The organism is Kitasatospora albolonga, from assembly GCF_039535905.1.
GTDB classification, from domain to species: domain Bacteria; phylum Actinomycetota; class Actinomycetes; order Streptomycetales; family Streptomycetaceae; genus Kitasatospora; species Kitasatospora albolonga.
Genome location: NZ_BAAAYB010000152.1, coordinates 1 through 115,343 on the forward strand (window position 1 = coordinate 1; position 115,343 = coordinate 115,343).

Genomic DNA, 115,343 nt, shown 5'->3' on the forward strand with positions numbered 1-115,343 from the left:
GCAGAGGTGGTCCAGCAGGTTCGCGGTGGCCCGCTGGATCCGCTCGTCGGTGTGACCGGGGCGGTCGAGGGCCGGTGACCAGGCGAAGGTGCCGGAGGCGAAGACGTACGCGCCGCTGGGCGCGCGGTAGAGCGAGCTCTCCTGGTGCCGCACCCGGCCCTCGGCGTCCCGGTACGGCGAGTGCGCCAGCAGCACCCGCTCGGTGTGCTCGGGCAGCGCGACCCTCGGGAAGTAACGGTCCGCCTCGCCGGCCACCAGGCCGGGCAGCTCCTCGCCCTCGCGCAGGCCGGTGCCCTCCCAGAGCCAGTGACCGGTGTGCCGGGCCACCAGCGGCACCGGCGTCGGCACCCGGCCCGCGTACTGCACGCCGAGCAGCCGCTGCTCGGGCTCGCCCGCGTCCCGCCAGAGGGCGCTGCGGGCCCCCGGCACCCCGGCGGCCGGGTGGTCGGCCGGGACGCGCTGGCGCTTGCGGCAGTTCAGCAGCCGGTGCGGCTCGCCGGACGGGCCGGGCGTCAGCTCGACCCGCCAGTAGACCGAGTTGGCGGAGAGGAAGACCAGTGAGGTGCCGCCGTCCCTGGCCTGCTCGACGGCGCGGCGCATCGGCTCGGACCAGTACTCGTCGTGCCCGGGGAAGACCATCGCCCGGTACCGGGCCGGGTCGACGTGCCCGGCGTGCAGGTCGGTGGCGGTGGCGTAGGCCAGGTCGTAGCCGTAGCGCTCGGCCCAGCGGATGAAGTCGTAGGCGTGGCCGACGTGCAGCGGCAGCCCGGCGCCGGCGTGCGGTCGGTCGAAGGAGACCGTGACGGCGGCCTCCTCCTCGCCGAGCAGGCCGCCCGCCTCGTCCCAGGCGTGGTAGAGGCTGGCCCCGTGCAGGCCATCCTCGGGGAAGAGGTTGTAGGCCTGCCAGGTGACGTCCGGGAGCACCAGCAGCAGGTCGGCGGTCTGCTCGAAGTCCCGTACCGTGAACGGGATGTGACTGCGGTGCAGGTTGTCGGCGGTGGTCAGCACCGCGACGTAGGCGCCCGGTCTCCAGTGCAGCGGGACCTGCAGCCGCCAGGACTGCCACCAGTGGTGGCAGGAGACGGTGCGGCCGACCACCAGCGGGGCCGGCTGGGCCAGGCCGGAGATCAGCGGACTGGCCGTCATGTGGTGGGCGCCGTCACCGCCGTAGTGGCCGATCCGGTAGACGTCCACGGTGAAGCCGCGGGGCGGGTTCACCGTGACCCGCAGGTCCACCGAGCCGCCGGGGCGGACCACCCCGGCGGAGGCGAAGCCCTTGATCTGCTGCACCACGTCGTCGGAGTTGGCCGGGGTGCCGACCGGTGGCCTGGGGCGCGGGGCGGCCTGCGGGCGCTGGCCCGGGGCGTCCAGGCTGACGTACCAGGGCACCGCGCCCTCGATGCCGGCCACGTAGTGGTCCGGACTGCGCAGCCAGGGCAGCGGGCCCTGGCCGAACGGGTCCGAGACCCCGTGCTTGAGCGTCCCCGACTCCCAGCGGCGGTTGAGTTCCGTCCCCACGCGCGCCCCTCCCCCCTCGCACCGGCCCGGCTCGGCCCCCGGTGGCATGTGCCACGCGGATGTGCGTGCGGACCAGCACACCACAGTGCTGGCGCTGCGTCACCCCACCGTAGCAACAAGTGTCGTTGAAAATTGATTCGTCCCGGATCCTTCGCCTGACCGGGGCATGACGGCTCGTCAGAGGCGTACGGAGCCCGCCGTCCGGAGCCCCGTCGACTCCAGCCAGGCCCGCAGCGGGGCATCCTCGCCCTGCTCCACCGCCTCCGCCACCAGGGCCGCCAACTCGGGCCTGCGGGCGCCCGCCAGCAGCAGCACCGGGCCGTCCAGCCAGTCCAGCCCGGGGCGGCCGGCGCCCGCCTCCACCGCGGTCAGGCAGACCAGCGCGGTGACGTGGTCGGCCAGCAGGTCCCGGCCGGTGCGCACGACCTGCAGCGGGGGCGCGACCTGTCCGGTGCGCGCCACGTGCGCGGCGAGTGCTGCCGCGAGGGGCTCGCCGCCGCCCTCCGCGAGCCGGGTCAGCACCAGGTGCAGCGCCGGGCCGGGCTCCTCGGGCGCCCGCTCGCCGAGCACCTCGCGCAGCGCACCGGCCTGGCCGCGCCAGCCGGCCTCGACCACCTCGGCCGGGTAGTCGGCCCAGGCCAGCTCGCGCCAGCCCGTCCCGACCGTGCCCACCGGCTCGCCGAACAGCACCTCGGCGGCCAGCAGCGAGACCGCCGCGTCCACCTCGCCCGGCTCCTCCAGCAGGTCGCAGGCGGGCCGGTCGCCCAGCCGGCTGCCGTAGCCGTCGGCCAGCCGGTCCCGGCGGGACAGCTCGGTGAGCGCGGAGACCACGCCCGCGTTCAGGTGGGCCGGGTGGCGGCCGAGCCGCCAGGCCGGGAGGGCGACCCGGGTGAGCAGCCTGTCCCAGCCCGCGTAGGCCAGGCCCACCTGCTCCTGGGCGGCGATCCGCAGCCCGTAGTCCACCGACTTGGCCTGCTCGGAGGCGGCGGCCGCGACCGCCCGCTCCAGCTCGGCCGCGTGGTCCCGGCAGGCCGCCAGCAGCAGCCGGGTGAGCCGGTCCAGCAGCGCGCCCGGCAGTGCCCCGGGGCCGCGCCGGTCGCCGAGCGAGGCGTCCAGGGCGCGCAGGAAGCGGCGGGCGGCGGCGATCTCGGGATCGGCGGAGGCCGCCGTCCCGGCCACCACCGGGGCCAGCAGCGCGCGCAGCTCCCCGGCCCGCATCCACCAGAGGAAGGGGGAGCCGATCACCAGCACCGGGGCGGCCGCCCGCCCGTCCCGCCCCGCGCCCAGCTCGTCGCCCACGGGGGCCGACGCACCGTCAGGCGCCTTGCGGCGGCGGCCGCTGGGCTCCTCCAGCCAGCTGTCGCAGTCCGGGGTGAGGGCGATGGCGGAGGGCGCCGGGACGCCGAGGCGCTCGGCCAGGTCGCGGATCTGGCGGTACAGCTCCGGCGCGGCCTCCTCGGCCAGCGGCACCGCAGGGGTGCGCGGGGGCACCGCCCTCGCGTAGGCCCCGGCCGCCAGGCCGGCGGCCAGCAGCACCAGCGCGGCGACCGCGCAGACCACCCAGCGGACGGCGTCCCAGACCCCCGCGTCGGCCGAGCCGGGTGCGCCGATCCGGCCGGTGAACCGGCCGGCCAGCAGCACCACGGCGACGGCGACGGGCAGCGCGGCGGCGCCCAGCGCCAAACCGCGGACCCTCAGCACGGCCTGGGCACGTGCGCGGGCTGCGTCGACAGCGGCCATGTGGCGCGGCACCCCCTTCGGGGCCCGGGGGACGGGCGGACCGCACCGCCCTCCGGAAGGAGGCGGCGATCCGGTCACCCGGGCCGACTCGAAATGATCAGTATCCGACCGGGAGGCGACGGAGGCCGCTCCCGGTTGTGCATCGTGCTTGGCACTTCTGACAGTTTTGACGCCCGTCCACGGGTGGGTGTTCCGGATCGCTACCGTTTCCACCCGTCCTGGTGACAACCACCACCCGGGACGCCACCGCCAGCTTCCCCCCGGCCGGGCCCGGACACCCGACGGAGACCGCGGCGGCCGACGGCCGCCCCTGCGATCCAGCGCACCCTACGACCCGGGACACGGCCACGTCAGCCGGATGGTCATCGGATCACCCGAAGGACTGGAATCCTGCCGCCGAGCGGGGCGGCGGCCCGCCCCGGAGTCGAACGGGAGAGCGATCCGCTGAACGACGGAGGGCGCTGCGTCCGGCGGGTGATCCCGCGGACGCAGCGCCCTCCCGGCGGCCGTCCCCCTACTGCCGGGCGGCCTTCAGCGCGATGTCGGTGCGGTGCTGACCGCCCTTGAGCGCGATCTTCGCGACGCCCCGGTAGGCCAGCTCGCGGGCCGCGGCCAGGTCGGCCCCGGTCGCGGTGACCGAGAGCACCCGGCCCCCGGCGCTCAGCACGGAGCCGTCCGGGCCCTCCTTGGTGCCGGCGTGCAGCACGAACGCGCCCTCGGCCTCGGCCTCGGCCAGCCCCTCGATCGGGTCACCGGTGCGCGGCGCCGCCGGGTAGCCCTCGGAGGCCACCACCACGGTGACCGCGGCGCCCTCGTCCCAGCGCAGCGGCTCCAGCTCGCCCAGCGTGCCGTTGGCCGAGGCCAGCAGCACGCCCGCCAGCGGGGTGCGCAGCCGGGCCAGCACGACCTGGGTCTCCGGGTCGCCGAAGCGGGCGTTGAACTCGATCACCCGGGTGCCGCGCGAGGTCAGCGCCAGACCCGCGTAGAGCAGGCCGGAGAACGGGGTGCCCCGCCGGCGCAGCTCGTCCACGGTCGGCTGCAGCACCGTCTCCAGCACCTCGTCGACCAGGCCCTCCGGGGCCCAGGGCAGCGGGGAGTAGGCGCCCATGCCACCGGTGTTCGGGCCCTCGTCGCCGTCCAGCGCGCGCTTGAAGTCCTGGGCCGGGACCAGCGGCAGCACGGTGGTGCCGTCGGTGATGGCGAACAGCGAGACCTCGGGACCGTCCAGGTACTCCTCGATCACCACCTGCTCGCAGGAGGCCGCGTGGGCCAGCGCCTCGGCCAGGTCGGAGGTGACCACCACGCCCTTGCCGGCCGCCAGGCCGTCGTCCTTCACCACGTACGGGGCGCCGAAGGCGTCCAGCGCCTCGGCGGCCTCCTCCGGGGTGCGGCAGACGTAGGAGCGCGCGGTGGGGACGTTGGCCCCGGCCATCACGTCCTTGGCGAAGGCCTTGGAGCCCTCCAGCTGGGCGGCCTCCCCGGACGGGCCGAAGACCGGGATGCCGGCCGCCCGGACGGCGTCCGAGACGCCGGCCACCAGCGGGGCCTCCGGGCCGACCACGACCAGTTCGGCGCCGAGCCCGCGGGCCAGCGCGGCCACGGCCGCACCGTCCAGCTGGTCGACGGGGTGGACCACCGCCACCTGCGCGATCCCGGCGTTGCCCGGGGCGCAGTGCAGCTCGGTCACGGCAGGATCTTGGGACAGTGAGCGGCACAGGGCGTGTTCGCGGGCGCCGCCGCCGATGACGAGGACCTTCACGCTGGGCAAGCGTAGTCGGTGGCCGTTCCGGCCCTGGTCGCGGGCCCCGTGTCAAGCTCCGAACGATCACCCGATCCCGGGCCCGGAGACTGGAGGAAGCTCCAGCGGGCACCCGGCGCGGGAGGCGGCAGGGTGGCCGGAGTCAGGGCCGCAGGACCGGACGGGCTCGCTCGGACGGGTGAAATCCGATCGGCCGCCGCAACTCTCCCACCTCGGGTCGATGGGGTGAATTCCGATAACGATCGCGGCCGAAGCGGCCACACGGTCAGCCATTCGGCGGTAAGAAGGTCTGTCGTACGGCCCCCGGCCCCGGCCGGGGCACGGCACCATGGGGCGACCCGCACCCGCTCCTGGCGCCGCCGTCCGACACGGTGTCAGATCCGGCCGGTGTCCCCCGACACCGACCGACCGACGCACCGTCAGGCCCGGCACCCCGCCAGGGCCTCAGCAGTCCGCCCGCCACAGGGAGCCCCACAGGTGAGCCAGCCGGAAATGCAGCCCGAGGAGAGCCCCTGGGGCAAGGACCTCGGTGAGGAGGACCAGCCCGTGGCCACCTCCAGCCCGACCCCGACCCGCCGCCGCACCGACCTGAGCGCCCGCCAGTTCCCGCTCGGGGACTGGGGCGAGCCCGCCGAGCGGTTGGAGGAGCTCTACCGCTGGTCCGAGGAGCGCGCGGTCGAGGCCATCGACTGGTACCGCCGGGACCGGGTGTGGAAGCGGCGCTGGGCACGCCTGCTCCGCTTCGGCTCCGCCTCGTTCGCGGTGGCCGGGGTGACGGCGCCGCTGGTCTCGATGACCGGCGCCTTCTCCTTCCACGCCTCCTGGGGCTACGTCGGGCTGGCGCTCTCCGCCGCCTGCTACGGCCTGGACCGCGCCTTCGGACTCACCTCCGGCTGGATGCGGGACGTCTCCACCGCGCAGGCCCTGCAACGGCGGCTGGAGACCTTCCAGTTCGACTGGGCCTCGGAGTGCGTGCGGGAGGTGCTCGGGCCGACCGAGGGCACGGCGGGCGAGGCGGCGGAGCGGTGCCTCGGGGTGCTGCGGCGCTTCTGCGAGGACGTCTCCGACGTGGTCCGCAGCGAGACCTCGGAGTGGATGCTCGAGTTCCGGGCCGGCATGACGCAGCTGCCCACCCAGTCGCCCGGCCCCTGGGGCGGCCGCACCGAACCGGGCACCGGGGCCCAGGTCCGCGTCCTGCCCCCGCCGGGCACCCGGCCCACCATGCCGCGCCAACGCCCCCCGGAGGGGCCGCTGCGGTGACCCCGCGGGGCGCGCGGCAGGTGGCCACCCCGGGGGCGCGGGGAACTGCGCGAAGCGGAAGGAAGTGACCCGTGTGCCGGGTACGGGGATTCACTTGCAGGTGAGTGTCCGTACCCGGCACACGGGTTTCGTTCTTCCGACTCGCGCAGTTCCTCGCGCCCCTGGGTCCCCGGCGGTTGCCCTCCGCGGAGCAGTCAGGCGAAGACGATCATGGAGCCCTGGGTGACGCTGCGGGTGGCGGCGGCGTAGAGGCCGGCCCAGGCGTGGCGTTCGCGGGCGTAGGGGTGGAGGTCGTCGATCGGGGGCTCGAAGGGCTGCTCCAGCTCGGTGGGGGCGAGCGGGCGGGTGGGGGCCGGCGGGTCGAGCGGGTCGATGCCCAACACCGGCGCCACCGCCTGGAGTTCGCGCAGCAGCCCGTAGGAGGACCCGAGCGGCCCACCCTCGGCGAGCAACTCGTCGGCGACCAGCGGCAGTTGGAAGTCGATCGGAACGTACGCCCCGGCGTGGTCGAAGTGCCAGACCAGGTGCGACTGTTCGGCGGTGGACTCGAACATCTCCAGCAGCTGCTCGTAGTCGCTGCCGAGCGCGTCCACCGGGGTGATCTGGAACCCGGTCAGCCCCAACAGGTAGGCGCGGCGGAGGAAGTGGAGCGAGTCGTAGTCGAAGGCGGCTATCGGCTCCACCGAGCCGCTCAGCTCCGCCGAGTACTGGTACACCGGCACCGGCGGCAGCCCGTGCGCGGTGAGCGCGGCGTCGTAGCGGGCGAGGTCGTCCCGGAACGGGTTGTCGGAGCTGTACGTCAGGACGTCCACCAGCGGGACGAGCCAGAGGTCGCAGGCCATGGGCCGGCTCTTCCTCTCAGGGGGCGTGGGCAACGGAGAGCCCACCCTACTGCCCGGGCAGGGCCTCCCGGCGCGCGGCGGGCTCCTCGGACGGCTTCCCGCCGCGGGGAGCGGACGGGCGGCCGAAGCGGCCGGGCGGGACGGCCCTGGGGAGGGGCACCAGTCCGTGGCCGACCTCCGGTTCCGCGGCCGGACCGGCCGCGGGCTCCACGGCCCCGGGCGGCCCGGGGTGGCCGCCGCCGGGGACCGGCGCGCGCAGCAGGGAGAGCACGGCCACCGACTCCAGCGAGTGGCCGCCGAGCCTGGCCAGCAGCTCGACGGTGAACAGGTTGTACTGGTTCACGATCCGGTGCGCACCGGAGATGTCGCGGGCCTCGATCCGGTCCACCAGCTCGGGGTGGCGGTCCCAGCAGACGCCCTCCATGGAGTCGGCGGCGCGCAGGTGGGGAGCGGCGTACATCCAGGACTGCACCCGCAGCCAGCCGAGGTAACCGGCGATCCGGGTGTTGTCGAGCAGGACGGCGGCCTCGTGCCAGAACCGCAGGTCGCAGCCGACCAGGACGTCCAACTGCCCGGCACGGGAGGCCCGTTGGGCAGCCTCCGCACGGCGGCGCAGGGACGGGAGACGGTGCCAGTCGTAGCGGCTGGCCCGGCCGTGGAGCTGGCGCAGGGCGGAGTCGGTGAGCAGGGCGCGGGCCTCGAAGATCTCCAGGAAGTCCGTCCAGGAGAACTCCGGGACGGTGAAGCCCCGGTGGTGCTCGGCCCGGAGCAGGCCCTGCGCGGCCAGGTCGACCAGCGCCTCGCGGGCCGGGGTGGCGGAGACCCCGTAGAGCTCGGCGATCTCCTTGACCGTGAAGTTGCGGCCCGCCTCCAGCCGGCCGGCCATCATCTCCTCGCGGAGCGCGGCGGCGATCTGCTCGCGCAGGCTGTTGCGCTGGATCGCCGGACGGCCGTCGCCGGGGAGCCCCAGGGTGCTGGACATGCGGTCGTCGGGCTCCTCTCCGGCTCCGTGCTGGCCCTCGGCCGGCCCGGGCGGGAACACGACCGAGGCTCATCTTCTCAAATGCGCCCAGCTGGTGCGCAAGAGCCTCACGGCCTCCATATCCGGACATTCGACCGTGTCCGCAGGTCAGCACGGTTCCTGCGGGGGGCTCCGGCGCCGGTGGCCGGCGCCGGAGCGCGGTCAGCGCTGGACCGGGGCCGGGATTCCGAGCAGGCGGTCCCGGAGCACCGGGAACTCGGCCCGGGCCTTGGCCGCCCCGGCGCCGTCGAACTCCACCGTGAGCACCTCCTCGCCCGCACCGGCCTCGGCCAGCACCTTGCCCCACGGGTCCACCACGATCGAGTGGCCGCCCTGCTCCACCCCGGCGTGCGTCCCGGCGGTGTTGCAGGCCAGCACGTACGCCTGCTCCTCCACCGCCCGGGCCCGGGCCAGCAGCGTCCAGTGCTCGCGGCGGCGCTCCGGCCACGCCGCCGGCACCACCAGCAGCTCCGCCCCCGCGTCCAGCAGCGCCCGGAACAGCTCCGGGAAGCGCAGGTCGTAACAGGTCGCCAGGCCGAGGGTGCCCAGCTCGGTGGTGGCCGTGACGATCTCCTGCCCCGCGCCCATCGCCACCGCCTCGCCGCTGTCGAAGCCGAAGCGATGGATCTTGCGGTACGTCGCGGCCAGCTCGCCGTCCGGGGCGAACAGCAGCGAGGTGTTGTAGATCGGGCCGTCCGGATCGCGCTCCACGATCGAACCGGCGTGCAGCCACACCCCGGTCGCCCGGGCGGCCGCCGACATCGCCTCGGCGGTCGGGCCGTCCAGCGGCTCCGCCCCGTCCGACCAGGCGTCGTACGCGAACCCGCCGAGCGGCCACAGCTCGGGCAGCACCACCAGGTCCGCGCCCTCCTGGGCACGGACCAACGCGGCCGCCCTGGCCCGGCGTTCGGCCACCGGCTCGGCGTCGGACACGGCGAGTTGGATCAATGAGGCGCGCACACTACCACCGTCCATGGGACCAGTCCTACGATCGTCACCCGAAAGCGCTGCCCTGCTGTCACCCGGCAGCGTAACGTGCGGGTAGCGCCCGCGCGGGGAAGCCCCGACCTTGGCGCCGAGGTAGGGAACTGACGGAGGGCCGGATAACCCGTGACCGACAACGAGACGACCGTGCAGACCTGCGTCGACGCCTGGACGCAGTCGATCGAGGCGATATCCGAACTCGTCGCCGCCCTCCCGGGCGACGCCTGGAACCGCGCCACGGAGTGCCCCGGCTGGTCCGTCCGCGACGTCGTCTCGCACATCATCGCCCTGGAGTCCGAACTCCTCGGCGACCCGCGCCCGATCCACTCCCTCCCTTCCGACCTCCGGCACGTCAGCGGCGACTTCGCCCGCTACATGGAGCTCCCGGTCGACAAGCGGCGCTGCCACACCCCGCCCGAGCTCACCAGCGAGCTCGAGTACACGATCATCCGGCGCTCGCGCGCCCTGCGGGACTCCCGCCACCAGGCCGAGGACCTCGTCCGCTGGCCGGCCGGCCCGCTCTCCCGGGACGTCCCCTACCTGACCCTGCTGCAGCTGCGGGTCTTCGACGTCTGGGTCCACGAGCAGGACCTGCGCCGCGCCCTCGGCGTCCCCGGCAACCTCGACACCGCCGCCGCCCGGATCGCCCGCGACCAGCTCCTGGCCGGCCTCCCCCGCACCGTCGCCAAATCGGCCGGCGCACCCCTCGGCACCACCGTCGCCCTGGACGTCACCGGCCCGCTGGAGTTCTTCCGCACCGTCCGGGTCGGAGCGGACGGCCGCGGCACCGTCGACGAGTCGGTGACCCTCGCCCCGACGGTCTCGCTCGGCATGGACTGGGAGACCTTCCTCCGCCTCTCCTGCGGCCGCGGCAAGCGCGGCCCCGTCACCGTCGACGGCGACCACGAACTCGCCGACCGCATCCTCGACCACTTCGCCGTCACCCCCTGAGCTTGTTCTTTAACCTTTCCGATCTTGGTGTTCGGCCATGGTGAGGTCGCGTTTGACGGTTTTGCCCACGTCGTAGCGGGGTGCGGGCCGACGGTTCTTCGATCCTGGTGGTCGTCCGGGGCCGGGCTTGCCAGGTTTCGGGGCCCTGGCCGGGCAGAGCATGGTGGCGCGGAGGTTCCTGAACCCGCGCCGGACCCTGGCGGGGGTCAGTCGGCCCGGGGCGGCGGGCTTCTCCCAGGGCCGACGTAGGTCCTCGGCGAGTGGGCGGGCAAGGCGGAGTTGGGTGTGCGCGGCGATGACGGTCCAGGTCCAGCGGTCGGCGGCCTCGGGGGTGCGGATCTTCGGTCGGGTCCAGCCGAGGGTCTGCTTGAACAGCCGGAAGGTGTGCTCAAGGTCGAATCTGCGGAGGTAGGAGCGCCACCAGCGGTCGACGTCGGTAGCGGTGGCGCCGGTGGCCGAGGACCACAGCCACACCGGGTCGGGTGCGCGGTCGCCGGGCAGGTAGTCGACCTCCAGGCGGACCAATGTGCCTTCGATGACGGGCAGTTCGCCGTCGTGGTCGAGCCAGCAGGTGCGGTGTGTGAGCCGGGGGTGGAGCCGGTCCCAGCTCTGGGCGGTGGCGGTGCCGTAGCGGGTGGTCTCGGTCGTGGTGGTGTGCGCTGGTTCGGGCCAGGTGGCGGGCTTGGCCAGGGCGAACTCGGGTCCGTGCTTGGGCGGGCGGCCGTTGGTACCCGGCGCGCGGGGCGGCTTCGGCAGTCGAAGTACCCGGTCCGAGCGGATCCGGCCGAGTACTTCGACGGGCAGGTCCGCCAGCACGTAGGCGAGCCGGGTCACGTCGTAGCCGGCGTCCATCACGACCAGGATGTCCGGATCGCCGTCGGCCCAGTGCCCTGCCGCGACCAATCGCCTGACCACGGAACGCAGTTGATCGGCGGTCACCGCGGTGGCATCGTCAGCGGGCCCCAGCCGGAGTGCGTCCAGCACCCCGGTCCAGGACGTGCGCCCGGATTCCAGCGCGACGACGAAGGAGTAGGGCCAGCCCGGGATGAACTGCGAGACGCTCTTCGCTCGTCCGTGCACGTGGCAGAACAGTCTGTCCGCGCTGGTCGGCGCGTCGGACCGCAGCCAGGGGCTGACGTCCACCGCCAGCACGATCCGGCCGTCGTCCGTCCTCGGCAGCGGCAGGCCGGCCAGCTCGGCGCGCAGCCGGTCCACCTCGATCCGGCCGCAGTTCAGCGCGTCGTACAGTGCGCCGTGGCCGCGCCGGTGCTCAGCGGTCAGCGTCAGGTCGACCAGCGACCTCACCGGCCCGTCGGCGCACAGCAGCGCGTCGGTGAGCTCGAACAGCGCGTCCGCCCGGGCGGTCAGGCAGCCGTAGAAGTCAGCCCTGAACCCGGACAACACGGCCAGCGACTCAACGTGGGCAGCGTCGTCCAGCAGACTCACCATCACGGCCTTGGGTTCGATCATCAGCGTCTCGACAGCGCACATGATCACCCCAAGGCCGATCCGGTGTCCGGAGAACGTCAGAACCCATGGTCAGTCACGGGTCAACGGGCTGAGGTTTCGTCAGGCTTCTGCGGATGCTCTGCCTCCGCCTTGACGCCAGCGGCACATAGCCGATGGACGAGAAGAGTCATCTCGGGCATCGTGCCTGCGAACGTGCCGGCCCGGATCTGTTGGAGTGTCCCCTTTGCCTGTGCCAGATCTCCGCCGAGTTCGGCGCGAAGAACCTTCATCACGAGGACCGGGCTGGCGAGAGGGTCACTGAGTATGAGCCGCGCCTCGCCGTGTTCGGCCAGAAGACGCCGGCGCAGGTCGTCCGGTATGCAGCTTCCTCCCGGCCCGCACTCGTACAACGCGTCGCCGCAGACGGAGCAGTGGTAGCCGATGTCCCATTCAAGCCTCTGCCCAACCAACGCCTGAACGCCGACGCACTCCATCTCGGAGCCGCAGCCCGAGCACTGCGACGGGTACCTGACGGACTCGATCACCGCGACTTGTCCCATCCACTGGCACAACCATGACGACGCCAGCATCCAGGGCCCTGAGGTTAAAGAACAAGCTGAGGCGCGCTCCCGCCGCGCACGCGGGGTGGCGCACCTCGCGCTTCCGTGCGGCCGGGGCGGGCCAGTACGTCACCCGTTCGGCCTCGTTGTGCCAGACAGCCCATACCTCCGAACAGAATTGAGGGGCTGTCATGAACGACGAGTCGATGGAACTGGTCCGCACCAGCTTCCCGGTCACCGGCCAGCCGATCCGGGTGGTGATGATCGACGGCGAGCCCTGGTTCGTCACGGCCGACGTCTGCAAGATCCTCGGGCGGGCCAACCCGAGCGACACCGTCTTCGGTTTGGAGCCCTGGCAGATCCGGACCGTGGACCTGCGTCACGTAACCGTAGGACGGTCCGAGGGTTACGACGTTTCCGCAGGTCAGAAAGCCTACCGTCGCGGCAACCCGCTGCTCGGGACGGTCAACGAGGCTGGGCTGTACACCCTCCTCCTCCGTTCGGACAAGCCGTCGGCCAAGCCGTTCCAGCGGTGGGTGACCTCCGACCTGCTCCCGTCGATCCGGCGGGGTGACACCGACGTGCCGCGGCAGCAGCAGCGGATGGCGGAGACCCTCGCCGACGCGATCGGGCAGCAGGTGCACATCGTCGCGGAGGTCCAGCAGGACCTCGGGCCGGACTTCCACGTCCGTTCGGACGGGACGGTGCACTGCCGGCACGGCGAGATGGAGTTCCGGGTGCCGAGCCGTCAGGACGACAGTGGGCCGCCCTTCGGCGGGTACTTCCAGTGCCTGAGCTTCGAGCACGTGGGCATCCGCGGCGGGAAGGCGATCCCGCGCTGCGAGAAGCTCAAGCTGGTCGACCTGGTCCGCCGCCTGAACGCCCGGCCTCCCGCGCCCGAGCCCTCGCTCGGCGGAACGGTGCACGGCGAGGTCGGCCCGTTCCGGTTCTCCACCGGGCCGGACGAGTTCGTGGACCTGATGCGGCGCAGCGGTCTGCTGTAGCGGGAACAGGACGCCTTCACCCTCAGAAGTCCTGAGGGTGAAGGCGTTCTCCATACCCTCGGACGGTCCTACGGTTTCGTCGTTCTCGCAGGTCGGAAACCCTACGCGACCTTCCGCCGGAGGTGCAGGATCATGCCCGTGCCGAAGGCGAGCGGCACGTACAGCCAGCACAGCGCCCACCGGTACCCGTCCGCCGTGTGCGCCGCGCCCGCCGGGGTGAGGGCGTCGAGGAGGAGGCCGACGCCCAGCAGGGTGGTGACGATGCCGAGGAAGCCGCCCATGTTGGCGATGCCGGTGGCGGTGCCGAGGCGGGTGGGGGGATTGCTCGCGCGGGCGTAGTCGAGGCCGACGAGGGAGGCGGGGCCGTTGCTGCCCATCACCACGAGGAGGGTGACGAGGAGCCAGGTGGGCGGGGTGGCGCCGGGCCAGGCGAGGACGGCGGCCCAGGTGAGGGCGGTGGTGGCGATCACGGTGAGGGTGACGGGCATCCGGGCCCGGACGGTGCGCAGCAGGAGCCGGCCGAGCAGCAGGGCGAAGAGCATGTTGGAGAAGACCAGCAGGGTGAGCAGGCCGCCGGCCTCGCCGCGCGAGAGGCCCTGACCCTCCACCAGGTAGGGCATCCCCCAGAGGAGTCCGAAGGCTCCGGCGGGGAAGGCGGTGGTGAAGTGCACCCACAGCCCCAGCCGGGTGCCGGGTTCGCGCCAGGAGTCGCGGACCTGGGAGCGGAGCGAGGGCCGTCCGTCGGCGGTGGAGGGCAGCGGGGCGGCGCCGGGGGGTGCCTCCCGGAGCAGCAGGGCGACGGCCGCGAAGACCGCGACGCCGAGCAGGGCGACGGTGGCGAAGGAGGCGGTCCAGCCCTCGCTGTGCAGGGTCTGGGCGAGGACGGCGGTGGTGAGCAGGTTGCCGCCCATCCCGGCCAGGCCGGTGAGTTGGGCGACCATCGGGTTCTTGGCGGCGGGGAACCACCGGGCCGCGATCCGGAGCACGCTGATGAAGGTCATGGCGTCGCCGCAGCCGAGCACGGCCCGGGAGGCCAGGGCGGGGCCGAAGGCGGTGGAGAAGGCGAAGGCGAGCTGACCGAGGCTCAGCAGCAGGATTCCGCCGAGCAGGACGCGCTTGGGGCCGTACCGGTCGACCAGCAGGCCGACGGGGATCTGCATGGCCGCGTAGACCAGCACCTGGAGGACGGCGAAGGTGGAGAGCGCGGAGGCGCCGATGCCGAAGCGGTCGGCGGCGTCGATGCCGGCCACGCCGAGGCTGGTCCGGTGGATCACCGCGAGCACGTAGACGGTGGCGGCGACCGCCCAGGCGAACCAGGCGGCCCGCCCGCCCGGCGCTGCGGAGGGCGCGGGTACCGGCACCGGTGCCCGCTGGCCGGGGACGGCGGCGACGGTGGGGGCTGGGACGATCTCCGGGTCGGTGCTCACCCGAACAGGTTAAGCAGCCCGTCAACAGCCGGGATCCGGCCGTCGTGCACGAAGCACCGCCTCACCCCTTGAGCGTCCAGCTCACCGTCCGGGTCATCCGCTGCTCCCGGAAGGCCTCGTCCCGGACCCAGTCGGTGTCGTCCCGCACGGTGGCCGAGACGGTGACGGTCCGTCCGGCGGGGACGGCGAGCGCGGTGGTCTCCAGCCAGCTGCCGTCGGGGGCGGGGCTGGTCACCGGGAGGCCGTCGACCCGCCACTCGACCACCAGCTGCCGGTCCCCGGTGAGGGGGACGGGCCGGACCAGCAGCCGGGGGCGGCCGGTGATCGCGCCCGGGGTCGGTTCGGGGCGGTCGGCGGGGCTGATCCGCTGGTAGAGCTGCTTGACGATGGCCTCCCGGGAGGGCGGGTTGTAGCTGCCGCCGAGGGTGCGCATCACCGAGTCGACGGTGGGGCGGAAGGTGCCGTTGGCGCTCCGGTAGGTGCCGACGGTGCCGCCGCCGTCGGAGGTCTCGGCGCCCAGCCAGCGCCACCACTTCAGCTGACGGCGCCTCATCTCCTCGGCGTCCACGGTGGAGAGGTTGGGGTAGTCGGCGTCGCCCGGCGCGCTGTCGTACTCGTCGCCGAGGTCGCCGACGGTGTGGCCCATCTCGTGCTGGATGATCCGTCCGGCGTCGGGGCTGCCGCCCGCCAGGGTGGTCACCCCGGTGCCGCCGGCACCGCCGTACTCCCTGGAGTTGGCGAGGGCGATCAGGTACTGCGGGCCCTCGCCCTCCCCCGCCAGGCGGGCGGTGGCGGCCTCGTCGGCGCAGAGCAGCCGGGCGGTGCCCTCGCACCAGAAGTGCATGCCGAGCGGGGTGCCGGGGTGGCGGACGGCCGGCTCGCCCTCGGCGATGCCGGGGGTCGGGGAGACCACCTCGACCCGCCTTATGTTGAAGAAGCCCTGGTAGCTGCGGAAGGGCTCGATCTCCATCAGCGCGTGCCAGGCCTGGTCGGCCTGACGGCGGAACAGCTCCTGCTGGTCGGCGGTGTAGCCGTCGCCGAGCAGGACCAGGGTGATCCGGTTGGCCGGGTCACCGGTGCGCCGTATGTCCACGGTCGGGGCGGTGCCCGGCGTGGTGGCGGGTGGCCCGGGGGGCCGTTCGACGCCGTTCGGCGGGGCGGCCCGGTCGGGGGCGGGCGACGGGACGCCGATGACCTCGTAGGGCGACCGGGCGGTGAGTTCCAGGGCGGCGGGCAGCCCGGCCACCGGGAGCAGCAGGAGCACGGCCAGGCCGCGTCCCGCTCCTCGGCGGACGCGGTGTCCGGTATCGCCAGGCGCCATACGGGTACGTCCTCGGTGCTCCGGTCACCCGGCGGGGGCCAGGGTGGGGGTCGCGGAGAGGTACCCGCACCCCGCGCCCCCGCAGCACTCCCGCGCCGCAGGTTCCCCGGGCCGGACCAACCGGTTCCGCCGCGCGGCCCACCCGGCTTGCGGCCGTCAGAGCCGTCCGAGCCGGCCGCCCCGTCCACGCCGTCCGGGGAGCGGTGGCCGGCTCAGCCGCGCAGGGCCGCGACCGGTTCGGTGCGGGCCGCCCGGAGCGCCGGGTGGGCGCCGGCCAGCAGGCCGAGGACGGTGCCGAGCAGCGGCGCGGGGAGCACGGCCCAGGCCGGCAGCACGGCGGTCCAGTCCCGGACGAGCGCCACGGCGAGGACGGCGAGCACGCCGAGGCCGGTGCCGGCCAGGCCGCCCAGGGTGCCGACGGTGGCGGCCTCGGCGAGGAACTGGGCCCCGACCTGTCGGGCCCCGGCGCCGAACGAGCGCCGCAGCCCGGTCTCGGCCGCGCGCTCCCCCACCGCGAGCAGGCCGGCCGAGGCGATGACCACCGCGCCGACGGCCAGGCAGGCGCCGGCCAGGGCCAGCGCCACCAGGAGTCCGGTGCGCCGGGGAGCGGCGCCCCGGTGCTCGTACGGGTCGGGCGGGGCGTCCACGGCCAGCCGGTCCGGGGCCTCGGGGCGCAGCGCCGCCGGGAGCTGACGGGCCACCACCCCGGCCGCCCCGGGGCGCGTGGCGACCAGCACCTTGGCGGACTCCCGCCCGGCCGGTCCCGGATTGCCGAAGCGCTCCAGCGCCGTCGCGGCCGGGACGATCAGGCCGTGCAGCGTCTCGGGAGCCCGGGTGACCTGCCGGTAGAGGCCGATCACGGTGAACGGGAGGCCGTCCAGGAAGACGGCGGGCTGCGCCGCGACCAGGCCGGGGCCGATGCCGAGGCGGGCGGCGGTCTCCTCGCTGAGCAGCGCCACGGGGAGCCGCCGCCGTTCCGGGAACTGATCGAGCGTCACTCCGGCGGTCAGCTCCGGGGCCATCGCGGCGACCGCTCCGGGGCTGGCGGCGAAGACCGTCGGGCCGGGGCCGGGCAGGCCCTCGGCGGCCGGGCCGGTGCCGATCCGGATGCCGTCGCCGACCCGCCACCAGACCCCGGCCGCCGTCACCCCGGAGATCCGGGCCGCCCGGGTCTCGGTGTCGGGCGGCAGGCCGGTGGGCGGGGCGGCCCCGGGGGGCAGTCCGGTGGCGTCGGGCTGGTCCACCGCGGTGACGGTGGTGGCCCTGGTGAGGTCGTAGCCCGGGCGGACCTGGCCGTCGGCGGTGGCGGTCAGGCCGAGCGCGGCGACCAGGGTGGCGGTCCCGAGCGCCGGGGCGAGCAGGGTGAGCAGGGTGCGCCGGGGCCGCTCCAGCAGTCCGGCCAGCGTCTCGGCTCCCAGGTCCCGCAGGGCGGACCACGTTCCCGGCCGCGGCTTGCGGAGCACCTCAGACCACCGCCGCTTCGGCCGTCGCCCCGCCGGGGATCCGCACCGTCCGCCCGGCCCGGTCGGCCACCGCCGGGTCCCGGGTGAGCACCAGGACGGTCTGCCCCTCGCCGTGCAGCCGGTCGAGCAGGGCGAGCACCGTCTCGGCCCCGGCCGGGTCCAGGCCTTCGACCGGCTCCTCGCAGAGCAGCAGCGCCGGCCGGTTGACCAGGGCCCGGGCCAGCGCGAGGCGGCACCGCTCGGCGGCGGTGAGGGCACCGGGCAGCGCGCCGGAGCGGTCGCCGAGGCCGGCCCGCTCCAGGGCGGCCCGGGCCGCCGGGCGCCGCTCGGCGCGCGGGGTGCGGACGTAGACCTGGGCGAGCAGCAGGTTCTCCTCGGCGGTGCGGAGCCGGAGCAGGGCGGGACGGCGGAGCAGCAGGCCGATCCGGCGGCCGCGCAGCACCGCGCGCTCCCGCTCGGTGAGCCGCCCGGTGTCGGTGCCCTCCAGCAGGAGGCCACCGGGGGCGGCGGCCTCGAACAGGCCGAGCAGCGGCAGCAGACTGGGCGGCCCGGCGACCGCCACCCACTCCCCCGCCTCGACGGTCAACCCACCCGGCTCCGACCGGAGTTCGAGGACCGTCACGAGCCGACCGCCACCTGGTCACCGGCCGCCAGCCCACCACCGGTCAGCGCGACCCAGCCGCCGACCGTGGCGCCGGTGGTGACCGCGACCACCTCGCGGCGGCCGTCCGCGGTGACCCGGGTGACCACGGTGCGCCCGGCCGAGTCGGTGAAGACCGCCGCCACCGGCACGCTCGGCACCGGCTCGGCGGCCGGGCCCTGCAGCACGGTGAGCCGGACGTCCTGGCCGTTCAGGGCCGCGGGCAGGCCCTGCTCGGTGGTGATCTGCAGCGGGACGTAGAGCGGGCCCGGCCGGGCCGGGTCGCCCGGGGCGGGGGCCGGGCCGCCGATCGGGACCACCTGCCCGGCGGGCGGCAGGCCGGTCGGAGCGCCGAGCCCGGTGACGGTGCCCCGGGCGGTGGCGCCGCTGACCTCGGCGAGCAGTTCCACCGTCATCCCGGGCTGCACCGAGGTGGCCTGAGCGGGCGTCAGCCGACCGGTGACGGCCAGCCCGCCGCCGGCCAGCGAGAGCAGCGGGCCCGAGACCGGGGCCCCGACGGGCGCGTTGACCGCCGTCACGGTGGCCGGGAAGGAGGGCAGCAGCACCACCTCGCCGGCCGGGACCATCGGGCCGTTGGCCGCCTCGGCCTTCGCCAGCTCCTCCCGGCTGACCGTCAGCCTCCGCCGGGCCTCCGGCAGTTGGGCCGACCGCTCCGGGTCGGCGGCGGTCTCGGCCAGCTGCCGCTGGTCCGCCTCGACGGCCCGGCGGGCGGCGTCCACCGCCTGCCGGGCCTCCGGCCCCGGGGTCGGCGCCGTCTGCCCGATGCTGCGGTAGTAGTCGCCCACCGCCTTGGCGGTGCCCCGGCCGTAGCTGCCCTCCGGATCGCCGCCCGGACCGAAGCCCAGCTCCTCCAGGGCCTTCTGGAGCTGGGCGACGTCCGGGCCGGTGGAGCCGGGCTTGAGGTCCCGGTACGCGGGGACGGCGCCGTGCAGCACGAAGAGCGGCCGGCCGGAGACCACGGCGAGCAGGCGGCCGTTCTCCACCTGCTCACCCGGCCGGACGGCCAGCGCGGAGACGAACAGCTGGGTGATCTCGGGCGAGGAGGCCCGCGGCGTCACCTCGTACCGGGTCGGCGGGTAGACCTGGCCCCGGGCCACCACCGAGGGGGTGAGCGCCCGCAGCGTCACCGGGGCGGTGAGCAGGCTGCGCGGCGGCGGTGCGGCCCCGACGGTCCGCTCGGCCGGGGACTCCACCAGGGAGGACGCGGCCCAGCCGCCGGTGGAGACCAGGGCGGCCCCAACCGCCACCACCAGTACCGCGCGCTGGCGCCGGGCCAGCCGTGACGTCCCGCCCTCGTCCACTCCGGCCCCCTCCCGCGCGGCGGTCCGAACCCTGGCGGCACGCCGGAGCTCCGGTGCGCGGGTCGCGCCACCGCGCAGGTCACGTCCAGCATGCGCGGGCACCGGGCCCGGCCCGGTCAGCTGCCGCGCGCCGCGCGGGAACGGGCACCGGGGAGGGGGACGACGGCAGCCATTCGGCCCAGCCCGCGACCCTGCTGACTTCCCGTCAGGCCTTCTCGCGCCGCCCCGCTTCCAGCACCAGGTGCGTCCCGACGCCGAACAGCAGCCCCCAGAAGGCCGAGCCGATCCCGTACAGGGTCATCCCCGAGGCGGTCACCAGGAAGGTCACCACCGCCCCGTCCCGCCCGATCGGCTCGGTCACCGCGCCGATCAGGCTGCCCTGGAAGGAGGCCAGCAGCGCGACCCCGGCGATCACCGCGATCAACGCGGGCGGCAGACCGGTGAAGAGGCTGACCAGCACCCCGGCGAAGCTGCCGATCAGGATGTAGAGCACCCCGGTGGACATCCCGGCCACGTACCGGCGGCGCGGGTCCGGGTGGCTCTCCGGGCTGGTGCAGATCGCGGCGGTGATCGCGGCCAGGTTCACCCCGGGCGAGCCAAACGGGGCCAGCAGCACCGAGAGGCCGCCGGTCGCACCGATCAGCAGCCGGTCGTCCGGATCGTAGCCGGAGGCCCGCATCACCCCGAGGCCGGGCGCGTTCTGCGAGGCCAGCGCGACGATGGTGAGCGGCAGCGCCAGACCGACGGTGGCCGCCCAGCTGAACTGCGGCACCGTCAGTTCCGGCCGCACCGGCCCGCCCTGGCCGAGGTGCAGCGGCAGCCCGACGGTGACGGCGGCCAGCACCCCGCCGGCCAGCAGAGCCACCGGCACCGCGTACCGGGGCACGAAGCGGCGGGCCAGCAGGAAGGCGGTGAAGCTGCCGAGCACCAGCACCGGGGCGCTCTTCACCGAGGTGAAGATGCCCGCGCCGAAGGAGAACAGGATGCCGGCCAGCATCGCGTTCACGATCCCGGTGGGGATCGCCCGCATCAGCCGCCCGAACAGGCCGGTCACGCCGAACAGCGCCACCGCCACGCTGCTCACCAGGAACGCCCCGACCGCCTCCCGGTACGGGTAGTCGCCCAGGCTGGTCACCAGCAGCGCCGCACCGGGCGTGGACCAGGCCGCGATCACCGGGGTCCGGGTCCACCAGGAGAGCAGCAGACAGCTCAGCCCGCTGCCGATCGAGACCGCCCAGATCCAGGAGGCGGTCTGCCCCTGGTCCAGCCGCCCGGCCTGCGCGGCCGCCAGCACCACCACCAGCGGGCCGGAGAACGACACCGCCACACACACCAGCCCGGCCAGCAGCGCGGGCCCCGACACGTCCCGCCGCAGCGACGGGCGCCCGTCCTGAGCAGCCGTCGGATCCTCGGTCTTCCCCCGCAGTCTCGTCACCCGGGCAGTATCCCGGAGGCCCGCCGGAGCCCTCCGAAAAAACTTTTCGAACTCACCTGCAACCCCCCGGGGGGATGGACGTCTTAACGGTTGAAGGCACGGAGAGCGGCCCCGGCGAGGGGACCGGCGCCGCAGGGTCCTTCACCTCACACACCGTCAGACCGGACTCCCTGGGGGGGACACGTCATGCGCACGTCCGTTATCAACCGTTTTGCGAAGCTTGCCCCGCTCTCCGTCGCCACCCTCCTGCTCACCAGCGGCATCACCCTGATCACCGCCGACACCGCCTGGGCCTGCGGCCCGTCGCCCGCCGAGCCGATCTACGAGGGCCCGCGCCGCGCCACCGAGCCGCAGCAGTCCTTCATTCCGGAGCTGCCCAGGACGATCACGGCCGGCGGCGCCAAGGTCGAGGTGGGCATCGAGCTGTTCAACGGCACCGGCTCGGCCTACCGGCAGATCGCCCCCGGCTTCGGGCTGCTCGCACCGAAGCCGACCGGTGGCAAGCAGGGCCTCCGCGCGCAGGACGTCACCGTGGAGGTCATGGTCAGCGGGGCCTGGAAGACGCTCCCGACCCGTTACGACTGCGGCGCCTTCTACACCGACACCGCCGTGCTGAAGGGCTCGCTGGAGGACGGACGCGCCAAGCGCTTCATGTTCCGGGTCGGCCTCAAGAGCACCACCCCCGCCGCCCAGGACTCGATCCTGCTCTACACCACCGAGGCGCCGGCCACCCTGAAGGTCCTGCACCCGGCCCCGGCCGCCAAGCCGGCCTCCCCGAAGCCGACCCCCTCCGCCACCAAGGCCGCCGCACTCGCCGCCGCACCCGCCGAGGCTCCGAAGGCCACCCCCAGCGCGCCGGCCACGGCCACCCCGACCACCGCTGCCACCCCCGCCGAGCTGGCCTCCACCGGCCCGAAGTCCCCGACCGCCGCGCTGGCTGGCTCGGCCGCCGCCCTGCTCGCCCTCGGCACCGCCGCCCTGCTCTTCGCCCGCCGCCGCACCGCCCGCTGACCACCACTCACTTCTCGACCTCACGGGGACCACCACCATGCGCATCGCCCGCCCGCTCGCCGTCACCGCCGCCGCCCTCACCCTCGCCGTCGGCGTCCCGCTCGCCACCGGCTCGACCTCCGCCTGGGCGGTCTGCGGCGCCACGCCCACCCCGCACCCCGCCCCGGCCGCGAAGCACCAGGGCACCCTGGAGGTCAAGGCGCTCAAGACCCTGCCCACCACGATCACGGCGGGCGGTGCGCAGGTGGAGGTTCCGGTCCGGATCACCAACCGGACGGACGCCCCGTACCAGCAGGTCGAGCCGCAGTTCTCGGTCGGGCACTACTACGACATGAAGGCCGACGTGGCGGTCGAGCAGGTCGCCGTGGAGTGGCGCCAGGGCAAGGGCCCGTGGAAGAAGCTCGGGCTCCAGCAGGGCTGCACCCGTGGCCTGGTCAACCAGGACGTGCTGCCCCGGCTGGCGCTGAAGCAGGGCGAGTCGGCCGAACTCTCGTTCCGCTTCTCGCTGGTGGCAGCCGTGCCGAAGGCCCTGGACACCGTCTCGTACACGGTGTTCGCCCAGGGCGAGGACCTCAACGCCGGCAGCGTGGGCGCGACCCTGCGGGTGACCCCGGCCTCCGCCCCGAAGTCCACCCCCACCGCGAAGCCCTCCGCGGCCGCCCCCGTCGCCAAGGCGGCCGCCGCCGAGGCACCGAAGACCGCGCCGTCCACCTCCCCCAGCGCCTCCGCGACCGCCGTCCAGCAGGACGCCGCCGCAACGGAGTTGGCCAGCACCGGCCCCCGCACGCCGAACACCTTCCTCGTCCTCTCCGCCCTGGGCGCCATCGCCCTCGGCGCGGGGGTCCTCGCGGCCGTCCGGTGGAGCCGCTCGCACTGAGAACGGCCGAACGGGCCCTGCCCACCAGGTGGGTAGGGCCCGTTCGGGCTGGTCCGACGGAGCGTCAGCTCCAGGTGATCAGGCGCTTCGGGCGCTCCAGGATGGCCGCGGTGTCCGCGAGCACCTTGGAGCCCAACTCCCCGTCCACCAGGCGGTGGTCGAAGGAGAGCGCCAGGGTGGTGACCAGGCGCGGGACGACCTTGCCCTTGTGCACCCAGGGCAGTTCGCGGACGGCGCCGAAGGCGAGGATGGCGGCCTCGCCCGGGTTGAGGATCGGCGTGCCGGTGTCGACACCGAAGACGCCGACGTTGGTGATGGTGATGGTGCCGCCGGAGAGGTCGGCCGGCGAGGTCTTGCCCTGCCGGGCGACGTCCGTCAACTCACCGAGCGAGACGGCCAGTTGCGGCAGCGTCTTGGACCCGGCGTCCTTGATGTTGGGCACCAGCAGACCGCGCGGGGTGGCCGCGGCGATGCCGAGGTTGACCTGCCCCTTGAGCACGATCTCCTGGTTGGCCTCGTCCCAGGCCGCGTTGATCTCCGGGTGGCGGCGGACGGCGGTGAGCAGCGCCCGGGCGACCAGCAGCAGCGGGCTGACCCGCACGCCGGCGCCCAGCTCGCCGCTCTCCTTGAGCTCGCGCACCAGCTTCATCGTCCGGGTCACGTCGACCTGGACGAACTCGGTGACGTGCGGGGCGGTGAACGCCGAGGCCACCATCGCCTGGGCGGTGGCCTTCCGGACGCCCTTGACCGGCACCCGGACGTCCGTGCCGTACGCGACCGCGGCGGCGACGGTCTCGACCGCCTCGGTCTCCACCACGGCCGGAGCCGGGGCGGCGGCGACCGGGGCCGGAGCGGCGGCGGCGTGCACGTCCTCGCGGGTGATCACGCCGTCCTTGCCGGTCGGGGTGACGGTCCGCAGGTCGATGCCCAGGTCCTTGGCCAGCTTGCGGACCGGCGGCTTCGCCAACGGCCGTTCGCCACCGGCCGGTTCGGCCTGCGCGGGCACCACCACGGGCGGGGCCGCGACGACCGGGGCGGGGGCCGCGACCGGGACGGGGGCCGCGACCGGAGCGGCGGCGACCGGGGCCGTCGAGGTCTTGCGGGCCCGGCGCTGCACGGTGCCGGTGCGCGGGCCGTAGCCGACCAGCACCTCCCGGCGCTCCGGCTCGGCGGCAGCAGCGGCGGCGGCCGGAGCCGCCTCGGCGGCCGGGGCGGCGACGGGAGCGGGCTCGGCCGCACCCTCGCCGACCGCGACCGAGATGATCGCCGTGCCGACGTCCACCGTGCTCCCGGCGGGGAAGAACAGCTGGTCGACGACCCCGTTGAAGGGGATCGGCAGCTCGACCGCCGCCTTGGCGGTCTCCACCTCGCAGACCACCTGACCGTCCGTCACCACGTCACCGGGCTTGACGTACCAGGTCAGGATCTCGGCCTCGGTGAGGCCCTCGCCGACGTCCGGCATCTTGAACTCGCGGAGCGAGCGCACTTCGGTGGTCATCATCGCTCCGTTCTCAGTAGGCCAGCGCGCGGTCGACGGCGTCGAGCACGCGGTCCAGGTCGGGCAGGAAGGTCTCCTCCACCCGCGACGGCGGGTAGGGGGCGTGGTAGCCGCCGACCCGGAGGACGGGGGCCTCCAGGTGGTAGAAGCACTTCTCGGTGATCCGGGCGGCCAGCTCGGCGCCCAGGCCCAGGAAGACCGGCGCCTCGTGCACCACCACGGCGCGGCCGGTGCGCTTCACCGACTCCTCGACGGTGGCGAAGTCCACCGGCGAGAGCGAGCGCAGGTCGACGACCTCCAGGCGGCGGCCGTCCTCCTCGGCGGCCGCGGCGGCCTCCTGACAGACCTTCACCATCGGGCCGTACGCGATCAGGGTGGCGTCGGCGCCCTCGCGGACCACCTTGGCGGTGTGCAGGCCGATGCCGGCCTCGTCGCCCACCTCGCCCTTGTCCCAGTAGCGCCGCTTGGGCTCCAGGAAGATCACCGGGTCGTCCGAGGCGATCGCCTGACGGAGCATCCAGTGCGCGTCGTGCGCGTTGGACGGGCTGACCACCCGCAGACCGGCGGTGTGGATGAAGTACGCCTCGTGCGACTCGCTGTGGTGCTCCACCGCGCCGATGCCGCCGCCGTACGGGATCCGGACGGTGACCGGCATCTTCACGTGGCCGAGCGCACGGGCGTGCATCTTGGCCAGCTGGGAGACGATCTGGTCGAAGGCCGGGTAGACGAAGCCGTCGAACTGGATCTCCACCACCGGGCGGTAGCCGCGCAGGGCCAGGCCGATCGCGGTGCCCATGATGCCGGACTCGGCCAGCGGGCTGTCCATCACCCGGTCCTCGCCGAAGTCCTTCTGCAGGCCGTCGGTGATCCGGAAGACACCGCCGAGCTTGCCGATGTCCTCGCCCATGAGCAGGGTCTTCGGGTCGCTCTCCAGCGACTTGCGGAGCGCCTCGTTGAGCGCCTTCGCGATGCTGAGCTGCGTGCCCATCAGTGGTTCTCCCCGCCCTCGAAGGAGGCGGCGTACGCCTCGTACTCGGCCCGCTCCTCGTCCACCAGCACGTGCGGCTCGGTGTAGACGTGGTCGAAGATCAGCGTCGGGTCCGGGTCCGGCATGGTCCGGACGCCCTCGCGGACCCGCAGGCCCAGCGTCTCGCTCTCGGCCTCGACCTCGGCGAAGAACGCCTCGTCGGCGATGCCCTCCGCCTCCAGGTGCGCCTTCAGGCGGGCGATCGGGTCCTTGGCCTTCCAGGCCTCGGTCTCCTCGGTCGCGCGGTAGCGGGTCGGGTCGTCCGAGGTGGTGTGGGCACCCATCCGGTAGGTGAAGGCCTCGACCAGCACCGGGCCCTGGCCGCTGCGGGCGTGGTCCAGCGCCCAGCGGGTCACCGCGAGGCAGGCCAGCACGTCGTTGCCGTCCACCCGGACGCCCGGGAAGCCGAAGCCGGAGGCGCGGCGGTAGAGCGGGATGCGGGTCTGGGTGGTGGTCGGCTCGGAGATCGCCCACTGGTTGTTCTGGCAGAAGAACACCACCGGCGCGTTGTAGACCGAGGCGAAGGTGAAGGCCTCGTTGACGTCGCCCTGGCTGGAGGCGCCGTCACCGAAGTACGCGATCACCGCGTCGTCGGCGCCGTCCTTGGTGATGCCCATCGCGTAGCCGGTGGCGTGCAGGGTCTGCGCGCCGATCACGATGGTGTAGAGGTGGAAGTTCTTCTCGTTCGGGTCCCAGCCGCCGTGGTTGACGCCGCGGAACATGCCGAGCAGGTTCAGCGGGTCGACGTCGCGGCACCAGGCCACGCCGTGCTCGCGGTAGGTCGGGAAGGCGTAGTCGCCGGTGCGCATCGCGCGGCCCGAGCCGACCTGGGCCGCCTCCTGGCCCAGCAGCGAGGCCCACAGGCCCAGTTCGCCCTGACGCTGGAGCGAGGTGGCCTCGGCGTCGAAGCGCCGCACCAGCACCAGGTCGCGGTAGAGCGAGCGCAGCTCCTCCGGCGTCGTGGTCAGCGGGAAGTCCGGGTGCTCGACCCGGGTGCCTTCCGGCGTGAGCAGCTGTACGAGCTCCGGCGCGTCCGTACGCCGGCTGTCAGTGACGGCGGGGGCGGGCTTCTTGCGCGCCCTCGTCGTGCTCTTGACGGTCACGTTCACTCCTCGGTCTGTCCGGCCGCCCGGGGTCGCCGGTGACCGGTCCGGTCACCGCCTCGCAGTGGAGAGCGCGTGGGTGTGCGCACCGACTCTGCTCGGCAGGTGGTGTTCCTTCTCCGACGGCTTCCCTCACGAGAACGTTACCCAGCGCAGCCCCTTGGCGCGTCTGCGCTAGGACGTCCTACTTGTTCCCTGTCAGAACAGCCGCGGGTGTGGCGCGGCTCTCATCCGTGGTGCCGTCAGGACACCTGCGCACGCTATCCGGGCGCCGGTCTCCGCGTAAGGGGGTAATCGGCATCAATTTCCGGCCGGGGGGATAGGTCTTCTGTACCCGCTTATGGGAGCATTTGCTCGTGAGTGGAAACGGACATATCAGGGTATTCCTTCTCGATGATCACGAGGTCGTCCGCCGGGGCGTACACGACCTGCTGTCCATGGAGGACGACATCGAGGTCGTCGGCGAGGCCGGCACCGCCGCCGAGGCGCTGACCCGCATCCCGGCCGTCAACCCCGACGTGGCGGTGCTCGACGTCCGCCTCCCGGACGGGAACGGGGTCGAGGTCTGCCGCGAGGTGCGCTCCCAGCGGCCGGAGATCAAGTGCCTGATGCTGACCTCCTTCTCGGACGACGAGGCGCTGTTCGACGCCATCATGGCGGGGGCCTCCGGGTACGTGCTGAAGGCGATCCGCGGCACCGACCTGCTCTCCGCGGTGCGCGACGTGGCGGCCGGCAAGTCGCTGCTCGACCCGGTCGCCACCAGCCGGGTGCTGGAGCGGCTGCGGGACGGCGGGGAGAAGGAGGACGAACGGCTGGCCCAGCTGACCAAGCAGGAGCGGCGGATCCTCGACCTGATCGGCGAGGGGATGACCAACCGCCAGATCGGCAACGAGCTGCACCTGGCCGAGAAGACCGTCAAGAACTACGTCTCCAGCCTGCTGGCCAAGATGGGCATGGAGCGCCGCACCCAGGCCGCCGCCTACGTGGCCCGGCACCAGGCCGACCACCACCACTGAGGCGTGGTTCACCGGAGCTTCAGAAGCACATCACCGACCGTATGTCAAGCACCACCCAGCGTCACCACTACGCTCAGGGGACGTGAACCACACCCTCCGCTTCGCGGACGCACCGGCCCGCCCGGACGCGGCCGCTCCCCCCGTCGGCACGCTCAGCCCCCCCGGTCCCGGACCAGGCCCTGACCGGGGTGCTGCGCCGCTTCCGGATCCGGCCCCTGGCGGTCACCCCGGTGGCCGAAGGACTGCTCAACCGCGGCTACCGGGTGGAGAGCGAGACCGGTCCGCACTTCCTCAAGTGCTACGTGGACTCGGCCACCTCCACCCGCCCGGCGGTCGCGGCGCAGCACCGCGCCTCCACCGCGCTGGCGGCGCGCGGACTGCCCGTCGCGCCCCCGCTGCCGGCGATCGGCGGCCGCACCGTGGTCGCCCACGGCGGCCGGCTCTTCGCCCTCTACCCCTGGGTCGACGGCGTCCACCTGCACGGGACCGAGCTCGGCCCGGCCCGCTGCGCCGAGCTCGGCACCCTGCTCGGGCAGCTGCACGGCACCCTGGCCGAGGTCTGCCCACCGGTGCTCCAGCCCGTCGGCACGCTCTCGGCCGACCCGGCGGAGACCGAGCGGCTGGTCCGCGAGCTGCGCGGACGCGCGCGCTCGGCCCGGCCCCGACTGCCCTTCGACGCCCTGGCCGAACGGCGGCTGACGGAGCGTCTGGACCTGCTGGACGCCCACGGCCACCGCCGCCCCGCTCCCACCGCCGCCCCGCCCACCGGCTGGACCCACGGCGACTTCCACGGCCTCAACGTGCTGCACCGCGGCGGCCGGGTGGCCGCCGTGCTCGACTGGGACAAGCTCGGCACCCGGCCCACCGCCGAGGAGACCGTCCGGGCCGCCACCCTGCTCTTCGACGACCGGCGCACCGGGGTGCTCGACCTCTGCCGGGTCCGCCAGTGGTCCCGGGCCTACCGCGCCACCGGCGCGGCCACCTCCGCCGAACTGGCCGCCGCCGCCCACCGGGTCTGGTGGGAGCGGCTCAACGACCTCTGGATGCTCCAGTGGCACTACCAGCGCGGCGACCACCGCGCCGACCACCTCTACCCGGGCTCGGCGGGCCAGCTCACCTGGTGGTGCCAGGAGTACGAACAGGTCCTGGACGCCCTGACCAACTGACGCCCTGACCAACGGACGCCGTGAGCAACGGACGTCCGGCGGCGGGCCGGCTGACCCGGGGCCAGCCGGCCCCGGGGTCAGCCGCCGCTGCCCGCGGCCCCGCTGGCGCCGGGCGAGGCACCGCCACCGCCACCGGAGGTCGCGGTGGCCGAGGGCGGCGGGTTGGAGGAGCTGGTGGCCGAGGCCGAGCCGCTCGGCTTCGAGCTCGCCGAGCCGCTGGCGCTCGCGCTGGCCGACGAACTCGCGCTGGCCGAGGGCGACTTGCTCCCGCTGGCCGACGGGGACGTGCTCGGCGAGGGCGTCGTCGGGGAGGTGCCGTGCGTGTTCGGCTGCGTCGGGGCGGTGGTGCCGCCCTTGGTCGTCGACTTGGTCGCCGGGGTCGAGGGCTGCTGCGAGGGGGTCTCCTCCGCCGTGGCCGCCGGGGAGTTGACGGTCACCGGGGTGGTCGGCCCGCCCTTGTCGTTGTTGCCGCTGAGCGCCAGGCCGATGCCGGTCCCGGCCGCGGCCAGCACCAGCAGCACCCCGGCCACCCAGGGCCAGGGCCCGCGACGGCGCCCGCCGCCCGACGGCCCGTCACCCGACCCGTCGTCACCTCCCCCGCCCACGGCGGGGTACGCCTCGGACGGCGTCCGGTACGGCGAGCCGGTCGGGAACGGCATGACCGCCGTCCGCTCGCTGCCGCCGACCGACCCGAGCGGCTCGGTCAGCGCGGTGGAGCCGTTCGGGGTGTCCTGGAAGCCCGGGTAGTGGCCGGTGTTGCCCGAACCGGCGGCGGCCAGGCCCGCGGCGGCGGCAGCGGCGGCGGCCGCCCCCTCCGCGTACCCCGCCCCGGCGGCGCCGTGCATCTCGCGCAGCGCGTGCTGCAGGTGGGCGCGGAACTCGTCGGCGCTCTGGTACCGCTCGTCGGGGTTCTTCGCCAACGCGCGCCAGCACCAGGCCGTCCAGCTCCGGCGGCACCCGGTGGTTGGCCTCGGAGGGCGGCACCGGCGCGTCCTGGACGTGCTGGTAGACCACCGAGAGCGGGGTGTCCCCGGTGAACGGCGGGCGCAGCGCCAGCAGTTCGTAGAGCATGCAGCCGGCCGCGTACAGGTCGGAGCGGTGGTCCACCGCCTTGCCCAGCGCCTGCTCCGGCGAGAGGTACTGCGGGGTGCCCATCACCATGCCGGTCTGGGTCATGGTGGAGGCCTCGCCGGTGAGCGCCCGGGCGATGCCGAAGTCCATCACCTTGACCGCGCCGCCGGTCGTGATGATCACGTTGGCGGGCTTGATGTCGCGGTGCACGATGCCGTGCCGGTGGCTGTAGGCGAGCGCCTCCAGCACCCCGGCGATGATGATCAGCGCCTGGTCGACCGGCGGCGCCTCCTCGTCCACCAGCAGCTCGCGGACGGTCCGGCCCTCGACCAGCTCCATCACGATGAACGGCGTGGACTCGCCGTGCTCGACCTGCTCGCCGGTGTCGTAGACCGCGACGATCGAGTGATGGTTGAGCGAGGCGACCGAGTGCGCCTCGCGGGTGAACCGGAGCCGGGCCACCTCGTCCTGGGCCAGTTCGGGCCGGAGCAGCTTGACCGCCACCGTGCGGGCCAGCCGGACGTCCTGGGCGGCGAACACCTCGGCCATGCCGCCCCGGCCGAGCCGGGAGGTCAGCCGGTAGCGGCCGTCGCCGACGGTGCCGAGCGGAGCGGCGATCCCCCGGGACGGGGTCGCGGGCCCGGCGGCCGTGGCGGGCAGGACGGTCGTCTCGGCCGTCTCGGCGCCGGCCGGGGACGGAGGCACCGGGGGCGTCTCGTGGCCGTTGTCGTCCTCGCCGTCGCCCGGCCGCTGTGTCTGCGCCATCACTCCTCGCCCCGGGCCTGGGCCCTGTCAGTTGCGTTCCTGGCACGCTACCGCTTCGAGGGCCCGGGTGTGGCGCGGCGTACCCGGTGCGACGGTCAGACCGCAGGCGTCCCGGAGGACCGCACGACGGTCGGCCGGGAGCCGACCGTGTCGCCGTACAGGTCCTGCTGGCGCTGCTTCTCCTGCTTGGCCACCACGATCCCGACGATCACCGCGGCCAGCACGATCACGCCGACGATCACGCCCACCACCACCAGCGCGGTGGAGCAGCCGTTCCCGTTGGGCTTCGGCTGGGCGAACTGCGGGGCGAACGGCTGCGGCCCCTGCGGCGGGAAGGGCTGCGGCGGGAGCGGCTGGTGCTGGGGCATCGGGTACTGCGGCGGCACCTGCTGCTGCGGGAAGGGACCGGGGGTGTGCGGGCCGGGGGTGTGCGGACCCGCGGCGAGCGGGCCGGGGGCCGACGGGCCCGGCGTGTGCGGTCCCGGGTACTGCGGAGCGACCGGCGGGAAGGCCGGCGGCGGGGTCTGCGGCCCGTACGCGGGCGGCGGCGTCGGCACGTACGGCTGGTGCACCTGCGGGACGGGGCTGCGCGGCTCGCCCATCAGCGGCGGGAAGGCCACCGGCCCGCCCCCGCCGGCCGAGACCGAGCGCGGGCCCTCGCCGATCACCAGCGGGGTGACGGCCGGGGCCCCCTGGGCCTGGCCGCCCGCGGCCAGCCGCTCCACCTCGGCCCGCATCGCCTCGGCGGTCGGGAAGCGGTGCCCCGGGTCCTTGCGCAGCGCCCGGGCCACCAGCGCGTCCACGCCGGGCCGGACCGCCGGGTTGGTCCCTGACGGGGCCGGCGGCTCCTCCTGGACGTGCTTGTAGGCGATCGAGAAGGGCGAGTCGCCGTCGAACGGCAGCTGGCCGGTGAGCAGCTCGTAGAGCATGCAGCCGACCGAGTAGAGGTCCGAGCGGGCGTCCACGCTCTTGCCCAGCGCCTGCTCCGGCGAGAGGTACTGCGGGGTGCCGACCACCATGCCGGTCTGGGTCATCGAGGTGACCCCGGACTGCAGCGCCCGCGCGATGCCGAAGTCCATCACCTTGACGGTGCCCTTGGTGCTCACCATCACGTTGCCCGGCTTGATGTCGCGGTGCACCAGGCCCTGGTCGTGCGAGGCCTCCAGCGCCGAGAGCACCGCACCGGTGATCTTCAGCGCCTGCTCGGCCGGCATCGCGCCGTGCGCGGCGACCGCCTCGTTCAGCACGTCCCGCAGCGACTTGCCCTCGACGTACTCCATGACGATGTACGGCGTGGTGGCGCCGTCCGGGCCGACGTCCTCGCCGCTGTCGAAGACCGAGACGATGTTGGTGTGCTGCAGCCGGGCCACCGCCTGCGCCTCGCGGCGGAAGCGCTCGCGGAAGGCCTGCTCCCGGCCGAGCTCGGTGTGCAGGGTCTTCACCGCGACCTGACGGTCCAGCACGGTGTCGTGGGCGAGGTGGACCGAGGCCATCCCACCCTGGCCGAGCAGGTGCCGCAGCACGTACCGCCCGCCCGCCAGTGCGTGGCCGCCGGCGGCGGCGCCGTCCTCGCTCATGTCCCCTGCTTCCCCCTCCGGTGCGGAGGCGCTCCCGGCACTGCCCGGCCCCTGGCCGGCGGCCCACCGGGCCGACGAACAGGGGCCAGGGTATCGGCTGGCCCCGACGCCTCCCGGCGCCGGGGCGCGGCTGTGTCCGAGGTGTGTCCCGACCGTGAAACTCCGCCCGCGGAGGGTCCGTGCGTCCTGCGGGCGCCGGCCCGCGGGTACGGGCCCGCGGGTACGGCCACGGGTGCGGGTCTACAGGTACGGGCCCGAGCGGATGCCACGGCCGGGCTCCGGCTCCTCCGGCTCCGGCTCGGCGCCGTGCAGGCCGGGCGGCAGCGCGCGGCGCATCTGCTCCAGCTGTGCCCGGGCCGCCATCTGCTGCGCGAACAGCGCGGTCTGGATCCCGTGGAACAGGCCCTCCAGCCAGCCGACCAGCTGGGCCTGGGCGATCCGCAGCTCGGCCTCGGTCGGGATGCTGTCCTCGGTGAACGGCAGCGAGAGCCGCTCCAGCTCCTCGACCAGCTCCGGTGCCAGGCCGAGCTCCAGCTCCTTGATCGAGCTGGCGTGGATGTCCTTCAGGCGCGCCCGGCTGGCCTCGTCGAGGGGGGCCATCCGGACCTCCTCCAGCAGCTGCTTGATCATCGAGCCGATCCGCATGACCTTCGCGGGCTGCTCGACCATCTCGGTCACCGGCAGCTCCCGCGGCTCCACCGCCTCGCCGTCCCCGATCCGGCCGAACCCCGGGCCGGTGCCGGGGGGCGCCCCGACCGGCAGCCCGTCCGGACCGACGATCAGCACCTTCGGGGACTCGTCCTCCGACTGCGACCGTTCGTTCATCGGGTTCGTCATGGTTCCTTCATATGCTTCGTGCGCGGGGAGGGTCAACTGAGGAGCGCCCGGCGCGCCCGGACGCCGTCCGGGCGACGGACTCTGACGGCCCATCATGCCGCCAACCCGCCGCCCGGGTGCGGCGATCCCGCCGACCGGAGCTGACGGCCGGTCAGCGGCGGCGCAGGCGCAGGCCGACCAGGCCGAGGCCGCAGCCGATCATCGCCAGGCCCGCGCCGAGCGGGAACTGCAGCGTGGAGGCGTCGGTCCAGCGCAGCGGGGCGGCCAGCTGGACGGCCGCCGGGGTCGGGCCCGGCACCACCGCGGCCGCCGCGGCCGCCTCCGCCGCCAGGACGTCCAGGGTCTGCGCCGCCGCGGCCGCCTCCTCGTCCTCCTGCTCCGCCGCGGCACCGGGCCGGGCGGCGGGGGCCGGGGCGGCCGGGGGGACGCGCTTCACCGGGGCGGGCCGCTGGGCGGCCGGGGAGGCGGGGCGCTCGGCCACCGCACCGGGCGCCGGGGCCGGGGCCTGCTGCTCGGTGCGGGCGGTCGCGCTCGGCACCGGCGTGCGGCTCGGACGGGCGGTCGCGCTGGGCCGGGGCGTCGGCGCCGCGGTGCCGCTCGGGGCGGCCGTGGGCAGGGTGGTCTGCGCGGCGGCCGGGGTCGGCTCCGCGGCGGGCGGGGGCGTCGGCTGCGGGGTGGGCTCGGCCGCCGGGGTCGGCGCGGGCGTCGGCTGCGGCGTGGGGGTCGGGAGGGTGGCCGGGGTCGGCGCGGGCGTGGGCGTGGGCGCGGGTTCGGCCGGCTCCGGGGGCTCCGGCTTGGCCGGGACGGAGCGGCCCGGTGAGGCCGGCACGGTGATCGGAAGCTGCACGGTCGGCAGTGCGGGGAGCGGGGGTATCTCGACCTGCGGCAGGGCGGGCAGGGCCGGAGTGCTCGGCCCGGCCGTCCCGCCCGGAACGCCGCCGACGACCGGGAGCACCGGCTGGGCCCCGCCCTGCTCCCCCGCCGCCGAGCCACCGGCCAGGACCAGCGGAAGGGCCAGCCCGGCCACCACGGCGGCCCGGAGCACGGCCGGGACGGGGAGTGCTGAGTACGCGAACGGAAGTGCGGCCACGGATGGAGGTCCTTCCGACGGCCGACCGCGTGGAACGCGGCCGGCGGGCGGGAACAGCTCCGCACCAGCCTCACACACCAGGACAATCCAGGCATTACGGGCAGTCCACCGGAGGTCACTCCGAAAACACGGTGCCCGCCGTCAGTGGCGCTTGCGATGATTCCGCCCATGCCCACCCCCGCACCGGCAGCCACCGTCCGGGCCGTCACGGTCGAGCACCCGCTGGCCCCCTCGGGCCCGGTCGACCACTTCACCGGCGAGTTCGAGACGCACCTGACCCTCTCGATCCCCGCCGCCCGGCTCGCGCGGCTGGAGCGCTGGGCCGACGGGGCCGGGCTCAAGGTCACCCACATCGTGCTGGCCCGGGGCCGCACCCGGCACCAGCCGATGCTCACCCTGACCGGCCGGGGCACCTTCCCCGAGCAGCGCGCCGCCGCCGTGGCCACCGCCGCCCGGCTGCGGGCCGCCGGCTTCGCGGTGACCAGGACCAAGATCGAGGCCTCCCCGTGGGCCACCGGCGTCCCCGGCACCGCCGCCGAGGCGGTCCGGCTGGGGCCGGACACCTACTTCGAGCACCACCTCAAGGTCCTGCTCCCGCCCGGCCCGGACCACCGGGCCCTGGCCGAGCTGGCCGGCCGTCACCACGCCCACCTGTCCTGGAACGCCCGCCGCACCGAGTCGGACGGCCGCCAGCAGCGCTTCGTCACCCAGCGCTGCCACCGGGTCGGCCTGCCGGAGGCCGGCCTCCGGCTGGCCCGGCTGACCGAGGCCGTGACCGCGGCCGGGTACGAGATCCTCTCCTCCGAAAGGGAGTTCGTCGTGTACGACGACAACCTCGCCGTGGACCACGGCTGGCTCACCACCGGGGAGCAGCGGTGACCGGCAGCTGGCAGTCCTTCAACTGGACCAGCACCGAGGTGCCCCACCACCCGCCGAGCGAGCGCGAACGGGCCGAGTACGGGATCCCCCTGACGCTCCGTCCGGTCCCGGGACCCGAGGCCCCCCAGCGCTCGGTCTTCGACCCCGCCCTCAAGCAGCACCCCAACGCCTACCGGGCCGCCGACCCGGCCTTCCGCGACCCCGCGCTGGCCAAGGCCTGGCTGCGCGCCCGCCGCCGGGCGATGGACCTGGTGCTGGCCGCGATCGCCGACTCCCCCTGGGTGGACGACCTGGTGCTGCGCGGCAGCGTGCTGCTGCGCGCCTGGTTCGGCGAGCAGGCCCGCGAGCCGGGCGACCTGGACTTCGTCGTGGTGCCGGCCGGACGGGGCATCGAGGACCCGCGGTCCGCCGCGATGCTCGACGGCATCGCGGCGGCGGCGCAGCTCACCGCCGAGCAGGACGACCGGGGCGTCCGCTTCGACGCCCGCGAGGCCGTCGCCGAGGACATCTGGACCTACGAGCGGGTGCCCGGCCGCCGCCTGGTGCTGCCCTGGACCGCCGAGGGCCTGCCCGGCGGCGTGGTCCAGCTGGACTTCGTCTTCAACGAGCCGCTCCCCGTCCCGCCCGAGCCCACGGCCGTCCCCGGCCTGGAGCGGCGCCGGTCACCGGTGCTCAACGCGGCCACCCCCGAGCTCTCGCTCGCCTGGAAGGTGATGTGGCTGCTCACCGACCGGTACGGGCAGGGCAAGGACCTGCGTGACGCGGTCCTGCTGGCCGAGCACGGGCCGCTGCGGCCGGAGGTGCTCCGGGAGGTGTTCGCCGAGGGCGAGGGGTACTACGCCCTGCACCCGCCGGGGGCCGCCGCGCTCCGCAGGGCCGTCGCGGGCGTGGAGTGGAAGCACTTCGTCACCGAGTACCCGGCCTTCGCCGACCGCGAGGCCGAACACGGGCAGCGGCTGCTGACCGCGCTGGCCCCCACCTTCGCCGGGCTGCCCGACCTCCCGGAGGAGGACCGGGCCCACCTCCGCCGGTGGCTGGCCGCCTGGGTCGAGCGGTACCGCGAGCCGTTCGCCCGGGACGGCTTCGACGCGCTCCAGGAGGCGCTGGCGCGGCGGCTGGGCCACTACCCGGCCGCCGTCGTGATCACCCGCGAGCTGCTCGGCCCCGACCGGCACGGCCTGACGGAGACCGAGCAGCTGCTCCGTGCCCACCCGGCCTGGTCCGGCTGGCACGGCTACTACCAGCGCAACCCCGGGAGGCTCGCCGAGGACCTGGCGCCCTGCGACTGGTGACCCGTCAGGCGGTCGGCCCCCGTCAGGCGGTCAGGCGGTCAGGCGGTCAGCACCACCTTGCCGACCTGCTCGCCGGCCTCCAGGACGCGGTGGGCCTCGGCGGCCTCAGTGAGCGGGAGTTCGCGGTCGACGACCGGCTTCACCACCCCCGCCTCGACCAGCGGCCAGACGTGCTCGCGGACGGCGGCCACGATGGCGGCCTTCTCGGCCAGCGGGCGGCTGCGCAGGGTGGTGGCGGCGACGGCCGCGCGCTTGCGGAGCAGGACGGAGAGGTCGAGTTCGGCCTTGACGCCGCCCTGGAGACCGATGATGACGAGCCGTCCGTTCTGGGCCAGGGCGTCGACGTTCCGCTGGAGGTACTTGGCGCCCATGATGTCGAGCACCACGTCGGCCCCGGCACCGTCGGTGGCGGCCCGGACCTCCGCGACGAAGTCCTGCTCGCGGTAGTCGATCAGCACGTCCGCGCCCAGCTCGGCACAGCGGGCCAGCTTCTCCGGGCTCCCGGCGGTCACCAGGACCCGGGCGCCGACCGCCTTGGCCAGCTGGATCGCCATGGTGCCGATGCCGCTCGCGCCGCCGTGCAGCAGCACCGTCTCGGCGGGGCGCAGGTGCGCCACCATGAACAGGTTCGACCAGACCGTGCAGGCCACCTCCGGCAGCGCGGCGGCCTGAGCTGCCGTCAGTCCCTTGGGCACGGGCAGCAGCTGGCCCACCGGGACCGCCACCCGCTGGGCGTAGCCGCCGCCGACCAGCAGGGCGCAGACCTCCTCGCCGACCGACCAGCCGGAGACCCCGGGGCCGAGCGCGGCGATCCGCCCGGCGCACTCCAGGCCCGGGTACGGGGAGCTGCCGGGCGGCGGGTCGTAGAAGCCCTGGCGCTGGAGCAGGTCGGCCCGGTTGACGGCGGTGGCCGCCACCTCGACCAGCACCTCGCCTTCGCCGGGCACCGGATCGGGCACCTCCGCCCACACCAGTGCGTCAGGACCGCCGGGCTGAGGGATCGTCATCGCATGCATGCCACCGACCGTAGTGCGCCCGTGCCCTCCGGCCCAGGACCGGTCGTCGCCACGCCACCGAAGGTGGTCACACCGGGGGCGCGAGGCTCTGCTGATCTGCGGCTCCGCCGCGCGGGCGCGAGTACGGAAGGCGGACCAGCGTGAGATCGGGGCACGTCAGCCAGTTGCACGTGCTGCCGTTCCCCCGCGCGCCGTTCCCCGCGCCCCTGCGGGGCGCACCCCGGGGTGCTCAGGTGCGCGGGGCGGCCGGCTGGATGGTGATCACGCGGTCGGTGAGCTGGAGCACCGCCGCCTCCGGATCGGTGTAGTTGAGCACCCGTCGGCCCCGGACCACCGCCACCACCAGGTCGCCGCACTCCCGCGGACTGCGGCCCGCCTCGGCCTTGGTGACGGTCCGTTCGACCAGGTCGAGCCCGGTGCCGTAGGTGATCAGGTCCTCCATCACCGCGCCGGCGTGCGGGCTGAGCAGCGAGAGTCCGAGCAGCTGCCCGGCCGAGCTGGAGCTGGTGACCACCGCGTCGGCGCCGCTCTGGCGCAGCAGCGGGGCGTTCTCGTCCTCCCGGACGGCGGCGACCACGGTGGCCTCCTTGGTCAGCTGACGGACGGTCAGGGTGACCAGCACCGCGGTGTCGTCCCGCTCCGGGGTGACCACGATCCGGGCCGCAGTCGGCACCCCGGCCCGGACCAGGGTCTCGGTCCGGGTGGCGTCCCCGTGCACGCCGGTCAGGCCGTCGCGGCCCGCCTGGTCGATCACCTTGCGCTGCGGGTCCACGATCACGATCTCGTGCGCGCCCACCCCCTGGCCGAGCAGCGCGGCGACCGCGTGGCGGCCCTTGGTGCCGTAGCCGATCACGACGGTGTGCTCCCGCACGGTGGACCTCCGAGGACTCCGCGTCGCGCCCACCGGGGGCGACGTCACTGCCCGCGACGATACCCACCCGCCCGCGCACCGTGCCGTCGGGGCGCACCGGCTGTACTCCGCGGCGCACCCCGCGGACGCGACGCGCCGGGGTGGTGGCGTCGCCGCGGCGGGCCGCCCGCCATCCTTGGGTGATGACTGCCAATCAGCAGCCCGAGCCCACGGGCGACAGCACGTGGTTCCGCCGCTCCCGCGCCGGGACCGGACGGGTCCAGGACACCGACGACCCCGGCGCCCGGATCACCCTGCCGTCCCGGCCGCCCCGGCCGCCGCTGCGGCAGGTCTCCGCCCGGCTGCTGCTGGCCCTGCTGGTGCTGGTCTCCACCACGCTGATCGTCTGGCTGGACCGGGCCGGCTACAACGACAACTCCGACGGCGCGGTCGACTTCCTGGACGCCGCCTACTACGCCACCGTCACCCTCTCCACCACCGGCTACGGCGACATCACCCCCGTCAGCGACGGGGCCCGGCTGACCAACATCCTGGTGATCACCCCGCTCCGGGTGGTCTTCCTGATCATCCTGGTCGGCACCACCCTGGAGGTGCTCACCGAACGCACCCGCCAGCAGTGGCGGGTCAGCCGCTGGAAGGACACCGTCCGGGACCACGTGGTGGTCATCGGCTACGGCACCAAGGGCCGCCACGCGGTCGCCGCGCTGCTCGGCCAGGGCTTCCCCAAGGAGTCCATCGTGGTGGTGGACCCGCAGCCCAAGGTGGTCGAACAGGCCGCCCTCGACGGCCTCGTCGCCGTCCGCGGCGACGCCACCCGCTCGGAGACCCTGCTGCGGGCCGAACTCCCCCGCGCAGCCCGCGTCGTGGTCGCCCCGCAGCGCGACGACACCGCCGTGCTGGTCACCCTGACGGCCCGCCAGCTCAACCGCCGCGCCACCGTGGTCGCCGCCGTCCGGGAGGACGAGAACGCCCCGCTGCTGCGGCAGAGCGGCGCCGACGTGGTGGTCCCCAGCTCCAGCTCGGCGGGGCGCCTGCTCGGCATGTCGATGCTCAGCCCCAACACCGGCGCCGTCATGGAGGACCTCCTCACCTACGGCACCGGCCTCGACGTGGTCGAACGCCCCGTCACCTCCGCGGAGGCCGGGCACAGCCCGCGCGACTGCGCCGACCTGGTGGTCGCGGTGGTCCGCGGCCGCAAGCTGCTCAACTACAACGACCCCGAGGCCGCCCTCCTCAAGCCGGGCGACCGCGTCATCACCATCCAGCAGGCCGTCCCGCGCAGCTGAACGGCCCGGGGCGCACACCGCAGGTGGTGATGCCGGGGGCGCGAGGAACTGCGCGCGGGGGAACGGCAGCACGTGCAACTGGCTGACGTGCCCCGATCTCACGCCGGTCCGCCTTCCGTACCCGCGCCCGCGCGGCGGAGCCGCAGGTCAGCAGAGCCTCGCGCCCCCAGGGTGACCACCTTCGGGGGCGCACACCGCAGGTGGTGATGCCGGGGGCGCGGGGAACTGCGCGCGAGGGAACGGCAGCACGAGCAACTGGCCGACGTGCCCCGATCCAACGCCGGTCCGCCTTCCGTACCCGCGCAGTTCCTCGCGCCCCCGGGGTGACCACCTTGCCCCGCGCCCCGGGGTGACCACCTTGCCCCGCGCCCCGGGGTGACCACCTCCGGGGGCGTGGCCACGTCCGTCAGCCCGGGAGGAGGAGCGTCTCCGCGTACGAGCCGGGGTGGAGCCCGCCCGGGGGGACGACGGCCAGCGCGTCGGCCAGCGCCAGCCCCCGGAGCATGGCGGGCCCGTCGAACGGCAGCGGCCGCAGGCCCGCCTCGGTGCGCACCACCGGCAGCAGCCGGGTGTCCGACGGGTGCCCGGGCAGCGCCGCGGCGAGCGGTTCGCGACGGGACGGGACGGCGGGCCGCCCGGAGCGGGCGTGCAGCAGCGGGAGGGCGAGGGTGAGCAGCCCGGCCACCGCCGCGAGCGGGTTGCCGGGCAGGCCGACCAGGTGGCGGCCGCCGGGGAGGGCGGCCAGCAGCATGGGGTGGCCGGGCCGGACGGCCACGCCGTCGACGATCAGGTGGGCACCGACCGCGGCCAGCGCCCCGTGCAGGAAGTCCACCGGCCCGGCCGCCGTCCCGCCGGTGGTGACGACCAGGTCGGCGGGCGAGTGCCGGACGGCGTCCCGCAGCAGTGCGAAGTCGTCCCCGACGCGGCGGCAGCCGGTCAGCTCGGCGCCCGCGGCGGCCAGCCACGGCGGCAGCAGCGGCCCGAGCGCGTCCCGGACCATCCCGGGCCGGGGCAGCCCCTCGTCCAGCAGTTCGTCGCCGAGCAGCAGCAGTTCGACGGTCGGGCGCCGGTGCACCGCCAGTCCGTCGTACCCGCCGGCCGCCGCCAGCCCGAGCACCGCCGGGCTGACCGCGGTACCGGCCGGCAGCAGCGTTTCGCCGAGGCGGCACTCCTGCCCGCGCGGCCGGACGTCCTGACCCGGCGTCACCGGGCCGAGCCCCGTAAAGCTGGCCGCCCTCGGCCCGGCCGTGCTCGCGCCGCAGGACGCCGGTGGCGCCGGGCGGGAGCTGGGCACGGTGGCGATCTCGACCGCCGCACCGTCGGCCAGCGGGGCGCAGGTGCCGCCCGCCAGCAGACGGCCCGTCAGCCGCCAGGGGCCGGGGCCGGCCACCGCCCAGCCGTCCATCGCGGAGGTGTCGAAGGCGGGCAGGTCGGTGAGCGCCGCGAGCGGCTCGGCCAGGGTGCGGCCGAGGGCCGATCGCAGCGGCAGCCGCTCGGCCGCGGTGGGCCCGTCCGGCGGCCGCCCGGGCCGCGGCGCGGGCCTCGGGCCAGGCGCAGTGGTCCAGGGTCGCGGGCGGGGCCGCGGCGCCGACCGCCACCCCGTCCGGCAGGTCGAAGACGTCCTCCGCCGGAGCGGCCCCCGGCCGGCCGTCCCGGGTGCGGGCACCGTCACCGGGCACCGCGCCACCCTCCGACCGACCGTCCCCCGCACCTGCGTCGACACCGCCACCGGACGCCACGTCACCCTCCGCCCCGGCGGCCGCCGGGGTGTCCCCCGACGGGTCGAACCGTCCGGCGGGCCGTCCCGCCGCTGCCTCGGGGGCGACGGCGGTCACGGCTGCCGCTCCTGCTCCGCGGCCCAGCGCTCGGCGAGGGCGGCGGTGCGGGCCCGGGCCTCCTCGACGGCCTCGGGGCCGCCGCCCCGCGCGGCGGCGGCGTAGCCGACCCAGGAAGGCGGTCAGCGGGGCGGCCGGGCGGGCCACGCCGTGGGCCACCACCCGGGCGAGGTCGAGCAGCCCCGCGGTGTCCACCGCCAGGTCGATGCCCAGCTCGGCGGCGGCTTCGGCGATCCAGTCATCCAGCGTGCGCTCCATGGCCCCATGCTGCCCGATCCACCCGCCCGTCCCGGTTCCGCCCCGTGACCCCCGCGAGTCGATTCGCTCACCCGGCCGACCGCCGCGCGGTGAGGGGGGCGTCAGCCCGGCCCGGGTGTCCGCAGCCGCCGCTCGGCGCGGGCCAGGTCGTCCCAGGTGTCGCAGTCCAGCGCGGTGGCGTCCGGATCGGGCAGGCGGTGCAGCCGGAGCGGTCCGAGCAGGCGGCGGAGCGGGAGCCCCGCCGGGGGGCCGAGCTCGTCGAGGCGGGCGCGCAGCGCGGCCGTCCGGTAGGCCCCGGCGAGCGGCTGGTCCCGGCCGTCGGCGTCGACGAGCAGGGCGCCGTCGTGGCCGGAGAGGCCGTCCAGCAGACGGGCGACCGCGGCCCGGTCGAGGAACGGCAGGTCGGCCGCTAGCAGCAGCACCACCTCGGCGGTGACCTCCGCGAGCCCGGCCGCGACCCCGGCCACCGGTCCGCCGCCGGGTGGCTCCTCGCGGCACCACCGGAGGCCGCCGCGCTCGGTCGGCCCGCTCGGGGCCGACCACCACGGTGGCCGCAGCGTCGGGGCAGGCGGCCAGCACCCCGGTCGAGCAGGGTGCGTCCGCCGACCCGGAGGGCGGGCTTGTCCGCACCGTCGAGCCGCCGGGCGGCGCCGCCTGCCAACACCAGCGCGTCATGGACCATCGGACGGACCGTCATGCGGCCAGTATCGGCCCGGGGGACGGCTCGGTGGGACGGCTCCGCTGAACGGCCCCGGTGAACGGCCCCGCGCTCAGGGGTCCTCGACGATCTCCGCGTCCACGATCCCGTTCTCGTGACCGTTCTCGTGACCGCTCCCGTGGCCGCCCTGCTCGACCACCGACGCGACCGCCTGCGCGTACGCCGCCACGTTGGCCGCCGCGCTGAGCTCCAGCAGGGGCCGGCTGGGTGAGCCCGCCGTAGCGCTCGTTGACGGCCGCAGCCAGCGCCTCGGCGTCCTCCCGGTGCTCGGCGAAGGCGGCGTCGAAGTCCCGCAGGTAGGCGTTGGTGAAGGCGAGCACCCGGGAGGCGTCGTCGTCCGCGCCGGGCGCCCGGTGGCCGGCGATCACCCGGTCCGCGCCGAGCTCGGCGATCCTGGCCAGGTTGGCCCGCCACTCCTCGCGCTGGACGGGGTCGGTGTCGGCGGTCCAGACGTGGGTGCCGTTGTAGACGAAGTCCCCGGCGACCACCGTGCGGATGCCCGGGACGTGCACCACGGTGGAGCCCTCGCAGTCGGCCTGGCCGAGGCCGAGCACCCGGATCAGCTGACGGTCGATCATCAACGGCTGGGGCAACAGCGGGGCGGGCAGCAGCGGGGCGTCGGGGATGTCGTCCCCGTAGACCGGCTTCCACTGGGCCACCTTGGCGGCGACGGTGGCGGCGATCCCCGCCACCACCGGCGGTGCGGCCAGCAGCTGGGCCCGGGGGAAGAGCCGGAGCACCTCCTCCGCGCCGAAGTAGTGGTCGGGGTGGTGGTGGGTGATCACCACGGCCAGCAGCTGCCTGCCCTTGCCGGCCACCCACTCGGCCAGCTCGCGTCCGGCGCCGCGGGTGAGCTGCGCGTCGACCAGGATGGCGGTCCGCTCGCCCATGATCAGGCTGGAGGTGGCGAAGAACGCGGTCTCGGGGCCGGTGAAGACCTCGACCGTCAGCGCGGCCGGCGGCGGGCCCTGCTCGGCCGAGAGTCCGGACGCCCCGGCCGGCTCCGGCACTTCCGGGTATTCGGACTGGTCCGGCGTCACATCGGCTCCCTGGTCGGCGTGGTGGGTCGTCTCCGGACCCCGTACGGCCAGCTTGGGAGGTAGCCGGGGCTTTCGCCGAGTAGGCACGCCCAGGTGAGTGATCGAACACATGCCGGAGGCCCGCCCCGACGCACTGTCAGGACGGGCCTCCGGCGGACACCGCTGCTACTTCTTGCCCTTGCCGGTGAGCTTCTGCACCCGGGAGCCGATGCCCCAGGCGGTGACCCGCCAGAGCGCCTCGACCACGATGTTGCGGCTCATCTTGGAGGCGCCGAGCTCGCGCTCGACGAAGGTGATCGGCACCTCGCTGACCTTGTAGCCGGCCTTGACGGTGCGCCAGGCCAGGTCGACCTGGAAGCAGTACCCGGCCGAGGCGACCTGGTCCATGCCGAGACCCTCCAGGGTCTCCTTGCGGAAGGCGCGGTAGCCGCCGGTGACGTCCTTGATCGGCACGCCGAGCATCAGGCGGGAGTAGGTCGAACCGCCGCGCGAGAGCATCAGGCGGGACTTCGGCCAGTTGACGACCTTGCCGCCGGGCACCCAGCGGGAGCCGAGCACCAGGTCGGAGTTGCGCAGCGCGGTGAGCAGGCGGTGCAGCTCCTCCGGCTGGTGCGAACCGTCGGCGTCCATCTCGACGAGGACGTCGTAGCCGTTGTCGATGCCCCAGCGGAAGCCCGCGAGGTAGGCGGCCCCGAGGCCCTCCTTGCCCTTGCGGTGCATCACCTTGATGTGGTCGTCCTCGGCGGCGAGCTTGTCGGCGATGTCGCCGGTGCCGTCAGGGCTGTTGTCGTCCGCGACCAGGACGTGGACCTCGGGGACGGCGGCGCGGACTCGGGAGGTGATCCGCTCGACGTTCTCGGCCTCGTTGTAGGTCGGGATGATTACGAGCACCTTGCCGAGGTCGGCGAAGGTGCTCTCCTGGTCAGCGGCGGTCACGTCTGAGCCTTTCGGAATGCAGCGGGGGGAGAACGGCAGCGAGCCCGCGCGTCCGACGATGCCAGGACGGCTGAGCACGTGCTGGTGCAGGGCCCACAGAAGAAGACGTCTGAGAATGCGCATGCTACCCCGGGCCGGTGCGTGCTCCATCCTCCGGGCCGCCCACGGACTCGGTGCGGAGGCCGCGAACGGGTAGTCTCCTGCTCATCCTGAACACCCGCGGGTCGCGAAGCAAACCGTTCGCTCGCGCCCGGCCGGGCCGCCCACCACGTCTCCTCTCGCGTCGGAGGGCAACCGCCGCAGCCGGAGCCCTGCCCGCGCAGGTGTCGACCGAACAGTGTGGAGTGGCCAGTCCGATGCGGGACCTGAAGCAGCTGGTGAAGGCGTACGACGTCCGGGGTGTGGTGCCGGACCAGTGGGACGAGGTGCTGTCGCGGGCGTTCGGTGCGGCGTTCGTGCGGGTGGTGGGTGCGTCGGCGATCGTGGTGGGTCACGACATGCGTCCGTCCTCGCCGTCGCTGTCGCGGGCGTTCGCCGAGGGTGCGGCGGCTTCGGGCGCGGACGTGGTGGAGATCGGGCTGTGCTCCACCGACCAGCTGTACTACGCGTCGGGGTCGATGGACCTGCCGGGCGCGATGTTCACCGCCTCGCACAACCCCGCGCAGTACAACGGGATCAAGCTGTGCCGCTCCGGTGCGGCGCCGGTGGGCCAGGACACGGGCCTGTCGCAGATCCGTGAGCTGGTGGAGTCGTGGACGGGCGCGGACGGCACGGTCACGGTGCCGGCGCTGGACGTGAAGCCGGGTTCGATCTCGGCGAAGGAGACGCTGCGCGGCTACGCGGACCACCTGCTGTCGCTGGTGGACCTGTCGGCGATCCGGCCGTTGAAGGTGGTCGTGGACGCGGGCAACGGGATGGGCGGCCACACCGTGCCCACCGTGTTCGCGGGTCTGCCGCTGGAGGTGGTGGACATGTACTTCGAGCTGGACGGCACCTTCCCCAACCACGAGGCGAACCCGCTGGACCCGGCGAACATCGTGGACCTGCAGGCGAAGGTGCGCGAGGTCGGCGCGGACATCGGTCTGGCCTTCGACGGGGACGCGGACCGCTGCTTCGTCGTCGACGAGGCGGGGGATCCGGTCTCGCCGTCGGCGATCACCGCGCTGGTCGCGGCCCGGGAGATCGCCCGCGCGAAGGCCGGCGGCGAGGACAACCCCACGATCATCCACAACCTGATCACCTCCCTCACCGTGCCGGAGGTGGTCCGCGAGCTGGGCGCCACCCCGGTGCGCACCCGGGTGGGGCACTCCTTCATCAAGCAGGAGATGGCGGTCACCGACGCGGTCTTCGGCGGCGAGCACTCCGCGCACTACTACTTCCGCGACTTCTGGCGCGCCGACACCGGCATGCTCGCCGCCCTGCACGTCCTGGCCGCCCTCGGCGGGCAGCAGCAGCCGCTGTCTCAGCTGACCGCGCAGTACGACCGCTACGCGGCCTCCGGCGAGATCAACTCCACCGTCGCCGACCAGGACGAGCGCACCCAGGCCGTCCTGGCCCACTACACCGGCGACGACATCACCGTCGACACCCTCGACGGCGTCACCGTCACCGGCCCCACCTGGTGGTTCAACCTCCGCGCCTCCAACACCGAACCCCTCCTGCGCCTGAACGTGGAGGCCAAGGACCAGGCCACCATGGAGCAGGTCCGCGACACCGTCCTGGGCATCGTCCGCGCCTGACACCACCGCACCGACCGCCCGTGTCCCGCCGTTCTCCGGCCGGTACGGGCGGTCGGTTAGGGTCGTCACCTCACTGCGCACTCGGCACCAGACAGGACGACAGCTCATGGACCGGCTCACCAACACCGTCCGCCCCTACGCCTGGGGGTCCGTCCACGCGATCCCCGCGCTGCTGGGTGTCCCGGCCACCGGTGCACCGCAGGCCGAGCTCTGGATGGGCGCCCACCCGGGCGACTCCTCCCGGGTGAACCGCGGCGGGGGCCCGGCCGCGCTGAACGAGCTGATCGAGGCCGACCCGGAGGCCGAGCTGGGGCCCGCGTCGGTGGCCAAGTTCGGCCCCGCGCTGCCCTTCCTGCTCAAGGTGCTGGCCGCCGGGCTGCCGCTCTCCATCCAGGCCCACCCGACGCTGGAGCAGGCCAAGGCCGGCTTCGCCGACGAGGAGGCCCGCGGCGTGCCGCTGGAGGCCCCGCACCGCAACTACAAGGACACCAACCACAAGCCCGAACTCATCTGCGCGCTGGACGAGTTCGAGGGCCTGTGCGGCTTCCGCCCGCCGGCCGAGGCGGCTGCGCTGATGGAGTCGCTCGGCGTCCCCGAGCTGGCCCCGCTGGTCGAACTGCTGCGCGGCAAGCCGGAGTCGGAGGCGCTCAGCGCCGCGCTGGCCACCATCCTGTCGATGACCGGCGAGACCGCCGCGCGCACCGTGGCGGCCACCGCCGCCGCCGTGGAGCGGGCCGCCGCGGGCGAGGACCCGACCGGCCAGTTCGCCGGGTACGCCTACGCCGCGAAGGAGTTCCCCGGCGACACCGGGCTGATCGCGGCCCTGCTGCTCAACCACGTCCGGCTCCAGCCCGGCGAGGCGCTCTACCTGGGCGCGGGCCTGGTCCACGCCTACCTGCGCGGGACCGGCGTCGAGATCATGGCCAACTCGGACAACGTGCTGCGCTGCGGCCTCACCCCCAAGCACGTGGACGTGCCCGAGCTGCTCAAGGTGGTCGACTTCACCGCCTCCCGCCCCGGGGTGCTGCGGCCCGCCGTCGACGCCTCCGGCGAGCAGCTCTACCCTGTGCCGATCGACGAGTTCCGGCTCTCCCGCTACCCGCTGACCGGCGTCCCCCGCACCCTGTCCGGCCGGGCCCCGCAGATCCTGCTCTGCACCGAGGGCACCGCCGTGCTCACCGCCGCCGACGGCACCGAACTGACCCTCGCCACCGGCCAGTCGGCCTTCCTCCCGGCCGACGGCACCGAGACCGTCCTCTCGGGCGCGGACGCCACCGTCTTCCGCGCCACCGTCACCCTCTGACGCCACGTCACCCGCTGTCCTGAGCCCGGCCGGGCTCAGGACAGCGGTGCTTCCAGCACCAGCTGCTCCCACCTCACCCCGGCCCGCCCGTGTCCGTCGGCCCGGCTGCCGCGGTGCACCTCGGCCAGCCCGGACCCGCCGCCCAGCAGGGCGGTCTCCTCCGCCGTCACCGGGAACATCCGCCGCCCGGCCGGAACCGGCCCGTGCCGCAGCGTCAGCACCAACCGCCCGCCGGGCGCCAACAGTCCGGCCACCCGGCGCATCGCCGCCCGCCGCTGCCCCTTGTCCAGGTGCATCCACACCGCGACCGCCGTCACCAGCTCGAACCGCCCCGTCACCCGGGCCAGGCCGGGCAGTTCGTCGACCAGCCAGGTGATCCCGGGCCCCTCGTGCACCCGTAGCTCCACCACCGGCTCCACCGCCGTGACCAGATGGCCGCGGGCCGCCAGCCAGGCCGCGTCCCGGCCGGTTCCCGCCCCCAACTCCAGGACCCGCACCGGCCGTTGCGGCAGCAGGTGGAGCACCTGCGCGTGCAGCTGCTCGAAGGTGACCTCCTCGTACTGGGTGATCAGCTCCGCCGCCGCCTCCCGGTACCCGTCGGTTCCGTGCACGCCCACCGCCCCTTCCCGGCTCAGCCTGGGACCGCCGGTCCCAGGCTGAGCCGTCCTCTGCCACCGCCGGCCGCGCGGTGGAAACCTCGTTCACGTCAGCGAGATCACGAACGGCAACGGACCAGGAGTTCCCACCATGCGCGCAGTCACCGTCTCCACCTTCGGCGGCCCCGAGAACGTCGAGATCACCGAGGCCCCGCTGCCCGGGCCCGCCGCCGGCGAGCTGCGCGTCCGCACCCGGGCGGCCGCCGTCCACCCGGCCGACGCGGCCGTCCGCTCCGGCGCCGTCGCCGCCTACCTGCCGCCGCTGCCCTCCCACCGGCTGGGCTGGGACCTGGCGGGCACGGTGGACGCGGTGGGCGAGGGGGTGACGGGCTTCCGCCCGGGCGACGAGGTGATCGGCCTCTCGCACTGGTTCCGCAGCCACAACGGCGTGCACGCCGAGTACGCGGTGCTGCCCGCCTCCGCCGTCGCCCCGGCCCCCGCCGGGGTGGACGCCGCGGTGGCGGCCGCCCTCCCGCTGAACGGCCTGACCGCCGCCCAGGCGCTGGACGCCACCGGGCTGACGGCGGGTCGGACCCTGCTGATCACGGGCGCCGCCGGCAACCTGGGCGGCCTGGCGCTCCAGCTGGCCACCGCCCGCGGCCTGGACGTGCTGGCGCTGGCCGGCCCGGGCGACCGCGCGTTCGTCACCGCGCACGGCGCGCGCTTCGTCGACCGGGACGACCTGGCCTCGCTGGCCCTGCTCGCCCCCGACGGCGTGGACGCCGTGCTGGACACCGCCCTGCTCGGCCCGGCCCTGCTCCCCCACCTGCTGCCCGGCACGGTCTTCGTCGCCGTCCGCCCCACCAACGACCTGCCGGCCGACACCCTGCTGACCGTGGTGGACGTGGTGCCGGACGGCGCCCGGCTGGCCGAGCTGGCCGCGCTGGTGGCCGCCGGCGCGCTCACCGTCCGGGTGGACACCGCCGTCCCGTTCACCAAGGCGGCGAAGGCCCACGCCCGGCTGGCCGAGCGCGGGGTGCGCGGCGCGGTGGTGCTCACCTTCTGACTGGATGTCGGCGGGGCCACTGTCCTGACCGACCGTCAGCAGGTCTCGCGGGAGGCGCCGGTGACCTCCGGAGAGCCGGTCGGTACCGTGGGACGGAATGACCGGCGACGGGGGGAGCTGTCCATGACCGCAACGAGCACGGCCGTCCGGTCCACCCCCATGGAGCTGCTCCGGGAGCACCTGCTGGCGCAGATCAACGCCACCGTGCACGGCCCCGACCTGCACCTCGAACGGTACGACCGGCCGGCCGGCGACCCCGGCCTGTTCGGGCCCTCCAGCGTGGTCTGGCGGGTGCACGCGCACCCCGCCGGGATGCTGGTCGGCGGCTTCGCCGCCCTGCTGCTGCAGTCCCTGCACCCGCTGGCGATGGCCGGGGTGGACCACCACTCCGACTTCCGGGACGACCCGACCGGCCGGCTGCACCGCACCGCCCGCTTCGTCACCACCACCACGCTCGGCTCCACCGAGGCGGCCCGGGGGGCGATAGCCGCCGTCCGGCGGATCCACCCGCACATCCGGGGCACCGCCGACGACGGCCGGCCGTACCGGGCCGACGACCCGGCCCTGCTCACCTGGGTGCACACCGCCGAGGTGGCCTGCTTCCTGACGGGGTACCAGACCTTCGCCGCCGAGCGGCTGACCCCGGCCGAGTGCGATTCCTACCTGGCCGAGTACGCCCTGGTGGCCGAGCTGCTCGGCGCCACCGGCGTGCCGGCCTCGCGCGCCGGGGTGCGCTCCTACCTGGCCGGTGTGCGGCCCGACCTGCGCGCCGTCCCGGCCGCCTTCGAGGTGCTCCGGCTGCTGCGGACCTTCGGGCGCTCCCCGCGCGAGCGCCTGGCCGTCCGGGTGCTCACCAACGCCGCCCTGGCGGTGCTGCCGCCCTGGGCCCGGGCCGAACTGGGCGTCCGGCGCCCGGCGGTGGTGCGCTCCGGCTGGGACCTGCCGCTGGCCCGGGCGCTCGGGCGGGTGATGGTCTGGGCCTGCGGTCCGTCCCAGATCCGGGCCGCGGCCGTGCGGCGGGCCGCCGCCGTGCCCGGCTCGGACGCGGCCTGACGGTCCGTCCGGCCTCCGGACGGTCATGCCGCCGGGGCCAGCCCGCGGACCGCGTCGGCCACGGCACGGTAGTCGTTGCGCAGGATCTTGGAGTGGTTGCTCGGCACCTTGGCGCTGATCTCCACCTGCGGGGCGGCCTCGGCCACCTTCCGGAAGTCCGCGCGGATCCCCTCCATCACCTCGGCCGCGGCGCCCAGGTTCCCGCCGGAGGCGAGCACGTAGCGCACCGGCGTGGTGATCCGCTCCAGCACCGGCACCAGGACGCCGGTGGCGCAGACCTCGTTGGCCTCGATGTTCACCTCGGCGTGCTCGGCGGCGCTCATCTTCGCCGCCATGCCCAGCCGGCGGGCGATCGGGAAGAGCGGGCCGAGCTTCCGGAACAGCCTGCGGATGTGCGCCCGGCCGGCCTCGTCCAGCCAGTCGTTCGGCAGCGCGCCGTCCACCGAGACCACGCCCTCGGCCCGGCCGGGGTTGCGGTCCGCCCAGTTGATCCCGATCGCCGCGCCGTAGGACCAGCCGACCAGCACCGGCCGGTCCGCCTCGGTGATGCCGCGGGCGGCGAGGACCGCGCTCACGTCCCGCACGCAGGCGTCGAAGGAGTGGTCGGCCGAGCGGCCGGAGCGGCCGCGGGCCCGGGCGTCGAAGGTGATGTGCCGGTAGCCGTCGCCCAGTTCGGCGATCACCCGGCGCCAGTGCGAGGTGTCGGCGTAGCAGCCGTTCAGGTAGACCACCGGGCGGCCGGGGCCACCGGTGTCGCGGACGGCCAGGGTGGTGTCCTCGACCGGCACGGTGCCGGTCCAGGCGGTGGTGGTGTCAACGGTGGTGGTGGCGGCGGCGGTGGCGGCGGTGCTCATGGCTGGGTTCTCCCTCGGTGTGTGACGGACGGTCAGGGGCTGCGGGCGGCGGGCGGTCAGAGGCTGCGGGCGGCGATGTCGCCGTAGGAGGTGGTGGCGCGGATCGTGAGGGCGGGGGCGCCCTCGTTCCGCAGGGCGTTGCCGATCCGGCCGTACGCGGTGCCGGCGTCCAGCGAGGCGGAGACGCCGCGGGCGACGCCGACGGTGATGTCACCGGCCTCGGTGCGCAGCGCCAGGGCACCGCCGTGGGCCTCGGCGACCGTCAGGTCGCCCTTGGTGGTGGTGAGTTCGGCGCTGCCGGTGAGGCGGGCCAGGTGGATGTCCCCGGCCTGGAGGGTGAGCCGGGCGGCGGAGGCCTCGTCGAGCTTCACGGTGCCGGCCGCGCCGGTGAAGACGACCTCTCCGAGCCGGCCCACGCCGCGCAGGTCGGCCGCGGCGGCGGTGGCCTCCACCCGGGAGCCGGCCGGCAGCTGGACGGTGACCTCGACCGACCCGCTCGGGCCGAAGGCCCGCTTGGCGGCCTCCGGGGTGCTGACCCGCAGCACCCCGTCCCGGTACTCGACCAGGGTCTGCTCGGCGGCCTTCAGGTCGCGGCCGCGGCCGGGGGTGGCCGGCCGGACCTCGACGGCGACGTCCGCCCGGTCGGCGGCGATCAGCTGGACACGGCCGGCGGCGACGTCCAGGACGGCGGTGATCGGGGCGGTGGCGGCGAACTTCTGCATGGTGTCTGCTCCTGCGTCGCTGTTGTTTCTGACTTCGCAAAAGCTACGTTGCACTCACTGATCTGGCAACGTCTTCATTGCATGATTAGGCCGTCTTTGCAGCTCAGAGCCGGGAAATCATTGCAACGTTCTCCAGCGCAATGCAACGAAACGTTGCAATGGATTGGCGGCTAACGCTATGCTGACGCTCCGTCGAGAGAAGGAGACCGCGATGCCGGGCGGCAGGCTCACCCAGCAGGAACGCCAGCAGATCGCCCTCGGCCTGGCCGACGGCCTCGCCTACGCGGAGATCGCCAGACGTCTGGACCGCCCGACCTCCACCGTGACCCGCGAGGTCATGCGCAACGGCGGCCCCACCTCCTACCGGGCCGACCTCGCCCACCGGGCCACCGAGCAGCGCACCCGCCGCCGCAGCCCCGCCGCGCCCAAGGCCCGGACCGACCTCCCCCAGGCCCACGGGCGGGACGCCGAGGCGGTGCGCGCCTTCGAGGAGCTGCTCACCACCGTCCTGATGGCCTCCGGCACGCCGAAGATGATGGCCCGGGTGCTGTCCTGCCTCTACATCACCGACTCCGGCAGCCTCACCGCCGCCGACCTGGCCCAGCGCCTCCAGGTCAGCCCCGCCTCGATCTCCAAGGCCATCGCCTACCTCGACCAGCAGGGCCTGGTCCGGCGCGAGCGCGACGAGCGGCGCCGCGAGCGCTACGTGGTCGACGACGACGTCTGGTACCAGTCGATGATCGCCAGCGCCGAGGGCACCACCCGGCTCGCCTCCGCCGCCCGCGAGGGCGTCACCGTGCTCGGCCACGGCACCCCCGCCGGCACCCGGCTGGAGAACATCGCCCGCTTCGTCGACTTCGTCTCCGAGAGCATCGTCCGGGCCGCCGAACAGGCCCGGGAGATCCTCCACACCAAGCCGGAGGCCGACTGAGCACCACTCCCCCGCCGGGGTGCCGGGTAAATCGATTGACCGCCCCGGCCGCCCCGGCTGCACTGTGGCGGGGCACCGCGCACGGCAGCGCCCCGCACCGGACCGGGGAGACCGTGGCAGGCATGCAGATCCGACCCACCACCGCCGAGGACCACGACCTCTTCGTGGACACCATGTACGCGGCCTTCGCCCGCTTCCCGGACGGGCCGGCGGACGCCCCCGGGGGCTGGTTCTCCGCGCTGGAGCCGGAACGCGGCCTGCTCGCGCTGGACGAGCACGGCCGGCCGGTCGGCACCGCGAGCGCCTACGGCTTCGAACTCACGCTGCCCGGCGGGGCATTGGCACCGGTCTCGGGCGTGAGCGCGGTCGGCGTGCTGCCCACCCACCGCCGCCGGGGCGTGCTCACCGCCCTGATGCGCCGTCAACTCGCCGACCTGCGCGCCCGCGGCGAACACCTCTCGGTCCTGCTCGCCTCCGAGGCCACCATCTACCGCCGCTTCGGCTACGGCCCCGCCACCTACACCGGCCGCCTCACCGTCCGGCGCGCCAAGGCCGCCCCCGCCCCCTCCCGGGCCGGGCTCAGCGACACCGGCACCGTCGAACTGCTGCGCCGCTCCGAGTGCACCGAGCTCCTGGCGCAGGTCTACGACCGCTACCGCCGTACCCGGCCCGGCGCGCTCTCCCGCCCGCAGCGCTGGTGGGACCGCGGCGCCGGCCAGCCCCCCGTCGCCCCGGCCGCCCGCTACGTCGCCGTCCACCGCGACGCCGACGGCACCCCCGACGGCTACGCCACCTACTCCCTCGCCGAGCCCGACACCCTGGTGGTCGACGAGACCGTCGCCGCCGACGACGCCGTGGTCGCCGCCCTGGCCGCCTTCCTGCTCCGGCACGACCTGGTCTCCACGGTGGTGTTCAAGCACTTCGCCCCCGACCACCCGCTGCGCTGGCAGCTCGACGACCTCCGCGCCGCCGAGGCCACCCACTACGACGACTGGCTCTGGGTCCGCCTGCTCGACGTCCCCGGGGCCCTCACCTCGCGCGGCTACCCGGCCGACGGGGAGCTCGTCCTGGACGTCACCGACCCCTTCCTCGGCGAACACCACCGCCACGCCCTCACGGTGAAGGCCGGCGAGGCCCGCTGCACCCCCACCGACCGCGCCCCCGACCTCACGCTCGACATCAGCGACCTCGGCTCGGTCCTCCTGGGCGGCACCGCCCCCACCACCCTGGTCCGGGCCGGCCACGTCCTGGCCCGCACCCCGGAGGCGGCCGCCACCGCCGACGCCCTCTTCCGGGCCGAGCGGGCCCCGCACTGCCTGCACTGGTTCTGAGCGGGGGCCAGCGGTCCGTCAGGTCACGTCGCGGGTCATGTCGACGAAGCGGGAGTAGTGGCCCTGGAAGGCCACGGTGATGGTCGCGGTGGGGCCGTTGCGGTGCTTGGCGACGATCAGGTCGGCCTCGCCGGCGCGGGGGGACTCCTTCTCGTAGGCGTCCTCGCGGTGGAGCAGGATGACCATGTCGGCGTCCTGCTCGATGGAGCCCGACTCGCGGAGGTCGCTGACCATCGGCTTCTTGTCGGTGCGCTGCTCGGGGCCACGGTTCAGCTGGGAGAGCGCGATGACCGGGAGCTCCAGCTCCTTGGCGAGGAGCTTGAGGTTACGGGACATGTCCGAGACCTCCTGCTGACGGTTCTCGGCCCGCCGGGAGCCGCCGGACTGCATCAGCTGGAGGTAGTCGATGACCACCAGCTTGAGGTCCTGACGCTGCTTCAGGCGGCGGCACTTGGCCCGGATCTCCATCATCGACAGGTTGGGCGAGTCGTCGATGAAGAGCGGGGCGGCGGTGACGTCCGGCATCCGCCGGGCGACCCGGGTCCAGTCGTCGTCGGTCATGTTGCCGGAGCGCATGTGGTGCAGCGCGACCCGGGCCTCCGCCGAGAGCAGGCGCATGGCGATCTCGTTGCGCCCCATTTCGAGGGAGAAGATGACGCTGGGCAGCCCGTTGGTGATCGAGCAGGCCCGGGTGAAGTCCAGCGCGAGCGTGGACTTGCCCATCGCGGGACGGGCGGCGATGACGATCATCTGGCCGGGGTGCAGCCCGTTGGTGAGCGCGTCCAGGTCGGCGAAGCCGGTCGGCACGCCGGACATCTGGCCCTGCCGGGAGCCGATCGCCTCGATCTCGTCGAGCGCGCCCTCCATGATGTCGGCCAGCGGCGCGTAGTCCTCGCTGGTCCGCTGCTCGGTCACGGCGTAGATCTCGGCCTGGGCGGCGTTGACGATCTCGTCCACGTCGCCCTCGGCGGCGTAGCCCATGCCGGCGATCCTGGTCCCGGCCTCGACCAGGCGGCGGAGCACCGCGCGCTCGTGCACGATCTCGGCGTAGTACTCGGCGTTGGCCGCGGTGGGCACCGAGTTGACCAGGGTGTGCAGGTAGCCGGGGCCGCCGACCCGGGTCAGCTCGCCGCGCTTGGTGAGCTCACCGGCCACGGTGATCGGGTCGGCGGGCTCGCCCCGGGCGTAGAGGTCGAGGATGGCGCCGTGGATCAGCTCGTGCGCGGGCCGGTAGTAGTCGGCGGGCTTGAGCACCTCGACGACGTCGGCGATGGCGTCCTTGGAGAGCAGCATGCCGCCGAGCACGGACTGCTCGGCCGCCAGGTCCTGCGGGGGCACCCGCTCGAAGCCCTCGGACTGCGCGCGGTCCTCGCCGTCCCCGTCGCGGCGGCGTCCGCCGCCCTTCCCGAAGGAGCCCTTGCCCTTGCCGAAGCCGCCCTCGCCGCGGCCCTCGCCCCGTCCTTCGCCGCGCTCGTCGTTGCGGCGGCTCACCGGGAGGCGGTCACCGGGTCCGTCCGGGAACGGCCCCGGCGGGAAGGCGTCGTCGGACGGCTGCCAGTCGTCCTCCGGGGGCGGGGGCGCATCGTGGTCGTCGTACTGGGGGCCGGTCACCAGCCAACGCTACCAAGCGGTTATCCACAGGGCGTGTGGACAACCGTCCCCATGCTGTGGAGAACTCACCGATTCCTGTGCACAACCCTGTGGACACCCTGGAGTGACCCTCACCACCCCCGCTCTGACCTGCGAGAACGGACCGCTCGTCGAGTGATGAGAAATCGTTCACACACTTCCCCGGGCGGCCGCGCCGCCGTTCGATCACCGTTTCGAGTAATGATCCACGACCCCTTGTGCCACTTACCTGTGGATGAGTAGCCTTGGCTGAATGAGATCCGCCACGCCCCGCCGCCGGCACGACCGGGAGATCCTCGCCCTCGCCGTCCCGGCCTTCGGCGCCCTGGTCGCCGAACCGCTCTTCCTGATGGCCGACTCGGCCGTCGTCGGCCACCTCGGCACCGCCCAGCTGGCCGGCCTGGGCGTCGCCACCTCGCTGCTCGCCACCCTCACCGGCGTCTTCGTCTTCCTCGCCTACGCGACCACCGCCGCGGTGGCCCGCCGGATCGGGGCCGGGGACCGCCGGGCCGCCGTCCAGCAGGGCATCGACGGGATCTGGCTGGCCCTGATGATCTCGGCCGGGCTGGTGCTGCTCACCCTGCTGTTCGCCCCGCAGGCCGCCGAACTGCTCGGCGCCTCCGACACCGCCGCGCCGTACGCGGTGACCTACCTGCGGATCAGCGCGCTCGGCATCCCGGCGATCCTGCTGGTGCTGGCCGCCACCGGCGTGCTCCGCGGCCTGCAGGACACCCGCACCCCGCTGAGGGTGGCGATCGCCGGCTTCACCGTCAACCTGCTGCTCAACCTCCTGCTGGTCTACGGCGCCGGCCTCGGCGTGGCCGGCTCGGCCTGGGGCACCGTGCTGGCCCAGGCCGGCATGGCGGCGGTGTACGTCGCCGTGGTGGTGCGCGGCGCCCGGCGGGAGGGCGCGGGCCTGCGCCCGGACGCGGCGGGCATCCGGGCCAGTGCCCGGGCCGGCGGCCCGCTGCTGGTCCGCACCCTCAGCCTGCGCGCCGTGCTGATGCTGGCCACCGCGGTGGCGGCGGGCCTGGGCGACGTGCAGATGGCGGCCCATCAGATCGTCTTCACCATCTGGAGCTTCCTGGCCTTCGCGCTGGACGCCATCGCCATCGCCGGCCAGGCCATCGTCGGCCGCTACCTGGGAGCCTCGGACGTGCCGGGCACCCGGGAGGCCACCCGCCGGATGATCGAGTGGGGCCTGGCGGTCGGCGTGCTGCTCGGCCTGCTGCTGGTGCTGGCCCGCCCGCTGTACGTGCCGCTGTTCACCGAGGACCCGGTGGTCCGCGAGCAGGTCTCCCGGGTGCTGCTGGTGATCGCGCTGGCCCAGCCGGTGGGCGGGGTGGTCTTCGTGCTGGACGGCGTGCTGATGGGCGCCGGGGACGGCCGCTACCTGGCCTGGGCCGGGCTCGGCACGCTGGCCGTGTTCGCCCCGGCGGCGCTGCTGGTGCCCTCCCTGGGCGGCGGGCTGACCGCGCTCTGGTGGGCGATCAACCTGTTCATGCTGGCCCGCTGCGCCTTCCTCTGCCTGCGGGTCAGGACCGACCGCTGGCTGGTGACCGGCGCGGTCCGCACCTGACGGCCGCTCAGGACCGCCGCCCCGCACGGCGAACGGCCCGGCTCCCCCGAGGGGGAACCGGGCCGTTGACGCTAACGCGTGGTTCAGGCGGCGACGACGGCGACGTCGAGGTTGGCCTGGACGTCGGCGTGCAGCTTGACCGAGACCTTGTGGGTGCCCACGGTCTTGATCGGCGAGGCGATCGCGACGGCGCGCTTGTCCACGGCGGGGCCGCCGGCGGCCTTGATGGCCTCGACGACGTCGGCCTGGGTCACCGAGCCGAACAGACGGCCGGCGTCACCCGAACGGACGGCCAGCTTGACCTGGACGCCCTCCAGCTTGCCCTTGACCTCGTTGGCGGCCTCGAGGGTCTGGATCTCGTGGATCTTGCGAGCGCGACGGATCGCGTCGACGTCCTTCTGGCCGCCCTTGGTCCAGCGGATGGCGAAGCCACGCGGGACCAGGAAGTTGCGGGCGTAACCGTCCTTGACCTCGACGACCTCGCCGGCCGAGCCGAGACCGGGGACCTCGTGAGTGAGGATGATCTTCATTCTTCGGTCACCCTCTCTTAGCGCGTGGTGGAGGTGTAGGGCAGCAGCGCCATCTCACGGCTGTTCTTCACGGCCGTGGCGACGTCACGCTGGTGCTGGGTGCAGTTGCCGGTGACCCGGCGGGCACGGATCTTGCCGCGGTCGGAGATGAACTTCCGCAGCAGGTTCGTGTCCTTGTAGTCAACGTAGTTGACCTTGTCCTTGCAGAAGACGCAAACCTTCTTCTTAGGCTTGCGAGCAGGCGGCTTCGCCATTGTGTGCTCCTGTGAATACGAGATCTGTCAGCATCGCCGGGCTTCCGAGGGCCCGGCACGCACCGCTGTTAGAACGGGGGCTCTTCCGAGTAGCCGCCACCGGCCGGGGCACCCCAGCCGCCGCCGCCCTGGTTGCCACCAGAGGACGGAGCGCTGGACGCCCACGGGTCGTCGGACGGGCCGGACTGGCCGCCACCGGAGTTGCCACCCCAGTTGCCGCCGCCCTGCTGGCCGCCACCGCCGCCCCAGGAACCGCCCTGGCCACCGCCACCCTGCTGACCGCCGCCGCCGTAGCCACCGCCGCCGCCGGGACCGCCGGAGCGGTTGGCGCGGGTGACCTTGGCGGTCGCCGAACGCAGGCTCGGGCCGACCTCGTCGACCTCGACCTCGAAGACCGTCCGCTTCTCGCCTTCCTTGGTCTCGTAAGACCGCTGGCGCAGTCGGCCCTGCACGATGACGCGCATGCCGCGCTGCAGCGACTCGGCCACGTTCTCCGCCGGCTGACGCCAGACGTTGCACGTGAGGAAGAGGCTCTCGCCGTCCTTCCACTCGTTGGTCTGGCGGTCGAAGGTGCGCGGAGTGGACGCGATACGGAACTTCGCGACCGCCGCACCCGACGGGGTGAAGCGCAGCTCGGGGTCGTCGACGAGATTGCCGACGAGGGTGATGACGGTCTCGCCTGCCATGGATGGTGACCTCTCGGAAAGAAGTTCTGCGGTGCTCGTCCGCTGTTTCACGTGAAACAGCGGGCGTGAACCCTCCCGACGCCTAGGGCGTCAGGCCGTGGTTCAGTGGGTGTCCGGGCGCAGGACCTTGGTCCGCAGAACCGACTCGCTCAGGCTGAGCTGGCGGTCGAGCTCCTTGACGACCTCGGGCGTGGCCTTCAGGTCGATGACCGAGTAGATGCCCTCGGACTGCTTGTTGATCTCGTACGCCAGGCGGCGACGACCCCAGGTGTCGATCTTCTCGACCTTGCCGCCGCCGTTGCGGACGACGTTCAGGAACGACTCGATCAGCGGGGCGACGGCGCGCTCCTCGACCGACGGGTCGAGGATGAGCATCAGCTCGTAGTGACGCATGGGTAACCCACCTCCTTTGGACTCAACGGCCACGGTCTCTCCGTGGCAGGAGGGTTGTGCAGCGTCGGCACCGGTGTCCGGACGACGCACCGAGGACGCTAGCCCTCGGCACTGACATCCGCCCCCGGCCCGGTGAAGGGCAGACGGGGGCACAAGTACACCAGTGCAGACCGCACAGCCTACCCGCACCCGTACGGCCGAACAAAATGCATAGGGGTTGTGATCCACCACCCAATCGCCGCAATCTGGACAGAACGGCTCTTCACCCGGGAGGTGGGCCCCATGGCACAGACCGTGCGCCGCACGCCGCCGTTCACCCTCAACACCGACGGCCACGCACACCCCAAGGAGAACGCGCTGGTCGGGGTGGCAGCCGTCCTGGGCCTGGTGGCCTTCACGACGGCGTTCTTCCACAACCTGCACCTGATCAGCTCCTGGACCGGCCTGTTCGGCATCGTGGTCGGGCTCTGGGGGCAGTTCGTCTCGGTCACCACGGCCGAGCGCTTCGTCCTGATGATCTCGATCGTCGCCGCGGCGGTCGGCTTCTACCTCGGCGTCGCCCACGGCGGACTCTGGGGCGCGTGACCGGCCCCCGCGCGCTGGTCCGGCACGATCCGTCCGGTCCGACCGCGTAACCTCCGACGCCCTCCCCGCGTACACACCGCGAGGGGGGCGTCCCGCTGCCCGACCCCGCCCGCCCCCGGCCGTCCGACCGGCCCGGAGCACTGCGCCCGAAACGGACCATTCGGGCGATAGGGTCACCCTGGACCGGCCCGACCTAGGAGGAGCACCCCAGCATGAGCCTGCGTCTGAGGACGATCACCCGCGAGGAACACCTGGCCTTCGTCCGGGCCCGCCCCTCCGCCAGTCACATGCAGGTTCCGTCCTGGGGGGACGTCAAGAGCGAGTGGCGCACCGAGAGCATCGGCTGGTTCGACGCCTCCGACCAGCTGGTCGGCGCCGGGCTGGTGCTCTACCGGCAGCTGCCCAAGCTCAAGCGCTACCTGGCCTACCTCCCGGAGGGCCCGGTGATCGACTGGTTCGACCGGGACCTGGACCGCTGGCTGGACCCGATGCTGGCGCACCTCAAGGCGCAGGGCGCGTTCTCGGTGAAGATGGGGCCGCCGGTGGTGATCCGCCGGTGGAACGCGCCCAGCATCAAGGAGGCGATCGCCGGAAAGAGCGCCAAGCGCCTGCGCGACCTGGAGCCCGACTGGTACGAGCCGCGCGCCTTCGAGCTGGCCGACCGGCTGCGGAGGTCCGGCTGGCTGCAGGGCGAGGACGGCGGGGCCGGCTTCGGCGACGTGCAGCCGCGCTACGTGTTCCAGGTGCCGCTGGCCGACCGCTCGCTGGACGACGTCCAGAAGGGCTTCAACCAGCTCTGGCGGCGCAACATCAAGAAGGCCGAGAAGAGCGGCGTCGAGGTGGTCCAGGGCGGCTACGAGGACCTCGCGGTCTTCCACCGGCTCTACGTGGTGACCGCCGAGCGGGACCACTTCACCCCGCGCCCGCTCTCCTACTTCCAGCGGATGTGGACCGCCCTCACCACCGAGGACCCCAACCGGATGCGGCTCTACCTCGCCTACCACGAGGGCGAACCGCTGGCCGCCACCACGATGCTGACGGTCGGTGAGCACGTCTGGTACTCCTACGGCGCCTCCGCCAACCACAAGCGCGAGGTCAAGCCGTCCAACGCCGTCCAGTGGCGGATGATGCGCGACTCCTACGCGCTCGGCGCGAGCGTCTACGACCTGCGCGGGATCAGCGACACCCTGGACGAGGAGGACCACCTGTTCGGGCTGATCCAGTTCAAGGTCGGCACCGGCGGCCAGGCCGCCGAGTACGTCGGCGAGTGGGACTTCCCGCTCAACAAGCTGCTGCACAAGGCGCTCGACCTCTACATGTCGCGCCGCTGACCCATCCTCACCACCCCGGGGAGAACGTTCCGATGACCCTCTCGCTCCAGCTGGACACCGCCCGGTGGCGGGCCCACCAGCGGTCCGTCCTGGCCGAGTTCCCCGGACTGGTGCCGGTGGCCAAGGGCAACGGCTACGGCCTCGGCAACCTCCGGCTGGCCGAGGAGGCGAACCGCCTGGGCACCGGGCTGCTCGCGGTCGGCACCGCCGACGAGGCCCGGACCCTGGCCGGCGCCTTCGACGGCGAGCTGCTGGTGCTCACCCCGTACCGGCCCGGCGAGGAGCCGCTGCCCGCCGAGGTCATCCGCACCGTCGCCCACCTGGAGGCGGCCCGCGCGCTGCCGACGGGCAGCCGGGCCGTGGTCGAGTGCATGACCTCGATGCGGCGGCACGGCGTCTCGACCGCCGACCTGGCCCGGCTCCCGGTGGACGGCCTGCGGCTGGAGGGCTTCGCCCTGCACCTGCCGCTGGACCGGCCCGACGGCTCCGACCCGGTGGCCGAGGTGGCGGACTGGGTGACGGCGGTGGCCGCCGCCGGGCTGCCCACCGACCGGTTCTTCCTCAGCCACCTCGGCTCGGCCGACCTGGCCCGGCTGGCCCGGCGGTACCCGGACACCGAGTTCCGCTCCCGGATCGGCACCCGGCTCTGGCTCGGCGACGTCGGCGCGCTCACCGCCCTGGCCACCGTCATGGACGTCACCCCGGTGGCCAAGGGCGACCGGTACGGCTACCGGCAGCACCGCGCGCCCTCCGACGGCCACCTGCTGGTGGTCTCCGGCGGCACCGCGCACGGGGTCGGCCTGGAGGCCCCCAAGTACGTGCACGGCATGCTCCCCCGGGCCAAGGGCCTGGCCCGGGCGGGCCTGGCGACCGTCAACCGGACGCTCTCGCCCTACGCCTGGGCCGGGCGCCAGCTCTGGTTCGCCGAGCCGCCGCACATGCAGGTGAGCATCCTCTTCCTGCCCGGCGGCGGCGCCAAGCCCCCGGCGATCGGCGACGAGCTGGAGCTGAACACCCGTCACACCACCACCCACTTCGACCGGGTGGTGGACGCCTAGGAGTTCTCCTTGCCGCTGCGGAGCTCCTCTGCCGGAGCCGGCGCCGACTCCGGCTCCGGGTCCGGCCCGCCCACCGTGTGGCCGGGCTCGAAGCGCTCGGGCAGCCAGTCGGTCTGCTCGGGCAGGGCGTAGTCCGCGTAGCTGCGGTCCTCGCGCAGGCGGCGGGCGGCGCCGAGCACGAAGACGTCCGGGGCCTCGTCGAGCACACCGCCCGAGGGGTCGTCGCTGCCGTCCCAGCGGACCGGGTCGAGCTCGGGGCGCAGGACGTCGCGGACCACCATCCAGCACAGGTAGAGCGTGCCGAGCAGGTGGAGCACGATCGCCAGGTGGTACCAGTCCTGGTTGATGCCGTGCTGCTTGGAGTCGCCGGTGAAGGCCAGGTAGGACCAGACGCCGAGGAAGTACAGCACCTCGCAGGCCTGCCAGATCAGGAAGTCCCGCCAGCGCGGGCGGGCCAGCGCGGCGAGCGGGATCAGCCAGAGCACGTACTGCGGCGAGTAGACCTTGTTGGTCAGGATGAACGCGGCCACGATCAGGAACGCCAGCTGGGCGAAGCGCGGGCGGCGCGGTGCGGAGAGCGCCAGCCAGCAGATGCCCAGGCAGGCGGCGATCAGCAGGCCGGCGATCCAGGTGTTGAGGGTCTCCAGCTGCTCGCCGCGGTCCTGCATCAGGATCAGCCAGAAGGAGCCGAAGTCCTCCTTGCGGGTCTGACTGAAGGTGTAGAAGGTGGCCCAGCCCTTGAAGTTGGCCACCATCACCGGGAGGTTGACGAGCAGCCAGGCGCCGGCCGCGCCGCCGACCGCCTGCCAGAAGGCGCGCCACCTGCCGGCCCGCCAGCAGAGCACCAGCAGCGGGCCGAGCAGCAGGAAGGGGTAGAGCTTGGCCGCGGTGGCCAGGCCGATGAAGGCGCCGGCCCAGGCCGGGCGGCGGCCGGCCCAGAAGGCCATCGAGACGGCGCAGAAGGCGACCGCCAGCAGGTCCCAGTTGATGGTGAGGTTGAGCGCCAGCGCGGGGGCCAGGGCGAACAGCAGGGCGTCCCAGGGGCGGCGGCGGTGCGCCCGGGTGAGCGCCACCACGGTGACCACCGCACAGGCCGTCAGCATCCCGGCGTTGATCAGCCAGAACCACTGCTCCTGGGTCTCGGTGTCCCCGGTGCCCGGCGTGAGCCAGGCCGCCACCTGCATGAACAGGCCGGTCAGCACCGGGTACTCGAGGTACTGCATGTCCGCGCTCGGCTGCGGCAGCATGTCCACGTACGGCGTCAGCCCGGCCGCGAAGCCGCGCCAGGTGTACAGGTGCGGGATGTCGCTGTAACAGGCGTGGGTGTACTGGGTGGTGGCGCCGCGGAACCAGCCGCCGTCGTAGCAGGGCAGCTTCTGCGCCATGCCCAGCACGCAGGTGACGATCACCAGCAGGGCCAGGAAGCGGGCGGGGACCCACCAGTTGACGCCGAGCAGGGCGCGGCGGCCGGGCGGGCCGCCGAACAGCTCGCTGCCCGCAGCGGCCACCGGGTCCTCGTCCGCGGGGACGACCACGGTGTTCGGCGGCGGCCCCGGGGCGGCCTCCGGGTCCGGGACGGTGGCCGTGCTGCTGCCGTTCTCGTCACGTGCGCTCGACGTCATGGCGGACATGATGCCGCACTGGTCCACTCCACAGCAGGTGCCCCCCGCCCACGGGTTTCGGCCGCGGGCCGGCGGGCGCCCGGAATGCCCCCCTCGGGGCCCGGCCGAGACCCCGCGCCCGAGCGGAACGCGGCCGGAACGCGCCGGTGGCGGCCCTCCGAGGAGGACCGCCACCGGGTGGTGCGGGTCGGGCCGACGTTCCGTCAGCCCTGCGGGGCGACCCCGTTGTTGCCGCCGGCCGGACCGCTCGCGCCGCCGGACGGGCTCCCGCTGGAGCTCGGACCGCCGGTGCCGGTCGGCCTTCCGGTGGGCTTGCCGCTCGGCTTGCCGCTCGACGAGGGGCCGCCGGTGGGGCAGAGCGCCGGGACCAGGCAGGGCTCGTCGGTGCCGGTCGGCGACTCGCTCGGCCTCGTGGTGGCCGGGCCGGTCGGGGAGTTGGTGGTGTCCGGCACGGTCGGGGCGATCGTGGTCGGCGGAGCCACCGGGGCGGTCTCGGTCGCGCTGGCCGACGGGCTGGCCGTGGACGGGGCGCCCGAGGAGTCCACCTGCTCGCCGATCTCCTCCGGCTTGGGGAAGCTCTCCTTCGGCTGGCCGTTCAGGATCGTCTTCATGTAGCGGGTGAAGATGTCGGTCGGGAAGTCACCACCGTGGACCTCGTCCTTCTTGGCGGTCCCGTTCAGGGTGAGCAGACCGGGCTTGCCCGGCTCCTCGCGCCACATGCCGACCGAGGTGACCAGGGACGGCGTGTAGCCGACCCACCAGGCCGACTTGCCGCCGTCGGTGGTGCCAGTCTTGCCGGCCACCGGCCGGTTCAGCGCGTTGGTCTTGCTGCCGGTGCCGTTCTTGGCGACGTTCACCAGCACGTCGGTGACGTTGTCGGCCACCGGCTGCTCCAGCACCTGCTTCGGGGCCGCCCGGGTGAACTGCTTCTGCTCGGCGCCCTGGTGCACCACCTTGCTCACCGAGTACGGGTCGGTCTGCATGCCGCGGGCCGCGAAGACCCCGTAGGCCGAGGCCATCCGGATCGCGCTCGGGGTGGAGGTGCCGAGCGGGAAGGTGGTGGTGGAGGAGTCGGCGAGGCTCTCCTTGCGCAGGCCCATCTGCTCGACCAGCTCGCCGACCTTCTTGGTGCCGACGTCCTGGCCGAGCTGGACGAAGGGCACGTTGTAGGACTGCTCCATGGCCTTGCGCAGGGTCACGTAGCCGGGCTTGCTGCTGCCGCTGTTCTTCTGCCGGTAGGGCTTGCCGTCCTCCAGCACCGGCTGGCCGTTCAGGCCGCGGATCTCCGACTTGTCGTCGGCCAGGTAGCGGCTGTCGGCGTTGATCCGCTTCGGCTTGCCGTCGGGGCCGGTCTCGGTCTGCACGCCGTCCTGCATGGCGGCGGCCAGCACGAAGGGCTTGAAGGTCGAGCCGACCGGCACGCCGAAGGTGTCCGCGTTGTCGGTGTGGTGGCCCTTCTCGACCCCGTCACCGCCGTAGATCGCGATGATGGCGCCGTCGTTGGGCACCACGGAGGCGGCGCCGACCTGCACGAACCTGTCGGTGTCGGGGCGCTTGTTCTCGTCCAGGGTCTCGGTCCGGAAGTCGTCCACGGCCTTCTTCAGGGCGTCGACCTTGTCCTTCTGGAAGGTGGTGTAGATCTGGTAGCCGCCCCGGCCGAGCGCGGCCTCGGTGATGTTCTTGTCCTTGGCCATCAGGTACTTGTTGGCCAGCTCGACCATGTAGCTGACCTGGCCGTTCATGCTGGCCGAGATCTTCTTGGGCTGCGGCTCGGGGAACTCGGTGCAGCCCGCCCGCTTCTCCTTGGTGATGGCGCCGGTGACCACCATGCGGTCCAGCACCTCGTTCCACCGGGAGACCGCGCGGTCGTGGTTGGCCTTGATCGAGGGGTCGTAGTACGAGGCGCCCTTGAGCAGACCGGCCAGCATGGCGCTCTGACAGAGGTTCAGGTTCTTGGCGTCCACCCCGTAGTACGCCTGGGCGGCGGCCTGCGCGCCGGTGGCGCCGCGGCCGAACCAGCTGGTGTTGAGGTATCCGGTGAGGATCTCCTCCTTGCCCTTGTCCTGGTTCACCTTGAGCGTGATGATCAGCTCCTTGGCCTTGCGGCTCAGGGTCTGGTCCTGGCTCAGGTACGCGTTCTTCACGTACTGCTGGGTGATGGTCGAACCGCCCTGGGTCTCGCCGCCGGTGGCCATGTTGTACACGGCGCGGGCGATGCCCTTGGGGTCGATGCCGGTGTCGTTCCAGAAGCTGGCGTTCTCGATCGAGATGGCCGCGTTCTGCAGGTCCTTGCTGATGTCGGCGAGCCCGACCACCTGGCGGTTGGTGTCGCCCTGGCGGGTCATCTCGGAGCCGTCGGCCCAGTAGTAGATGTTGTTCTGGCGGTCCACGGCCGCGTTCAGGTCGGGCACCGGGGTGAGCGCGTAGGCCGCGCCGACCACCGCGACGCCGCTGCCGACGAACAGCAGGAAGACCGTCAGCTGCTGCTTCCAGGACGGGATCCAGCGCCGCACGCCGGTCTTGCCGAACCGCGGGTAGTCGATGAAGCGCTTCTTGCCGGGCTTCCCGGGCCCACCGCCCTTGGCGCCCCGGCCGGGGCCGGACTCGGCGCCGCCCTTGGCCCCGCCCTTCTGGGCCTGCCTGCGCATCTCCGCCCTGGTCAGACGGGGCTGCTGGGCGGTGGCCCTGGCCGCACCGGCCCGGGGGCCCGCGGCGCGGGGGCCGGCCCCCGCGCGGTCGCCGCCGTAGACCGGCGCGCCCTCGGGCGGGGACCCGTACGCGTACGGACGGCCGCCGTCGGCCGGGTTCCCCTGCGGCCCCTGACCACCGTCCGGGTTCGGCGACCTTCGGCGTCGTTCGCTCATCTTCCAGCCACTCCTCGGTCCTCGTGCGCAGGCGTACAGAGAGCCCGTGCACACGCGACAGAGTACGCATCCGAAAAACGCACCTAATCGGGCATCAGATGACAAGCTGCGCATAACGCCGCCAGATCATTACATGCCCGTTGCCAACCTGGCCCCGAACGGCCCTTGACGGATGCTCAGCACGGACCGGCGAAATCCTGTGACCTCGTTCACCCGAGTCGCTCTTGCTCGTTCCGTGACCCAGGTTTACTGTTCTCGATATATCGAGCCGATACATCGGCACGACATAAGCGCACGGGTGGAAGGAGGCGGGGGACACAGTGAGCAGGCGCTCGGGAGTGCTGGAGTTCGCCGTCCTCGGCCTGCTGCACGACGCCCCGATGCACGGCTACGAGCTCCGCAAGCGGCTCAACGTCCTGCTCGGCTCGTTCCGCGCCTTCTCCTACGGCACGCTCTACCCCTGCCTGAAGAGCCTGGTGGCCCAGGGCTTCCTGGTGGAGGACAACCCGGAGGCCGAGTACGTCCCGGCCACCGCGCTCAACGGCAAGCGCTCGAAGATCACCTACCGGCTCTCCCCCGAGGGCAAGCAGCGCTTCGAGGAGCTGCTCGCCGACTCCGGGCCGGACGCCTGGGAGGACGAGCACTTCGGCGTGCACTTCGCGTTCTTCGGACAGACCGACAAGGCCGTCCGGATGCGCGTGCTGGAGGGGCGACGGAGCCGGCTGGAGGAGCGGCTGGAGCGGATGCGCAGCTCGATCGCCCGCACCCGCGAACGGTTCGACGACTACACCCTCGAACTGCAGCGGCACGGGCTCGAGTCGGTAGAGCGCGAGGTCCGCTGGCTGAACGAGCTGATCGAGACCGAGCGGGCCAACCGGGCCGGGCGCAGCCCCGGCCCGAACGAGAAGACTTCGGACGGCCGTGGCCAGGAGGCCGGGTCCTCGGACCCGCCGGGGCCACCGCACGACCGCCCGGGGCGTTCCTGACGGAGCGCCGAACCCGCCGCGCCCGGAGCGTGTGCGGCGGGACTGGGCGCGTCGCGCCCGCCAGAGAAGAGAAGTTGAGCGAGGCGGCCCGATCGGGCCGTCCTCATGAGATCAGTAGGGAGCAACCGGAATGGGTTCGGTTCGCGTAGCCATCGTGGGCGTCGGCAACTGTGCCGCGTCGCTGGTTCAGGGTGTCGAGTACTACAAGGACGCCGACCCCGCCGGCAAGGTCCCCGGGCTGATGCACGTGCAGTTCGGCGACTACCACGTCCGTGACGTGGAGTTCGTCGCCGCGTTCGACGTCGACGCCAAGAAGGTCGGCTTCGACCTCTCCGACGCCATCGGCGCCAGCGAGAACAACACCATCAAGATCTGCGACGTGCCGCCGACCGGCGTCACCGTGCAGCGCGGCCACACCCTGGACGGCCTCGGCAAGTACTACCTGGAGACCATCGAGGAGTCGGACGCCGCTCCGGTCGACGTCGTCCAGGCCCTGAAGGACGCCCAGGTCGACGTCCTGGTCTGCTACCTGCCGGTCGGCTCGGAGAAGGCCGCCAAGTTCTACGCCCAGGCCGCCATCGACGCCAAGGTCGCCTTCGTGAACGCCCTCCCGGTGTTCATCGCCGGCACCAAGGAGTGGGCGGACAAGTTCACCGAGGCCGGCGTGCCGATCGTCGGTGACGACATCAAGTCCCAGGTCGGCGCGACCATCACGCACCGCGTGATGGCCAAGCTGTTCGAGGACCGCGGTGTCATCCTCGAGCGCACCATGCAGCTGAACGTCGGCGGCAACATGGACTTCAAGAACATGCTCGAGCGCGAGCGCCTGGAGTCCAAGAAGATCTCCAAGACCCAGGCCGTCACCTCGCAGATCCGCGACCGCGAGCTGGGCGCCAAGAACGTCCACATCGGCCCGTCGGACTACGTCGCCTGGCTCGACGACCGCAAGTGGGCGTACGTCCGCCTCGAGGGTCGCGCCTTCGGCGACGTCCCGCTGAACCTCGAGTACAAGCTCGAGGTCTGGGACTCGCCGAACTCGGCCGGTGTCATCATCGACGCCGTCCGCGCCGCGAAGATCGCCCTGGACCGGGGCATCGGCGGCCCGATCCTGTCCGCCTCCTCGTACTTCATGAAGTCGCCGCCGGTGCAGTACTTCGACGACGAGGCCAAGGAGAACGTGGAGAAGTTCATCCGCGGCGAGGTCGAGCGCTGACCACGGCTCCCCTCCTGAGCCCCTGAACGGGGGCCCTGACCTTCCGTCAGGGCCCCCGTTCGCATGTCCGGGTGATGTTTCACGTGAAACACCGCCCGGGCCCGTGGCACCCTTGGCGGGTGGATCGGACGGGGAACGGCACATCGCTCAGCGCACTGCTCCGGGGTGCGGACTTCCGGCGACTGCTCACCGCCCGGGTGCTCTCCCAACTCTCCGACGGGGTCTTCCAGGTCTCGCTGGCCTCGTACGTGGTGTTCTCCCCGGAGCGGCAGTCCAGCCCGGCCGACATCGCCTCGCTGCTGGTGGTGCTGCTGCTGCCGTTCTCCGTGGTCGGCCCGTTCGCCGGGGTGCTGCTGGACCGCTGGCGCCGACGCCAGGTGCTCTACCTCGGCAACCTGGCCCGCTGCGGCCTCGGCCTCGCCACCGCCGGACTGCTGCTGGCCCGGGCGCCCGAGTGGCTCTTCCTGCTCGCCGCCCTGCTGGTCACCGCGCTCAACCGCTTCATCCTGGCCGGGCTCTCCGCCTCGCTCCCCCGGGTGGTCCGCCCCGAGCAGCTGGTCACCGCCAACGCCCTCTCCCCCACCCTCGGCACCGTCGCCGCGACCTGCGGCGGCGGCCTCGGCTTCCTGGTCCACCTGGTCGTCCCGGCTGGCGCGGGCGCCGACGCCCTGCTGGTCACCACGGCCGCCGTGCTCTACCTCTGCGCCGGCCTCTCCGCCCTGCGGATGAGCCCCGACCTGCTCGGCCCCGACCACCACCCCGACCGTCCCCCGCTGCACCTCGCCCTGGCCCTGGCCACCCGCGAACTCGCCGACGGCGTACGGCACCTGGTGCGGGACTGCCGCCCCGCCACCCACGCACTGGCCGCCGTCACCGCCGCCCGGTTCTGCTACGGGATCCTGGTCGTCACGGTGCTGATGCTCGCCCGCTACACCTTCAACTCCCCCGAGGACATCCCCGGCGGCATGGCCACCCTCGGCCAGGCGGTGGCCGTCTCGGCGGTCGGCTTCTTCCTCGCCGCGCTGATCAGCCCCTGGTGCACCCGCCGCTTCGGCATCGCCGGCTGGCTCACCGGCTGCACCGGCGCCGCCGCGGTCTTCGTCCCCGCCCTCGGCCTCACCTACGCCCTGGTCCCCTGCCTGATCGCGGCCCTGCTGCTCGGCTTGGTCACCCAGTCCGTCAAGATCTGCGCCGACACCGTGGTCCAGGAGTCCGTCGAGGACGCCTACCGCGGCCGGGTCTTCGCCCTCTACGACGTCCTCTTCAACCTCGCCTTCGTCGCCGCCGCCGCCGTCACCGCCGCCCTCCTCCCCCTCGACGGCCGCTCCCCCGCCCTGATGCTCGGCACCGCCCTCCTCTACGCCGCCACCGCCGCCCTCTACAGCCGCTCCGCCCGCACCCGCTGACGCCGCCTCACCCCACCCCGGCCCGGTGCCGCCCCCAGCACCACCCGCTCCAGCCGCTCCACCCGGCCGCCGAGCTCGTCCAGCTTCCGGCTGTTCCGGCCGACCTCCAGCACCAGCGCGTTCAACACCGGCACCACCGCCGTCCCGATCACGTCCCGCACCACCTCCCCCGCCACCCGCGCCACCGCCGCGTCCACCGACCCCTCGGGGTAGGGCGACCGGTTGTCCACAGGCCGCTGCACAGGGTTATCCACAGGCCGGCGGCGCCACTCCTGCTCTGCGTCCAGCAGGTGGCACCGCACCTGACGTGCGGTTTCGCTGTCCCGCAGCAGCATCGCCACGTTCAGCACCGCCCGCCGGCTGAACAGCGCGAGCGACCTGGCGCGGGACTGGATCCCACAGAGTTGCTTGAAGCAACTCAGTTCGTCACCCACGATCGCCCGGTACCCGTTGCCCTCCAGCTCCTCCCGATGGTCATGGACAATCGCCTTGATCACCGTCTCACCCACTCCGAAGTACCGCGCCACCCCCTCGGTGGTCACGTGCACCCCGTCCGGCAGCAGCGCCAGCGCCTTCACCCGGTCCAGCATCTCCACCCGCTCCGCGACCACCGCCCGCATCGTCGGGGACTCCAACAGCACCGCGTCCACAGCCATGGCCGTGCTCCTCTCCAGGAGCCGGGTCCGTCCCGCTCCCGAGGACAGGGCACCACGCCCGCCCAACCCGCCACCAGGGCCGACGAGTTGGAGCACACCATCGAGCGGATCCACTAAAGCGACAAGTGTTCAGGCGATCTTGGAGCGAGCACCGGTGAACGACTGTGGGGGGCGTCCGCGCCGGACACCCCCCACAGACCTCCTGAAAGGACGTCAGTCCTGCTCCGCCCACCACTGCTTGAGGGCGGCCACCGCCTCGTCGTGCTCCATCGGGCCGTTCTCCAGCCGGAGTTCGAGCATGTGCTTGTAGGCGCGGCCGACCTGCGGGCCGGGCTTGAGGTCGAGGAGCTGCATGATCTGGTTGCCGTCCAGGGCGGGCCGGACGGCGTCCAGTTCCTCCTGCTCCCGCAGGACGACGATCCGCTCCTCCAGGGAGTCGTACGTCCGGGAGAGGGCGGCGGCCTTCTTGCGGTTGCGGGTGGTGCAGTCGGAGCGGGTCAGCTTGTGCAGGCGCTCCAGCAGCGGGCCGGCGTCGGTGACGTAGCGCCGCACCGCGGAGTCGGTCCACTCCCCGCCGCCGTACCCGTGGAAGCGCAGGTGGAGCTCGACCAGCCGGGAGACGTCCTCGGTCATCTCCTTGGAGTACTTGAGCTCCCGCATCCGCTTGCGGGTCATCTTGGCGCCGACCACCTCGTGGTGGTGGAAGGAGACCCGCCCGTCGGACTCGAAGCGGCGGGTGCGCGGCTTGCCGATGTCGTGGAGCAGCGCGGCGAGCCGCAGCACCAGGTCGGGACCGTCCTGCTCCAGGGCGACGGCCTGCTCCAGCACCGTCAGCGAGTGCTCGTAGACGTCCTTGTGCCGGTGGTGCTCGTCGCTCTCCAGCTGGAGGGCGGGCAGCTCGGGCAGCACGTGCGCGGCCAGCCCGGTGTCGACCAGCAGCCGCAGGCCCTTCACCGGGTGGTCGGCGAGCAGCAGCTTGTTGAGCTCGGCCTGGACCCGCTCTGCGGAGACGATGGTGATCCGCTCGGCCATCGCGGTCATCGCGGCGACCACCTCGGGCGCCGGGGTGAAGTCCAGCTGGGCGGCGAACCGGGCGGCCCGCATCATCCGCAGCGGGTCGTCGGAGAAGGACTCCTCGGGGGTGGCGGGGGTGCGCAGCACCCGGGCCTCCAGGTCGTCCAGGCCGTGGTGCGGGTCGACGAACCCGCGGCCGGGCAGGTCGACGGCCATCGCGTTGACGGTGAAGTCCCGTCGGACGAGGTCCTCCTCGATGCTGTCCCCGTAGCTGACCTCGGGCTTGCGCGAGGTGCGGTCGTAGGACTCGCTGCGGTAGGTGGTGATCTCGATCAGGAACGACCCGTCCGCCGTGTCCTTGCGGGCGCCGACGGTGCCGAAGGCGATGCCGACGTCCCAGACCGCGTCCGCCCAGCCCTTGACCAGCTTCAGCACCTGCTCGGGGCGGGCGTCGGTGGTGAAGTCGAGGTCGTTGCCGAGCCGGCCGAGCAGCGCGTCCCGGACCGAGCCGCCGACCAGGGCCAGCCGGTGCCCGGCCGCCCGGAACCGTCCGGCGATCTCGTCGGCGACCGGGGAGACCCGGAGCAGCTCTTGCAGGCCGCGGGCCTGGGCCTCGGTCAGGCCGGGAGCGGCGGCGCGGACGGCTTCGGTACGGGACAGCGGGGCGCGGTCGGGCTCGGCGCCGGGATCATTGGCAGTGGACACGGCTCACAAGGGTACGTGCCCGCCCCGGCTGTCCGCCGCCCGGTTTCGTCCGGTTCACCCGGGGTGCGCCGGGCTCCGGCCGTCCACCGCGCCACCGGACGCGCACCGCAGACCCGCTGCGCACCCGCCACGGACCCGCCGCGGACCCGCCCGCACAGCCACCTTCCCACCCCGTGAAGGCGGCTGACGACCCGTCGGACGGAGCTGCCGGGCGGTCGGCCCGGAGCCCGACGGTTCGGTCACGCCCCGTGAGCTCCCGGCCCGCAACACCAGCGCGCCACCGGCCTCGTTACCATGCCGGTGGTGAGATCCCGGCCCGGGCCTCGGCTGCCGCTGCGGTATCCCCTTCCAGATCCCCTTCGAGGTCTGGATCGGTTCCATCGAGTTCCATCGAGTCATCCGATCCAGAGCCCTCCGATCCAGAACGGCGAGGTCGACACGCGTGGGTGAGCCGGTGCGGCACCAGGGGCAGGGCACGGCGGGCGGGGCACGGCGACGCCGATGGGTCCGGCCGCTGTCGGGGCTGCTGACCGCCGCCGCGCTGCTGGCCTGCGGCACGCAGCCCGCCTCGGCCCGGCCCGTCATGGCCGCCGGTGGCCCGCCCGCGCTGTCCCCGACCGCCTCCGCGGAGTACCCGGCGGTGGTCACGATCGACTCGGTGAGCCCCCACGTGGCCACCCAGCAGACTCCGGTCACGGTCACCGGAAAGGTGACCAACGCGGGGCCCTCGCCGATCAGGGAGGTCTCGGCGGGCCTGCGCACCCCGAAGCCGGTGACCAACCGCAGCACCATCGACTCGATCGTCCGCCGCACCGATCCGTTGAACGCGGACGGCACCCCCATCACCACCGGGCGGGAGGTCCTGGGGAACCTGGCACCGGGTGAGAGCCACTCCTTCACCGTCACGCTGCCCGTCGGCGAGCTCAAGCCGACCAAGGGCGGCGTGCTGGAGCTGGCGGTGGACGCCTCCGGCCGGACCCCGGACGACGACGACCCGCACACGCTGGGGATCGCCCGCACCTTCCTCCCCTTCAACTCCGAACCGATGCCGCAGCCGACCCAGCTCGCGGTGGTCTGGCCGATCACCCACGCCCCGGAACTGGTCGCCCAGACCCTCGGCACCGAGAACGACCAGACCGCGGTGCTGCGCGACGACTCGCTGGCCACCGAGCTGGCCCCCGGCGGCCGGCTCCACCAGCTGGTGCAGACCGGCAAGGAGCTCCCCGGTCTGACCTGGGTGGTCGACCCCGACCTGCTGGACACCGTGCTGGCGATGACCCGGGGCTACCGGGTGCAGAAGCCCGGCACCGCGGGCGAGTCGGCGAAGGAGGACAACACCGTCGCCGGCAGCGGCCGGGACGCCGCCACCGAGTGGCTCAAGCTGCTGCGCGCGGCGGTGGCCACGGCCGGCAGCCAGGTGGTCTCGCTGCCGTACGCCGACCCGGACCTGGCCTCGATCGCCCACGAGGGCGCCGACCTGCCCGGCATGGACACCGCGCTGCGCAAGGCGCACACCGCCGGTGAGGTCACCACCGAGGGCCGGCTCTCGGTGGACGTCAGCTCCAACGTGGCCTGGCCCTACCAGGGCCAGCTGGACCAGCAGATCGCGGCGGTGGCCCGCACCACGGGCGGCGACGTCCTGCTGACCAGCGGCACCGCGCTCTCCGACAGCGGGCTGGACTACACCCCGAACGCGGCCCGGCCGATCGGCGACGGGCAGACCGCCGTGGTCGCCGACCCCACCATCTCCAACCTGTTCCAGCAGGACCTGAGCACCCCCGCGGCGCAGTCCGCGGCGATCCAGCGCTTCCTCGCCGAGACCGTAACGGTCAACCACCAGAGGCCGGACCCCCGCACGCTGCTGGTGCTGCCCCCGCGCAACCTCGGCGGCGCCGCGGCCGAGACCCTGGCCAAGGCGGTGGCCGCCGCCCAGCAGGGCGGCTGGACCAAGCTGGTGAAGCTGGACACGGTGGCCACCACCCCGGCCGACCGCAACGCCAACGGCGCGGTCCCGACCCCGGGCGACTACCCGCAGCAGCTGCGGGCCGGCGAGCTGACCCGGGAGACCCTGGCCCAGGTGATGGGCATCCAGGGCAAGCTGGACCAGCTGCTCTTCATCCTCACCCAGCCGCAGCGGGTGCGCGGGCCGTTCAACGCCGCGATGGTCCGCTCGATGTCCACCCAGTGGCGCGACCAGGGCCCGGCCGGCTCCACCTACCGCGCCGGGGTGCAGAACTACCTGGACGGCCTGATCGGCGCGGTCAAGCTCACCCCCAAGAGCACGGTCACCCTCGCAGGTGACAACGGGATCGTCCTGGTGAGCATGAAGAACGACCTCAACCAGGCGGTCGGCAACCTGCGGATCAGGCTCTCCTCCAGCCAGCCGAACCGCGTCCACGTCGGCGGCGCCGACCCCGTGGTGGTGGAGGCGGTCACCAGCCGCACGCTCCGCTTCAACGCCAGGGCCAAGAGCAACGGGCCGGTCCCGATGACCGCCCAGCTGGAGACCACCAACGGCTACCCGTACGGCGAGCCGATGTCCTTCACCGTGGAGGTCACCTCGGTCACCTCCGGCGTGCTGTACGTCATCGGCGGCGGCGTGATCCTGATGCTGCTGGCCGCCGTCCGCTTCACCCTGCAGCGGCGCAAGCGGGCCGACGAGCCGCACGAGGACCCCGAGGCCCTCCTCGACGAGACCATCGCGCCGTCCGGCACGGACGGTACGGACGGCGCAGACGGCGCAGACGGCGCGGAGGCCGGGGACACCGCGGGCAGCGGGCCCGGCGGGACCGCCTCCGACGCGGCCGCCGGGACGGGACCGGCGGCCGGAGGCACGTCGCAGGAGAGCGGCGCAGGTGCCGGGGAACACGCCTCCGGTGATGAGAAGGTGGGTCACTGAGCCGCCCCGCCCGGGCGGACGTACCCGACCAGCGATGAGGTGGCATGAGCGGGCCGCGCGAGGACCGAGCACAGGGCCGTGAGCAGGGACGCGCCGCGGGGCAGGACGGCCCGGCGGCGCAGCCCGCCGACTGGTACCTGACCGACACCTACGCCCAGGACCCCTACGCGGTGGACCCGTACCCGACCGAGCCCGGTCCGGACCCGTACGGGACCCGCACCCCGGCGGCCGCCGTCCCGCCGCAGCACCCGGCCCCCGAGGAACCCGCCGGGACCGCGCCCGCCGGGACCGAGGCCGCCGGGACCGAGGCCGCCGCCACCGGACCGTCCGCCGACGCCGACCCGCCGCTCCCGGCCCACCCCCTGCACCCCCTCGCCGCCGCGGACGACCCGCAGACCCTCCGGCTGCTCCAGCCGTCCGGGCAGCGGCCGGCCGAGACCGGCCTGACCGCCCCCGCGCCGCGCTGGGCCTCACTGGCCGCCGAACCGCTCACGGACCCCGCCGCCCCGTCTGCCCCGGCCGCCCCCGCCGCCGACCTGGCCGACCCGACCGCCGAGTACGTCGGCGTGGACGGCCTGCTCGCGGCCGCCGGCGGCGGCACCGCCGGAGCGACGACGGCGGGCACCCCCGCGACCACGACGGCCGCCGCGCCCGGCAAGGAGGGCGGCAGCGGCCCGGACGGCGAGGAGCCCTACGTCCCGCCGATCGAGTTCGACCCGCCGCTCTCCGAGGCGGAGGCCATCGGCCCGCCGGCCACCCCCCCTCACCCCTCCGGTCGCGGCCGAGCAGCCCGCCGCGGCCGCCCCCGCCAGGCCGGCGGCCGGCGGCAAGGTGGCCAGCCTGGTCAACTCCAGTGCCCTGATGGCGGCCGGCACCCTGGTCTCCCGGGGCACCGGCTTCCTGCGCACCATGGTGATCGCCGCCGCGATCGGCGTCGGCACCATGGGCGACTCGTACAACGCGGCCAACACCCTGCCGACCCTGCTCTACATCCTGATCGGCGGCGGCGCGCTCAACGCGGTCTTCGTCCCGCAGCTGGTCCGGGCGATGAAGAACGACGAGGACGGCGGCACCGCCTACGCCAACCGGCTGCTCACCGTGGTGATGGTCGGCCTGGCCGGGGTGACCTTCCTGGCCGTGCTCGGCGCCCCGCTGCTGGTGCAGCTGATCTCGCACTCGCTGATGAAGGACCCGGCCAGCGCGGACACCACCGTGGCACTGGCCCGGTACTGCCTGCCCACCATCTTCTTCATGGGCATCCACGTGGTGATGGGTCAGATCCTCAACGCCCGGGGCCGGTTCGGCGCGATGATGTGGACCCCGGTCCTCAACAACGTCGTGGTGATCGCCACCTTCGGGATGTACATCTGGGTCTACGGCACCTTCCAGCACAGCGAGGTGACCCCGGGGACCATCGCTCCCGAGGGCATCCGGCTGCTCGGCATCGGCACCCTGCTCGGCCTGGCCGTCCAGGCCCTGGCGATGGTGCCCTACCTGCGGGCCGCCGAGTTCCGCTTCCGGCCGCGCTTCGACTGGCGCGGCCACGGCCTGGGCAAGGCCGCCCGGCTGGCCAAGTGGACCTTCCTGTTCGTCCTGGCCAACCAGGCCGGGTACCTGGTGATCACCCAGTTGGCCACCGCCGCCGGCTCGGCCGCCGAGGCCACCGGACACCTGGGCGTCGGCCTGGCCGCGTACTCCAACGCGCTGCTGATCTGGCAGCTGCCGATGGCCGTGATCACCGTCTCGGTGATGAGCGCGGTGCTCCCCCGGCTCTCCCGTTCGGCCGCCGACGGCGACGCCGGGGCGGTCCGCGACGACCTCTCCTACGGGCTGCGCACCTCCGCGGTGGCGATCGTGCCGGCCGCCTTCCTCTTCCTCGCCCTCGGCCCGGTGATCGGCAGCGCGATCTACGGCTTCGGCAACGGCGGCGCGGTCGCCCACGGCACCACCGCGATCGGCTACATGCTCTCCGCCTTCGCCCTGGGGCTGATCCCCTACTCGGTCCAGTACGTGCTGCTGCGCGGCTTCTACGCCTACGAGGACACCCGCACGCCGTTCGCCAACACCGTCTGGGTGGCGGGCTGCCAGGCCGCCTTCGCGGTGCTCTGCTGGTACCTCCTGCCCTCGCAGTGGGCGGTCACCGGGATGGCCCTCGGCTACGGGCTGGCCTACGCCGTCGGCGTGGCAGTGGCGGTGCCCAAGCTGAAGGCCCGGATCGGCGGGCTGGACACCGGACGGATCGCCAAGACCTACGTCCGGCTGGCGATCGCCTCGGTGCCCGCGGCCGCTGTCGGCGCCGGCACCGGACTGCTGCTGAACGACGCGCTCACCGGCGCGCTCGGCGACTGGCCGGGCTCGGTGGTCACCCTGGTGGTGGCCGGCGGGCTGCAACTGGCCGTCTTCGGCCTGATCGCCCGTCGGATGCGGATCGAGGAGCTCAACGCGATGATCGGTATGGTGCGCAGCAGGCTGGGACGCTGACCCACCGTCAGCCGGGCCGGGGTCCTCCCGGCGACGGCGCAACCCACCGAGCGGTGAACTCCGGCCCGACACGGCCGGAACGCAACCGGTCGGTTCGCCCAGCGGTCGTAGCAGGGGAGGAAGAGTGGGCACAATTGTCCTGGCACGCCGCCGCCCTCCGGGGCCGGGACGACGGCCGACTTTCCGGAGCCCGGGGCGACGCAAGGGGAGGCAGGACAACGGTGGCTGATGGCACCAAGGCGGTAGTCGACACGTCCACGGCTGACGACACGGCGGTGGCCACCGCTCTCGGGGGCGTCTCCGACCTGCGCGCCGACGGCACGACGGAGCGGGCGGCCGAGGCCACCGCACCGCTCTCCACCGCCGAACTCGCCGCCGAACTCGCCGACCGGCCACCGCTGTCGGAGCGCACCGGCCTGCCCGACGGGGACGCCGCCCCGGACGGGGACGCCGACGACGCCACGGCGGGCGCGTCCCGGGGCGCGGCCCCGCACCCCGCACAGGCGGCCGCCGAGGCCGCCCGGGGAGCGGTGCGGGCCACCGATCCGCCTGCGGCCACCTCGGAGGAGCTGGCCGCCACCATCGACCAGCCCACCGGCGAACTGCCGCTGCTCCGCCCCGCCCCGGTGCGGCACAGCGGCGACCGGATCGCCGACCGGTACCGGCTGGAGGAGTGCATCACCCAGTCCGAGCACTTCAGCAGCTGGCGCGCGGTGGACGAGAAGCTCCGCCGCCCGGTCGGCGTGCACCTGCTCTCGGCCGGCCACCAGCGCGCCCGCGGGGTGCTGGCCGCCGCCAAGTCGGCCGCCCTGCTCGGCGATCCGCGCTTCGTCCAGGTGCTCGACGCGGTCCAGGACGGCGACCACGTCTACGTCGTCCGGGAGTGGCTGCCCGGCGCCTCCGACCTGGCCCAGCTGCTCGCCGAGGGCCCGATGGAGCCCTACGAGGCCTACCAGATGGTCCGTCAGGTCACCGACGCCATCGCGGCCGCGCACCGCCGCGGCCAGGCGCACCTGCGGCTCACCCCGAGGTGCGTGCTGCGCACCGACAGCGGCCAGTACCGGATCAACGGCATCGCGGTGGACGCCGCGCTGCGCGGGCTCCCGGACGAGGACGCCTCCCGGACCGACACCCGGGCGATCGGGGCGCTGCTGTTCGCCGCCCTGACGCACCGTTGGCCCTACCCCGAGGACCGCTACGACCTCCAGGGCGTGCCGAAGGGGCTGGACTGCGCCCCGCCGGAGCAGGTCAAGGCGGGCGTCCACAAGGGCCTCTCCGAGCTGGCCGCCCGGGCGCTGTGCGAGCACCCGCCGCACCACCTGGACCCGATCACCACGCCGGAGGAGCTGGCCAAGGCGATCGCGCTGATGCCGAAGGTCCGTCAGCCCGAGCAGCCCGCACCGTCGTTCGCCCCACCGCCGCTGCCGCCCCGCCCGCACCGGCCCCAGCAACCGCACGGCCGGGCCCAGCAGCACGCCCCCCAGAACTCCCCGGCGCACACCGCCCCGCACCCGCACCCGCTGCCGCACGATGCCCCGCAGCCCCGCCCCCGCCGCCCGCGCCTGCGGCGGCTGGTCCGGCTGACCGCCTCGGTGGTCGCGCTGGCCGTCATCGGGGTGGCCTCCTGGCAGCTCGTCAGCTACTACAACGACCGGTCCGGGACCGAGGTGCACGACAAGGGCACGACCACCGGCCCGACCGCGACCGGCAACCCGGCCGCCCCGCCCGGCAAGCCCCTCACCATCGCCGGCGTCTCCGACTTCAACCCGCTCGGCACCGGCCCGGAGCACACCAGTGAGGTACCCAGGTCCTTCGACGGCGACCCGGCCACCAACTGGTCCACCTCGGGCTACGAGGACGACCTGGGCGGGGCCTACAAGGCCGGCACCGGCCTGCTGGTCGACCTCGGCAGCGAGCAGCAGGTGAGCTCCGTCGAGGTCCAGTTCGCCGGCGGCAGCAGCAAGATGGAGCTCTACGCGCAGCCCAAGGGCACCGCCTCCGCACCGCGCGTGGACAGGAACGGCCTGTCCTCCTTCGGCAGCCCGGTGGCCACCCAGCAGGGCCCCCAGGTGGAGCTCAAGCCCGGCCAGCCGCTGACCACCCGTTACCTCTTGCTCTGGCTCACCAGCATCCCCAAGGATGGGACGGACGGCCGGTACCGCGGCCGGATCGCCGAGGTGAAGGTCACCGGCTGACGGACGGAGAGGGGGTGGCGGTGACGGAGGAGGAGCTCCCCGACGCCACCCTGCTGGCACGGCACGCGGCCGGCGACCCGGACGCCTTCGGCGTGCTGGTCCGCCGCCACCGGGACCGCCTCTGGGCGGTCGCGCTGCGCACCCTGGGCGACCGCGAGGAGGCCGCCGACGCCCTCCAGGACGCCCTGGTGTCGGCCTTCCGGGCCGCCCACACCTTCGAGGGCCGCTCGGCCGTCACCACCTGGCTGCACCGGATCGTGGTCAATGCCTGCCTGGACCGGGCCCGCCGCTCCGCCAGCCGCCCGGCCACCCCGCTGGACCAGGAGGAGCACCGCCTGGACCGCTTGCTGGGCAGCGCCGAGGCCACCGAGGCGGTGGTGGTCCGGGCCGAGCTCCGGCGGGAGGTGACCGCCGCGCTGGCCGCCCTGCCGCCGGACCAGCGGGCCGCGCTGGTGCTGGTCGACATGCAGGGCTACGGGGTGGCCGAGGCGGCCGAGGTGCTGGGTGTCCCGGTCGGCACGGTGAAGAGCCGCTGCGCCCGCGGCCGGGCCAGGCTGCTGCCGCTGGTGCGGCACCTGCGCTCGGTTTCACGTGAAACCGAGCCCGCCCCCGGCGCCGCTGTTTCACGTGAAACAGCGGCCGGGAACCGGAACGCCGCCCCGCCCGTCCCAGAGCAGCCGGGCCCCGGCCAGGCCATGAGAGGAGACGTGACCCCGCGATGAACCACTCCTCCCCCACCGAGCCCTGGTCCGGCACCGACCACCCCGACGTCGACCTGCTGGCCGACCTGGCCGAGGGCCTCACCGACCCCGCCCCGGCCGCGGAGCTCCGGGCCCACCTGGCCGGCTGCCCGGAGTGCACCGACACCCTCGCCGCCCTGGACGAGGTGAGCGAGCTGCTGGGCTCGCTGCCCGCCGAGGAGCTGCCCCCCGAGGTGGCCGGGCGGCTCGACGCCGCGCTGGCCGCCGAGGCGGCCGCCCCGGTGGTGCTCCCGTCCGGCCGGTCGGACGCCCGGGCCCGCACCCGGCAGCGGTCCCGGTCGCCGCGGCGCCCGCGGGTGCCCCGCCGGGTGCTGGTCGGCGCCGTCCTGGCGGTGCTCGGGACCGGCCTGGCCGGCGCGCTGCTCCAGAGCCTGCCGACGGACGGCGGCGCCGTGACCGCCTCCTCCGGCGCCGCGAAGGCGGACACCGCGGCGATCGGGCCCGACGGCTCCGGTCCGCTGTTCACCGACGAGGGGCTGGCCGCACAGGTGCGGCAGCTGGTCGGCACCGGGGCCCCCGCGATCGCCGGCGGGAAGGGCTCGCCCTCCAGCCGGCCCCCCCGAGGTCCCGGGCGCCGGCGACGGCGGCCTGCTCCCCTCCTCCCCCGGCGGCGGGAGCCCCGAGGCCTCCGGGAGCGGTACCGGCGCCGAGACCGCCACCGGGGCCACCGCGCAGCCCTCCTGCCCCGGCCTTCCCGCCGGGCAGCCGCTCGCCCGGACCGCCGGCCGGTACGGACCGGAGCGGGTGACGGCGCTGGTCTTCCCGCTCGGCCCCGACCGCTACGACACCTACCTGGTCACCCCCGACTGCCGCACCCTGCTGCACCGCACCGTCCCGGCCCGCTGACGGGCCCCGGACGGGCCCCGGACGGGCCCGGACGGCGGACGGCCCCGGGGCTCCCGTCCGCCGGAGAACGCGCGCCCAGGTGACGTTGTCCCACCGGACCGCCCACACTCCGGGCGCCTGTCACGGCACGGAGCGGGAATGAGGGAGACTGGTCAGTCGTTGTCCCCGGCGGCGGGGCAGGACCGCCCTCCCGCACAGCGCGGGGCCGCGATGCGAACCAGGAGAAGCAGTGAGCGACGTCCGTAACGTGATCATCATCGGTTCCGGCCCCGCCGGGTACACCGCTGCGCTCTACACCGCCCGTGCCTCCCTCAAGCCCTTGGTCTTCGAGGGCGCGGTGACGGCCGGCGGTGCGCTGATGAACACCACCGAGGTCGAGAACTTCCCCGGCTTCCGGGACGGCATCATGGGCCCCGAGCTGATGGACAACATGCGGGCCCAGGCCGAGCGCTTCGGCGCCGAGCTGATCCCGGACGACATCGTCGCGGTCGACCTCACCGGTGAGATCAAGACCGTCACCGACTCCGAGGGCACCGTGCACCGGGCCCGCGCGGTGATCGTCACCACCGGCTCGCAGCACCGCAAGCTCAACCTGCCGAACGAGGACAAGCTCTCCGGCCGCGGCGTCTCCTGGTGCGCGACCTGCGACGGCTTCTTCTTCCGCGACCAGGACATCGCGGTGGTCGGCGGCGGCGACACCGCCCTGGAGGAGGCGACCTTCCTCTCCCGCTTCGCCAAGTCGGTCACCGTGGTGCACCGCCGCGACAGCCTGCGCGCCTCCAAGGCGATGCAGGAGCGCGCCTTCGCCGACCCGAAGATCACCTTCGCGTGGGACAGCGCGGTCGAGGAGATCCACGGCGACCCGAAGCTGAGCCACCTGACCCTGCGCGACACCACCACCGGCGAGCTGCGCGAGCTCCCGGTCACCGGCCTGTTCATCGCGATCGGCCACGACCCGCGCACCGAGCTGTTCAAGGGCCAGCTGGAGCTGGACGCCGAGGGTTACCTCAAGGTCGAGGCCCCCTCCACCCGGACCAACATCCCCGGCGTCTTCGGCGCCGGTGACGTGGTGGACCACACCTACCGCCAGGCCATCACCGCCTCCGGCACCGGCTGCGCCGCCGCGCTGGACGCCGAGCGCTACCTGGCCGCCCTGGACCACGAGGCCGCCCAGGCCACCGCCGCCGTCGCGGTCTGAGAAACAGAACAGCGCAGCGCGTTGTTCTCACCAGCACACCCCCCGTTCTGACCCTGAGGAGTTCCCGTGGCCGGCGCCACCATCAACGTGACCGACGCGACCTTCGACGCCGAGGTCCTGAAGAGCGACAAGCCCGTCCTGGTCGACTTCTGGGCCACCTGGTGCGGCCCGTGCCGCCAGGTCGCCCCGATCCTCGAGGAGATCGCCACCGAGCACGGTGAGAAGCTCACCGTGGCCAAGCTGGACGTGGACGCCAACCAGGGCACCGCCGCCCAGTACGGCGTGATCTCCATCCCGACGCTGAACGTCTACCAGAACGGCGAGCTGGTGAAGAGCATCACCGGCGCCCGCCCGAAGGCCGCGCTGCTCCGCGAGCTGGCCGAGTACCTCTAGGGCTCACCACGCCCTGACGGCGAAGGGCCTCCCGGTACCCACCGGGAGGCCCTTCGCCGTCCGCCCGGGCCATCCGGCAGGACCGTCCGCCCGGGCCATCCGGCAGGACCGTTCGCCCGGACCGTCCGGCAGGACCGTCAGAACGGCCGCAGCGCAGGCTCCTTGCGCGGGCCGCCCCGTGCCCGCGCGCCCCCGAGCAGCCGCTCCAGCGCGGTCTCCACGTCGCCCTTCCAGGAGAGCGCGGAGCGCGCCTCCAGCCGCAGCCGCGGGTACCGGTGGTGCGGCCGGACGGTCTTGAAACCGACCGCCCTCAGGTGGTCGGCCGGCAGCAGGCAGCTGGGCACGTCCCGGCCGGCCGCGCCGAAGGCCTCGACCGCCTTGAAGCCCCGGGCCACCACGTCCTTCACCACGGTCTGCACCAGCACCCGCCCGATCCCCTGCCGCTGGTAGCCCGGCAGCAGCCGACTGACCATCAGCTGGACGGCGTCCGGCGAGACCGGACTGGTCGGGAAGGAGGCCGAGCGCGGCACGTACGCGGGCGGCGCGTAGAGCACGTGGCCGACCGGGCGCTCGTCCACGTAGACCACCCGGCCGCAGGAGCCCCACTCCAGCAGCACCGCGGAGATCCAGCCCTCCTTCTCCAGTTCCGGCTTGCCGCCGTCCTCGGCAGCCCTGCCGCTCACCGGGTCCAGCTCCCAGAACACGCAGGAGCGGCAGGGCAGCGGAAGGTCCGCCAGATTGTCCAGCGTCAACGGAACGATCCTTCGCCCCACGCCCACGCCTCCTCAGCGCTCCCCCGCCGGCACGCTCCCGACGGTCCGTCAGCCCACCGGAACACTCTCACCCGAAACGGCGGCGGGTGCATGTTTCACGTGAAACATGCACCCGCGTCGCCGTCTCCGCCCGGAGACCGGGGACGGTCAGCCGCCGGAGAGGCGGAGCCCCTCCTCGCCCGGGGCCAGGCTGTCCAGGATCCGGTTCAGGTCCTCCACCGAGGCGAACTCCAGCACCACCTTGCCCTTGCCGAGCCGGCCGTTCCGCTGCGAGACCTCGACCTTGACCCGGGTCTCGAAGCGGTCCGAGAGCCGCGCCGAGAGGTCGTTGAAGGCGGGCGAGATCAGCTTGCCGGCCTGCGGCCGCGCCGCCCGCTGCGGCTTCTGGTCCTGGTCCATCACCGCGACGATCTCCTCGGTGGTGCGCACCGAGAGCCCCTCCGCGATGATCCTGCGGGCCAGCTGGTCCTGCGCCTCGGCGTCCAGCACGCCGAGCAGCGCCCGGGCGTGACCCGCCGTCAGCACCCCGGCGGCGACCCGGCGCTGGACCGTGGGCGAGAGCTTCAGCAGCCGCAGGGTGTTGGAGACGTGCGAGCGGGACCGGCCGATCCGGTCGGCCAGCTCGTCGTGGGTGCAGGAGAAGTCCCGCAGCAGCTGGTCGTAGGCGGCCGCCTCCTCCAGCGGGTTCAGCTCGGCCCGGTGGAGGTTCTCCAGCAGCGCGTCGAGCAGCAGCTTGTCGTCGTCGGTGGCCCGGACGATGGCCGGGATGACGTCGAGTCCGGCCTCCCGGGAGGCGCGCCAGCGCCGCTCACCCATGATCAGTTCGAAGCGGCCGACCGCGGTCTGACGGACCACCACCGGCTGGAGCAGGCCCACCTCCTTGATGGAGGCGACCAGCTCGGCCAGCTTGTCCTCGTCGAAGACCTCGCGCGGCTGGCGCGGGTTCGGCGTGATCGAGTCCAGCGGCAGCTCGGCGAACCGGGCACCGTCCACCGGGGCCAGCGCGGTGAGCTCGTCCTCCAGCGCGCTCCGGCCGGCGGGCACTGCGGCGTCCCGGGCCAGCTCGGCCGCGACCTTGGCGGCCACCGTGCCCCGGTCGGTGGGCAGGGCCGGCAGCGCGCTCGGCGAGAGCGCCCCGGCCGACCGCTCCGGGACACCGGTACCGGCCGCCACGGCCGGAGCCGCCGCCGGCGTCGCCGCCGGGATCAGTGCTCCGAGCCCGCGTCCCAAGCCCCTGCGCCCACCACTCACCGGTTGTCCTCCATCGTGCTGCCGTGCTGTGCCATCGGGGCCGGCGCGCCGGTGCGCTGCTGGCCCAGGGCGGCGCCGGGCTGCTGCCCGGCCACCGCCGGCCCCGCCGAGCGCAGGGCGAGTTCGCGTGCCGCCTCCAGGTAGGAGAGCGCCCCGGTGGAACCCGGGTCGTAGGTCAGCACGGTCTGTCCGTAGCTGGGCGCCTCGGAGATGCGGACCGAGCGCGGGATCGCCGTGCTCAGCACCTCCTGGGCGAAGTGCGTCCGGACCTCCTCGGCCACCTGGGCGGCCAGCCTGGTCCGGGCGTCGTACATGGTGAGCAGGATGGTGGAGACGTGCAGCGCCTGGTTCAGGTGCGCCCGGACCAGCTCGACGTTCCGGAGCAGCTGGCCGAGTCCCTCCAGCGCGTAGTACTCGCACTGGATCGGGATCAGCACCTCCTGACCGGCCACCAGGGCGTTGACCGTCAGCAGCCCGAGCGAGGGCGGACAGTCGATCAGGATGTAGTCCAGCGGCTGCTCGTAGGCGGCGATCGCCCGCTGCAGCCGGCTCTCCCGGGCCACCAGCGAGACCAGCTCGATCTCCGCGCCGGCCAGGTCGATGGTGGCGGGCACGCAGAACAGCCCCTCCACGTCCCGGACCGGCTGCACCACGTCGGCCAGCGGCTTGCCCTCGACCAGCACGTCGTAGATCGACGGCACCTCGGCGTGGTGGTCGATGCCCAGCGCGGTGGACGCGTTCCCCTGCGGGTCGAGGTCGACCACCAGGACCCGCAGCCCGTGCATGGCCAGCCCGGCGGCCATGTTCACGGTGGTGGTGGTCTTGCCGACGCCGCCCTTCTGGTTGGCCACCACGATCACGCGGGTGGTGTCCGGGCGGGGCAGTCCTTCGCCGGCCCGTCCGGCGGCCTCCACCGCGGCCATGGCGGCCCGTGCGATGGGCGTGTCATCGACGTGATCGATGGTCTCCGACTCCTGCATGGGGGTCAGTGTTTCACGTGAAACCGGAGCGGCAACAGTCACCGCCCGGCTGCGGCCGAGGATTCCGGAAAGCAGTGAGCGACGTTTCACGTGAAACACCATGCCCGCAATGTCGGAAATCTGACGGTGCGACACTCCGACTCCCGGCCCCGTGCCCCCGTGCGCCCCCCGAACGCGACGGAGCGGGCACCCAATCGGGTACCCGCTCCGCGGAAGTGAACACTGGGCGAACCCCGGCCCGCCCTGGCCCCGTGTCAGCGCCGGCGACGCGCTCCGCCGCCCCGGCCACCGGACTCGCCGGCCCGGGCACCGCGCCCGGCCCGGGCCGCCTTGGCCCGCCGGGTGGCCGCCTTCACACCGCCCGGGCTCTCCCCCGCCTCCACCCGGACCACCCGGGTCGAGGTCTCCAGGGTGCCCTCGCCGACCGCGATGACCGACCACTTCACCGCACCGAGCTTGGTCAGCGCCGACCGCGAGTCGGCCAGCTCCTGCTCCGCGGTGTCGCCCTTGAGCGCGAGCATCTGTCCGTACGGTCGCAGCAGCGGCAGCCCCCAGCCGGCCAGCCGGTCCATCGGCGCCACCGCCCGGGCGGTCACCACGTCCACCGCCAGCTTGCCGACCATCTCCTCGGCCCGGCCGCGCAGCACCGTGACGTTGGTCAGCCCCAACTCTCGGACCACCTCCTCCAGGAAGGTGGTCCGCCGCAGCAGCGGCTCCAGCAGGGTCACCGAGACGTCCGGGCGGGCCATCGCCACCGGGATGCCGGGCAGCCCGGCCCCCGAGCCGACGTCGCAGAGCGAGGCGCCGGGCGCCAGCAGCTCGGCCAGCACCGCGCAGTTCAGCACGTGGCGGTCCCAGAGCCGGGGCACCTCGCGCGGACCGATCAGTCCGCGCTGCACGCCCGCGGTGGCCAGCAGCTCGGTGTAGCGCACGGCCACCGGGAGCCGGTCCCCGAAGATCTGCTGCGCCACAGCCGGAGCCTCGCCCGGTCCCTGCGGACCGTTCTCCTCCGGGGTGCCCTCGGTCGCCACGCCGTCCGTGTCCATCTCAGCCTCTCCGCTCACCGTCTCCACTCACCCGCGCTACCGGACACTCTGTCACGAGGGCGCCGTTTCACGTGAAACAGCACCCTTCTGACACCCGCTCAGCCGCTCGGCCACTCAGCCGCTCGCCCGCTCCGCCGCTCCCAGCGACGACGACCCCGCCCGCACGAGGCGGACGGGGTCGTCGGACCGGACCGGCTGCGCGCCGCGGTCAGCGCGGCAGCACGACCACGCAGCGCTGGGGCTCCTCGCCCTCCGACTCGCTGCTCAGGCCGGCCGCCGCCACCGCGTCGTGCACCACCTTGCGCTCGAACGGCGTCATCGGACGGAGCTTCACCTGCTCGCCCGTCGACTTCGCCTTCTCGGCCGCCTCGGCCCCCAGCTCCGCCAGCTCCGCGCGCTTGCGCGCCCGGAAGCCCGCGATGTCCAGCATGAGGCGGCTGCGCTCGCCGGTCTCGCGGTGCACCGCCAGCCGGGTCAGCTCCTGGAGCGCCTCCAGCACCTCGCCGTCCTGGCCGACCAGCCGGCTCAGCGAGCGGTCGTTGCCTTCGCTGACGATGGAGACCAGGGCGCGGTCGCCCTCGACGTCCATGTCGATGTCACCGTCGAGGTCGGCGATGTCGAGCAGACCCTCCAGGTAGTCGGCCGCGATGTCGCCCTCCTGCTCCAGGCGCGAGACCAGGGTGTCGGTCGAGGACTCGGCGGCGGAGGTGGTGCCTTCCGTCACTGGTGGACTCCTTCGGGAATGGGCCCTCGGGTGGGGCCGAGAACGAAGTTCAGGGGGCCGCTGACGGCCGGGGATGGAGCCGGGTCAGGACTTCTTCTTCGGCCGCTGGCCGCCCTGCTGGCCACCGCGCTTCGGCTGCTGCCGCTGGCCGCCACGGGCCGCGGCCGGCTTGGCCGCACCGCCCTTGGCGCCGGCGCCGGCGTCCTTCTCCAGGCTGGCCTTCGGCTCGGCCGCCGCGGCCGCGTCGCCCGCCCCGGCCGGCTCGGTCTCCTCGACCGCGGCCGTCTGGGCACCGGTGTGCTGACGCTGCGCCTTGGTGGTCTTCTTCGGCTGCTGCCGGCGGACCTGCACCGCGTCCTGCACCGCCGTCTGGGCCTGCGCCTCGGCGCCCTTCTTCGCACCGCCACCGGTGAGCATCGCCATCAGCGCGCCCTTCTTCACGGTGCCGTCCGGGTTGAGCCGGCCCGCCTTCTTCAGGCGTTCCTGGCGCTCGGCGAAGGCCTGGGAGCCGGGCGTCGGGTTGTTGCGGATGACGATCAGCTGCTGGCCCATCGACCAGACGTTGGTGGTCAGCCAGTAGAGCAGCACACCGACCGGGAAGTTGATGCCCATCACGGCGAACATGATCGGGAAGACGTACATCAGCATCTTCTGCTGCTGCATGAACGGCGTCTTGACCGTCAGGTCCATGTTCTTGGTCATCAGCTGGCGCTGCGTGATGAACTGCGACAGCGACATCAGGATGATCATGCCGGCGGTGACGACCTTGACGCTGGCCTCGTCGCTCTTCAGGAAGGTCGCCGAGAGCGGGGCGCCGAGGATGTGCGCCTTCTGGGCGCTGACCAGGAGCGTGGAGTTGATGACGCCGATGGTCTTGCCGTCGGCGACCGAGGCGAGCACGCCGTAGAGGGCGGTGAAGAACGGCGCCTGCACGAGGATGGGAAGGCAGCTGGAGAACGGGTTGGTGCCCGCCTCCTTGTACAGCTTCATCATCTCTTCGGACTGGCGCTGCTTGTCGTTCTTGTAGCGCTCCTGGATGGCCTTCATCTTCGGCTGGATCGCCTGCATGGCCCGGGTCGCCTTGATCTGCTTCACGAAGAGCGGGATCAGGCAGATCCGGATGACGATCACCATCGAGACGATGGCAAGGCCCCAGGCCCAGCCGCCGTCCGGGTCGAAGACGTGGCTGTACAGCGAGTGGAACTGGACGATGATCCAGGACACCGCTGTGTAGAGGGGACTCAGAAAACCGAAGGTCACCGGTCAGACTCCTTGGACATCGGGCTAGCCACCGGCTCTGGCCCGGCGGTCCCGCTCGGGGGGCTCAGCAGATCGCGCAGCCGACGGTGCCAGACCGGGTGCTTGCGCGGCGGTACATGGTCGACCCCACCGGGGGACCACGGATTGCATCGAAGGATGCGCCAGGCGGTCAGACCGCTTCCCTTGATCGCGCCGTGCGTCCTGACCGCCTCGTACCCGTAGTGCGAGCACGAGGGGTAGTAGCGGCAGACCGGTCCGAGCAGGGGACTGATGGTCCACTGGTAGAGCCTGATCAGCCCCATCAGCAGGTACTTCATCGCCCTGCTCCCGTCGGCGCGCTGCCGGTCGGCTCCGCCCGGAGCAGCCGGCGGAGCGCCGCGTCCAGGTCCTGTTCGAGATCGAGGTACGAGGCCGCCCCCGCGGGGGGAAGCGCGCGCACCACGATCAGGCTACCTGCGGGCAGCAGCGCCAGACGGTCACGGACCAGGTGGCGCAGCCGACGCTTCACCAGATTGCGCACGACGGCGGGGCCGACGGCCTTGCTCACGACGAAACCCGCACGCGCCGAAGGAGACCCCTCGGCGACGTGCGGGCTGGTGTCGCTGTTCCGGTCGGCGCGGCCCCCGGCGGATCCGTCTCTGTTGAGATGGACCACCAGCAGGGGCCGGCCGGCCCGGCGACCGCGTTTCACCGCGGTCGCGAAGTCCTGGCGCCGCCGCAGCCGATTCTCGGAGGGCAGCACTGCAGACCCTGTACTACGCGGATCAGGCGGAGATGGCGCTGCGGCCCTTGCCACGGCGGGCGGCCAGGATGGCGCGGCCGGCGCGGGTACGCATCCGCAGCCGGAAGCCGTGGGTCTTGGCGCGACGACGGTTGTTCGGCTGGAAGGTGCGCTTGCTCACTCGGGGGCTCCTGAGGTGAATCGTAGGGTGACGGGAGGTCGCTTGGCCGTCACCGTGCGTCCGCGTGATCTCCCCTCGCTGGGAAATCCGGCCCCTAACGCCCAGGTCGGCTGGGGTTGAGGCAATCCACGGCGCCCGTGCTGCGCGCCTTCGGAATGCGGGGGGACCCGCGGACATGCGGCAGCGGCCATCGACAACTCGACCTGGTTACGGTACGCGGGACGGGGGCGGAGGGTCAAACCGGACCCCGCCCGGGGAGCTCCGGGAAGTACCCACCGGAAGCGACCCGATCATGATAGAGGCCAAGCGGCACAAGGACCGTCCCGGCACCGTCGCCGACCCGGCACCCTCCCGGCGAGCCTGCCCACAGCCTGTGGACAGAAACTTGAACCATCCCAGTCGGCTGACTACCGTTGCAGGACTTGTCGGGTTTGTTCGTCTTGATCGGGCCGGCACGGGAGTCCCTTGACACCCCCCGTCGCGGGGAACGAGAAAGCGTGCACCAGTGGCTGATGTCAACAGCGATCTCGTCGCGGTCTGGACGAGGGTCGTCGAGCGGCTGGTCAACGACCCGGGTGTCGGTGACAGCGACAAGATGTGGCTCAAGCGCACCCAGCCGATGTGGATGATGCACGACACCGCCCTGCTGGCGGCCCCCAACGAGCGGGCCAAGCAGGTGCTGGAGGGCCGGCTGCTGCCGCCGCTGACCGAGGAGCTGAGCAAGGCCTTCAGCCGCCCGGTCCGGATCGCCGTGATGGTCGACGCCAACGCCACGCCGCCGCCCGCCCCCTCCCCCGCCGAGCCGCAGCAGGCTCCGGCCCCGCAGCCGCCGCAGCACCAGGCCGAGGAGTGGCCGCCCCGGCAGCAGTACCGCGACGAGCCGTCCGGCTACCCGGAGCGGCAGGACCACCAGGACCGCCAGGGCCACCAGGACCGGCAGGACCGCCCGGAGCGCCAGTCGGGCCCCGGGCGCTGGCCGGTGGCGGAGCCGTACCCGTCCGCGCCGGAGCAGTACCAGGACGACTACCAGCAGCCCGAGTCCTACCAGCCGTCCGGCGCCGAGTACGGCCCGGCCGGGCAGCGGCCCTCCTACGAGGCCGGCCCGGAGCAGAGCTACGAGCGGCCCGGCCGGTACGACACCGCCGGGTACCAGCAGCGGCCCGCGCCGTACGGCAGCGGCGCGGGGACGGAGCAGTCCGGCGGCTGGGGGGGCGCAGGCCGAGGGCCGGTCGGAGGGCCGCCCCTGGGAGAGCCCGTCGTACCCCGAGTCGACCTCGTACCAGGAGGGCCCGTCCTACCAGGGGTCCGAGGGCGGCTCGGGCCAGGACGACCTGTTCGGCGGCGCCTACCGCCCGGCGGCGGGGGCTCCCCCGGCCCGGCGGGGCGGGCCGCGTCCGGACGGACGGCCGGAGCCGACGGGCGGTCAACTCCCGGACGTCAGGCCGCAGTCGGGCGGTTCGCCCGCCGAGCGCTCCCCCGTGCCGGTGCCCGCGCCGCCGGGTGCGCCGCCGGCCGGCAGCAGCTCGCGCAAGGACGAGCCGGCCGCCCGGCTGAACCCCAAGTACCTCTTCGACACCTTCGTGATCGGGGCCTCCAACCGCTTCGCGCACGCGGCCGCGGTGGCGGTCGCCGAGGCCCCGGCCAAGGCGTACAACCCGCTCTTCATCTACGGCGAGTCCGGGCTGGGCAAGACCCACCTGCTGCACGCCATCGGGCACTACTCGCGCAGCCTCTTCCCGGGCACCCGGGTGCGCTACGTGAGCTCGGAGGAGTTCACCAACGAGTTCATCAACTCGATCCGGGACGGCAAGGCGGACACCTTCCGCAAGCGGTACCGGGACATGGACATCCTGCTGGTGGACGACGTGCAGTTCCTGGCGTCGAAGGAGTCCACCCAGGAGGAGTTCTTCCACACCTTCAACACCCTGCACAACGCGAACAAGCAGATCGTGCTCTCCTCGGACCGGCCGCCCAAGCTGCTGACCACCCTGGAGGACCGGCTGCGCAACCGCTTCGAGTGGGGCCTGATCACCGACGTCACCCCGCCGGAGCTGGAGACCCGGATCGCGATCCTCCGCAAGAAGGCGATCCAGGAGCAACTCAACGCCCCCGCCGACGTGTTGGAGTTCATCGCCTCCCGGATCACCCGGAACATCCGGGAGCTGGAGGGCGCGCTGATCCGGGTCACCGCGTTCGCCAACCTGAACCGGGCGCCGGTCGACCTGGAGCTGGCCGGGATCGTCCTCAAGGACCTGATCCCGGGCGGCGACGAGGACGCCGGGCCGGAGATCACCGCGCAGGTCATCATGCAGCAGACCGCCGCCTACTTCGGGCTGGGCGTGGAGGACCTCTGCGGATCCTCCCGCAGCCGGGTGCTGGTGACGGCCCGCCAGATCGCCATGTACCTCTGCCGGGAGCTCACCGACCTCTCGCTGCCGAAGATCGGCGCGCAGTTCGGCGGCCGGGACCACACCACGGTGATGCACGCGGACCGGAAGATCCGCTCGCTGATGGCCGAGCGGCGGTCCATCTACAACCAGGTCACCGAGCTCACCAACCGCATCAAGAGCTGAGTCCGGGCTCCAGTACGGACAACTGACGGGGAGTCGGCCCTACGGGCGCCGGCTCCCCGTCCGGCGTTCCCGGGCGGTCCCCGGGCCCGCCGGCCGGCCCGTCCGCAACCCCGCGAGGGCCCGCCCGGGGCACCCGGTGTCACACGTCCGGCCCCTCCACAGGTGTGGAAGGCGCGGAGGCGGGGCAGTAATGCACCGAGTGACGCTCCGCCAGATCCGTTACCGCGCCGAACAAGTGAGCAGCAATTCGAACGGCGCCGGTCCGCGAGGCGGATTTCCACAGGGACGGGTGGGTTCGCCCCGTCCACAGGTGCACAGCCGCCGAGTTATCCAGAATTCCTCCACAGGCCCGCCCGGGCTACGCTCTTCCGCGCAGGTCAGCCCCCTGTGGACTTGTGCACAACGGTTTTCCACAGGCTGTGGACATCTGATGGGCCATCAGGGTGACCCGGGAGTTGTCCACCGCTTGTCCCCAGGAAGAGGTGGGTTATCCCCAGGTTCTCCACAGCTGAGTCCACAGTTCGACAACCTTGGTGCACAGTTCACCGCCCCGTGTGAAAGGCGTCACGTGATGTTGATCGGGGCCGGTGGATAACCCGTCCATGATCTGGGGACGAGCCTGGGGATAACCTGTGGATACTCAACGTGCCCTGTGGGTAACGCTCCGTCGTCCACAGCGGGCCCTGGTTGTCCACACTCCGCATCCACAGCACCTGTGGACAGAAAACCGGGGCTGACCTGCGGAAACAAGGTTTTCCACGGTATCCACAGGCCCTACTACTACCACTACACCTATAGAGCGATCGATCCGGAAAATGGTGGGTGGGCCCGAAATCTGTGGACAGCCGATGTCCGACGTGTGTTCGGCCCGTCCCCGCCCTTGTGCCCCGACTGTCGGCCGAGTACGTCAGACTGTTCTCCGGCAACCGGAGCGCCCGGTGCCGACCAGACGCAGACGACAGCAGGACCCAGGAGGCGGTTACCGGTGAAGTTCCGGGTGGAGCGTGACGTCCTCGCGGAGGCGGTGGCCTGGGCTGCCCGCAGCCTCCCGGCGCGGCCGCCGGTGCCGGTGCTCGCCGGCCTGCTGCTGACGGCCCAGGAGGGCAGCCTGGCCCTCTCCGGCTTCGACTACGAGGTCTCGGCCCGGGTCGAGCTGGCGGCCGAGGTGGAGGAGGCCGGCACCGTCCTGGTCTCCGGCCGCCTGCTGAACGACATCTCGCGCAACCTTCCCAACAGGCCTGTGGAGATCTCCACCGACGGCCAGCGGGTCAGCGTGGTCTGCGGCTCCTCCCGGTTCACCCTCCCCACCCTCCCGGTGGACGAGTACCCGGCGCTGCCGCAGATGCCCACCGCGACCGGCACCGTCTCCGGTGACGTCTTCGCCTCCGCCGTCAGCCAGGCCGCCGTCGCGGCCGGCCGCGACGACACCCTGCCGGTGCTCACCGGCGTCCGGGTGGAGATCGAGGGCGACAAGATCACCCTGGCCGCCACCGACCGCTACCGCTTCGCGGTCCGCGAGCTGATGTGGAAGCCGGAGCAGGACGACATCTCCGCCGTCGCCCTGGTGCCCGCCCGCACCCTGCAGGACATCGCCAAGTCGCTGGGCAGCGGGGACACGGTCTCCATCGCGCTGGCCTCCGGCGGCGCCGGCGAGGGTCTGATCGGCTTCGAGGGCGCCGGTCGCCGGACCACCACCCGCCTGCTCGAGGGCGAGTTCCCGAAGTTCCGCAGCCTCTTCCCGACGGAGTTCAGCGCCGTCGCCGCGATCCAGACGCAGCCCTTCCTGGAGGCGCTCAAGCGCGTCTCGCTGGTCGCCGAGCGGAACACGCCGGTCCGGCTGAGCTTCGAGCAGGGCGTGCTCACCCTGGAGGCCGGTTCGGGCGACGACGCCCAGGCCACCGAGCGGATCGAGGCCGACCTCGAAGGTGACGACATCTCGATCGCTTTCAACCCTGGCTACCTGGAGGAGGGTCTGAAGGCGATCGACGCCGCGTACGCGCAGCTGAGCTTCACCACCGCCACCAAGCCGGCCCTGCTCAGCGGCAAGCCCGCGGTGGACGCCGAGGCCGACGAGGCCTACCAGTACCTGATCATGCCGGTCCGCCTCTCCGGCTGACGGACCGTCGGTCCCCGTCCACAGCTGTGGACGACTCCTCCCCCGGTCAGCTCTGGCCGGGGGAGGCGGCATTCCCGGCGGCGTAGGCTCAGCCTGTGCGGCAACGGCGCCGCCGATCAGGCACGTCACCACAGGTAAGGACTTGGCATGGAGCTCGGCCTCATCGGTCTCGGCAAGATGGGCGGCAACATGCGCGAGCGCATCCGCCGCGCAGGGCACACCGTCATCGGCTTCGACCAGAACCCGGAACTCGCCGACGTCGACAGCCTCGAGGAGCTGGTCTCCAAGCTGGAGGCGCCCCGCGTGGTCTGGGTGATGGTCCCGGCCGGCGGCCCGACCCAGGACACCGTGGACCGCCTCGCCGAGCTGCTCTCCCCCGGCGACGTGGTGGTGGACGGCGGCAACTCCCGCTGGACGGACGACGTCAAGCACGCCGAGGCGCTGGCCGAGAAGGGCATCGGCTTCGTCGACTGCGGCGTCTCCGGCGGCGTCTGGGGCCTGGAGAACGGCTACGCGCTGATGTACGGCGGCGAGGCGGCCGACGTCGCCAAGGTCCAGCCGGTCTTCGACGCGCTGAAGCCCGAGGGCGACTTCGGCTCGGTGCACGCGGGCAAGGTCGGTGCCGGCCACTTCGCCAAGATGGTCCACAACGGCATCGAGTACGCGATGATGCAGGCCTTCGCCGAGGGCTGGGAGCTGCTGGAGGCGGCCCCCGAGGTCACCGACGTGCGCGAGGTCTTCCGCAGCTGGCAGGAGGGCACGGTCATCCGCTCCTGGCTGCTCGACCTGGCCGTCCGGGCGCTGGACGACGACGAGCACCTGGCCAAGCTCAAGGGCTGGGCCGCGGACTCGGGCGAGGGCCGCTGGACGGTGGAGGCCGCGATCGACCACGCGGTGCCGCTGCCCGCGATCACCGCCTCGCTGTTCGCGCGCTTCGCCTCGCGCCAGGAGGACTCGCCGCAGATGAAGATGATCGCCGCGCTGCGCAACCAGTTCGGCGGCCACGCGGTCGAGTCGAAGTAAGCCCCGACTCCCCTGCGCAACAGGGGAGTTATCCACAAGAAGGCGGCGTAGTCCACAGCATGCACGTAGCGCACCTGTCGCTCGCCGACTTCCGTTCGTACGCCCGGGCCGAGGTGGCCCTCGACCCGGGCGTGACGGCCTTCGTCGGGCCGAACGGCCAGGGCAAGACCAATCTGGTCGAGGCCGTCGGCTACGTGGCCACCCTGGGCAGCCACCGGGTGGCCACCGACGCCCCGCTGATCCGGCTCGGCGCCGAGCGGGCGGTGATCCGCACCAGTGTGGTCCGGGACGAGCGCTCCACCCTGGTCGAGCTGGAGATCACCGCCGGCAAGGCCAACCGGGCCCGGATCAACCGCTCCGACAACGTCCGCCCGCGGGACGTCCTCGGGCTGCTGCGCACCGTGCTGTTCGCCCCCGAGGACCTGGCCCTGGTGAAGGGCGACCCGGGCGAGCGCCGGCGCTTCCTGGACGAGCTGCTGACCGCCCGCGCCCCCCGGCTGGCGGGCGTGCGCTCGGACTACGAGCGCGTGCTGAAGCAGCGCAACGCCCTGCTGAAGACCGCCGCCCAGGCCCGCCGGGGCGGCGGCGGCAAGGGCGCCGACCTCTCCACCCTGGAGATCTGGGACGGTCACCTGGCCCGCGCCGGGGCCGAGCTGACCGCGTTCCGGCTGCAGCTGGTGGCCGCCCTGCAGCCGCTGGTGGCCGCCGCCTACGAGCAGCTGGCGCCGGGCGGCGGGGAGACGGCGCTGGAGTACCGCAGCTCCTTCGAGGGCGCCCTGCCGACCAGCCGGGAGGAGGCCGAGCAGCAGCTGCTCGCGGCCCTGACGGAGGTCCGCTCCCAGGAGGTGGCCCGCGGCCTGACCCTGGTCGGCCCGCACCGCGACGAGCTGGGCCTGAAGCTCGGCCCGCTGCCCGCCAAGGGCTACGCCAGCCACGGCGAGTCCTGGTCGTTCGCACTGGCGCTCCGGCTGGCCTCGTACGAGCTGCTGCGCGCCGACGGCGGCGAGCCGGTGCTGGTCCTGGACGACGTCTTCGCCGAGCTGGACGCCCGCCGCCGGGAGCGGCTGGCCGAGCTGGTGGCCGGGGCCGAGCAGGTGCTGGTGACGGCGGCGGTGCCGGAGGACGTCCCCAAGGCGCTCAGCGGCACCCGGTACGCGGTCTCCGACGGCACCGTCACCCGCCTCGGCGCCTGACCCTCCCCTCCATTCCCCCACCCCGCACGACCTGCCGCGATCCGCCGGCCCGCGCCGAGGGCCCGGGCGGCGTCCGCTGCGTCCCCGGACCGCCGTATTCTGGACAGCTCCCCGTCCGTCCACAGCCTGGGGACAGAGAAAGGGGCCGCCGCGATGAGCGAACCGGAGCTCTCCGGGGTGGACCTGGCCCGGGTCGCGCTGCGCGCGGCCAAGGAGCAGGCCCGGCTGCGGGGCGAGCAGGTGCGGGAGAAGCGCGAGGCGAAGAAGCACGGCCTGCGCAGCGGGGCCCGGGCGGACGGCCGCGACCCGGTGCCGCTGGGGGCGGCGCTCAACCGGCTGATCACCGAGCGGGGCTGGGAGGCCCCGGCCGCGGTGGGCGGCGTGATGGGCCGCTGGGCGCAGATCGTCGGGCCCGACATCGCCGCGCACTGCGTGCCGAAGAGCTTCGAGGAGGCCGAGGCGGTGCTCACCGTGCAGTGCGACTCCACCGCCTGGGCGACGCAACTCCGCTTGCTGGCACGGCAGTTGGTGGCCCGCCTGAACCACGAGCTGGGGCACGGCACGGTCCGGGTGATCAAGGTGCTGGGGCCGGCCGCCCCGCAGCGCGGGTACGGCCGGCTGCGCGCTCCGGGGAGCAAGGGGCCGGGCGACACCTGGGGGTGAGCCCGGGTGTACGGGAAGCCGATCTTCCGGAACCGCTGACGGCCCTTCTGAGGCTTCTGAGCCCCCCTGGCGAGTATCGGGACATGTCCGCCGGGGGTTCAGAGCGGCACATCTGCCTTCTGAGGCTGCCAAACGGCCATCTATGTCAGTCGTACCGGTAGACTGAGGAGCAAACACCGTTGCTCGCAGCAACCGAGTCGAAACGCCGTGGTCGCAAGCCCTCCCGGACAGGGGGTGGGTCTGCGGCCCGCGCTGTGCCAGAGAGGGCGCTTCGTGGCCGATTCCGGCAACTCCAGCCAGACCCCTGACCCCGCCGACCAGCAGGCCGGCAGCTCCTACGACGCGAACGCGATCCAGGTGCTCGAGGGCCTCGACGCCGTCCGCAAGCGCCCGGGCATGTACATCGGCTCCACCGGCGAGCGCGGCCTGCACCACCTGGTGCAGGAGATCGTGGACAACTCCGTCGACGAGGCGCTGGCCGGTCACGCCGACACCATCGACGTGACCATCCTGGCCGACGGCGGCGTGCGGGTCACCGACAACGGCCGCGGCATCCCGGTCGGCATCATGCCGGGGCAGGACAAGCCGGCCGTCGAGGTCGTGCTCACGGTGCTGCACGCGGGCGGCAAGTTCGGCGGCGGCGGCTACGCCGTCTCCGGCGGTCTGCACGGCGTCGGCATCTCGGTGGTGAACGCCCTCTCCACCCGGCTCTCGGTCGAGATCCACACCGACGGCCACCGCTGGACCCAGGACTACAAGGCGGGTGCCCCGACCGCCCCGCTGGCGAAGCACGAGGCCACCGAGAGGACCGGCACCACGGTCACCTTCTGGGCCGACGGCGACATCTTCGAGACCACCGTCTACTCCTTCGAGACGCTCTCCCGGCGCTTCCAGGAGATGGCCTTCCTCAACAAGGGCCTCTCCATCGCGCTCACCGACGAGCGTCCGGAGCACCAGGACGACGAGGGCAAGCCGCTCTCGATCACCTACAAGTACGACGGCGGCATCGCCGACTTCGTCACCCACCTCAACTCCCGCAAGGGCGAGGTCGTCCACCCCTCGGTGATCGACTTCGAGGCGGAGGACAAGGACAAGAAGATCTCGGTCGAGATCGCCATGCAGTGGAACAGCTCCTACACCGAGAGCGTCTACTCCTTCGCCAACACCATCCACACCCACGGCGGCGGCACCCACGAGGAGGGCTTCCGCGCGGCGCTCACCGGCCTGGTGAACCGCTACGCGCGGGACAAGAAGCTGCTCCGCGAGAAGGACGACAACCTCTCCGGCGAGGACATCCGCGAGGGTCTGACCGCGATCATCTCGGTCAAGCTCGGCGAGCCGCAGTTCGAGGGCCAGACCAAGGACAAGCTGGGCAACACCGAGGTCAAGACCTTCGTCCAGAAGGTCGTCCACGAGCACCTGAACGACTGGCTGGACCGGAACCCGGTCGAGGCCTCGGACATCATCCGCAAGTCCATCCAGGCCGCCACCGCGCGCGTCGCCGCCCGCAAGGCCCGCGACCTGACCCGGCGCAAGGGCCTGCTGGAGTCCGCCTCGCTGCCCGGCAAGCTGAGCGACTGCCAGTCCAAGGACCCGGCCGAGTGCGAGATCTTCATCGTCGAGGGCGACTCGGCCGGCGGCTCGGCCAAGCAGGGCCGTGACCCGCGGGTCCAGGCCATCCTGCCGATCCGCGGCAAGATCCTGAACGTCGAGAAGGCCCGGATCGACAAGGTCCTCCAGAACACCGAGGTGCAGGCGCTGATCTCGGCGTTCGGCTGCGGCATCCAGGAGGACTACGACGAGTCCAAGCTCCGCTATCACAAGATCGTCCTGATGGCGGACGCCGACGTCGACGGGCAGCACATCCGGACCCTGCTGCTCACCCTGCTGTTCCGCTTCATGCGGCCGCTGGTCGAGGCCGGGTACGTCTACCTGGCCATGCCGCCGCTGTACAAGATCAAGTGGGGCAAGGACGACTTCGAGTACGTCTACTCGGACCGCGAGCGCGACGCGGTGATCGCCGCGGGCGTGGCGGCCGGCCGCCGGCTCCCCAAGGACGACGCGATCCAGCGCTTCAAGGGTCTCGGCGAGATGAACGCCGAGGAGCTGCGGGTGACCACCATGGACCAGGGCCTGCGCCTGCTCCAGAAGATCACCCTGGAGGACGCGGCCCGCGCCGACGACCTGTTCTCCGTCCTGATGGGCGAGGACGTGGAGGCCCGGCGCTCCTTCATCCAGCGCAACGCCAAGGACGTCCGCTTCCTGGACGTGTGACGCCCCGCCGTCCCACGAACCAGTCACACGCGAAAGGAACCTGACGACCAGTGGTCGACGACAACCGTCCCGAGGGCGACGAAGCGCCGGAGAGCACCGGCACCGCGCTGCGGATCGAGCCGATCGAGCTCGAGACCGAGATGCAGCGCTCCTACCTCGACTACGCGATGAGCGTGATCGTGAGCCGCGCGCTGCCCGAGGTGCGCGACGGCCTCAAGCCGGTGCACCGCCGGGTGCTGTACGCGATGTACGACGGCGGCTACCGGCCCGAGAAGGGCTACTACAAGTGCGCCCGCGTGGTCGGCGACGTGATGGGCAACTACCACCCGCACGGCGACACCTCGATCTACGACACCCTGGTCCGGCTGGCCCAGCCGTGGTCGATGCGGATGCCGCTGGTCGACGGCAACGGCAACTTCGGCTCGCCGGGCAACGACCCGGCCGCGGCCATGCGCTACACCGAGTGCAAGATGATGCCGCTGGCCATGGAGATGATGCGCGACATCGACGAGGAGACCGTCGACTTCGCCGCCAACTACGACGGCCGCTCGCAGGAGCCGACCGTCCTGCCGGCCCGCATCCCCAACCTGCTGATCAACGGCGCCACCGGCATCGCGGTCGGCATGGCCACCAACATCCCGCCGCACAACCTCCGCGAGGTGGCCTCCGGCGCGCTCTGGGCGCTGGAGAACCCCGAGGCCTCCAACGAGGAGCTGCTGGACGCCCTGATCGAGCGGATCAAGGGCCCGGACTTCCCGACCGGCGCGCTGATCGTCGGCCGCCGCGGCATCGAGGACGCGTACCGCACCGGCCGCGGCTCGATCACCATGCGCGCGGTGGTCGAGGTCGAGGAGATCCAGGGCCGCCAGTGCCTGGTGATCACCGAGCTGCCGTACCAGGTGAACCCGGACAACCTGGCGCTGAAGATCGCCGACCTGGTCAAGGACGGCCGGGTGGCCGGCATCGCCGACGTCCGCGACGAGTCCTCCTCGCGGACCGGCCAGCGCCTGGTGGTCGTGCTCAAGCGCGACGCGGTCGCCAAGGTCGTGCTGAACAACCTGTACAAGCACACCGACCTGCAGACCAACTTCGGCGCCAACATGCTGGCCCTGGTCGACGGGGTGCCGCGCACGCTGTCGCTGGACGCCTTCATCCGGCACTGGGTCAACCACCAGGTCGACGTGATCGTCCGCCGGACCACCTTCCGGCTGCGCAAGGCCGAGGAGCGCGCCCACATCCTGCGCGCGCTGCTCAAGGCGCTGGACCAGATCGACGCGGTGATCGCGCTGATCCGCGCCTCGGACAGCGCCGACGCGGCCCGCACCGGCCTGATGGACCTGCTCGACATCGACGAGCTGCAGGCCAACGCGATCCTCGAGATGCAGCTGCGCCGCCTGGCCGCGCTGGAGAGCGCGCGCATCCTGAGCGAGCACGACGAGCTGCAGGCCAAGATCAACGAGTACAACGCGATCCTGGCCTCGCCGGCCCGTCAGCGCGAGATCATCTCCGAGGAGCTGACCGCGATCGTCGAGAAGTACGGCGACGAGCGGCGCTCCACGCTGATCCCCTTCGACGGCGACATGTCCGTCGAGGACCTGATCGCGGAGGAGGACATCGTCGTCACGATCACCCGTGGCGGCTACGTCAAGCGCACCCGGTCCGACCTGTACCGCTCGCAGAAGCGCGGCGGCAAGGGCGTGCGCGGCGCGCAGCTGAAGCAGGACGACATCGTCGACCACTTCTTCGTGACCACCACGCACAACTGGATCCTGTTCTTCACCAACAAGGGCCGTGTCTACCGGGCGAAGGGCTACGAGCTGCCCGACGCCGGCCGGGACGCCCGCGGGCAGCACGTGGCCAACCTGCTGGCCTTCCAGCCGGAGGAGCACATCACCCAGGTGATGGCGGTCCGCACCTACGAGGACAAGCCGTACCTGGTGCTGGCCACCCGCGGCGGCCTGGTGAAGAAGACCCCGCTCAAGGACTACGACTCGCCCCGCTCCGGCGGCCTGATCGCGATCAACCTGCGGCAGGACGAGGACGGCAAGGACGACGAGCTGATCGGCGCCGAGCTGGTCTCCGCCGAGGACGACCTGCTGCTGGTCTCCAAGAAGGCCCAGTCGATCCGCTTCACCGCCACCGACGAGGCGCTCCGGCCGATGAGCCGGGCCACCTCGGGCGTGAAGGGCATGGCCTTCCGCGAGGACGACGAGCTGCTCTCGATGAACGTGGTCCGGCCGGGCACCTTCGTCTTCACCGCGACCGACGGCGGCTACGCCAAGCGCACCGGCGTGGACGAGTACCGGGTCCAGGGCCGCGGCGGTTTCGGCACCAAGGCGGCGAAGATCGTCGAGGGCCGGGGCTCGCTGGTCGGCGCCCTGGTGGTCGAGGAGAGCGACGAGATCATGGCGATCACCCTCTCGGGCGGCGTCATCCGGACCAGGGTTTCCGAAGTCCGTGAAACCGGACGTGACACGATGGGCGTCCAACTGATCAACCTCGGAAAGCGCGACGCGGTGGTGGGCATGGCCCGCAACGCGGAGGCGGACGACGAGGAGGCCGTCGAGGAGGGCACCGAGCCCGACGGAACGGCCCAGGCGGAGACCACGGCGGACGGTCCGGCCGAGCAGGACTGACCGCCCCGGTGGCCGGTGCCCTCCCCAGCCGGGAGGGCACCGGCCGCCGAACAGTTCCGGGCAATCCCGCCGGGCGCTGGAGACGTACATGAGCAGGGCGGACACCCGTCCTGACGGGTGAGTTGCGGGAGGACCAGGGTGAGTGGAGCCACGGGTGCTGCGGGCGGTGCCGGGGGCGGGCTGCCGGGTGGCGGTGCGTCCTACGGCGGGGCCAGCGGCGTGGCCGGTGTGCCGCCCCGCCCGACGGGTGTCCCCGGCGCGCCGGACGGACACTCCTCGGCCTCGACCTCGCTGATGCCGCCGGTGGCGGGCGGCGCGTCCTACGGTGCGGCCGGGCAGGCCGGGGCGGTCCCGCCGCCCCCCGCACAGCCCGCCCCGGGCGCGGGCGGCTTCTCCCAGCCGACCACCTACACCAAGGGCCAGCAGACCCCGCCCCGGGGCACCAAGGTGGGCGGCGCCGCCCGCCGCCCCGGCCAGGCGCCGCCCTCGGCCACCGGGCGGACCCGCAAGGCCCGGCTGCGGATCACCAAGGCCGACCCGTGGTCGGTGATGAAGGTCGCCTTCCTGCTCTCGCTGGCGGTCGGCGTGATCATCATCGTCGCCACCGCGGTGCTCTGGATGACCCTGGACGGCCTGGGCGTCTTCGACTCGCTCGGCGGCACCCTGAAGGACGTCACCGGGTCGGACACCACCGGCGGCGTGGACCTCATGGACTACATCGGCTTCGGCAAGGTCATGATGTTCACCTCGCTGATCGCCGTGGTGGACGTGGTCCTGATGACCGCGCTGGCCACCCTCTCCGCCTTCATCTACAACACCGCGGCCGGCTTCACCGGCGGGGTCGAGCTGACCCTGGCCGAGGAGGACTGACCGGACCGTCCGTCCGTGTGCTGACCATCCGTCAGTTCGCACCCGCACCAGCCCGGCCCGGAGCGTTCGGGTGACAGGCGCCTCGTACACGGCGCGTCACCTGACGGAGTCCCGGCCGGGCTGTGTTGGCTTGGAGCCGACACGGGGCAGACTCAGCAACGTCCTGCCCCGTCGGTCGGAGGTGCGTGCCATGGCTCAGCTCGCCACACAACTGCTCGGCTCGGTCGAGGATGTCCTCGGCTCCCGGATCCCGCTCCGGATCAGGCTCTGGGACGGCAGCCAGGCCGGCCCCGCCGACGCCCCGCAGCTGGTCCTGCGCAACCGCCGGGCGCTCCGTCACCTGCTCTGGCAGCCCGGTGAGTTGGGCCTCGCCCGGGCCTACGTCTCCGGCGACCTGGACACCGCCCCCGGCACCGACCTGTACGAGGTCCTCTCGCTGGCCGCCCGCTTCGCCGAGCGCCCCGAGATCGCCACCCTGGCCCTCGGTCCCAAGGACGCCCTCGGCCCCGCCGGGCGCCGCCTGCTGGGCCTGCTGCTGCGCGCCGGGGTGCTGGCCCCGCAGCCCGCTCCCCCGGCCGAGGAGGCCCGCCTCGGCGGCGGCCGGCTGCACAGCCGCGGCCGCGACCGGGCCGCGATCAGCCACCACTACGACGTGGGCAACGAGTTCTACGGCCTGGTGCTCGGCCCCACCATGGTCTACTCCTGCGCCTACTGGGAGCCCGAGGCCAAGAGCCTGGAGGCGGCCCAGACCGCCAAGCTCGACCTGATCTGCCGCAAGCTGGGCCTGCGGCCCGGGATGCGGCTGCTGGACGTCGGCTGCGGCTGGGGCTCGCTGCTGCTGCACGCGGCCGAGCACTACGGCGTGCGGGCGGTCGGCGTCTCCATCTCCGAGGAGCAGGTCGCGCTGGCCCGCCAGCGGGTGCTGGCGGCCGGTCTGGGCGGCCGGGTGGAGGTGCGCCTCCAGGACTACCGGGAGATCACGGACGGCCCCTTCGACGCCGTCTCCAGCGTCGGCATGGCCGAGCACGTCGGCACCGCCCAGTACCAGGTCTACGCCGAGGGCCTGCTGCAACTGCTGGCCCCGGGCGGCCGCCTGTTGAACCACCAGATCGCCCGCCGCCCCGACCGGCCCGGCGAGCCGTACCGGCCCAGCCCGTTCATCCAGCACTACGTCTTCCCGGACGGCGAGCTCTCGCCGGTCGGCGCCACCGTCTCCGCCCTGGAGGAGGCCGGCTTCGAGGTCCGGGACGTCGAGTCGCTGCGCGAGCACTACGCCCTGACGCTGCGCGAGTGGGTGGCCAACCTGGAGGCGAACTGGCCGCAGGCGGTCCGGCTGGCCGGCCAGGGGCGGGCCCGGGTCTGGCGCCTGTACATGGCCGCCTCCGCGCTGGCCTTCGAGCAGAACCGGATCGGGATCAACCAGGTGCTCGCCGTCCGGACCACTCCGGAGGGCGCCAGCCACCTGCCCGCCACCCGTCCGCAGTGGCTCTCCGGGGCCCCTGAGCTGCACCCCGCCGACCCGGATTTGGGAGATCGGCCGACGGTCCGCTAATCTTTGAGTGCGGCAAGGGCCTATAGCTCAGACGGTTAGAGCGCTTCCCTGATAAGGAAGAGGCCACAGGTTCAAGTCCTGTTAGGCCCACCGGCGCAGAAGGCCCGGAGTGGATTTCCACTCCGGGCCTTCTGACGTTCCCGCCCGGTCCGTAGGCTGGCCGGGTGGAGATGTTCTGGGTGATGAGCCTTCCCGGGTTGGTGGTCGGGCTGGTGCTGCTGGCCTTCGTGGACCAGCTGGCGCTGCGGGCCCGCCGGGCGTCCTGGCTGCCGTGGCGGGGGACGGGGCGGGAGGGGCAGGTCTCGGCCACCGGATTCGAGCAGCTGCACGCGCAGTTCGCCGCCGGCAAGCAGCACGAGCTCGAGCAGCGCCGGAGCACGCTGATGCTGCGCGACGAGGAGGGCGACGGGGCGCCGCCGCGCTCCACGGTGGACCTGGAGGGCGGCCGCGCGGTGCTGAGGATGCCCGAGCGGTAGTTGGTACGACAGGAGGCACGGCGTCAATCCCTGGCGCGGGCCGGGCGGTTGACGACTCGCGGGGGCGCCCGGGAGGTGGTTACCGATGTGTATCATCGGCCGGAGGCGGTCCGAACGGCGAGACCGCCGGTAGGTGCCCGCAACATCCGAGGGTCCGTGGTCAGGGCCCGTTCCCCAGCAAGAAGGACGAGGTCCCGCGGTGAAGAAGCTCCTCCTGGTCGCCCTGGTCGCCCTCGGCGGCTTCTTTGTCTACCGTCAGGTGCAGGCGGACCGCGCCGAGCAGGACCTGTGGACCGAGGCCACCGACCCGGTCCCGGCCGGCCGCTGACGCGACGCTCCCGCGAGGCCGGTCCGGGCGAGAGGCCCGGCCGGCCCGGGGAGCGGGTAGTCTGGTGCGCAGCACTTCGCTGCACGGGGCTTTAGCTCAGTTGGTAGAGCGCTGCCTTTGCAAGGCAGATGTCAGGAGTTCGAGTCTCCTAAGCTCCACCGTGCGTAGGACGGAAGGCCGCTGACCTGGTATCAGGTCAGCGGCCTTCCGCGTTTTCCCCGGCCCGTCAGTGGGGCTTGCGCGGGTCGTGCGGCTTGGGGCGGTCGTCCGGGACGGGGGAGCCCTTCGGGTGGTCCTCGGGGGCCGCCGGGGCCTCCGGCGCGGGGCCGGGGGCGGGCGCCGCGTGGCGGCCGGGCGGCGGGCCGGGCTTGGGGGCCGCCGAGGCGCCGTTCAGGTGCTCCTCCTCGCGCGCGGCGGCGGGCGGCTCGACCAGCCACTCGGGCTCGCCGCGGCCGCGCCACCACTTCCAGGCGGCCAGGCCGGCGGCGATCGTCAGCACCCCGGTCAGCGCCAGACCGAGGCCGCGGCCCCGGTGCGGGTGCTGCTCGCGCTTGACGTTGCGGGCCGCCAGGTCGCTGATCTCGGCCGAGCTGACGTGGCCCTGAAGGGCCGTCAGGGCGGCGGCACCGCGGTTCTGTGCCTCCTGGGCGGCCGGGCCGAGCGCGGCCCGGGCGTCGGCGACCCGGGGAAGCACCGCGCCGCGGGCCTGGCCGACGGCCTTGCCGGCCGAGAGCTTGGCGGAGAGCGCGGCCTCCTGGGCCCGGTGCACGGCCTTCAGGGTGGACTGCTGGGCGTGCGGCGGGAGGGCGCCGAAGGCGTGCTCCAGCTGCGGGGCGAGGTGCTTGGCGTACTGCACCCGGGCGGCCTGCGCGGCCTGGCCCGCCTTCTCGCTCGCCTTGGGGCCGATCGCCTCCAGGTGCGGGCCGATCCGGTGCCTGGCCTCCTCCGCGTAGGTCAGCGCGGTCTCCTTGGCGGTGGCGGCATAGGGCGCGAGGGTCTCCCTGGCCTTGTCGGCCGTTTCTCGGGCGGTGTCCAAACGGGTCACGGGTTTCTCCTCCTCGGTGGCGTCCGTTATGCACATTTCCACCTGTTTCGAGATCATGCATGTCGTTCTGTTCCGTGGCGCGTCGGGTTGGTCCGGACGCGGGTCGGCGGACCGGTCCGGCGAGGCCGTACGGCTGACGGACCGTGGGATGATTCCGGGGTCCGATCCGCACAGACGAGGAGCGCCGCGCCGTGGGAGACCTGATAGCCACCCTGAGGACCGACCGCGGTGACATCGTGGTGAAGCTCCTGCCGTTCCACGCTCCGAAGACCGTGGCGAACTTCGTCGAGCTGGCCGAGGGCACCCGCGAGTGGACCGACCCGCGCACCGGGCAGCCGTCCTCGGCCCCGCTGTACGACGGCACCGTGTTCCACCGGGTGATCAAGGGCTTCATGATCCAGGGCGGCGACCCCCTGGGCACCGGCACCGGCGGCCCGGGCTACGCCTTCGCCGACGAGTTCCACCCCGAACTGGCCTTCACCAAGCCGTTCCTGCTGGCCATGGCCAACGCCGGGCCGGGCACCAACGGCTCCCAGTTCTTCATCACCGTCGAGCCGGCCCTCCGGCTGACCCGCAAGCACACGATCTTCGGCGAGGTCACCGACCCGGACAGCCGGAAGGTCGTGCTGGAGATCGCGGGCACCGCGACCGGCGGCGACGACCGCCCGGTCGAGGACGTGGTGATCGAGTCGGTCACGATCACGAGGGGCTGACGGGGCGTCAGCAGTAGCCTGGCAGTTCCGGCGGCGGCGAGCGAGGAGAGCGTGATGGGTCCCGACGTACCGGCCGGCGCGGCACCGGAGGAGGGCCACCGGCTGCCCGGTTGCTACCGGCACCCCGAGCGGGAGACCGGCATCGGCTGCGCCCGCTGCGGGCGGCCGATCTGCCCCGACTGCATGGTGAGCGCCTCGGTGGGCTTCCAGTGCCCGGAGTGCGTCCGGGAGGGCCACCAGGGCGCCCGCGAGGCGCGGACCCGGTACGGCGGGGCGCCGGCGCTGGACCGGGCGCTGGTCACCAAGGTGCTGATCGGGCTCAACCTGCTGGTCTTCCTGCTCACCGAGTACCTGCGGCCGGAGCTGGGCGCCGACCTGGAGCTGTGGAGCGTCTCCTACCCGTACCGGCCGGACGGCCTGGCCGCCGGGCCGCACGAGTGGTACCGGCTGGTGACGGCGATGTTCGTGCACGCCGGGGTGATGCACGTGGCGCTGAACATGGTCTCGCTCTGGGTGCTGGGGCCGCAGCTGGAGCGCGTGCTCGGGCGGTGGCGCTTCCTCGGGCTGTACGTCGCCTCCGGCCTGGCCGGGGGAGCCTGCACCTACGCGCTCGGCGGGGTGCGGGTGGAGTCGGTCGGAGCCTCGGGGGCGATCTTCGGGCTGCTGGGCGCGACGGTGGTGCTGTTCAAGGCGAACCGGGCCCCGCTGCGCCCGGTGATGACCCTGCTGGTGGTCAACCTGGTGATCACCTTCGCGCTGGCCCGGCCCAACCTCTCCGGCGTCGTCATCGACTGGAAGGCGCACGTCGGCGGCCTGCTCGCCGGCGTGGTCACCGGGGTCGGGCTGATGTACGCCCCCCGGGCCCACCGGAACCTGGTGCAGGGGCTGACCGTGGCCGGGGTGGTGGCGGCCGCGCTGCTGGTGGTCGTGGTCCACACGGCGCAGTTGAGCGGCTGACGGCGCGCACGGTTGTCCACAGAGCGCACCGGGCTGTGCACAGCCGGTACGGCAGGGGGCTGGGGAAAGGCCGGTCTACGCGCGTCCCGCTGGGAATTCGAGGGGAATTCGGAGAATCTGACGGGCCTCGAACAGAAAAGTTATCCACAGGTGTGGGTGACTTTTCCCCAGTGTGGATAACCGTGTGGACAACCCGATGGTATGGACGGGCGGCCCGGGCCGGGGCAGCGCGAAACACCGCTCCGGGGCGCCCCGGAGCGGTGCCTGACGGTTCGTCAGCGGTGGGACGTCACTTCCACTGGGTGGAGACGCCGAAGCCCGCCGCGATGAAGCCGAAGCCGGCCAGGATGTTCCAGTTGCCCCAGCTGCTCACCGGCCAGGTGCCGCTGGTGACGTAGTAGGTGACGATCCAGACGAGACCCACCAGGAACAGCACGAGCATCAGCGGTGCCACCCAGCCGCGTCCGGAACTGATCTTCACCGCTGTCGTGCCGGACGGCGGCGGGGTGTAGTCGGACTTCTTGCGGAGTCGAGACTTCGGCACGAGAGGCTCTCCTGTCGATGCGCTGTGACCGCGCAGGGTGCAGCGGGGATGGGCGACTGTGGGGGCCGGCCCGCGCGTGGGGTGCTCCGCACGCGCCTCCGGCGTCCGTTAGCGTAGTGGCTCGCCGGGTCGTAAGGAGATAAGGGTACGGTGCCGAATTCCACGATTCCCTCCCCCGATGCGTCCGGACGCCCTCCGCGCACCCGAATTGTCGGACGTGCCCTGACCTGCACCGTGTTCGCGATGGCCGGTCTCCTCTTCTACATCAGCGCGGACACCGCCCGGGGCACCGATCTGCGCACCGACAACTCCCTGCTGCGGCTCAGCGACGTCATAGAGCAGCGCTCCTCGCAGAACCAGGCGGCGCAGAGCGAGCTGGCCGGACTCCAGAACCGGGTGGACGAGCTCACCGCCCAGCGCAACCCCAGCCCGGCCGAGAGCAACCGGCTCGCCCTGCTCCAGCAGCAGGCGGGCCTCCAGGAGCTGCGCGGCCCCGGGCTCACCGTCACCCTCAACGACGCCCCGCCCGGCGCCACCGCCAAGCTGCCCGGCATCCCCGAGCCGGGCGTCAACGACCTGGTGATCCACCAGCAGGACATCCAGGCGGTGGTGAACGCGCTCTGGCGCGGCGGCGCCGAGGGCGTCCAGGTGATGGACCAGCGGCTGATCTCGACCAGCGCCGTCCGCTGCGTCGGCAACACCCTGCTGCTCCAGGGCCGGGTCTACTCCCCGCCGTACGTCGTCAAGGCGGTCGGGAGGACCGACAGGCTGCGCTCAGCGGTGGACGCCGACCCGACCATCGCCAACTACCTGGGCTACGTGGCCGCCTACGGACTGGGCTGGAAGGTCCAGGAGAGCGGCGACCTGACGGTCCCGGGGTACACCGGAACGGTCGACCTGCACACCGCTTCCGGTCAGTAATGGCACTGGCCGCCTTCCGCCCCGCGTCGGCCGTCTAATCTGTACCGGACCCGATACCCGGAGGAGCACCATGTACGGCTGGATCTGGCGGTTGCTGCCGGGCAACGCCTTCGTCAAGGCCGTGCTCGCCCTCCTGCTGGTGCTCGGGACCGTCTACGTCCTCTTCGAGTACGTCTTCCCCTGGGCGGAACCGCTGCTCCCCTTCGGCGACGTCACAGTGGACGAGGGCGGCGCGGGCGTCGGCTGAGCCGCCGTCAGCACCCCACCGGACAGCACCCACCGGACCGCTTGGCGGGCCGGGCGGCCCGCCCCACCAGCACCCAGCCCAGGAGTAGTGCACGGATGACCGCCGCAGGCAGCCCGCCCCGGATTCTCGTGGTGGACAACTACGACAGCTTCGTCTTCAACCTGGTCCAGTACCTGTACCAGCTCGGCGCCACCTGCGAGGTGGTCCGCAACGACGAGCTGACCGTCGACCGGGCCGTCCACCGCGACGGGGAGACCGGCTACGACGGGGTGCTGCTCTCCCCCGGCCCCGGCTCGCCGGAGGAGGCCGGGGTCTGCGTCGACATGGTGCGGCACTGCGCCGCCGTCGGGCTGCCGCTGTTCGGGGTCTGCCTGGGCCTGCAGTCCATCGCGGTCGCCTACGGCGCGGTGGTCGGGCGGGCGCCCGAACTGCTGCACGGCAAGACCTCCCCGGTCACCCACCGGGACGGCGGCGTCTTCGCCGGCCTGCCCTCGCCCGTCACCACCACCCGCTACCACTCGCTCGCGGTCGAGCCCGGCACCGTGCCCGCGGAGCTGGAGGTCACCGCCGAGACCGAGAGCGGAGTGATCATGGGCCTGCGGCACCGGGAGCTGCCGGTCGAGGGCGTGCAGTTCCACCCCGAGTCGGTGCTCACCGAGGGCGGCCACCGGATGCTCGCCAACTGGCTGGCCGAGTGCGGATTCCCGGAGGCGGTCGGCCGCTCGGCCGGCCTCGCCCCGGTGATCGGCCGGGGCTGAGGCCGTGACGGCGGTACGCCCGGAGGGGCGCGCACCGGACGGCGCCGACGGCGGGCCGGGCGACTGGGGGGTCTACGAGCAGGCCGCTCCGCCCTCGGCCGGGCCGGGCCGGGACGGGCCGGGCTGGGGCGGGCAGCCGCCGCACGGGCCGGGCGCTGCCCCGTACGGGCCGGGCGGTGCCTCCCACGGGCAGGGAGCCCCCCCACGGGCAGGACGCTCCGTACGGCCGGGGCGGTGCCCCGTACGGGCAGCCGGGGCCGGTGGCGGACGACTCCACCATGCAGCTGCGGGTGGTGCCGGACGGCGGTGCCGTGCTGCCGCCGCCCGGACGCCGGGCCGACCGGCGCCGCACCACCGTCGGCTCGGGCAACGGCCGGCGGCGGGCCGCGGGCCGCCCCGCGACGCCCGTCGCCCGGCCCCCGGAGCGCAAGCGGGTGGTCGCCGCCCGGGTGCTCGGCGAGCTCTTCATCACCCTCGGGCTGGTGATGCTGCTCTTCGTCTCGTACCAGCTCTGGTGGACCAACGTGCAGGCCGACAACGCCGCCAGCGGCGAGCGCGACGCCCTCACCCAGCAGTGGGACCAGGCCGCCGGCCAGCAGGGCACCGCCCCGGCCTCCGGCGCCGCCCCGGCACCGCAGCCCACCGCCTTCGAGCCCGGCAAGGGCTTCGCGATCATCCACATCCCCAAGCTCGGCCTCACGTACCCGATCGCCGAGGGCACCGACAAGCAGAAGGTCCTCGACAAGGGCCTGGTCGGCCACTACACCGGCACCGCGATGCCCACCGACAAGGCGGGCAACTTCGCCGTCGCCGCGCACCGCACCACCCACGGCCAGCCGTTCCGGAAGATCGGCGAACTGGTGCCGGGGGACAGCATCGTGGTCGAGACCGCGACGGCGTACTACACGTACCAGGTGGCCGGGGGCATCCCGGAGACCCCGCCGACCAACGTCTCGGTGATCCGTCCGATCCCCAACGGCTCCCCGTTCAAGGAGGCCGGGCGGTACATCACCCTCACGACATGCACGCCGGAGTTCAGTGCCCGGGGACGGCTGATCGTCTTTGGCAAGATGGTCGAGGAGAAGCCGAGGAGTCAGGGGCAGCCCGCCGCACTGGCCGGCTGACCGGTCGTCAGGAGGAGGCGCGCGGTGGAGATCCAGCCGGACGGGGCCACCGCCGCCGAACCCCCGCGACGGCGCGGCCGCACGGCCGTCCTGCTCGGGGTGGTCGGGGAACTGCTGATCACCGCCGGAGTGGTGCTCGGCCTCTTCGTCGGCTACTCCCTCTGGTGGACCGGGGTGGTGGCGGACCGTCAGGCCGGCACCGCGGGGGACCGGCTCAGGGACAGCTGGACCGCGGCGGCCCCCGCCACGCCCGGGGCCGAACCCGCACCGCCCGCGTACGCGGCCGGGGACGGCATCGGCTTCCTGCACGTCCCCGCCCTCGGGGCGGCCCGGCAGACCCTGATCCGGATGGGCACCGAACCGGACGTCCTCAACGAGGGCGTGGCCGGGGTCTACGACCAGCCGTACCGCTCCGCGATGCCCTGGGACTCGGAGGGCAACTTCGCGCTCGCCGCGCACCGGGACGGGCACGGCGCCCGCTTCCACGACCTCGACGCCCTCGCCGTCGGCGACCCGATCGTGGTCGAGACCCGCGACGCCTGGTACGTCTACCGCGTCGACGGCCTCCTCCCCCAGACCTCCAAGTACGACACCGGCATCGTCGCCCCCGTCCCCAAGGGCTCCCCGTACACCACCCCCGGGCGCTACATCACCCTCACCACCTGCACCCCGGTCTACACCTCCCGCTACCGCATGGCCGTCTGGGGCTCCCTGGTCCGCACCGACCCCGTGGACGGCCACCGCACCCCGCCGCCGGAACTGCGCTGACCTGGATGGCCGACCGGGTCGAGGCGCTGGACCGGGTGAAGGCGCTGGTGCTGCTCCCGGACGGCGTGCACGTGACGGCGAGGATGATCGCCGACTACTACGGGGTTGGGGAAAAGGCTGTGGACAGCCTGGTGTACCGGCACCGGGCGGAGCTGGCCGAGCACGGTCACCGCGTGCTCAAGGGCGCTGACCTGCGAGAGTTTCTTTCCTTCAACTTGAAGGAACGGTCGGTGCCGGGACGAGGGGTTGGGATTTTCCCCCGCCGGGCCGTCCTCGTCGTCGGGATGCTGCTGCGCGGGAGCACGGTGGCGAAGGCGGTCCGCCGGGAGCTGCTGGACCTCGCGGAGCGGGCGGTGGCGGGTGCGGCCGAGTGGCGGTACGAGCTGTCCGGGCTGCGGGAGGAGCTGGCGGAGATCCGGGAGCTGCAGCTGGTGATGCTCCCCGTGCTCGCCGCGCGCGGGCCGGGGGAGCGGCGGCGTAGGCGGCGGTAGTGGTGGAACGCCGAGGGGCCCGCCGCACGGTGGGTGCGGCGGGCCCCTCGGGGTGGATCAGCGAGGCGGGGACGAGGAGTTCGTGGGCTTGGGGGGAGCGGCCTTGGTGGTGAGCATGATCTTGGTGCTCGGGTCGACCTGGTTGCCGGCGCCGGGGGTGGCGCTGACGACGATCGCGGTCGGGTCCTGGGGGCCGAACAGGAAGTCGTATCCCAGGCCGGCCTGGTCGAGCTGCTTGATGGCGTCCTTGAGGACGACGTTCTCCAGCGGCGGGACGGTGACCTTGTCCTGGGCCTTGTAGACGAAGATCGTCACCTTGGAGTTGGGGGCGGCCTTCTGGTTGCCCTTGGGGTCCTGGTTGTAGACCTGGCCGATCTTGGTGGTGTCCGGGGTGGGGGTGTTCTTGACCTCCACCGTGAAGCCGGCCGCCTCCAGGGCGGTGCGCGCGGCGGCCTCGGTCTGGTTGATCACGCCGGGGACGGCGACCTTGGTCTGGCCGGAGGAGACGGTCAGGTTGATCGCGCTGTTGGGGGTGGCCTTGCCCGCCGAGGGGTCCTGGGAGATGACCTTGTTCTGCTGGACGGTGTCGCTGTTCTCGTAGCTGACCTTGCCGACGGTGAAGCCGGCCTTGGTGATGGTCTCCTTGGCGACGTCCAGGTCCTTGCCGGTGACGTCGGGGAGGTCCGCGGCGGTCGGCCCGGTGGAGAGCTGGACGGTGATCTGGGTGTCCGGCGCGACCTGGGTGGTGGCGGTCGGGTTCTGGGTGCAGACCTGACCCTTCTTCACCGAGGCGTCGGGGCAGGCGATCTCGGACCCGGTGACCACCACGAGCTTGCTGTTGACGTTGGCGGCCTTGAGCTTGGCGTCGTCCAGCGTCTGGCCGACCAGGTTGGGCACCGCGACCTTGTCGCCGTTGCGCCCACCGGGCTTGATCATGACGGCGTCCACCACGAAGTAGGCGCCGACCAGCACCAGCACGGCCGCGATGGCCAGCAGCACCCAGGAGGTGTTGCTGCTCTTGCGCGGCTGCTCGGAGCGCCGCCCGCCGCCTCCGCCGTTTCCGTACTCGTCGTAGCCGCCGTTGCCGCCGGCGCCGTTGTAGTTGTCGTACCCGGGCTGCTGGTTGCCGACCTGCGGCAGCATGGTGGTAGGGCCGGCCGCGCCCTGCTGCGGCAGCAGGTTGGTCTGGCCGTACGGGTCGTGCTGGCCGGCGGGGTAGCCCTGCTGGTCGTAGCCGTAGCCCTGGCCGGCCATGCCGAAGGCGGCGGCCTGCTGGGCGGCGGCGACCGGCAGGCCGTCGAGGAAGCGCTCGATGTCGTCGCGCATCTCGGCGGCGCTCTGGTACCGGTACTCGCGGTCCTTGGTGAGCGCCTTCAGCACGATCGCGTCGACCTCGGGGCGGACCTCGGGGTCGTAGGAGGACGGCGGCATGGCCTCCTCCCGGACGTGCTGGTACGCGACCGCGACCGGGGAGTCGCCGACGAACGGCGGACGGAGCGTCAGCAGCTCGTAGAGCAGGCAGCCGGTGGAGTAGATGTCGGACCGGGCGTCCACGGTCTCGCCCTTGGCCTGCTCCGGGGAGAGGTACTGGGCGGTGCCGATGACGGCCGAGGTCTGGGTCATCGTCATGCCGGCGTCACCCATGGCGCGGGCGATGCCGAAGTCCATCACCTTGACGTTGCCCTGCCGGGTCAGCATGACGTTGGCGGGCTTGATGTCGCGGTGGACGATGTTGGCGCGGTGCGAGTACTCGAGGGCCTGGAGGATGCCGATGGTCATCTCCAGCGCGCGCTCGGGCAGCAGCCGCCGCCCGGAGTGCAGCAGCTCGCGCAGGGTGGAGCCCTCGACGTACTCCATCACGATGTACGGGATGGAGATCCCGTCGATGTAGTCCTCGCCGGTGTCGTACACGGCGACGATCGCGGGGTGGTTCAGCGAGGCCGCGGACTGGGCCTCGCGGCGGAACCGGGCCTGGAACGACGGATCGCGGGCCATGTCGGCACGGAGCGTCTTCACGGCGACGGAGCGGCCGAGCCTGGTGTCATGGGCGAGGTACACCTCGGCCATGCCGCCGCGTCCTAGGACGCCGCCGAGCTCGTACCTGCCGCCGAGGCGACGAGGCTCTTCCATAGTTCCGACCCTCTCCCTCACCGGCAGGTGAGGATGTCACGTAGGTTGTCCCCGCACGCTGTGTTGGACGCCCGCGCCGCCGTGCCGGTTTCCGTGACCGACCCCACGGCCGGGGCCGCGGACGGGCGGCGGGTAGACCCGCTGCTTGCGGATACGCTACCTGCCCAACCTGGGGCGACCGGAACGGGCTGCCGGATGAGACCAGACCGGTATCCTCCGGCCGGGCCCCATTCTGACAGGGGCGTGGCCGGAACGGGCCTC

General features: G+C 73.3%; 95 protein-coding genes, 2 tRNA genes and 6 pseudogenes. 51 read left to right on the forward strand and 52 right to left on the reverse strand.

What is annotated here, in order from left to right; all coding sequences use genetic code 11:
• The 3 genes from ABD946_RS38845 to purD form a co-directional block, all read right to left on the reverse strand.
• Positions 1–1,518 (reverse strand): N,N-dimethylformamidase beta subunit family domain-containing protein (locus ABD946_RS38845; protein ID WP_345290464.1); only part of this gene is annotated, 1,518 nt, incomplete at its 3' end.
• A 177-nt stretch (positions 1,519–1,695) separates the two neighbouring features.
• Positions 1,696–3,258 carry a hypothetical protein gene (locus ABD946_RS38850; RefSeq protein WP_345290465.1) on the reverse strand — a complete coding sequence of 521 codons (1,563 nt, stop codon included), beginning with the start codon at positions 3,256–3,258 and terminating at the stop codon, positions 1,696–1,698.
• Between the two features lie 514 nt (positions 3,259–3,772).
• Positions 3,773–5,017 (reverse strand): phosphoribosylamine--glycine ligase, encoded by a 1,245-nt coding sequence (gene purD / locus ABD946_RS38855; RefSeq protein ID WP_345290466.1) that lies wholly within the window; start codon positions 5,015–5,017, stop codon positions 3,773–3,775.
• Positions 5,018–5,494: 477 nt separating this feature from the next.
• Here purD and ABD946_RS38860 point away from each other — a divergent pair, with 477 nt between their 5' ends.
• A complete protein-coding gene (locus ABD946_RS38860) occupies positions 5,495–6,277 on the forward strand; it encodes an SLATT domain-containing protein (protein WP_345290467.1) in 783 nt (260 codons plus the stop codon).
• A gap of 194 nt (positions 6,278–6,471) precedes the next feature.
• Here the strand turns inward: ABD946_RS38860 and ABD946_RS38865 are convergent, their stop codons facing one another.
• From ABD946_RS38865 to ABD946_RS38875, 3 genes are all read right to left on the reverse strand, one after another.
• Positions 6,472–7,119 (reverse strand): hypothetical protein, encoded by a 648-nt coding sequence (locus tag ABD946_RS38865; RefSeq protein WP_345290468.1) that lies wholly within the window; start codon positions 7,117–7,119, stop codon positions 6,472–6,474.
• A gap of 46 nt (positions 7,120–7,165) precedes the next feature.
• Entirely contained in the window at positions 7,166–8,101 is a 936-nt protein-coding gene (locus ABD946_RS38870; RefSeq protein WP_345290469.1) for a GntR family transcriptional regulator, read from the reverse strand.
• Positions 8,102–8,302: 201 nt separating this feature from the next.
• A complete protein-coding gene (locus tag ABD946_RS38875) occupies positions 8,303–9,100 on the reverse strand; it encodes a carbon-nitrogen family hydrolase (RefSeq protein ID WP_345290470.1) in 798 nt (265 codons plus the stop codon).
• Between the two features lie 150 nt (positions 9,101–9,250).
• Here ABD946_RS38875 and ABD946_RS38880 point away from each other — a divergent pair, with 150 nt between their 5' ends.
• Positions 9,251–10,075, forward strand: a complete 825-nt coding sequence (locus ABD946_RS38880; RefSeq protein WP_345290471.1) for a maleylpyruvate isomerase family mycothiol-dependent enzyme — start codon at positions 9,251–9,253, stop codon at positions 10,073–10,075.
• Between the two features lie 9 nt (positions 10,076–10,084).
• Here ABD946_RS38880 and ABD946_RS38885 read toward each other — a convergent pair whose 3' ends face one another.
• Together ABD946_RS38885 and ABD946_RS38890 are read right to left on the reverse strand one after the other, a co-directional pair.
• A complete protein-coding gene (locus ABD946_RS38885) occupies positions 10,085–11,524 on the reverse strand; it encodes an NF041680 family putative transposase (protein WP_345280480.1) in 1,440 nt (479 codons plus the stop codon).
• 101 nt (positions 11,525–11,625) lie between these two features.
• A complete protein-coding gene (locus tag ABD946_RS38890) occupies positions 11,626–12,069 on the reverse strand; it encodes a hypothetical protein (protein WP_345280416.1) in 444 nt (147 codons plus the stop codon).
• Positions 12,070–12,275: 206 nt separating this feature from the next.
• Here ABD946_RS38890 and ABD946_RS38895 point away from each other — a divergent pair, with 206 nt between their 5' ends.
• Entirely contained in the window at positions 12,276–13,088 is an 813-nt protein-coding gene (locus ABD946_RS38895) for a BRO-N domain-containing protein (protein WP_345290472.1), read from the forward strand.
• 101 nt (positions 13,089–13,189) lie between these two features.
• Here the strand turns inward: ABD946_RS38895 and ABD946_RS38900 are convergent, their stop codons facing one another.
• From ABD946_RS38900 to ABD946_RS38925, 6 genes are all read right to left on the reverse strand, one after another.
• Positions 13,190–14,515 carry an MFS transporter gene (locus ABD946_RS38900; RefSeq protein WP_345290473.1) on the reverse strand — a complete coding sequence of 442 codons (1,326 nt, stop codon included), beginning with the start codon at positions 14,513–14,515 and terminating at the stop codon, positions 13,190–13,192.
• Positions 14,516–14,576: 61 nt separating this feature from the next.
• Positions 14,577–15,836, reverse strand: coding sequence for a M64 family metallopeptidase (locus tag ABD946_RS38905; protein WP_345290474.1), 1,260 nt, complete (start codon positions 15,834–15,836; stop codon positions 14,577–14,579).
• Between the two features lie 212 nt (positions 15,837–16,048).
• Entirely contained in the window at positions 16,049–17,299 is a 1,251-nt protein-coding gene (locus ABD946_RS38910) for an ABC transporter permease (protein WP_345290475.1), read from the reverse strand.
• A gap of 1 nt (position 17,300) precedes the next feature.
• Positions 17,301–17,921 (reverse strand): ATP-binding cassette domain-containing protein, encoded by a 621-nt coding sequence (locus ABD946_RS38915; protein ID WP_345290476.1) that lies wholly within the window; start codon positions 17,919–17,921, stop codon positions 17,301–17,303.
• Positions 17,918–19,261 carry a peptidoglycan-binding protein gene (locus tag ABD946_RS38920; RefSeq protein WP_345290477.1) on the reverse strand — a complete coding sequence of 448 codons (1,344 nt, stop codon included), beginning with the start codon at positions 19,259–19,261 and terminating at the stop codon, positions 17,918–17,920. The genes ABD946_RS38915 and ABD946_RS38920 overlap by 4 nt, the downstream gene beginning before the upstream one ends.
• Positions 19,262–19,466: 205 nt before the next feature.
• Positions 19,467–20,696 carry a benzoate/H(+) symporter BenE family transporter gene (locus ABD946_RS38925; RefSeq protein WP_345290478.1) on the reverse strand — a complete coding sequence of 410 codons (1,230 nt, stop codon included), beginning with the start codon at positions 20,694–20,696 and terminating at the stop codon, positions 19,467–19,469.
• A 186-nt stretch (positions 20,697–20,882) separates the two neighbouring features.
• On the opposite strand from ABD946_RS38925, the gene ABD946_RS38930 reads away from it, so the two are divergent.
• Positions 20,883–21,707, forward strand: coding sequence for an LAETG motif-containing sortase-dependent surface protein (locus tag ABD946_RS38930; protein WP_345290479.1), 825 nt, complete (start codon positions 20,883–20,885; stop codon positions 21,705–21,707).
• Positions 21,708–21,744: 37 nt separating this feature from the next.
• Positions 21,745–22,584 (forward strand): hypothetical protein, encoded by an 840-nt coding sequence (locus tag ABD946_RS38935; RefSeq protein ID WP_345290480.1) that lies wholly within the window; start codon positions 21,745–21,747, stop codon positions 22,582–22,584.
• Positions 22,585–22,648: 64 nt separating this feature from the next.
• Here the strand turns inward: ABD946_RS38935 and ABD946_RS38940 are convergent, their stop codons facing one another.
• Genes ABD946_RS38940 through pdhA form a run of 3 tightly spaced genes read right to left on the reverse strand, consistent with a single transcriptional unit; the run spans position 22,649 to position 26,212 of the window.
• Entirely contained in the window at positions 22,649–24,082 is a 1,434-nt protein-coding gene (locus ABD946_RS38940) for a dihydrolipoamide acetyltransferase family protein (RefSeq protein ID WP_345290481.1), read from the reverse strand.
• A gap of 13 nt (positions 24,083–24,095) precedes the next feature.
• A complete protein-coding gene (locus ABD946_RS38945; protein ID WP_345290482.1) occupies positions 24,096–25,070 on the reverse strand; it encodes an alpha-ketoacid dehydrogenase subunit beta in 975 nt (324 codons plus the stop codon).
• Positions 25,070–26,212: a pyruvate dehydrogenase (acetyl-transferring) E1 component subunit alpha gene (gene pdhA / locus ABD946_RS38950; protein ID WP_345290483.1), complete on the reverse strand. Its 1,143-nt coding sequence runs from the start codon at positions 26,210–26,212 to the stop codon at positions 25,070–25,072. Before pdhA ends, ABD946_RS38945 begins: the two co-directional genes overlap by 1 nt.
• A 356-nt stretch (positions 26,213–26,568) precedes the next feature.
• Here pdhA and ABD946_RS38955 point away from each other — a divergent pair, with 356 nt between their 5' ends.
• Positions 26,569–27,228 (forward strand): response regulator, encoded by a 660-nt coding sequence (locus ABD946_RS38955; protein ID WP_345290484.1) that lies wholly within the window; start codon positions 26,569–26,571, stop codon positions 27,226–27,228.
• Positions 27,229–27,416: 188 nt separating this feature from the next.
• The gene (locus ABD946_RS38960) at positions 27,417–28,394 is read left to right on the forward strand and encodes a phosphotransferase enzyme family protein (protein WP_345290485.1); all 978 of its coding nucleotides are present in this window, start codon (positions 27,417–27,419) and stop codon (positions 28,392–28,394) included.
• A gap of 77 nt (positions 28,395–28,471) precedes the next feature.
• Here the strand turns inward: ABD946_RS38960 and ABD946_RS38965 are convergent.
• The 4 genes and pseudogenes from ABD946_RS38965 to ABD946_RS38980 all read right to left on the reverse strand — a co-directional run bounded on the left by ABD946_RS38965 (position 28,472) and on the right by ABD946_RS38980 (position 33,734).
• Positions 28,472–30,014: pseudogene (locus ABD946_RS38965) on the reverse strand (protein kinase domain-containing protein).
• A 311-nt stretch (positions 30,015–30,325) separates the two neighbouring features.
• Positions 30,326–31,807 (reverse strand): protein kinase domain-containing protein, encoded by a 1,482-nt coding sequence (locus ABD946_RS38970; protein WP_345290486.1) that lies wholly within the window; start codon positions 31,805–31,807, stop codon positions 30,326–30,328.
• A gap of 240 nt (positions 31,808–32,047) precedes the next feature.
• Positions 32,048–32,644, reverse strand: a complete 597-nt coding sequence (locus ABD946_RS38975; protein ID WP_345290487.1) for a bacterial proteasome activator family protein — start codon at positions 32,642–32,644, stop codon at positions 32,048–32,050.
• Between the two features lie 151 nt (positions 32,645–32,795).
• The gene (locus ABD946_RS38980) at positions 32,796–33,734 is read right to left on the reverse strand and encodes a hypothetical protein (protein WP_345290488.1); all 939 of its coding nucleotides are present in this window, start codon (positions 33,732–33,734) and stop codon (positions 32,796–32,798) included.
• A gap of 168 nt (positions 33,735–33,902) precedes the next feature.
• On the opposite strand from ABD946_RS38980, the gene ABD946_RS38985 reads away from it, so the two are divergent.
• Positions 33,903–34,613, forward strand: a complete 711-nt coding sequence (locus ABD946_RS38985; RefSeq protein WP_345290489.1) for a hypothetical protein — start codon at positions 33,903–33,905, stop codon at positions 34,611–34,613.
• Positions 34,610–35,905 (forward strand): nucleotidyl transferase AbiEii/AbiGii toxin family protein, encoded by a 1,296-nt coding sequence (locus ABD946_RS38990; protein WP_345290490.1) that lies wholly within the window; start codon positions 34,610–34,612, stop codon positions 35,903–35,905. The genes ABD946_RS38985 and ABD946_RS38990 overlap by 4 nt, the downstream gene beginning before the upstream one ends.
• A 38-nt stretch (positions 35,906–35,943) precedes the next feature.
• Here the strand turns inward: ABD946_RS38990 and ABD946_RS38995 are convergent, their stop codons facing one another.
• Together ABD946_RS38995 and ABD946_RS39000 are read right to left on the reverse strand one after the other, a co-directional pair.
• The gene (locus ABD946_RS38995) at positions 35,944–36,921 is read right to left on the reverse strand and encodes an NAD(P)H-quinone oxidoreductase (protein WP_345290491.1); all 978 of its coding nucleotides are present in this window, start codon (positions 36,919–36,921) and stop codon (positions 35,944–35,946) included.
• A 229-nt stretch (positions 36,922–37,150) separates the two neighbouring features.
• Positions 37,151–37,801, reverse strand: a pseudogene (locus tag ABD946_RS39000) (NAD(P)-binding protein); the annotation flags it as partial.
• Positions 37,802–37,974: 173 nt separating this feature from the next.
• On the opposite strand from ABD946_RS39000, the gene ABD946_RS39005 reads away from it, so the two are divergent.
• Positions 37,975–39,078, forward strand: a complete 1,104-nt coding sequence (locus tag ABD946_RS39005; protein WP_345290492.1) for a potassium channel family protein — start codon at positions 37,975–37,977, stop codon at positions 39,076–39,078.
• Positions 39,079–39,484: 406 nt separating this feature from the next.
• On the opposite strand, the gene ABD946_RS39010 is transcribed toward ABD946_RS39005, so the two are convergent.
• The 5 genes and pseudogenes from ABD946_RS39010 to ABD946_RS39030 all read right to left on the reverse strand — a co-directional run bounded on the left by ABD946_RS39010 (position 39,485) and on the right by ABD946_RS39030 (position 43,865).
• Positions 39,485–40,750 carry a molybdopterin molybdotransferase MoeA gene (locus ABD946_RS39010; RefSeq protein ID WP_345290493.1) on the reverse strand — a complete coding sequence of 422 codons (1,266 nt, stop codon included), beginning with the start codon at positions 40,748–40,750 and terminating at the stop codon, positions 39,485–39,487.
• A 159-nt stretch (positions 40,751–40,909) separates the two neighbouring features.
• Positions 40,910–41,183: pseudogene (locus ABD946_RS39015) on the reverse strand (DUF6457 domain-containing protein); the annotation flags it as partial.
• A gap of 107 nt (positions 41,184–41,290) precedes the next feature.
• A pseudogene (mobA, locus tag ABD946_RS39020) lies at positions 41,291–41,868 on the reverse strand (molybdenum cofactor guanylyltransferase); the annotation flags it as partial.
• Complete coding sequence (locus tag ABD946_RS39025; protein WP_345290494.1) at positions 41,865–42,929, reverse strand: MBL fold metallo-hydrolase; 1,065 nt, start codon at positions 42,927–42,929, stop codon at positions 41,865–41,867. The gene ABD946_RS39025 and the pseudogene mobA, both read right to left, overlap by 4 nt.
• Before the next feature lie 165 nt (positions 42,930–43,094).
• The gene (locus ABD946_RS39030; protein ID WP_345290495.1) at positions 43,095–43,865 is read right to left on the reverse strand and encodes a polyprenol monophosphomannose synthase; all 771 of its coding nucleotides are present in this window, start codon (positions 43,863–43,865) and stop codon (positions 43,095–43,097) included.
• Positions 43,866–44,221: 356 nt separating this feature from the next.
• Between ABD946_RS39030 and ABD946_RS39035 the strand changes: the two genes are divergently transcribed.
• Together ABD946_RS39035 and manA are read left to right on the forward strand one after the other, a co-directional pair.
• On the forward strand, positions 44,222–45,604 hold the full coding sequence (locus ABD946_RS39035) for a phosphomannomutase/phosphoglucomutase (protein WP_345284872.1): 1,383 nt from the start codon (positions 44,222–44,224) through the stop codon (positions 45,602–45,604).
• Positions 45,605–45,710: 106 nt separating this feature from the next.
• Positions 45,711–46,907 (forward strand): mannose-6-phosphate isomerase, class I, encoded by a 1,197-nt coding sequence (manA, locus tag ABD946_RS39040; protein ID WP_345290496.1) that lies wholly within the window; start codon positions 45,711–45,713, stop codon positions 46,905–46,907.
• A 35-nt stretch (positions 46,908–46,942) separates the two neighbouring features.
• Here manA and ABD946_RS39045 read toward each other — a convergent pair whose 3' ends face one another.
• Positions 46,943–47,518, reverse strand: a complete 576-nt coding sequence (locus ABD946_RS39045) for a class I SAM-dependent methyltransferase (RefSeq protein ID WP_345290497.1) — start codon at positions 47,516–47,518, stop codon at positions 46,943–46,945.
• 136 nt (positions 47,519–47,654) lie between these two features.
• On the opposite strand from ABD946_RS39045, the gene ABD946_RS39050 reads away from it, so the two are divergent.
• Together ABD946_RS39050 and ABD946_RS39055 are read left to right on the forward strand one after the other, a co-directional pair.
• Positions 47,655–48,569, forward strand: a complete 915-nt coding sequence (locus ABD946_RS39050; RefSeq protein WP_345290498.1) for an alcohol dehydrogenase catalytic domain-containing protein — start codon at positions 47,655–47,657, stop codon at positions 48,567–48,569.
• Positions 48,570–48,692: 123 nt separating this feature from the next.
• Complete coding sequence (locus ABD946_RS39055; RefSeq protein WP_345290499.1) at positions 48,693–49,622, forward strand: oxygenase MpaB family protein; 930 nt, start codon at positions 48,693–48,695, stop codon at positions 49,620–49,622.
• Positions 49,623–49,645: 23 nt separating this feature from the next.
• Here the strand turns inward: ABD946_RS39055 and ABD946_RS39060 are convergent, their stop codons facing one another.
• Positions 49,646–50,476, reverse strand: coding sequence for an alpha/beta hydrolase (locus ABD946_RS39060; protein WP_345290500.1), 831 nt, complete (start codon positions 50,474–50,476; stop codon positions 49,646–49,648).
• A gap of 56 nt (positions 50,477–50,532) precedes the next feature.
• The gene (locus tag ABD946_RS39065; RefSeq protein WP_345290501.1) at positions 50,533–51,198 is read right to left on the reverse strand and encodes a DUF4097 family beta strand repeat-containing protein; all 666 of its coding nucleotides are present in this window, start codon (positions 51,196–51,198) and stop codon (positions 50,533–50,535) included.
• 211 nt (positions 51,199–51,409) lie between these two features.
• Between ABD946_RS39065 and ABD946_RS39070 the strand changes: the two genes are divergently transcribed.
• Positions 51,410–52,129, forward strand: a complete 720-nt coding sequence (locus ABD946_RS39070; RefSeq protein WP_345290502.1) for a GbsR/MarR family transcriptional regulator — start codon at positions 51,410–51,412, stop codon at positions 52,127–52,129.
• A 122-nt stretch (positions 52,130–52,251) separates the two neighbouring features.
• On the forward strand, positions 52,252–53,460 hold the full coding sequence (locus ABD946_RS39075) for a GNAT family N-acetyltransferase (protein ID WP_345290503.1): 1,209 nt from the start codon (positions 52,252–52,254) through the stop codon (positions 53,458–53,460).
• Positions 53,461–53,478: 18 nt separating this feature from the next.
• Here ABD946_RS39075 and dnaB read toward each other — a convergent pair whose 3' ends face one another.
• Positions 53,479–55,071 (reverse strand): replicative DNA helicase, encoded by a 1,593-nt coding sequence (gene dnaB, locus ABD946_RS39080; RefSeq protein WP_380149527.1) that lies wholly within the window; start codon positions 55,069–55,071, stop codon positions 53,479–53,481.
• 271 nt (positions 55,072–55,342) lie between these two features.
• Between dnaB and ABD946_RS39085 the strand changes: the two genes are divergently transcribed.
• Positions 55,343–56,668 (forward strand): MATE family efflux transporter, encoded by a 1,326-nt coding sequence (locus ABD946_RS39085; protein ID WP_345290504.1) that lies wholly within the window; start codon positions 55,343–55,345, stop codon positions 56,666–56,668.
• An 83-nt stretch (positions 56,669–56,751) separates the two neighbouring features.
• Here ABD946_RS39085 and rplI read toward each other — a convergent pair whose 3' ends face one another.
• The 4 genes from rplI to rpsF all read right to left on the reverse strand — a co-directional run bounded on the left by rplI (position 56,752) and on the right by rpsF (position 58,531).
• On the reverse strand, positions 56,752–57,198 hold the full coding sequence (gene rplI, locus ABD946_RS39090) for a 50S ribosomal protein L9 (RefSeq protein WP_345290505.1): 447 nt from the start codon (positions 57,196–57,198) through the stop codon (positions 56,752–56,754).
• 17 nt (positions 57,199–57,215) lie between these two features.
• The gene (gene rpsR, locus ABD946_RS39095; protein ID WP_030270170.1) at positions 57,216–57,452 is read right to left on the reverse strand and encodes a 30S ribosomal protein S18; all 237 of its coding nucleotides are present in this window, start codon (positions 57,450–57,452) and stop codon (positions 57,216–57,218) included.
• Between the two features lie 68 nt (positions 57,453–57,520).
• The gene (locus ABD946_RS39100; protein WP_345290506.1) at positions 57,521–58,138 is read right to left on the reverse strand and encodes a single-stranded DNA-binding protein; all 618 of its coding nucleotides are present in this window, start codon (positions 58,136–58,138) and stop codon (positions 57,521–57,523) included.
• Between the two features lie 102 nt (positions 58,139–58,240).
• Positions 58,241–58,531, reverse strand: a complete 291-nt coding sequence (rpsF, locus tag ABD946_RS39105) for a 30S ribosomal protein S6 (RefSeq protein WP_345290507.1) — start codon at positions 58,529–58,531, stop codon at positions 58,241–58,243.
• 282 nt (positions 58,532–58,813) lie between these two features.
• On the opposite strand from rpsF, the gene ABD946_RS39110 reads away from it, so the two are divergent.
• From ABD946_RS39110 to ABD946_RS39120, 3 genes are all read left to right on the forward strand, one after another.
• Entirely contained in the window at positions 58,814–59,116 is a 303-nt protein-coding gene (locus tag ABD946_RS39110; protein ID WP_345290508.1) for a hypothetical protein, read from the forward strand.
• A 212-nt stretch (positions 59,117–59,328) separates the two neighbouring features.
• On the forward strand, positions 59,329–60,447 hold the full coding sequence (locus tag ABD946_RS39115) for a lipid II:glycine glycyltransferase FemX (RefSeq protein WP_345290509.1): 1,119 nt from the start codon (positions 59,329–59,331) through the stop codon (positions 60,445–60,447).
• 32 nt (positions 60,448–60,479) lie between these two features.
• Positions 60,480–61,505 carry an alanine racemase gene (locus ABD946_RS39120; protein ID WP_345290510.1) on the forward strand — a complete coding sequence of 342 codons (1,026 nt, stop codon included), beginning with the start codon at positions 60,480–60,482 and terminating at the stop codon, positions 61,503–61,505.
• On the opposite strand, the gene ABD946_RS39125 is transcribed toward ABD946_RS39120, so the two are convergent.
• The gene (locus tag ABD946_RS39125) at positions 61,502–63,127 is read right to left on the reverse strand and encodes a glycosyltransferase family 87 protein (RefSeq protein WP_345290511.1); all 1,626 of its coding nucleotides are present in this window, start codon (positions 63,125–63,127) and stop codon (positions 61,502–61,504) included. The genes ABD946_RS39120 and ABD946_RS39125 overlap by 4 nt on opposite strands.
• A gap of 203 nt (positions 63,128–63,330) precedes the next feature.
• Positions 63,331–65,991 carry a transglycosylase domain-containing protein gene (locus ABD946_RS39130; RefSeq protein ID WP_345290512.1) on the reverse strand — a complete coding sequence of 887 codons (2,661 nt, stop codon included), beginning with the start codon at positions 65,989–65,991 and terminating at the stop codon, positions 63,331–63,333.
• Between the two features lie 320 nt (positions 65,992–66,311).
• On the opposite strand from ABD946_RS39130, the gene ABD946_RS39135 reads away from it, so the two are divergent.
• The 3 genes from ABD946_RS39135 to ABD946_RS39145 all read left to right on the forward strand — a co-directional run bounded on the left by ABD946_RS39135 (position 66,312) and on the right by ABD946_RS39145 (position 69,596).
• Positions 66,312–66,977: a PadR family transcriptional regulator gene (locus tag ABD946_RS39135; protein WP_345290513.1), complete on the forward strand. Its 666-nt coding sequence runs from the start codon at positions 66,312–66,314 to the stop codon at positions 66,975–66,977.
• Between the two features lie 130 nt (positions 66,978–67,107).
• The gene (locus ABD946_RS39140; protein ID WP_345290514.1) at positions 67,108–68,190 is read left to right on the forward strand and encodes an inositol-3-phosphate synthase; all 1,083 of its coding nucleotides are present in this window, start codon (positions 67,108–67,110) and stop codon (positions 68,188–68,190) included.
• 119 nt (positions 68,191–68,309) lie between these two features.
• Positions 68,310–69,596 (forward strand): MFS transporter, encoded by a 1,287-nt coding sequence (locus tag ABD946_RS39145; RefSeq protein WP_345290515.1) that lies wholly within the window; start codon positions 68,310–68,312, stop codon positions 69,594–69,596.
• Here the strand turns inward: ABD946_RS39145 and ABD946_RS39150 are convergent.
• On the reverse strand, positions 69,569–70,252 hold the full coding sequence (locus tag ABD946_RS39150) for a restriction endonuclease (protein WP_345290516.1): 684 nt from the start codon (positions 70,250–70,252) through the stop codon (positions 69,569–69,571). The two genes, ABD946_RS39145 and ABD946_RS39150, sit on opposite strands and share 28 nt — an antisense overlap.
• A gap of 213 nt (positions 70,253–70,465) precedes the next feature.
• Positions 70,466–71,926, reverse strand: a complete 1,461-nt coding sequence (locus ABD946_RS39155) for a CCA tRNA nucleotidyltransferase (protein ID WP_380149533.1) — start codon at positions 71,924–71,926, stop codon at positions 70,466–70,468.
• Positions 71,927–72,413: 487 nt separating this feature from the next.
• Here ABD946_RS39155 and ABD946_RS39160 point away from each other — a divergent pair, with 487 nt between their 5' ends.
• The 7 genes from ABD946_RS39160 to trxA all read left to right on the forward strand — a co-directional run bounded on the left by ABD946_RS39160 (position 72,414) and on the right by trxA (position 82,744).
• Positions 72,414–74,870: a DUF6049 family protein gene (locus ABD946_RS39160; protein ID WP_345290517.1), complete on the forward strand. Its 2,457-nt coding sequence runs from the start codon at positions 72,414–72,416 to the stop codon at positions 74,868–74,870.
• An 831-nt stretch (positions 74,871–75,701) separates the two neighbouring features.
• Complete coding sequence (murJ, locus tag ABD946_RS39165; protein WP_345290518.1) at positions 75,702–77,351, forward strand: murein biosynthesis integral membrane protein MurJ; 1,650 nt, start codon at positions 75,702–75,704, stop codon at positions 77,349–77,351.
• A gap of 275 nt (positions 77,352–77,626) precedes the next feature.
• Positions 77,627–79,546, forward strand: coding sequence for a protein kinase family protein (locus ABD946_RS39170; protein ID WP_345290519.1), 1,920 nt, complete (start codon positions 77,627–77,629; stop codon positions 79,544–79,546).
• Positions 79,543–80,268: an RNA polymerase sigma factor SigM gene (gene sigM / locus ABD946_RS39175; protein WP_380149532.1), complete on the forward strand. Its 726-nt coding sequence runs from the start codon at positions 79,543–79,545 to the stop codon at positions 80,266–80,268. Before ABD946_RS39170 ends, sigM begins: the two co-directional genes overlap by 4 nt.
• On the forward strand, positions 80,265–81,236 hold the full coding sequence (locus tag ABD946_RS39180) for a zf-HC2 domain-containing protein (RefSeq protein ID WP_345290521.1): 972 nt from the start codon (positions 80,265–80,267) through the stop codon (positions 81,234–81,236). The genes sigM and ABD946_RS39180 overlap by 4 nt, the downstream gene beginning before the upstream one ends.
• A 146-nt stretch (positions 81,237–81,382) precedes the next feature.
• The gene (trxB, locus tag ABD946_RS39185; RefSeq protein ID WP_345290522.1) at positions 81,383–82,351 is read left to right on the forward strand and encodes a thioredoxin-disulfide reductase; all 969 of its coding nucleotides are present in this window, start codon (positions 81,383–81,385) and stop codon (positions 82,349–82,351) included.
• A 66-nt stretch (positions 82,352–82,417) separates the two neighbouring features.
• Positions 82,418–82,744 carry a thioredoxin gene (gene trxA / locus ABD946_RS39190; RefSeq protein WP_345290523.1) on the forward strand — a complete coding sequence of 109 codons (327 nt, stop codon included), beginning with the start codon at positions 82,418–82,420 and terminating at the stop codon, positions 82,742–82,744.
• Between the two features lie 137 nt (positions 82,745–82,881).
• Here trxA and ABD946_RS39195 read toward each other — a convergent pair whose 3' ends face one another.
• The 9 genes and pseudogenes from ABD946_RS39195 to rpmH all read right to left on the reverse strand — a co-directional run bounded on the left by ABD946_RS39195 (position 82,882) and on the right by rpmH (position 89,680).
• Positions 82,882–83,517 (reverse strand): GNAT family N-acetyltransferase, encoded by a 636-nt coding sequence (locus ABD946_RS39195; RefSeq protein ID WP_345290524.1) that lies wholly within the window; start codon positions 83,515–83,517, stop codon positions 82,882–82,884.
• A 147-nt stretch (positions 83,518–83,664) separates the two neighbouring features.
• A complete protein-coding gene (locus ABD946_RS39200; RefSeq protein ID WP_345290525.1) occupies positions 83,665–84,768 on the reverse strand; it encodes a ParB/RepB/Spo0J family partition protein in 1,104 nt (367 codons plus the stop codon).
• Positions 84,765–85,775: pseudogene (locus tag ABD946_RS39205) on the reverse strand (ParA family protein); the annotation flags it as partial. The gene ABD946_RS39200 and the pseudogene ABD946_RS39205, both read right to left, overlap by 4 nt.
• A gap of 227 nt (positions 85,776–86,002) precedes the next feature.
• Complete coding sequence (rsmG, locus tag ABD946_RS39210) at positions 86,003–86,794, reverse strand: 16S rRNA (guanine(527)-N(7))-methyltransferase RsmG (RefSeq protein WP_345290527.1); 792 nt, start codon at positions 86,792–86,794, stop codon at positions 86,003–86,005.
• Positions 86,795–87,002: 208 nt separating this feature from the next.
• Positions 87,003–87,518: a Jag family protein gene (locus ABD946_RS39215; RefSeq protein ID WP_345290528.1), complete on the reverse strand. Its 516-nt coding sequence runs from the start codon at positions 87,516–87,518 to the stop codon at positions 87,003–87,005.
• A gap of 84 nt (positions 87,519–87,602) precedes the next feature.
• Complete coding sequence (yidC, locus tag ABD946_RS39220; protein WP_345290529.1) at positions 87,603–88,778, reverse strand: membrane protein insertase YidC; 1,176 nt, start codon at positions 88,776–88,778, stop codon at positions 87,603–87,605.
• A complete protein-coding gene (gene yidD, locus ABD946_RS39225; RefSeq protein WP_345290530.1) occupies positions 88,775–89,095 on the reverse strand; it encodes a membrane protein insertion efficiency factor YidD in 321 nt (106 codons plus the stop codon). The genes yidC and yidD overlap by 4 nt, the downstream gene beginning before the upstream one ends.
• On the reverse strand, positions 89,092–89,520 hold the full coding sequence (gene rnpA, locus ABD946_RS39230; RefSeq protein ID WP_345290531.1) for a ribonuclease P protein component: 429 nt from the start codon (positions 89,518–89,520) through the stop codon (positions 89,092–89,094). Before rnpA ends, yidD begins: the two co-directional genes overlap by 4 nt.
• A gap of 22 nt (positions 89,521–89,542) precedes the next feature.
• Positions 89,543–89,680 (reverse strand): 50S ribosomal protein L34, encoded by a 138-nt coding sequence (gene rpmH, locus ABD946_RS39235; protein ID WP_148643823.1) that lies wholly within the window; start codon positions 89,678–89,680, stop codon positions 89,543–89,545.
• Between the two features lie 941 nt (positions 89,681–90,621).
• On the opposite strand from rpmH, the pseudogene dnaA reads away from it, so the two are divergent.
• The 13 genes and pseudogenes from dnaA to ABD946_RS39300 form a co-directional block, all read left to right on the forward strand.
• Positions 90,622–92,253 (forward strand): annotated as a pseudogene (gene dnaA / locus ABD946_RS39240) (chromosomal replication initiator protein DnaA); the annotation flags it as partial.
• A 985-nt stretch (positions 92,254–93,238) separates the two neighbouring features.
• Complete coding sequence (gene dnaN / locus ABD946_RS39245; RefSeq protein WP_345290532.1) at positions 93,239–94,369, forward strand: DNA polymerase III subunit beta; 1,131 nt, start codon at positions 93,239–93,241, stop codon at positions 94,367–94,369.
• Positions 94,370–94,516: 147 nt separating this feature from the next.
• Positions 94,517–95,392: a phosphogluconate dehydrogenase (NAD(+)-dependent, decarboxylating) gene (gnd, locus tag ABD946_RS39250; RefSeq protein ID WP_345290533.1), complete on the forward strand. Its 876-nt coding sequence runs from the start codon at positions 94,517–94,519 to the stop codon at positions 95,390–95,392.
• A gap of 59 nt (positions 95,393–95,451) precedes the next feature.
• Complete coding sequence (gene recF, locus ABD946_RS39255) at positions 95,452–96,585, forward strand: DNA replication/repair protein RecF (protein ID WP_345290534.1); 1,134 nt, start codon at positions 95,452–95,454, stop codon at positions 96,583–96,585.
• Positions 96,586–96,738: 153 nt separating this feature from the next.
• Positions 96,739–97,248: a DciA family protein gene (locus tag ABD946_RS39260; RefSeq protein ID WP_345290535.1), complete on the forward strand. Its 510-nt coding sequence runs from the start codon at positions 96,739–96,741 to the stop codon at positions 97,246–97,248.
• Between the two features lie 273 nt (positions 97,249–97,521).
• Entirely contained in the window at positions 97,522–99,522 is a 2,001-nt protein-coding gene (gene gyrB / locus ABD946_RS39265; protein ID WP_345290536.1) for a DNA topoisomerase (ATP-hydrolyzing) subunit B, read from the forward strand.
• 50 nt (positions 99,523–99,572) lie between these two features.
• Complete coding sequence (gene gyrA, locus ABD946_RS39270; RefSeq protein WP_345290537.1) at positions 99,573–102,158, forward strand: DNA gyrase subunit A; 2,586 nt, start codon at positions 99,573–99,575, stop codon at positions 102,156–102,158.
• Positions 102,159–102,296: 138 nt separating this feature from the next.
• A complete protein-coding gene (locus ABD946_RS39275; RefSeq protein WP_345290538.1) occupies positions 102,297–103,028 on the forward strand; it encodes a DUF3566 domain-containing protein in 732 nt (243 codons plus the stop codon).
• A gap of 190 nt (positions 103,029–103,218) precedes the next feature.
• A complete protein-coding gene (locus ABD946_RS39280; protein WP_345290539.1) occupies positions 103,219–104,580 on the forward strand; it encodes a class I SAM-dependent methyltransferase in 1,362 nt (453 codons plus the stop codon).
• Positions 104,581–104,596: 16 nt separating this feature from the next.
• Positions 104,597–104,670, forward strand: a tRNA-Ile gene (locus tag ABD946_RS39285).
• A gap of 80 nt (positions 104,671–104,750) precedes the next feature.
• Positions 104,751–105,056 carry a DUF6191 domain-containing protein gene (locus ABD946_RS39290; RefSeq protein ID WP_345290567.1) on the forward strand — a complete coding sequence of 102 codons (306 nt, stop codon included), beginning with the start codon at positions 104,751–104,753 and terminating at the stop codon, positions 105,054–105,056.
• Between the two features lie 199 nt (positions 105,057–105,255).
• The gene (locus ABD946_RS39295) at positions 105,256–105,384 is read left to right on the forward strand and encodes a DLW-39 family protein (protein WP_014137031.1); all 129 of its coding nucleotides are present in this window, start codon (positions 105,256–105,258) and stop codon (positions 105,382–105,384) included.
• Between the two features lie 85 nt (positions 105,385–105,469).
• Positions 105,470–105,542, forward strand: a tRNA-Ala gene (locus ABD946_RS39300).
• Positions 105,543–105,610: 68 nt separating this feature from the next.
• Here the strand turns inward: ABD946_RS39300 and ABD946_RS39305 are convergent.
• The gene (locus ABD946_RS39305) at positions 105,611–106,429 is read right to left on the reverse strand and encodes a DUF5324 family protein (RefSeq protein WP_345290540.1); all 819 of its coding nucleotides are present in this window, start codon (positions 106,427–106,429) and stop codon (positions 105,611–105,613) included.
• A gap of 191 nt (positions 106,430–106,620) precedes the next feature.
• Here ABD946_RS39305 and ABD946_RS39310 point away from each other — a divergent pair, with 191 nt between their 5' ends.
• Entirely contained in the window at positions 106,621–107,142 is a 522-nt protein-coding gene (locus tag ABD946_RS39310) for a peptidylprolyl isomerase (RefSeq protein ID WP_345290541.1), read from the forward strand.
• A 54-nt stretch (positions 107,143–107,196) separates the two neighbouring features.
• The gene (locus ABD946_RS39315; RefSeq protein WP_345290542.1) at positions 107,197–108,099 is read left to right on the forward strand and encodes a rhomboid family intramembrane serine protease; all 903 of its coding nucleotides are present in this window, start codon (positions 107,197–107,199) and stop codon (positions 108,097–108,099) included.
• Positions 108,100–108,388: 289 nt separating this feature from the next.
• Here the strand turns inward: ABD946_RS39315 and crgA are convergent, their stop codons facing one another.
• Positions 108,389–108,643 carry a cell division protein CrgA gene (crgA, locus tag ABD946_RS39320; RefSeq protein WP_345290543.1) on the reverse strand — a complete coding sequence of 85 codons (255 nt, stop codon included), beginning with the start codon at positions 108,641–108,643 and terminating at the stop codon, positions 108,389–108,391.
• 165 nt (positions 108,644–108,808) lie between these two features.
• On the opposite strand from crgA, the gene ABD946_RS39325 reads away from it, so the two are divergent.
• The 6 genes from ABD946_RS39325 to ABD946_RS39350 all read left to right on the forward strand — a co-directional run bounded on the left by ABD946_RS39325 (position 108,809) and on the right by ABD946_RS39350 (position 112,952).
• Positions 108,809–109,564 (forward strand): DUF881 domain-containing protein, encoded by a 756-nt coding sequence (locus ABD946_RS39325; RefSeq protein WP_345290568.1) that lies wholly within the window; start codon positions 108,809–108,811, stop codon positions 109,562–109,564.
• Between the two features lie 70 nt (positions 109,565–109,634).
• Positions 109,635–109,811, forward strand: a complete 177-nt coding sequence (locus ABD946_RS39330; RefSeq protein ID WP_345290544.1) for a hypothetical protein — start codon at positions 109,635–109,637, stop codon at positions 109,809–109,811.
• Positions 109,812–109,906: 95 nt separating this feature from the next.
• Positions 109,907–110,569 (forward strand): aminodeoxychorismate/anthranilate synthase component II, encoded by a 663-nt coding sequence (locus ABD946_RS39335; protein ID WP_345290545.1) that lies wholly within the window; start codon positions 109,907–109,909, stop codon positions 110,567–110,569.
• A gap of 260 nt (positions 110,570–110,829) precedes the next feature.
• The gene (locus ABD946_RS39340; protein WP_345290546.1) at positions 110,830–111,693 is read left to right on the forward strand and encodes a class E sortase; all 864 of its coding nucleotides are present in this window, start codon (positions 110,830–110,832) and stop codon (positions 111,691–111,693) included.
• Between the two features lie 24 nt (positions 111,694–111,717).
• Positions 111,718–112,461 (forward strand): class E sortase, encoded by a 744-nt coding sequence (locus ABD946_RS39345; protein ID WP_345290547.1) that lies wholly within the window; start codon positions 111,718–111,720, stop codon positions 112,459–112,461.
• Positions 112,462–112,466: 5 nt separating this feature from the next.
• Positions 112,467–112,952, forward strand: a complete 486-nt coding sequence (locus ABD946_RS39350) for a hypothetical protein (RefSeq protein ID WP_345290548.1) — start codon at positions 112,467–112,469, stop codon at positions 112,950–112,952.
• A gap of 57 nt (positions 112,953–113,009) precedes the next feature.
• On the opposite strand, the gene pknB is transcribed toward ABD946_RS39350, so the two are convergent.
• Complete coding sequence (gene pknB, locus ABD946_RS39355) at positions 113,010–115,082, reverse strand: Stk1 family PASTA domain-containing Ser/Thr kinase (protein ID WP_345290549.1); 2,073 nt, start codon at positions 115,080–115,082, stop codon at positions 113,010–113,012.
• Between the last annotated feature and the right edge of the window lie 261 nt (positions 115,083–115,343).

What these genes read in the sequence shown, in the direction of transcription:
- ABD946_RS38895 (WP_345290472.1), top strand. Translation starts at nt 12,276, where the DNA reads ATGAACGACGAGTCGATGGAACTGGTCCGCACCAGCTTCCCGGTCACC.
- gnd (WP_345290533.1), top strand. Translation starts at nt 94,517, where the DNA reads ATGGAGCTCGGCCTCATCGGTCTCGGCAAGATGGGCGGCAACATGCGC.
- ABD946_RS39055 (WP_345290499.1), top strand. Translation starts at nt 48,693, where the DNA reads ATGACCGCAACGAGCACGGCCGTCCGGTCCACCCCCATGGAGCTGCTC.
- ABD946_RS38885 (WP_345280480.1), bottom strand. Translation starts at nt 11,524, where the DNA reads ATGGTGAGTCTGCTGGACGACGCTGCCCACGTTGAGTCGCTGGCCGTG.
- ABD946_RS38970 (WP_345290486.1), bottom strand. Translation starts at nt 31,807, where the DNA reads ATGAGCGAGGACGGCGCCGCCGCCGGCGGCCACGCACTGGCGGGCGGG.
- ABD946_RS39065 (WP_345290501.1), bottom strand. Translation starts at nt 51,198, where the DNA reads ATGCAGAAGTTCGCCGCCACCGCCCCGATCACCGCCGTCCTGGACGTC.
- ABD946_RS39100 (WP_345290506.1), bottom strand. Translation starts at nt 58,138, where the DNA reads ATGGCAGGCGAGACCGTCATCACCCTCGTCGGCAATCTCGTCGACGAC.
- ABD946_RS39060 (WP_345290500.1), bottom strand. Translation starts at nt 50,476, where the DNA reads ATGAGCACCGCCGCCACCGCCGCCGCCACCACCACCGTTGACACCACC.
- rpsF (WP_345290507.1), bottom strand. Translation starts at nt 58,531, where the DNA reads ATGCGTCACTACGAGCTGATGCTCATCCTCGACCCGTCGGTCGAGGAG.
- ABD946_RS39350 (WP_345290548.1), top strand. Translation starts at nt 112,467, where the DNA reads ATGGCCGACCGGGTCGAGGCGCTGGACCGGGTGAAGGCGCTGGTGCTG.
- ABD946_RS38870 (WP_345290469.1), bottom strand. Translation starts at nt 8,101, where the DNA reads ATGTCCAGCACCCTGGGGCTCCCCGGCGACGGCCGTCCGGCGATCCAG.
- rplI (WP_345290505.1), bottom strand. Translation starts at nt 57,198, where the DNA reads ATGAAGATCATCCTCACTCACGAGGTCCCCGGTCTCGGCTCGGCCGGC.
- ABD946_RS39005 (WP_345290492.1), top strand. Translation starts at nt 37,975, where the DNA reads ATGACTGCCAATCAGCAGCCCGAGCCCACGGGCGACAGCACGTGGTTC.
- ABD946_RS39150 (WP_345290516.1), bottom strand. Translation starts at nt 70,252, where the DNA reads ATGGCTGTGGACGCGGTGCTGTTGGAGTCCCCGACGATGCGGGCGGTG.
- ABD946_RS38985 (WP_345290489.1), top strand. Translation starts at nt 33,903, where the DNA reads ATGCCCACCCCCGCACCGGCAGCCACCGTCCGGGCCGTCACGGTCGAG.
- manA (WP_345290496.1), top strand. Translation starts at nt 45,711, where the DNA reads ATGGACCGGCTCACCAACACCGTCCGCCCCTACGCCTGGGGGTCCGTC.
- ABD946_RS38865 (WP_345290468.1), bottom strand. Translation starts at nt 7,119, where the DNA reads ATGGCCTGCGACCTCTGGCTCGTCCCGCTGGTGGACGTCCTGACGTAC.
- ABD946_RS38975 (WP_345290487.1), bottom strand. Translation starts at nt 32,644, where the DNA reads ATGACGAACCCGATGAACGAACGGTCGCAGTCGGAGGACGAGTCCCCG.
- ABD946_RS39050 (WP_345290498.1), top strand. Translation starts at nt 47,655, where the DNA reads ATGCGCGCAGTCACCGTCTCCACCTTCGGCGGCCCCGAGAACGTCGAG.
- ABD946_RS39315 (WP_345290542.1), top strand. Translation starts at nt 107,197, where the DNA reads ATGGGTCCCGACGTACCGGCCGGCGCGGCACCGGAGGAGGGCCACCGG.
- rpsR (WP_030270170.1), bottom strand. Translation starts at nt 57,452, where the DNA reads ATGGCGAAGCCGCCTGCTCGCAAGCCTAAGAAGAAGGTTTGCGTCTTC.
- yidD (WP_345290530.1), bottom strand. Translation starts at nt 89,095, where the DNA reads ATGAAGTACCTGCTGATGGGGCTGATCAGGCTCTACCAGTGGACCATC.
- ABD946_RS38995 (WP_345290491.1), bottom strand. Translation starts at nt 36,921, where the DNA reads ATGCATGCGATGACGATCCCTCAGCCCGGCGGTCCTGACGCACTGGTG.
- ABD946_RS38930 (WP_345290479.1), top strand. Translation starts at nt 20,883, where the DNA reads ATGCGCACGTCCGTTATCAACCGTTTTGCGAAGCTTGCCCCGCTCTCC.
- ABD946_RS39075 (WP_345290503.1), top strand. Translation starts at nt 52,252, where the DNA reads ATGCAGATCCGACCCACCACCGCCGAGGACCACGACCTCTTCGTGGAC.
- ABD946_RS38850 (WP_345290465.1), bottom strand. Translation starts at nt 3,258, where the DNA reads ATGGCCGCTGTCGACGCAGCCCGCGCACGTGCCCAGGCCGTGCTGAGG.
- ABD946_RS39120 (WP_345290510.1), top strand. Translation starts at nt 60,480, where the DNA reads ATGACCCTCTCGCTCCAGCTGGACACCGCCCGGTGGCGGGCCCACCAG.
- rsmG (WP_345290527.1), bottom strand. Translation starts at nt 86,794, where the DNA reads ATGGACACGGACGGCGTGGCGACCGAGGGCACCCCGGAGGAGAACGGT.
- ABD946_RS38945 (WP_345290482.1), bottom strand. Translation starts at nt 25,070, where the DNA reads ATGGGCACGCAGCTCAGCATCGCGAAGGCGCTCAACGAGGCGCTCCGC.
- recF (WP_345290534.1), top strand. Translation starts at nt 95,452, where the DNA reads ATGCACGTAGCGCACCTGTCGCTCGCCGACTTCCGTTCGTACGCCCGG.
- ABD946_RS39035 (WP_345284872.1), top strand. Translation starts at nt 44,222, where the DNA reads ATGCGGGACCTGAAGCAGCTGGTGAAGGCGTACGACGTCCGGGGTGTG.
- pknB (WP_345290549.1), bottom strand. Translation starts at nt 115,082, where the DNA reads ATGGAAGAGCCTCGTCGCCTCGGCGGCAGGTACGAGCTCGGCGGCGTC.
- ABD946_RS39335 (WP_345290545.1), top strand. Translation starts at nt 109,907, where the DNA reads ATGACCGCCGCAGGCAGCCCGCCCCGGATTCTCGTGGTGGACAACTAC.
- ABD946_RS39260 (WP_345290535.1), top strand. Translation starts at nt 96,739, where the DNA reads ATGAGCGAACCGGAGCTCTCCGGGGTGGACCTGGCCCGGGTCGCGCTG.
- ABD946_RS39330 (WP_345290544.1), top strand. Translation starts at nt 109,635, where the DNA reads ATGTACGGCTGGATCTGGCGGTTGCTGCCGGGCAACGCCTTCGTCAAG.
- ABD946_RS38940 (WP_345290481.1), bottom strand. Translation starts at nt 24,082, where the DNA reads ATGACCACCGAAGTGCGCTCGCTCCGCGAGTTCAAGATGCCGGACGTC.
- ABD946_RS39140 (WP_345290514.1), top strand. Translation starts at nt 67,108, where the DNA reads ATGGGTTCGGTTCGCGTAGCCATCGTGGGCGTCGGCAACTGTGCCGCG.
- ABD946_RS39085 (WP_345290504.1), top strand. Translation starts at nt 55,343, where the DNA reads ATGAGATCCGCCACGCCCCGCCGCCGGCACGACCGGGAGATCCTCGCC.
- ABD946_RS39180 (WP_345290521.1), top strand. Translation starts at nt 80,265, where the DNA reads ATGAACCACTCCTCCCCCACCGAGCCCTGGTCCGGCACCGACCACCCC.
- ABD946_RS38905 (WP_345290474.1), bottom strand. Translation starts at nt 15,836, where the DNA reads ATGGCGCCTGGCGATACCGGACACCGCGTCCGCCGAGGAGCGGGACGC.
- ABD946_RS38935 (WP_345290480.1), top strand. Translation starts at nt 21,745, where the DNA reads ATGCGCATCGCCCGCCCGCTCGCCGTCACCGCCGCCGCCCTCACCCTC.
- ABD946_RS39280 (WP_345290539.1), top strand. Translation starts at nt 103,219, where the DNA reads ATGGCTCAGCTCGCCACACAACTGCTCGGCTCGGTCGAGGATGTCCTC.
- ABD946_RS39110 (WP_345290508.1), top strand. Translation starts at nt 58,814, where the DNA reads ATGGCACAGACCGTGCGCCGCACGCCGCCGTTCACCCTCAACACCGAC.
- ABD946_RS39070 (WP_345290502.1), top strand. Translation starts at nt 51,410, where the DNA reads ATGCCGGGCGGCAGGCTCACCCAGCAGGAACGCCAGCAGATCGCCCTC.
- ABD946_RS39290 (WP_345290567.1), top strand. Translation starts at nt 104,751, where the DNA reads ATGTTCTGGGTGATGAGCCTTCCCGGGTTGGTGGTCGGGCTGGTGCTG.
- ABD946_RS39125 (WP_345290511.1), bottom strand. Translation starts at nt 63,127, where the DNA reads ATGACGTCGAGCGCACGTGACGAGAACGGCAGCAGCACGGCCACCGTC.
- ABD946_RS39115 (WP_345290509.1), top strand. Translation starts at nt 59,329, where the DNA reads ATGAGCCTGCGTCTGAGGACGATCACCCGCGAGGAACACCTGGCCTTC.
- ABD946_RS39130 (WP_345290512.1), bottom strand. Translation starts at nt 65,991, where the DNA reads ATGAGCGAACGACGCCGAAGGTCGCCGAACCCGGACGGTGGTCAGGGG.